Here is a 115,343-nt window from a genome sequence, read left to right as displayed (position 1 = left end):
GCGGAAGGCGCTACTGTCTGCCAGCCACCTTGGTCTGGGTGCAAAAAAGCCCGATTAGTCCAGGGGGCACCCGTTGAGGCTTTGCGACCGGCGTGACCGAGCTGAATACCCAGTGGAATGGCTGAGTGTTTGCGGATTCCCCGCACAACTGGCCCCAGTGCACGTTCGGTATCGTCGTCCCACAGGCCGAGATCCTGCGGTGATATGCGTCCTTCTGGCAAGACGGCGGTGGCTTCCAGAATCAATAGTCCGGCACCGGAATGCGACAACGTACCCAGATGCATCATATGCCATTCGGTCGCTTTACCATTTTCAGCTGAGTACTGACACATCGGCGCAATGATGATGCGGTTTGGTAACGTTAGGTTTCCCAACGCCAATGGGCTGAACAGTTTGCTCATGAAGATAACCTCCGTTTGAGATATACCGGGGAAAGATTGCCAGAGATGCTGCTACGCTTGAAATAACGATTTCACATTCCGATATGCACGCCATTCACTGACAGTACGCTATCCCTCGTGTATGATGCCGCGGCAATTTATTGTTTGTGCAACATCGCCTTCATAATATCTTAACGCTATTCACCTCAATAAAAACAGGATCGTACACCATGCCAGTGTTACATAACCGTGTTTCCAATGAGGAACTGAAAGCGCGTATGCTTGCTGAAACCGAGCCGCGTACCACAGTTTCCTTTTACAAATATTTTCAGTTGGATGACCCGCAGGCCTTCCGCGATGCGCTCTATATCGCCTTCAACCATATAAAGGTATTTGGCCGTGTTTACATCGCCAAAGAAGGGATTAACGCGCAGATCAGTGTTCCGGCTAGTCATTTTGAGGATTTTCGCCGTGCGCTGTTCGGCTCGCATCCGGCTCTGAATGAGGTTCGACTGAATATTGCATTGGAAGATGACGGTAAGTCATTTTGGGTATTGCGCATGAAGGTGCGGGATCGCATTGTCGCTGATGGTATTGAGGACGCCAGCTTTGATCCGACTCAGGTTGGACAGTATCTCAAAGCAGAAGAGGTCAATCGGATGGCGGACGACCCGGATACGCTGTTCGTGGATATGCGTAACCATTATGAGTATGAGGTTGGCCATTTTGAGAATGCGATAGAAGTGCCTTCCGATACGTTCCGTGAGCAGTTGCCGATGGCGGTTGATATGCTGGCGGACGCACGTGATAAGAATATTGTGATGTATTGCACGGGGGGGATTCGCTGTGAAAAAGCTAGCGCCTACATGCTCCATCATGGTTTCAGAAATGTCTATCACGTAGAAGGTGGCATCATTGAATACGTGCGGCAGGCCAAAGCCAATGGGTTGCCCCTTAGATTTATCGGTAAAAACTTTGTATTTGATGAACGGATGGGGGAACGCGTCTCCGGTGACGTGATTGCCCATTGCCATCAATGTGGTGAGCCGTGTGATGCCCATGTCAATTGCAAGAATCAGGGCTGTCATTTACTGTTTATTCAATGCCCGACATGCGCGGAAAAGTATGAGGGATGCTGTAGCGCCGTGTGCCAGGACGAGATCCGGTTACCCCTTGACGAGCAACGTCAGCGCCGAAAAAATCGTGAAGTCAGCATGAAGATCTTCAATAAGTCTAAAGGATTACTGAATACCACCCTGGGTATTCCGGTGCCGGAAGAAAAAAAACAACGCTGATGGTGAAAAGCGCAGAGTCGATGAAAGACTCTGCGCAAATGATTATTTCTGACGAATACCTTCAACTGAAATGATCAGATCCACTTCCTGAGAAGCCGGGCCAAGATCGGTTGTGATATTAAAATCTTTCAGTTTCAGTTTTCCTTCAGCTTCGAAACCAGCACGATAATTCCCCCATGGGTCGTTACCCTGACCGATCGCTTTTGCTTCCAGCGTTAGCGGTTTAGTTACGCCATTCAATGTCAGGTTGCCGGTAATTTTCAATTCATCACCGTCTTTTTTCACTTCGGTGGACGCAAATGTTGCCTGAGGGTGTTTGGCGACATTCAGAAATTCGGCGCTGCGAATATGTTTATCACGTTCGGCATGATTGGTGTCAACACTGTTAGTATTGATGGTTACACTGACTTTGTCTGCGGAGGGATTATTTTCATCAAAGGTAAAGGCACCGTCGAAATCCTTGAATGTACCGTATAACCAACTGTATCCCAGATGCTTAATACGAAATTGAACAAACGCATGTTGCCCTTCCTTGTCAATTTTATAATCGGCAGCAGTAGCGGCTCCCGCAAAACTAAACAAGGAGGCCATAGTTACGCCCAGAATGACTTTCTTAAACATGGTATTTCTCCTTAAAACCAAAATGCGTTAATCCGCCTGTCGACCCAACATGCGTTTTAACGTAGCGTCACGATCAATAAAGTGGTGTTTAAATGCTGCCAGCGCATGTAAAACAGACAAGATGACAACTGCCCATGCAAGGTATAAATGAATGATACCGGCGATATCTGCCTGATCAGGAGCACCGCTCAGCGTTGCGGGCACCGAGAACCAGCCAAAGACGGAGATTGGCTGACCTTCGGCGGTAGAAATCAGATAACCGCTAATAAGAATGCTGAATAACAGTAGATACAGGAAAACATGTGCCAGTGTGGCACCGATACGTGTCAGTGTGGAATAGCTGGACAGCGGACGAGGAGGAGGAGAAATCCAACGCCATATCACCCGGAGCAGTAGAGCCAGAAACAGCAAGATGCCTATGCCTTTATGTATTTCCGGCGCGTTGTGATACCAGGGGTCGTAATATCCCAGGGCAACCATCCATAGCCCTAACGCAAACATACCATACACAGTGGCGGCGGTAATCCAGTGCAGCAGTACGCTAATGTGCCCATAACGGGTTGACGTATTACGCCAAAGCATTATTGAAGTCCTTATCGTGGGTTAACTTTAGTTTCAAAAAAATAAACATCCTGAAACATAAAATCAATATAAAAATGGGCTATCCAATATGATATTTTTATATTTCAATAAAATTGAATATGCTATTGAAAATTATTCATGGTGATTGTGTAAGGTTTTTAAAATATTTCTTTTTTTATTTAAAGTCAGAGTAATGAATTCTGACTTATTAAGTTTAATTATTTGTTTTTTGAATTTTATTTTCGGTGGGATTTCTTTTTATAAACTAATCAGGTGCTGAATTAATTGTGATGCAGGCAGGTATGCAGGGTAAGACACCGCTCTGGAGAGCGGTGTCAGGGAGAATGACATTGGTGAATGGTGATAAATATAAAAAAATATTAATGCTTAAGATAGTCGACAGGTTGAAATTCATTCGACTCAATTTTGGCAATGCCAGCCTCAAGGATCGAGATAAGCTGTTTTGCCACGTCTGTGGTTAACCATAATGTCCGGTCAACCTGCGCCTCATCTGGCGCCTGATCCGCCGCGGAAAGGTAATGCAGGCGGATCATCATTGCGTCATAACTGTCAACGGTACTGATATCCCAGCCCACCAGCGGGTGCGTTTGAATAATCTCATTTTTTCTGTCCATAAATACCCCTTATTGACTAGTTACTACCGTGAGTGACTAAACGAGGTTTAAGACGGCTCTTGTAGCTGAGCAATATCAGTATATCTCTGTCAGATTCATTTATGGAAATTAAATGTAAAAAAAACACAAGTGGATGTTTCAGTTAATTATCTGTTGAGATGGAGGATGCGTTCAGAACAAAAATAGTACAGTTTGTTAATATGAACGTACGATTTAAGGCGATATACCCGTCATACTGCAAGTTACAGGTGTGTTGGCTGCGCTCACCCGAATCCCTTACCTGAGTAAGTTTATCGGGATTCGCTCACTTGTCGCGTTACAAGGCTCTAATGCGTTTTGCCCTAAAGGGTCAACGCGTTGCGTTGTTTAACATGTCAGCCGGTTGTCCGCAACTCGAATTAATTGGGTATATATGAGGGAAAAATGAAGAGGTCAGACACAAAAGGACTGACCATTGGGTAACCTGTGCGGATGGAGCAAGGACTATTCGTTTTGAATAAACCAGTCGTCAGCGCTTTCCCATGTCTCCTGCAGGATTTCCGATATTCTCTCTTTATCGTCCTTGTTGCCGCCAAAGACGCTCAGGTTATTGGCAGCAGCGTAGCGGATGTGGACGGAGGTATCTGGGTAAATGTCATGAACCCGGTGACTTAGCTCATTGGTTAGCGCCTCGAGTGCACCGGCGGGCAGCAGGGTCGTTTTTGCTATGGTAAGTTCAATGCGCATGGTTACCTTCTTATTGGTACTGTTTTTTTATACAGTATAGCAGGAAAGGTAACAACATGAATAAAAAATGCGTAAGAAATGACTCCCCGGCTGGCAGGGAGTACGGTGGTATCAGGCGACAGACCAGTTCAGGCTTTGACCGGCAAGAAACGGGATGAGGGTTTCTTCGCCTGCCGCAATTTCTTCCGGAAACTGTACCGGCTGACGGTGTAGTTCAATAATCTCTTCGTTAACCGGCAACCCATAAAAGTGTGGGCCATTTAACGAGCAGAATGCTTCCAGTTTATCCAGAGCGTTTAATTCCTCAAATACCGTAGCATAGGCACTTAATGAGGCCTGTGCGTTGAAAACGCCAGCACAACCACATGATGACTCTTTACGGTGTTGGGCATGTGGGGCGGAGTCGGTGCCGAGGAAGAACTTATCGCTACCACTGGCAACCGCTTCGCGCAAAGCCTGCTGGTGTGTGTTGCGTTTGAGGATAGGCAGGCAGTACAGATGTGGGCGGATGCCACCGACTAACATGTGATTGCGATTAAACATGAGATGCTGCGGAGTGATGGTGGCCGCGACAAAACGATCGGCAGACTGCACATACTGGGCCGCTTCACGAGTGGTAATGTGTTCGAATACCACTTTTAACTCTGGGAATTGTTGGCGCAGCGGTTCCATGATGCGCTCGATGAAACGGGCTTCGCGATCGAAGATATCGACGTCAGGATCGGTCACTTCGCCATGAACCAACAATGGCATACCCAGTTTTTGCATTGCTTCCAACACGGGATAGATCGTTGTGATATCTGATACGCCGTGGCTGGAATTAGTGGTGGCATGTGCAGGATAAAGCTTGGCTGCGGTGAATACACCGTGCTGATAGCCAGAAATGATTTCGTTTTTGTCCAGTGACTCTGTCAGGTAACAGGTCATTAATGGCTGGAATGACTCACCAACTGGAACCGCGGACAAAATTCGCTGCCGATATGCTTCAGCCTGGGCCACGGTGGTGATGGGGGGCGTCAGGTTCGGCATCACGATTGCTCTGGCGAAAAGTCGACTGGTGTAGGGCAGTACAGCCTTGAGCATCTGATCGTCACGCAGGTGAAGGTGCCAGTCATCAGGACGACGAATCTTCAGAACATTCGGCAAGGGGGTCATGGAAAAACTCCGGCGGTCGGTAAATAACGTCCCTAAAACAGGGAGTGATATGGCGGGGGATAAGCATAAGCGGAAAGTGTAGCGAATGCATCCGTTTGTTGTGAAAAGGTTGAATTTAGCCTTCAGTTGGCGTTTTATGGTTGGATATTCAATCGGTTGTTATATTCATGGAGCATTATGATGGAAATTCGTATCGTTGCCAGCATTCAGGCTAAACCGGAATTTATTAACGATGTCGCGGCAGCTGTCCGGCAGGTCGTCTCGCCAAGCCGTCAGGAAGCAGGCAATCTGCAGTATGAGTTGCATGAAGAGTTGAACAAAACCGGTTCGTTCGTATTCTTTGAGCGCTGGAAAAGCCAGGAGGCAATTAACGAGCACGAGCAGACTGCGCATTTTCGTGCGCTTGTTGCTCAGTTGGAGGGTAAGATCGATGGCATGGACATTAAGTTGCTGCAGACGATTGCCTGAAAAAAAGAATGCCCGTCTATGACGGGCATTCGATGGAAATAAGCACCTCACCCAAACGAGGTGCTTTTTTTATATTATTCCACCGGGCGTGTCGCTGGTGCGCTAGCCTGATGCTCAGCCGCATGACCACCGGCAGAACCTTTACCGCTGAACGCGAATGACGGACGCTGCCAGTCGCTGGTACGCGGCGCTTCTGGAACATAGGCTGGGGCTGGTGCACGCGTCATCGGTGCGGCGGCGTGGTGTTGACGGGTTGGTTCCACAACCGTGGTCTTAGCTGGCTCCTGAGCGGCTACTGACGCATTCTCAACCTGCACTGGTTCGTGAATAACCTGCGGCTGTTCAGTTACCTGTGGTTCGGTTGGTTCACTGCTGGTTGGTGCATCGCTATCAGTAACAACAGCCTCGTCAGCAACAACTGCGGTAGGAGTCTCTTCGCGCGTTTCTTCAACCTTTTCTTCAGCAAGAGTTGCTGTTTCTACAGGCTGTGGTGTCGCCACCTGTGTTTCCTGAGGTTGAGGAGCTTCTTCCTGCACGTTAGTGTCGAGATCCTTCACGTCGTTCAGCGTGGTGTCTTGCTGTGCCGGAGCCGATGCAATGGCTGATGTTTCCGTTGTCGGTGCATGGGTCTGAGCCGTATCCAGAGCGTCTACCGCTTCCGGGAGCGTAGCTACTGATGCGGCTACTGCCAATTCCGGTGCGATGGAGTGCGGGGCATCCATGGACTCGGATACCAGCTCTTCCACTCGCTCTGGTTGTTGTGGCTGGGCAACCGGATAACGAATCCAGACTTTGCCTGAGGCCATTTCCGGAGAGGCTGAAGCTTGCGCCATCGGCATCGGAGATTGTGCCGGGTAGCGTTCATCGCGGTAACGACGACGACGCTGACCGCTGACTCGCAGATGGCGAGGCGAACGGCGAGAGCGACGTGGCAGACCATTTTCACGGTTGCTTTCAGTTGCATCATTTTCCGTATCCGTTCCCTCTGTAGCCGATGCGACAGGTTCAGCAACGTCAACCACGGACGGCTCCTGAACGTATGGAACAGCCGGAAGTTGCGCTTCGGTATTCTCTTCAGCAGTATCGCTGTCCTGAATCCTCACTTTCTGGGTCAGTTGACGACGCTGACGACGCTGCATGACCTGTGCCGGTTTTTCCTGCTCGGCACTGGTGTCTTCAGCATCTACAGCCGCTGTGTTCAGCTCTTTAACTTCGCTCTGCGCCTGGCGTTTTTCTTCCTGACGACGGCGTTGGCGTTCGGCACGCTGCTCACGACGTTGTTCATCGCGTACCGCTTTGTCCTGTGCTGAGGCTTCGGCTACCGGCGCAGCTTCGATGTCAGCATTCTGCGACGGTGCGCGCTTGTTACGGCGCTGTTCGTCACGTTCGCGCGGCTCGCGATTGTCGCGGGTACGATCGCGACGGCCAGACTGACGGCGGTTGTTTCGGCGTTCTTGCCTTTGCTCCTGTTCATCGGATGCTGCTTCGACAGTTTCGGCCGGTTTGTCTTTGGTGTCGGCTGGTGCAGCAAAGATGCCTTTCAGTGCGCCAACAAGACGACCGAACAAACCACGTTCAGAAGAGGCCGGCTGTTTTTCCGCTTTCGTTACGGTAACCGCTGGGGTTGGGTTGGCTTCAGCAGGCGGGATATCCGACATGGTGAAGGACGCCAGCGCCGGTTGTTCCGGTATACGACGTTCGGATACCTGCTCTTCTGTTGAAGGCTGTGATTCAACATCCAACAGCTGAGGCAACATATAGCTCAGGGTCTGTTTTTCCTCGCCTTTACGGATTCGCAGGACAGAGTAGTGCGGGGTTTCCATACCATCATGCGGTACGATAATGGCGCGAACGCCGCCCTGACGTTTCTCAATCGCGTTGACCGCTTCACGCTTCTCGTTAAGCAGGTAAGATGCGATGGGGACAGGCACAATAGCGTGGACTTCTTTGGTGTTCTCTTTCAGCGCCTCTTCTTCAATCAGGCGCAGGATAGACAACGACAGTGATTCATTGTCGCGGATGGTGCCCGTGCCGCTACAGCGTGGGCAAACATGATGGCTAGACTCGCCCAGCGACGGGCTCAGACGCTGGCGAGACATTTCCAGCAGGCCAAAACGTGAAATACGGCCGATCTGAATGCGGGCACGGTCCTGACGTACGGCATCACGCAGGCGGTTTTCCACCTCGCGTTGATGGCGGACCGGGGTCATGTCGATGAAATCGATGACGATCAAACCACCCAGGTCGCGCAAGCGTAACTGACGGGCGATTTCATCTGCCGCTTCCAGGTTGGTGTTAAACGCAGTTTCTTCAATGTCGCCGCCGCGGGTGGCGCGAGCGGAGTTGATATCAATGGCAGTCAGCGCTTCGGTGGTGTCGATAACAATCGAGCCGCCGGAAGGCAGACGCACTTCGCGCTGGAAAGCAGATTCGATCTGCGATTCGATCTGATAGTGACTGAACAGTGGGATCTCGCCGGTATACAGCTTGATTTTACTGCTGAAGTCCGGGCGGCCCAGCGCCGAAATATGCTCTTTGGCCAGTTCCAGTATTTTGGGGTTATCGATCAGGATTTCGCCGATGTCCGGACGCAGATAGTCACGGAACGCACGGACGATAACATTACTTTCCTGGTGGATCAGGAAAGGAGCAGCACGGCCTTCCGCCGCTTTTTTGATCGCTTCCCAGTGTTTCAGGCGAAACGCCAGATCCCACTGCAGCGCATCGGCAGATTTTCCCACACCGGCGGTACGGACGATCAAACCCATACCGTCTGGCAATTCCAGCGAGCCCAGTGCTTCTTTTAATTCGGTACGGTCATCCCCTTCGATACGGCGGGAAATACCACCAGCACGCGGGTTGTTCGGCATCAGCACCAGATAGCTGCCAGCCAGACTGATGAACGTGGTCAGTGCGGCACCTTTGTTACCGCGCTCTTCCTTGTCCACCTGAACGATGACTTCCTGGCCTTCACGAAGTACATCTTTAATGTTCGGACGGCCATGCGCATTGTAGTTGCTGGGGAAGTATTCGCGGGCGATTTCTTTGAGAGGGAGGAAGCCATGTCGCTCTGCGCCATAATCAACAAAAGCGGCTTCAAGGCTGGGTTCAATGCGGGTGATCTTGCCTTTGTAAATATTTGCCTTTTTCTGTTCATGACCGGGGCTTTCAATGTCCAGATCGTAAAGCCGCTGACCATCAACCAAGGCAACACGCAACTCTTCCTGCTGAGTTGCGTTAATCAACATTCTTTTCATCGTACTTAACTCATTATTTTTACTTGCATTATTGATAGAGCTGCGGATGAACGGAGGCATGACCGGAGGGGACCGATGGCCTCGTGTCTTATCGCAGGGGCGTCAACCTCACGGTTGTCGCCTGCATAGAGGCGCATGTTTCGGTAGCCTGTATTTCCTGATGGAATACAGCGCATTTGGTGCGGGAACAGCTTCTGAAAATAGGTTGCCAGATCTGATTCCATGTGCCGGCCAAGCTGCAAACCACAGCTCGCTAACTGCCTGATTATTCAATACGTCTTACGCCATTGCTGCGTTTATGAGTAATCCGGCAAAGATAATAATTCCGCAATTTCCCTTGTTTTACCGGAAATCAGCACGGAAAGCCAAAGCATTATTCCATTGCTGACACGTCGATAGCAAGGTGACTTTGCCTGTCAATATAAAGTTTGTTGTGCTGTTTTGAACCAAACTAAAGCCAGTTGATGCTGAAATCAGTCGGGAGATGGACAGTAACAATATCTTCATAAGCCAGACCGACAGTTAAGCATAGAAAAAGATGTGGCGCTATCGGTGTGTGATATTTAGAATCCGCCTCCATGAAAACAGAGAATCCAACCGTACAGTTTCTGACGGTTTCCGCTGAGGAAGCCGGTCAGCGAATCGACAACTTTTTGCGTACCCGACTTAAAGGCGTACCGAAAAGCATGATTTATCGCATCCTGCGCAAAGGCGAGGTGCGGGTGAATAAAAAACGTATCAAGCCGGAGTACAAGTTGCTGGATGGCGACGAAGTACGCATTCCGCCGGTGCGTCAGTCGGAGCGTGAAGAACCGGCGGTTTCCGCTAGTCTGGATAAAGTCTCGGCGCTGGCTGATTGCATCCTTTATGAAGATGATTATCTGTTGCTCCTGAATAAACCGTCGGGCACAGCGGTGCACGGTGGCAGTGGGCTCAGCTTCGGCGTGATTGAAGCGCTGCGTGCGTTGCGCCCTGAAGCGCGCTTCCTGGAGCTGGTTCACCGTCTGGATCGTGACACGTCTGGTGTATTGCTGGTGGCCAAAAAGCGCTCGGCGCTGCGTTCATTACATGAGCAACTGCGCGAAAAGGGGATGCAAAAAGATTATCTGGCGCTGGTTCGCGGTCAATGGCAGTCGCATTGTAAGTCAGTGCAGGCACCGTTGTTGAAAAATGTGCTGCAAAGTGGCGAGCGTATCGTCCGGGTTAATAGTGAAGGAAAGCCCTCTGAAACACTGTTCAAGGTAGAAGAGCGGTTCGACTGTGCTACGCTGGTGCGTGCCAGTCCGATTACTGGGCGCACCCACCAGATTCGTGTTCACACCCAATATGCCGGGCACCCGATAGCGTTCGATGATCGTTACGGTGATCGTGAGTTCGACGCTCAACTGGCGAATACCGGGCTCAAACGCCTGTTCCTACATGCACAAGCGCTGCGATTTGCTCATCCTCATACTGGCGAAACGTTGCGTATTGAGGCACCGCTTGATGGGGCCTTGCGTCATTGCCTGCAAGCGTTGCGGCAGCGCCAGAAATAAGTTTGTGCCACGTCCCTGACTACCTGCAGGGACGTGGCTCGCACATTGCTACCATCACGGTAATAACGGATTTACACCTTCCTCTCGCAACAATTCCAGCAATGTAATCAGCGGTAAGCCGATCAACGTATTGGGATCCCGGCCGGATAACCGGTCAAACAGCGTGATGCCAAGCCCTTCGCTTTTAAAGCTACCAGCGCAGTCAAAGGGATGTTCGCAATCAACATAGTGCTCGATTTCGCGAGTGCTGAGCGTACGGAAATACACCTCGAACGGCTCTACCACACATTGCAGACGCGCGGTTGCGCTGTTGAACAAGGCCAGTCCGGTATAAAAAGTGATGCACCGTCCGCTGGCCTGTTGCAATTGGCGTATGGCGTTCTCTCGGGTGTGAGGTTTGCCGGTGATAACGCCTTCCAGCACACAAACCTGATCGCTGCCGATGATAAGTGTATCGGGATATCGTCCAGCCAGTGCTCGGGCTTTATCGCTAGCCAGTCGGTTGACCAGTGCGCTGGCACTTTCGCCATCGGCCGGTGTTTCATCGATATCGGGAGCCGCGCAGACAAACGGCAGCCCCAGTTTTTCCAACAGGGCTTTGCGGTAGAGAGAGGTGGAAGCAAGGACAATTTGGGACATAAATGTAAACCAGGTCATAGCGTAATCAGAGAATGCATTTTAAACTGTCTGCCGCTTTGGAAGCGAATTTGGGTGCGCGAAGGCAAATTTAGGTGAAAGCACTGGCATCGCCACCTTTTTCTTTGACTCTCCGTCGTTACGACGTTAATATGCGCGCCCTATGCAAAAGGTAAAATTACCCTTAACCCTTGATGCGGTTCGCACTGCTCAAAAGCGTTTAGATTACGTTGGTGTCTATACGGCTGAACAGCTGATGCGTGTTGCCGAATCAGTGGTTAGTGTGGACAGTGATGTGAATGCGACGCTGTCGTTCAGCATTGACAGCCAACGGCTGGCGGTGATTGATGGACAGGCTGATGTAACGGTGACGTTGCTGTGTCAGCGCTGCGGCAAGCCTTTCGAACATCAGGTCCACACCACGTTCTGTTTTAGCCCGGTCATCAGTGATGAGCAGGCTGAAGCCTTGCCGGAAGCGTATGAACCTATCGAAGTCAATGAATTCGGTGAGGTTGATCTGCTGGCGATGGTTGAAGATGAGCTAATCCTCTCTTTGCCCATTGCGCCGGTGCATGATTCTGAACACTGTGAAGTGTCCGAAACGGATATGGTGTTTGGTCAGTTACCCGCTGAGGCGGAGAAACCGAATCCATTTGCCGTATTAGCCAGTTTAAAGCGTAAGTAATTAAGGAGTAAGGTCCATGGCCGTACAACAGAATAAACCTAGCCGTTCCAAACGTGGTATGCGTCGTGCTCACGATGCGCTGACCACTTCCGCTGTATCCGTAGATAAAGTTTCCGGCGAAACGCATCTGCGTCACCACGTCACTGCGGATGGTTACTACCGCGGTCGCAAGGTTGTTGCCAAGTAATTCCTGCGATTTAGCAAGGAAACACTTTGACGCGCCTAACCTTGGCGTTAGATGCAATGGGCGGGGATTTCGGTCCCTGCATTACAGTGCCTGCTGCGTTGCAGGCACTGGCTTCTAATCCAGACCTCCATCTGCTGCTGGTTGGCGACCCTTCTGCGCTTACTCCATTACTTACTAAAATCGATTCCTCTTTATTTTCCCGTTTGGAAATTGTGCCGGCTGAATCGGTAATCGCTGGCGATGCGCGTCCATCCCAGGCTATTCGGGCCAGTCGGGGGACCTCTATGCGTATCGCTCTGGAATTGATCAGGGAAGGGCGAGCGCAGGCCTGCGTTAGCGCAGGCAATACCGGCGCATTGATGGGGCTGGCGACATTGTTGATCAAACCCATTGAGGGGATTGATCGCCCGGCATTGGTGACAATGCTGCCTCACCAACAGCACGGGAAAAGCGTGGTGTTGGATTTAGGCGCGAATGTTGATTGCGACAGCGCAATGTTAGTGCAGTTCGCCGTGATGGGATCGGTCATGGCGGAAGAAGTGCTCGGATTGCAGAGTCCGCGCGTAGCGTTGCTGAATATCGGTGAAGAAGAGAGCAAAGGGCTCGCGAGTATCCGAGGCGCAGCGGCGCAACTGAAAGTCATGCCTTCAATTAACTACATCGGTTATCTGGAAGGCAACGAATTATTGACCGGCAAAACGGATGTGATGGTCTGTGACGGCTTTGTAGGAAACGTCACGTTGAAAACCATGGAAGGTGTAGTGCGAATGTTTCTGTCTCTCCTGAAGGGCTCATCCAACAGGGGAGAAAGTCGGCAAGCACAGCCATGGTGGTTGAAATTTTTAGGGCGCTGGTTGCAACGGCGTCTGGCCAGGCGGTTTGGACACCTGAACCCTGACCACTATAACGGCGCATGTCTGTTAGGATTACGTGGAACTGTCATAAAAAGCCACGGTGCAGCAAACCAGAATGCGTTTGCTGTTGCAATTGAACAGGCGATGCAGACGGTGCAGCGGCAACTTCCGGAGAGGATTGCGTCGCGACTACAGGCTGTATTACCCAAGAGTGACTGAGCGTACATGTATACAAAGATTCTCGGAACGGGAAGCTATTTGCCCGAACAAATCAGGACGAACGCTGATTTAGAAAAAATGGTGGATACGTCGGACGAATGGATCGTCACACGTACCGGTATTCGCGAACGCCGCATTGCTGCTCCGGATGAAAGTGTTGCCTCCATGGGATGCCGCGCCGCGCAGAACGCGCTCGACATGGCAGGAGTTGACAGTAATCAGGTTGGCTTGCTTATCGTAGCTACGACGTCGTCCAGCCATGCTTTCCCCAGTTCGGCCTGTCAGATCCAGCAGATGCTGGGGATTAAAGACACGATCGCTTTTGATCTCGCTGCGGCTTGTGCAGGATTCACCTATGCATTGAGCGTGGCCGATCAGTATGTAAAAAGCGGTGCGGTGGATTACGCACTGGTTATCGGTTCCGATACCTTATCCCGAACGCTCGATCCGGCTGATCGCGGGACGTTGATTCTGTTCGGTGACGCAGCAGGCGCTGTTTTGCTGGGCCGCTCGGAAGCGCCGGGAATCCTTTCCACACATCTGCACGCAGATGGTCGCTATGGTGACCTTCTGACATTACCTTATGCAGACAGACAAGAACCGCAGCCCGCTTATTTGACGATGGCAGGCAACGAAGTCTTTAAAGTTGCCGTAACGGAACTGGCCCATATTGTCGAAGAAACGCTGGATGCGTCCAGCCTGAATAAAAGCGAACTCGACTGGTTGGTCCCTCATCAGGCAAACCTGCGTATTATCAATGCCACTGCTAAAAAATTAGGCATGGATATGGATAAAGTGGTAGTCACACTGGATCGTCATGGCAATACGTCTGCTGCTTCCGTTCCTTCCGCATTGGATGAGGCCGTCCGCGATGGCCGTATTCAACGTGGTCAGTTGATTTTACTGGAAGCGTTTGGCGGTGGCTTTACCTGGGGCTCTGCTCTGGTTCGTTTTTGATTCATCAGGACGCATAACTATGACGAAATTTGCAATGGTATTTCCCGGCCAGGGTTCCCAGTCAGTGGGTATGCTGGCTGAACTGGCTGAAAAATTCCCGCTCATCAAAGAAACGTTTGACGAAGCCTCGTCGGTTCTGGGATATGATCTATGGCAGCTTTCCCAGCAAGGGCCAGCGGAAGAACTGAACAAGACCTGGCAGACGCAACCGGCGCTGTTAACGGCGTCTGTCGCGCTGTGGCGTGTTTGGCGGCAGCAGGGCGGTGCGTTGCCGACGCTGATGTCAGGCCATAGCCTGGGTGAATATTCTGCATTGGTGTGTGCCGGTGTTCTGGATTTTAAGCAGGCGGTCAGCCTGGTTGAATTGCGCGGCAAACTGATGCAGGAAGCCGTACCTGAAGGAACTGGTGCAATGTATGCCATTATCGGTTTGGATAATGACGCAATTGCTACAGCGTGCGCTGAAGCGGCACAGGGTCAGGTTGTTTCGCCGGTCAACTTCAACTCACCTGGACAGGTGGTGATTGCCGGTAACAAAGAAGCAGTTGAGCGCGCGGGCGCGGCCTGTAAAGCTGCGGGAGCGAAGCGTGCGTTGCCGTTGCCGGTCAGTGTACCTTCTCACTGCGCACTGATGGAACCGGCAGCTCGTAAGCTGGCGGACGCACTGGAAGCGATCACCTTTAATACACCTGATGTACCGGTGATCAATAATGTGGACGTTCGTGCTGAATCCGCGCCGGAAGCGATTCGCAGCGCGTTGGTGCGCCAGTTGCATAACCCGGTCCGTTGGACTGAATGTGTCGAATATATGGCCGCTCAGGGTGTGGTTACCCTGGTGGAAGTCGGTCCTGGCAAGGTGTTGACCGGACTGACCAAACGAATCGTTGATAGTCTCACGGCGACGGCGATTAATGATCCTGCTTCCTTATCGGCAGCGCTTGAACAGTAAAAACGGTGAAGATAATGAATTTTGAAGGAAAAATTGTCCTGGTGACAGGTGCAAGTCGTGGCATTGGTCGGGCGATTGCCGAGACGCTGGCTGCTCGTGGTGCCACTGTAATCGGTACGGCCACCAGCGACAAAGGGGCAGCGGATATCAGCGAGTGGCTGGGGCCGAAAGGCAAAGGCTACGCGTTGAACGTTACGGATAGCGCCTCGATTGAAAGCGTTTTAGCCAGCATCAAAGACGCATTTGGCGATATTGATATTCTGGTGAATAACGCCGGTATTACGCGTGATGATCTGATGATGCGTATGAAAGACGAGGCCTGGCAGGAAGTGTTGGACACCAACCTGAGCTCCGTTTTCCGACTGTCCAAAGCCGTGTTGCGTGCCATGATGAAAAAACGGTTTGGTCGCATCATCACTGTAGGGTCTGTTATCGGTTCTCGCGGTAACGCAGGTCAGGCTAACTATGCCGCTGCCAAAGCTGGATTAGTCGGCTTTAGCAAATCGCTGGCACAGGAAGTCGCGTCTCGTGGCATCACCGTCAACGTGGTGGCACCGGGCTTTATCGAAACCGATATGACACGGGCATTGACAGAAGAACAGCGTGTGGGCATTTTGGCGAATGTTCCTGCCAACCGTCTGGGTGATGCGAAAGAAATCGCCAGTGCTGTAGCGTTTTTAGCTTCGGATGAGGCGGGTTACATTACTGGTGAAACATTGCATGTCAATGGTGGCATGTATATGATCTGATAAGCAACACTGTAATTTGCGTTAATTTGCAGCGAAAACTGCAAAAAGCACAAAATCTTGGTTCGACCAGTCTTGATTTTGTTGCATCTTTTTCAACATTTTATACACTACGAAAACCATCGCGAAAGCGAGTTTTGATAGGAAATTTAAGAGTATGAGCACTATCGAAGAACGCGTTAAGAAAATCATCGTTGAACAGCTGGGCGTTAAGCCGGAAGAAGTCGTGAACAATGCCTCTTTCGTTGATGACCTGGGCGCTGATTCTCTTGACACTGTTGAGCTGGTAATGGCATTGGAAGAAGAATTCGATACCGAAATTCCAGACGAAGAAGCTGAAAAAATCACGACTGTTCAGGCAGCCATCGATTTCATTCAAGCTAATCAGCAGTAATCGAACATATCTAGGCGGTCGCTCGACCGCCTAAGTTTTCTTCTACCTCAGTATCATTTTTTCCCTCCCTGGAGGATCAGCGTGTCTAAGCGTCGAGTAGTTGTGACTGGTCTGGGCATGTTATCTCCTGTCGGCAACACAGTAGCGTCAACCTGGAATGCTCTGCTTGCCGGTCAGAGTGGCATCAGCCTGATTGATCATTTCGATACTAGTGCCTATGCAACACGTTTTGCTGGCTTAGTAAAAGACTTTAATAGTGAAGATTTCATCCCGCGTAAAGAAGCGCGCAAGATGGATGCCTTTATTCAATACGGGGTTGCCGCCGGCATTCAGGCCATGAAGGATTCAGGCCTTGAGGTGACGCAAGCCAATGCGAGTCGTATCGGGGCCGCTATCGGGTCGGGTATTGGTGGTCTGGGGCTGATTGAGGAAAACCATAGCGCGCTGGTGCATGGTGGCCCGCGTAAAATCAGTCCATTCTTTGTGCCGTCCACCATTGTCAACATGGTCGCTGGGCACCTGAGCATCATGTTCGGCCTACGTGGCCCTACCATTTCTATTGCCACCGCATGTACTTCTGGTGTGCATAACATCGGCCACGCTGCGCGCATTATTGCGTATAACGATGCCGATGTTATGTTGGCCGGCGGGGCGGAAAAAGCCAGTACGCCGCTGGGTGTCGGTGGATTCGGTGCCGCGCGCGCCCTGTCGACTCGCAACGATAATCCGCAGGTGGCAAGCCGTCCGTGGGACAAAGATCGTGATGGCTTCGTGCTGGGCGACGGTGCCGGTATTCTGGTGCTGGAAGAGTACGAACATGCTAAAAAGCGTGGAGCGAAAATCTACGCTGAGATCGTCGGTTTTGGCATGAGTAGCGACGCCTACCATATGACGTCGCCGCCGGAGAGTGGCGCTGGTGCAGCGTTGGCGATGGAGAATGCCTTACGTGATGCTGGTATTACCACGGAGCAGGTGGGTTATATCAATGCGCACGGTACATCCACGCCAGCGGGTGATAAAGCTGAAGCACAAGCAGTGAAATCGGTTTTCGGTGCGGATACCCGCGTGCTGGTTAGCTCAACTAAGTCCATGATCGGGCACCTGTTGGGTGCGGCCGGTGCGGTAGAGTCAATCTTCTGTATTCTGGCGTTGCGTGATAAGGCTGTTCCGCCAACCATCAATCTGGATAACCCGGATGAGGGTTGCGATCTGGATTTCGTGGCGCACGAAGCTCGTCAGGTCATCAATATGGAGTACACGTTATGTAACTCCTTTGGTTTCGGTGGCACCAACGGTTCTGTGGTGTTCCGTAAAGTCTGATGCAATGCTTTACATGAAGAGCCCGGTTCTGCCGGGCTTTTTTTTGTCTGAGTGAAAATCGGATATTGCCGCTTGCCGGGTGCCCAGACGACTGACAGGCTTGCATCCTGACTGAGGAGACGAATATGTGGTGGATTGACGGTAAAGCGGAGCAATGCCTGCCGGTATCGGATCGCAGTGTGCAATTTGGCGACGGCTGTTTTACCACGGCCAGGGTTGTGAATGGTCGCATTGTATGGCTGGAACGACATATTCGGCGGTTGCAGCAGGCGGCGGAAAAATTGTTGTTGCCTGATCTTGATTGGCAGCAACTGAGCAACGAGATGCAGCAAGCCGCTGAAGGTCGCGTCGACGGTGTGGTGAAAGCCATCGTCAGTCGGGGTAATGGTGGTCGTGGTTACAGCCCGGCTGGATGTGGCAAACCGGTACGTATTGTTATGCAGGCAGCGTACCCACAACATTATGTCCAATGGCGTCAGGACGGGATTCGGCTGGCGTTGAGCCCAGTTCCGCTGGCACAAAGTACCTGGCTGGCGGGGATAAAGCATCTGAATCGGCTGGAGCAGGTGTTCATCCGTATGCATCTTGAACAGTCCGGTGCTGATGAGGCACTGGTGCTTGACACCTCTGGGGCGCTGGTGGAATGCTGTGCGGCTAATTTATTTTGGCGCAAGGGGACACGGGTTTTCACGCCGGATGTATCACTTGCTGGCGTTGACGGCGTTGCGCGTCAGCATATTATGGCGCTGTTGTCGTCATCGCTATTTGACCTGCATGTGGTGACAGAGCCGCTGGAAACGCTGGCGGATGCAGACGAAGTGCTGGTATGCAATGCGTTGATGCCGGTGATACCCGTAAACCAGGCGCATATCTGGTGTTATCGCTCACGGGAGTTGTTCGACTTTCTGAGCCCTAACTGTGAGTCATGATGTGTTATGAAGAGAATGAAATGGGGTCTTGGGATTATTGTTCTGCTGGCGATAGGTGTTTGGTGGGGCTGGAAACAGATACAGCATTTTGCCGATTCACCGTTGGCTATCAAACAGGAAACCATTTTTACTCTCCCTGCCGGTACTAACCGTGAAGGTCTAAACGCGTTGCTGGTAGAACAACAAATTATTGGTGCTAATGGCTGGTTCCCCTGGCTGTTGCATCTGGAGCCGGAGCTGGCCTCATTTAAGGCTGGGACTTACCGGCTGATGCCTGCAATGACGGTGCGCGACATGCTGGCATTACTGGCTAGCGGTAAAGAAGCGCAGTTTTCGCTGCGGTTTGTGGAGGGTTCTCGCCTAAAAGACTGGCTGGAAACGTTGAAGTCGGCACCTTATCTCAAACATACGCTGGATGATAAAACCCCACAGGAAATCGCTGAAGCGATGGAGTTGAAAGACACACCCAACCCAGAAGGCTGGTTTTATCCCGATACGTATCTGCACACTGCGGGTATGAGCGATAAGTCGATTCTGCAACGTGCACATCAGCGGATGACGAAAATGCTCAATGATGTCTGGCAGGGGCGGGACGAAGGATTACCCTATAAAACCCCGGACGAGCTGTTGGTGATGGCGTCACTGATTGAAAAAGAAACCGCAGTTAATGAAGAGCGGCCGATGGTGGCCTCGGTGTTTATCAACCGATTACGTATCGGAATGCGATTACAGACTGACCCGACGGTGATCTACGGCATGGGCGAAAGCTATAACGGTAGCATTACCCGCAGTGCCCTGGAGGCATCCACGCCGTACAATACTTATGTCATTAGCGGGTTACCGCCCACGCCAATTGCCATGCCAGGCAAAGCCTCTCTTGACGCGGCTGCACATCCCGCCAAAACCAGCTATCTCTATTTTGTGGCCGACGGCAAGGGTGGGCACAAATTTTCCACCAATCTGAACGACCATAACCGCGCCGTGCAGGCGTATCGTTCCGCGTTGGCTGCCGCCGGAAAGGAAAAAAATGAACAGTAAATTTATCGTAATTGAAGGTCTGGAAGGCGCAGGCAAGACCAGTGCTCATGCGGTGGTGGTAGACACGCTGCGAACATTCGGCATCGATGACATCGTGTTTACCCGTGAGCCTGGCGGCACGCCGCTGGCGGAGAAATTGCGCGAGTTAATCAAGCAGGGCGTTGCGGATGAAACACTGACAGATAAAGCCGAATTGCTGATGCTGTATGCGGCGCGCGTACAACTGGTGGAGAATGTGATTCGTCCGGCGCTGGCCCGTGGTGCCTGGGTGGTGGGTGATCGGCACGATCTCTCTTCTCAGGCTTATCAGGGAGGTGGGCGGGGCATTGATGCACGATTGATGACCTCGCTGCGGGACACCGTGTTGGGCGATTTCCGCCCTGACTTGACGCTGTATCTGGATATCTCACCTGAACAGGGGCTTAAACGTGCTCGCCAGCGCGGTGCGCTGGACCGCATTGAGCAGGAGTCACTGGCGTTCTTCGAGCGTACCCGTGCCCGTTATCAGCAGTTGGCGGCGGCTGATGCCTCTATTGTGACGATTGATGCGTCCCGTGACCTGGAGAAGGTCAACGCCGACATCCGCCAGGCCTTGTCTGACTGGTTGCAGCAACTGAATGGGCGAGGGGAGTAAGCCGCTGATGGAGTGGTATCCCTGGCTGAATGCGCCTTACCGCCAGTTGCTGGCGTCACATCAGGCGGAGCGCGGTCATCATGCGTTGTTGCTACATGCTCTCGACGGCATGGGTGATGCTTCGCTGGCGTATGCCTTTAGCCGCTGGCTGTTGTGTCAGCAGCCGGATGGCGCAAAAAGCTGCGGGCGTTGCCATTCTTGTGAATTGATGAGTGCCAGCACCCATCCGGATTGGCACACCCTTAGCCCGGAAAAAGGCAAGCACAGTCTGGGGGTTGACGTGGTACGTGACGCGTTAGAGCACGTGTACCAGCGCTCACGGCAGGGCGGTGCAAAGGTGGTTTGGCTACCACAGGCGGAGAGCCTGACCGAAGCCGCAGCGAATGCGCTGCTGAAAACGCTGGAAGAGCCACCGGCGCAAACCTATTTTCTGCTGGGATGCCGTGAACCGGGGCGATTGCTGGCGACAATGCGTAGTCGCTGCCTGCATTTGTACCTGGATGTGCCAACGGAGCCGCAAGGAATGCAGTGGCTGCGCGGGCGAGGGCATCATGATGAACTGGCGCTACAGACGGCATTGCGACTGGCGGCGGGGGCACCGCTGGCCGCTGAAGCATTGTTGCAGCCGGAGAGCTGGAAAGCGCGTCAGGCCGTTTGCCAGCAACTGGCGCAGAGCCTGCCGTCTGGTGATGCGCTGGCGCTGTTGCCGGTACTTAATCACGATGACGCCGATCGCCGTATCCACTGGGTGAGTACGTTGCTACTGGATGCGTTGAAATGGCACCATCAGGGCGCTGAGCAGCGAACTAACCTGGATCAGGCACCGCTGGTGGCGCAACTGGCATCACAATATGGTGATGCTCGTCTGCATCATGGTTTGCGTCGTTGGCTGCATTGTCGTCACCAGCTACTGTCGGTGACAGGCGTTAACCGCGAATTGTTATTGACGGAGCTGTTGCTGGCGTGGGAGAACCTGTTGTCCTCTCCGACGTTGCCGGTGTCGTCATCTTTTTCCTGAATACCGGATATCCTTGATTATGTTGTTAGTTGATTCCCACTGCCATCTTGATGGTTTAGATTATCAGTCGCTGCACAAAGACGTGTCTGACGTGCTGAACAAGGCTCGTGAGCGTGAGGTGGGCTTTTTTCTGGCAGTAGCAACCACCCTCCCAGGGTTTCGCGCCATGGCCGAATTGATCGGTGAACGCGACAATGTGGCGTTTTCCTGCGGTGTACATCCTCTCAGCCAGGAAGTGCCGTACGACTTCGCTGAACTGCGCACACTGGCGGCCTTACCGTCGGTAGTCGCCCTGGGGGAAACCGGGCTGGATTACTATTATCAGCAAGATACTATCCCGCAGCAGCAGGCATCGTTTCGCGAGCATATTCGCGTTGGCCGTGCGCTGAATAAACCGGTGATTGTGCATACGCGTTCCGCCCGTGAAGATACGCTGGCTATTCTGCGGGAAGAAAAAGCGGATGAATGCGGCGGTGTGCTGCACTGTTTTACCGAAGATCGGGAAACCGCAGAGAAACTGCTGGATTTGGGGTTCTACATTTCCTTTTCCGGGATTGTCACTTTCCGTAATGCGGATGCATTGCGCGATGTTGCACGCTACGTACCGCTGGATCGGCTGTTGATTGAAACCGATTCCCCGTGGCTGGCACCGGTTCCCTATCGGGGTAAGGAAAATCAGCCCGCCTACGTGCGTGATGTGGCTGAATATCTGGCTGTACTCAAAAATGTCAGTATTGAACAGCTGGCATCTGCCACTACCGAAAATTTTGCTCGGCTATTCCACATTGATGCAGCGCGGTTGACCGTGGACTGATACTGGTTGAGAATACGCGAGTTTTTTTTGGCTTCGTAATTAATCGCTGATAATCCCTACCATTTGCAGCTTATGTTGCACGATGGTGGGGTTAATTTTTAGTGTTAGATCACAAACCATAAGACTTCTGATAGTAACGTGGGTTTCCCATGAGTTGAAACGTGACTGCTATCAAACATTTGATGCAACATTTATTTTACTCTGCGTAAAAATTAATGAGGATGCATATCACATCCCGACCGCATGAAGGATGACCTCCCCATCTTCAGGCGAACTGTCAGAAGTAGAAGCACTATTACTCAGGAGCACTCTCTCTATGTTCAAGAATGCATTTGCAAACCTACAAAAAGTAGGTAAATCGCTGATGCTGCCAGTATCCGTGCTGCCTATCGCCGGTATTCTACTGGGCGTCGGGTCGGCCAACTTTAGCTGGTTGCCGACTGTGGTTTCCAGCGTGATGGCGCAGGCGGGCGATTCCGTTTTTGCTAATATGCCGTTGATTTTTGCCATCGGTGTGGCACTGGGCTTTACCAATAATGACGGTGTGTCTGCACTGGCTGCGGTGGTGGCTTACGGCATTATGGTGAAAACCATGGCGGTGGTTGCGCCGTTGGTGTTGCATATGTCACCGGCGGATATCGCCGCTAACCATATGGCCGATACGGGCGTATTGGGGGGGATTATCGCTGGTGCGATTGCCGCCTACATGTTCAACCGCTTCTACCGTATCCGCTTGCCGGAATACCTGGGCTTCTTCGCTGGTAAGCGTTTTGTGCCGATCATCTCCGGCCTGACCGCCATCGTTATTGGTGTGGCGCTGTCGTTCATTTGGCCGCCGGTGGGTAGCGCGATCCAGACTTTCTCTAAATGGGCTGCTTACCAGAATCCGGTACTGGCGTTCGGTATCTACGGCATCGTTGAACGTAGTCTGGTGCCGTTCGGTCTGCACCATATCTGGAACGTGCCGTTCCAGATGCAGGTAGGTGAATTCACTAACGCCGCGGGCCAGGTGTTCCACGGTGATATTCCGCGTTACATGGCAGGTGACCCGACTGCGGGTAAACTGTCTGGCGGCTTCCTGTTCAAAATGTATGGTCTGCCAGCTGCTGCGCTTGCTATTTGGCATTCGGCTAAACCGGAAAATCGCGCCAAAGTGGGCGGCATCATGATCTCCGCTGCGCTGACCGCGTTCCTGACCGGTATTACCGAGCCGATCGAGTTTTCCTTCATCTTCGTCGCGCCGATTCTGTATGTCATCCATGCTGTGCTGGCTGGTCTGGCGTTCCCGATCTGTATTCTGCTTGGTATGCGTGACGGCACCAGCTTCTCGCACGGTCTGATCGACTTTATCGTGCTGAGTGGTAACGGTAGCAAACTGTGGCTGTTCCCGATCGTTGGCCTGTGCTACGCAGCGGTGTACTACACCGTGTTCCGTGTGCTGATTGCCAAGCTGGATCTGAAAACTCCAGGGCGTGAAGAGTCTACGTCCGAGCAGTCCGCTCAGGGTAACTCTGAAATGGCGGCATCGCTGGTTTCCGCATTCGGCGGTAAAGAAAACATCACCAACCTGGATGCCTGTATCACTCGTTTGCGCGTCAGTGTGGGTGATGTCGCTAAAGTTGACCAGGCCGAGCTGAAGAAACTGGGTGCGGCGGGCGTCGTGGTAGCCGGTTCTGGCGTGCAGGCCATCTTCGGCACCAAGTCCGATAACCTGAAAACCGACATGGATGATTACATCCGTAATCACTGAAATATCCGTAACCACTGACGGATGACCGGGAGTTGACGAAAAGGGGCTTTGGCCCCTTTTTTACATCCCGCTTTTTTATATCCTGCTTTTTATATCCTGAGACAGCCTCCCGGCAGGACAGAATCGTTTCCCCTCACAGGAAGTTCAGCAGTAGGATAACTGGCGCTGCCGTGCGTAAGTGCACATCGTCAGTCACGACAGTCGATAACCCATGCCGCTTTGCCCATAACAACATCGCTTATCAGCGGCGTACCACGACATTATTCTTTCAGAGGGAACCGTATGCGGATTTCAGTTGAGCGTTTAACGCAAATAGCCTACGAACTGTTGCGTAATACCGGGTGTGAGCATGAAGAAGCCGAGTGTGTGGCGCTTCATCTGGTTGGTGCGAATCTCAAGGGGCACGACAGTCACGGTGTGGGGATGTTACCGGAATACGTCAACTTCATCGCACAGGGCATAATGCATCCCAACACGCCAGCCCGTTTGCTACAGGACAGCGGTGCAGTGCTACAGTTCTCCGGCGATCGCGGGTTTGGGCAGCGCACCGGGCATGAAGCGATGCAGGCGGCGATCGAACGGGTGAAAACCACCGGTATCTGCTTGATGACGCTGGCATCGACCTGCCATCTGGGGCGAATCGGCACCTACGGTGAAATGGCGGCGCAGGCTGGTTTGATTTCGATTCACTTCGTTAATGTCAGTGATATTGCACCGTTGGTGGCACCGTTTGGCGGCAGTGAGGCGCGTTTTGGCACCAATCCTATCTGCATTGCCTTTCCGGGTAGTGACGCGAATCCCGATTTTATTCTGGACTTCGCCACCAGCATGGTCGCATTGGGTAAAACGCGTGTGGCCTGGCTGGCGGGGAAAACCTTTGATGAACCGGTGATGCTGGACCGTGATGGGCACCTGAGCGCCGACCCACGGGTGATGTGGGAAGGCGAAGCGACCGGTGCGTTGCTGCCTATCGCACGTCACAAAGGGGGCGGGCTGATTCTGGCGGCGGAGTTGCTGGCGGGGATATTGTCCGGCGGCGGTACTATCCAGCCGGGCAATGCGCGCGAAGGCGCTATCGTTAACAACATGACCACAATGGTTATTGACCCCTCTAAACTGGTGGGGATGGCGTGGCTGAAACAGGAGTACGATGCCATGCTGGCGTATGTTCGTGCGTCGCGGTCGCCTGATCCGTCCGTACCGATTCTGATTGCCGGTGAGCCGGAGCGTCTGGCTCGTCAGCAGCGTCAGGCTGAAGGCATCACGATTTCCGACGGCGAGTGGCAGAAAATTACCGATGCCGGGTGCTCTCTGGGAATGCCAGCGGCATTTTTCGCGGCATAATGCCGGTGCAATGCATGACAAGCATCGACAAAGAGAGTTGAAAAGTATTGGATTTATCACTCATACTGCAAGCCGCATCGCTGAACAGCGCTCGTTTTTAAAGGAACTGTGTTATGGCTGAAGAAACCATTTTCAGTAAAATCATTCGTCGGGAAATCCCCGCCGATATCGTGTATCAGGATGAACTGGTGACTGCCTTTCGCGACATCGCGCCACGTACCCCCACCCACATTCTGATTGTGCCGAATGTACTGATTCCCACCGTGAATGACACCGCACCGGAGCATGAAGCGGCACTCGGTCGTATGATCACCGTCGCGGGGAGCATTGCCCGTCAGGAAGGGATTGCCGATGACGGTTACCGTCTGGTCATCAACTGTAATCGTCATGGCGGTCAGGAGGTGTACCACATTCACATGCATCTGCTGGGCGGTCGCCCGCTGGGGCCGTTGCTGGCCGGTTGATGCGTTCATGCGCGCATTTTCATCAAGGGTATTGGCCGTTCTGCTACTGAGCATGTCGCTTGTCGGATGCAGCAAGACGGCCAGTCTGAGCATTAATTCCAAACAGACGCTGGTGCTGGACGCCTCGGTAATGGCGGCCGGGATTAGCGCTTCTCGTCCGTCGTTGTCGCATGGCTACACAGGCCAGCAGGCGTCGGTCCGTATCCGTAATACATCGGGACAGCCGGTGACGCTGCACTACCGTTTTTACTGGTATGATCAACAAGGGTTGGATGTGCCGCCGCTGGATGTTAGTCAAACGGTTGAGATCCCTGCCCATACGGATATCTCCCTTGTTGCCACGCACGTTGACCCGGCAGCCAGCCAGGTACGACTTTATCTTTTTCTCTGAGGCGTGATTGAGAGGACAGACATGAAAAAATATCTTGGCATCGTGCTGATGGCGTTAGTGATTGCAGGCTGTACCAGCCGCGTGCCGCAAACGGAACAACCGGCCACTATCGAACCCGCCGTTCCCACACCGTCAAAACCGCAGTTGCCGCCGTCAGAAAGTCAGCCATTGCCGACACCGCCGAAGATTCAGGTGCCGGTGTTGGACTGGTCGGCTGCGGCTACACCGCTAGTCGGGCAGATGGTGAAAACCGACGGCATCACCCGAGGCAGCATTTTGCTGCTGAACAAGCTTAAAAATAATACCAATGGTTCGTTGCAGACCGCTCAGGCAACTACCGCGTTGTATAATGCGTTGGCGTCTTCCGGGCAGTTTACGATGGTATCTCGTGAGCAACTTGGGGTAGCCCGGCAGTCATTGGGATTATCGGAAGAAGATAGTTTGGAATCGCGCAGCAAAGCGGTGGGGTTAGCCCGCTATGTCGGCGCGCAATACGTGTTGTATGCCGACGCCAGCGGGGATGCCAAATCACCGGAGCTGTCGATGCAACTGATGCTGGTGCAGACCGGTGAAATCGTCTGGTCCGGTAATGGTACGGTTCGCCAGCAGTGAGGCGCTAAATGCGCTGTTGCAGCAGGCTTTACCGGCGGTAGTGACCGCCGGTTTTTATTTACAGCCGATCAATGGGCTTAGCCATCAGAGCTGGCGCGTTCATTCTCCGGCTGGGTTGTGGTTGGCGCGTGGAGATACGTTGCAGGGACGCCAGCTTGGCACTTCCCGGCAGCGTGAGTTTCATGTGTTGCGGCAACTGGCAGGGCAGTCGCTGGCACCGCATCCGGTATGCTGGCGCGATGGCTGGTTGCTGGTGGAGTGGCTGGCAGGTGAGCCGGCCGATGAGCGCCAGTTTGTACAGGCTCTGGCGCAAGGGCAGTTGGCGGCGATGCTGGCGCGTTTGCATCACCAGCCGCGTTACGGCTATCCGTTGCCGTTGAAACGCCTGATGATGCATCACTGGCAGCATATGGACCCGGCTCGGCGCTCACCGCGTCTGAGGCGCGCCTATCAGCAGATGGTGGATAAGCCGTTGCCGACGCCGTTACTGAGCGCGCCGCTGCATCTGGATGTGCATCCCGGCAACCTGCTGCGTACCGAGGCCGGTTGGCGATTGATTGACTGGGAATACGCGGCAGACGGCGATATCGGGCTGGAGCTGGCGTTACTGTTCCGGTCCTGCGAGCTGGATGACGCGCGTCAGCAGGATTTTTTGCAGGCGTATTGTCGGCACTGGTTTCACCTGAGCCCGGCGTCATTGCAGCGGCAGGTCGCTCGCTGGCAATATTGGGTGGATTATCTGGTGCTGATGTGGTTTGAAGTTCGCTGGCAGCAAAGCGCTGAGGCGTATTACCGCCAGTCAGCCGACACTATGCGGCAGGCCACGAGATGGCATTATTAAGCCGTTTTCTCTGGGGTGCGACTATCCGGCCGACTTTTCCATCATGCCGATTGGCAATCATACAGAAGGGGTGTTTGTGGGGCCGTTAATGTTAGATGTGGCTGGCTATGAGCTGGACGCAGAAGATCGCGAGGTGCTGGCGCATCCGCTGGTGGGTGGTGTGATTCTGTTTAGCCGTAATTTTCATGACGCCGACCAACTGGCGGAACTGGTACGCCAGATGCGTCGTGCTTCTCGTGAACGGCTGGTGGTGTCGGTCGATCAGGAAGGCGGACGCGTACAGCGGTTTCGCGATGGTTTCACCGCGCTACCGGCCGCGCAGTCGTTTGCCGCACTAAACCCATTGCCGCAGGCGCAACAACTGGCGGAAGAGGCAGGCTGGGTGATGGCGGCGGAGATGATCGCCATGGATATCGATATCAGCTTTGCACCGGTACTGGATGTCGGTCACCAGAGCGCGGCGATTGGTGACCGCGCTTTCCATAGCGACCCGGATACGTTGTTGGCGGTGGTGGAGCGTTTTATCGCCGGTATGCGTGCTGCTGGTATGAAGGCGACAGGTAAGCATTTCCCCGGCCATGGCGCGGTAACGGCGGACTCCCACAAGGAAACGCCGCGGGACGAGCGGTCATTGGCGCAAATTCGGCAACGGGATATGCGGGTGTTTCAGGAACTGATCACCCGTCAGCAGTTGGATGCGGTGATGCCGGCACATGTGATTTATACCGATGCGGATCCCCGTCCTGCAAGTGGGTCGCCCTACTGGCTTAAACAGGTGCTGCGTCAGGAACTCGGGTTTGGCGGCATCATCTTCTCGGATGACCTGTCAATGGAGGGGGCGGCGGTGATGGGCGGTTACGCCGAACGCGCGCAGGCAGCGCTGGACGCGGGGTGTGACATGATTCTGGTATGTAACCAGCGTCAGGGCGCGATCAGCGTGTTGGATAACCTGTCTCCGGTCAAAGTACCGGGGCTGGAGACGCTCTATCATCGGGGGTTGATCACACGTCGGGAACTGCTGAATTCATCGCGCTGGAAGCAGTCAACATCGCAGTTAACGGCACTGAGTGAACGCTGGCAGGCACACAAGACCGCTGGTTAAATCACCCGCTAAATCAGGCTGGAGGGAAGGCACCGATGATCATTTATTTGCACGGTTTTGACTCAAGTAGTCCGGGTAATCATGAGAAAGTGCTGCAGTTGCAGTTCATCGACCCGGATGTTCGGTTGGTGAGTTACAGCACCCTGCATCCGCGCCATGACATGCAGCATCTGCTCAGGGAAGTGGACAAGATGCTGCAAGTGAATGCGGATAACCGTCCGCTGATTTGTGGCGTCGGGCTGGGCGGGTTTTGGGCGGAACGCATCGGTTTTCTGTGCGATATCCGTCAGGTGATGTTCAACCCCAATCTGTTCCCGCAAGAAAACATGGAAGGCAAAATCGATCGTCCGGAAGAGTACGCGGACATTGCCACCAAATGTGTGGAGAATTTCCGCGAGAAAAACCGCGATCGCTGCATGGTGGTGCTGTCTCGCCACGATGAAATGTTGGATAACCAGCGCAGCGCCTGCTTGCTGGGTGAATACTACGAAATCGTCTGGAATGAGAACGAAGGGCATAAGTTCCGCGATATCTCGCCACACCTGCAACGCATCAAGGCGTTTAAATCACTGGGGTGATTTTCCTTTCTACACGGCTTTTGTGGCTGTCAGCGCTGCATCGCATCAGCGCGGTGTGACAGCCACGTTCCCCTCTGCTGACCTGCTGCTCTAACTTACTGAATTTCAATGTCTCATTCTCAGCTCTGACGATCTGTAACTAAAATAAATTGATATAGGTCAAATTTGGTATGACCAAATGACCTTACATGCTATTCTCATCGCATATATCCCATTTCCTTTATCATAACCATATGTAATATAAGGATATTGTTTTTTACTCTTTATTAACTATTGGTTCACAAATTTTCAGGGGGTCATTTTGACATCATTGCCAATCAAGAAAATCGTGATTGTCGGCGGTGGCGCCGGAGGGCTGGAGCTGGCCACCAGTCTGGGGCATAAGCTGGGGCGTAAGAAAAAGGTGGAAATAACACTGGTGGATCGTAACCACAGCCACCTGTGGAAACCGTTACTGCACGAAGTGGCGACCGGCTCGCTGGATGACGACATGGATGCGCTGAGCTACCTGGCTCATGCCCGTAATCATTACTTCAATTTCCAACTGGGGATGATGACCGACATCGACCGTGAACAGCGTACCGTCCAACTGGCTGAAATTCGTGGCGAGCAGGGGGAACTGCTGGTGGCAGCCCGTTCACTGCCATACGACATTCTGGTGGTGGCGCTGGGCAGTACTTCCAATGATTTCGGTACGCCGGGCGTCAAAGATCACTGCATTTTCCTAGATAACCCGAAACAAGCCCGCCGTTTCCATAACGAAATGCTGAATCTGTTCCTCAAGTTTTCTGCTTCCCAGGGGCAGCAGGAAAAGGTCAATATCGCGATTGTCGGTGGGGGCGCTACCGGGGTGGAATTGTCCGCCGAACTGCACAACGCGGTGAAACAGCTGCACAGCTATGGTTTTGACAGCCTCAGCAATCAGGCGCTCAACGTCACGCTGGTGGAAGCCGGGGAGCGCATTCTACCAGCGCTACCGCCACGCATTTCTGCAGCCGCGCACCATGAGCTGACCAAGCTTGGTGTGCGAGTGTTGACGAAAACCATGGTGACCAGCGCCCAACAGAACGGCCTGAACACCAAAGATGGCGAGTTTATCGATGCTGACCTGATGGTATGGGCAGCGGGTATCAAGGCCGCCGATGCCATGAAGGACATCGCCGGTCTGGAGACGAACCGGATTAACCAACTGGTGGTGGAGCCGACGCTGCAAACCACGCGCGATCCGGCTATTTTCGCTATCGGTGACTGCGCATCCTGCCCGCAGCCGGGCGGTGGTTTTGTGCCGCCACGCGCGCAGGCCGCGCATCAAATGGCATCGCGTTGCTACAGCAATATCCTGGCACTGATGAGTAATCAGTCGCTGAAGCCTTACGTCTACAAAGACCACGGTTCGCTGGTGTCATTGTCTAAATTCAGCACCGTCGGCAGTCTGATGGGCAACCTGATGCGCGGTTCGGTGATGGTGGAAGGTCGTATTGCGCGTTTCGTTTACATTTCGTTGTATCGTATGCACCAGATTGCGCTGCATGGTTATATCAAGACTGGCCTGATGATGCTGGTCGGTAGTATCAACCGGGTGATCCGCCCGCGCCTCAAACTGCATTAAGGCCGGATTGCTCTCATCTGGTATCTCGGTTGCCCGCTATTCGGTGGGCAACCTGTTATTCCCCGCAAGATTACGCACATCACAGAATAAAATATTGCACTAACACCAACCCAAGGTAAGAAAACTCTCAAATGTGACAGTTTTGTTATCTGTGCAACCCTTTTGAGGTAGAAATCCGATTGAGAGTACCGGATGGATTAGGCAGACTTCATCACGTCAGGCGGTGTAGCGTACACGCCGCGCCCCGGAAGGTGGGGCTTTCGGGTTAAAAGCCATCAGCCATTATGCGCGGTGAGAATGTTCACTGCAGGGTTAGATGGGGGATGCGTGGTTATTTATTCAGGAGGTTTCCTGTGAACAAGTCAATGTTAGCGGGTGTGGGTATTGGTATGGCTGCAGCTCTGGGTGTGGCAGCCGTCGCCAGTTTGGATGTGTTTGCTTCCAGACCGCAGTTTGCACAGGTGCTGACAGCAACACCTATCAAAGAAACCGTGAAAACGCCGCGTCAGGAATGCCGCAATGTTACCGTGACGCACCGTCAGCCGGTGCAGGATGAAAACCGTATTGCCGGGTCGTTGCTGGGTGCTGTGGCGGGCGGCGTGTTGGGGCACCAGTTCGGCAATGGACGTGGCCGCGATGTGGCGACGGTAGCCGGTGCGCTGGCCGGTGGTTACGCGGGTAATCAGGTGCAGGGAAAAATGCAGGACGGTGATACCACTACCTCGACACAACAGCGTTGTCAGACGGTGTATGACAAGTCGCAGAAAGTGCTGGGTTATGACGTCACCTATAAAATCGGCGATCAGGAAGGAAAAGTCCGGATGGACCGTGATCCCGGCACCCGTATCCCGCTTGATCGCAACGGCCAGCTGGTCCTCAATCAGTCCAGTTGATACGCCATGATACGGTGGACAGGCAGGCCCGCGTTGTCATGACAATGACCTCGGGCCTGATGTCATTAATACGCCAGTTTGCTTTATGCATCGTATAAATCGGTATCCTGTACCGGCGAGTGGCGTTGGCTGGGCCGAATGCGCTTGACCGAATCTCTCACCGCCAGCGTACCGTTAAGCAGCATGTTGCCTGCACCGCGCCCCGGCTGCATCAATTGAAGCTGTAATAATCTCACTGCCTCGCGCCCCAACTCCTCTCGCGGGATCAACACCGATGTCAGCGGAATATCGTGCACTGCTGCCAGATTTGCACCATCCATACTCATGACCGAGATATCCTGCGGTACACGCAGCTTCGCTTTATGCAGCGCGTTGACGGCTCCCACCGCCATAAAATCGCCGCCCGCCAATATAGCCGTAGGGTACTGTTCCCGCGGGCAGACAGCCAGAAAATCAGTGACGGCCTGTTCGGTTTCCGCGCTGCCAAAACCGTGGGGTGTCAGTAAGTGAATGTCGTCAATAAAGGGCAGGTTGTGCTGTTGGTAAGCATCACGGATGCCTGCCAGACGCCACTCCATGGTATAGCGCCGCAAGCACAACAGGGTAAGTATCTGGCGGTGCCCTTGGTCGATCAGATAGTTGGCGGCAAATTCGCCGATAAGCTGGTGTGCAGGCGATACGCCGGACAACCTCATTTTATTGTCGAGACAATTGACCAGCACGCAGGGTTTGTTCAATTCAGCGGCCAGTGCGTGGATATAGGGGTCGTCAATGCCGATCAGAATGGCACCTTCAGTTTCTGATGATGACATTTTTTCCATAAACAGCGCCGCATCGCTGTCATTTTCTGCCAGTCCACAGTAGCGCAGACGTACATCGTGCGAGTCCAGCGAGTCGAGAATACCTTCCAGTACCTTATGGTAAAAAATGTCCGCCCGGCGATGAAAGGCGCGCTCCGGCGCGAACACCGTCAGGCTATTGAGCAGTAAGCGGCCAGTAGCCAGGTTGTCCATCACGCCGTATTGCCGGGCGGCGGTCAGGATCCGTGTCCGTGCGGCATCGCTGGTATTGGATTTGCCCGCCAGCACACGGGAAACGGTGCTGACGGAGAAGCCGGTTTGCATAGCGATTTCACGAATCTTGAGGTTTTTTTTCATTTTGTGATCCTGTTCAACTTGAGTCGTGAAAAAATTTTCATTACCAGAAAAAAGGCAGCAGCAGGGGCATGAATAGCCAGAAATAAGAGATTCTGACGCTATCATGAAAATAGTTGCAAAAAAGTGAGTATCTCCGGCTTTTTAATTTTTCTACGCTGAATCGGTCGTGATTCTGCGGGCGTCATTACGCCGCGGAATACGTCGTTACGACAAAAATACTTATAAAAATCTGAATATTAGAGCATCAGGATGGTGCGGCGCCGGGAGGCGTTTCACTGTTATCTGCCGCAAGGAGATCACCATGAGTCTCGACGTTAATTCCCCACCTGTTATCAATGAAAAACGAAAATTCAAGCAAGTGCGCTGGTGGATACTGGCGTTATTTCTGTTTGGCGTCACCGTTAATTACATTACCCGCAATTCACTGGGTATTCTGGCCCCCGAATTAAAAACCGTGCTGAATATTACCACCGAACAATACTCCTGGATTGTCGGTGCATTTCAACTGGCCTATACGATATTTCAGCCGTTATGCGGGTGGCTGATCGACGTCATTGGATTAAAGTTGGGCTTCATGATCTGCGCCGTCATTTGGGCGTTGATGTGCCTGTTACATGCCGGTGCCGGGAGTTGGGTACAACTTGCCATTCTGCGTTTCATGATGGGGGGCGCTGAGGCGGCGGCCACACCGGCTAACGCCAAAACCATCGGCGAGTGGTTTCCTCGTCAGGAACGACCCATCGCCGCCGGTTGGGCGGGGGTGGGGTTTTCCATCGGAGCCATGTTGGCACCGCCGATTATTGTGGTTGCGCATTCTGCTTTTGGCTGGCAAGGGGCATTCCTGTTTGCCGGGGTACTGGCGATGGTGTGGGTGGTCTTGTGGTGGCTGTTTTACCATAACCCAGGCGAACATCCGCGTCTGAGTAAGGAAGAGCTGGCGTTTATCCGTCAGGATAATGAGCCGGAGCCGGTGAAGCAGCCTTTCTTCACCGCCATGAAAACGGTGATGAAAAACCGCCGTTTCTACGGCATCGCCATTCCTGCCTTTATGGCGGAACCGGCCTGGGCCATGTTGAGTTTCTGGGTGCCGCTGTATCTGGCTAAAGAGCGAGGCATGGATTTGAAACAAATTGCCATGTTCGCCTGGCTGCCGTTTCTTGCCGCCGACTTTGGCAGTATCGCCAGTGGTTACCTGACCCGCCTCTACGCCCGGTGGTTCGGTTGTTCACGCATTAACTCAGTGGTGGGTAGCTCGGTGACCGGCGCGTTTTTGATGCTGTCGCTCGCGCTGGTTAGCACCACCCAGAATCCGTATTTGGCTATCATCCTGATTTCGATTGGCGGATTCGGTCATCAAATCATCTCCTGCATGTTAAGTGCCGTCGTGGTGGATTCGTTCGATAAAGGCCAGATGGCGACGGTCAACGGTATGCGTGGTGCGAGCGCATGGATTGCCAGCTTCCTGTTTTCTCTGCTCATTGGCGTGACTGCCGACAAAGTGGGATTCAACCCGCTATTTGTCGCGATGGGCTTTTTTGATTTATTCGGTGCGCTGTTCCTGATCGCGTTCATCGCGGAACGTCGTCAGCGCGCGCACTGACAGAATTTCCGAATAGACGAGTGATGCTATGAAGACATTAAAACATTGGGTATTGCACCATCAGGCCGAGGATCGGGTTGAGCTGCTGGTGGACGGCTCACACCGCTTTTTGCTGTACGTACTGGCACCGGGATTGATGCGGGTGTTGATTAAACAGCACGGTGAACTGCGGTTAAACCGCACCTGGAGTATTGCGCCGCAGCAGGACGTACCCTGGCAGGGCCGGGATCGAGAGTGCAGCGAAGGGTTTCCGCTGCCGGGCTATACGCTAAGCTGGCAAGGTGATGCTTTGCAGATCAGTACCGCTCAATTGAGAGTGACGGTACATCAGCCGTTGTGGCTGGCATGGGAATACCTTGATGCGCACGGGCAGTGGCAACCGCTGGCGTCCGACCGGCCGACCGGTGCCTATCTGCTCAATATGCACGGTGACGGTGTGGCGCACTATCAGCGGCGTATCCCGCAAGAGCGTTGCTACGGGCTGGGGGAAAAGGCGGGCGACTTGAACCGCTCTGGGCGTCGCTTTGAATTCCGCAATCTGGATGCGATGGGCTATAACGCGCAAAGTACCGATCCGCTCTACAAGCACCTGCCGTTCACCATCGTCAACCAACCGGGGGCCAGTTACGGTGTGTTTTACGACAACCTCAGCAGCACCTGGATGGATCTGGGCAATGAGATTGATAATTACCATCCGGCTTACCGGCGCTATCAGGCCGACGCCGGGGATCTGGACTACTATTTGCTGCTCGGCCCCGCCATTCTTGATGTGACCAAAGCCTTTGTCCGGCTCACCGGCAAAACCTGCTTCGGCCCCAAATGGAGCCTGGGGTACAGTGGGTCCACCATGCATTACACCGATGCGCCGGACGCTCAGCAGCAACTGTTGTCTTTTATCGACCTGTGTCGCCAACATGCGATTCCGTGCGACTCGTTCCAGCTTTCGTCCGGTTATACCTCGATTGGTAACAAACGGTATGTATTTAACTGGAACTACGACAAAGTGCCGCAGCCGGAGCTGATGACGCAGGCATTTCATGATGCCGGGATGCACCTGGCGGCCAATATCAAACCTTGCCTGTTACAGGATCATCCCCGTTATCAGGACGTGGCGGCGAAAGGGTTGTTTGTGCGTGATTCGCAGTCGGACAACCCGGAGCGCTCCAGCTTTTGGGACGATGAAGGCTCTCATCTGGATTTTACCAACCCAGAGACGGTTGCCTGGTGGCAGGAGAACGTGACCCGGCAATTGCTGGAAAAAGGTATCGATTCCACCTGGAACGATAACAACGAATTCGAGGTCTGGGACGGCGAAGCGCGTTGCCACGGTTTTGGTCAGCCGATTGCCATCAAGCATATCCGCCCGCTGATGCCGTTGCTAATGATGCGCGCCTCAATGGAAGCACAACAGCGGTTTGCACCTGCGTTGCGGCCTTATCTGATTTCGCGCTCCGGTAGCGCCGGAATGCAGCGCTACGTACAGACCTGGAGCGGGGATAACCGTACCAGTTGGCAAACGTTGCGCTACAACACCCGTATGGGGGTCGGCATGAGTCTGTCCGGCTTGTATAACGTGGGTCATGATGTGGGCGGGTTCTCGGGTAACAAACCTGACGCCGAGCTGTTTGCGCGCTGGGTGCAAAACGGGGTGATGCATCCACGGTTTACCATTCACTCGTGGAATGACGATGCGACGGTCAACGAGCCCTGGATGTATCCGGCGGTGACACCGATTATCCGTGATGCCATCCAACTGCGTTATCGGTTACTGCCGTATCTGTACACCTTGCTGTGGCAAGCGCACGCGGATGATGAACCCATGTTGCGCCCGACCTTTTTGGATCACGAGCATGACCCACGCACCTTCGAGGAAACCGACGATTTCATGCTGGGACGTGATCTGCTGGTAGCCAGCGTGGTGGAGCCGGGACAACGCCAGCGCGAAGTCTATCTGCCAGATAACGATGACGGCTGGTATGACTTTTATCGCGGTGATTGGTTCAGCGGCGGTCAGACGGTAACGCTGGATGCACCACTGGAAAGATTGCCGTTACTGGTACGGGCCGGGGCCATGATTCCGCTGTCAGCGCGCACGGATTTCACCTGCCCAGCGGAAGATGACCAGCGCACCTTGTTGCTCTTCCCGCTGACCGGCAATGGCGTGCAGCAAGGGCTACTGTTTGAGGATGATGGCGAGACACACCACTGGCGTGATGGACAGGCGTTGTGGCTACGCTGGGAGGTGAATTACAGCGCTCAACGTATTGATGTCACCTTCCGAACCGAAGGCTCATTCATTCCGGCGTGGCGACAGTTGACCATACAGTTACCACCGGACGAACGGCGCACGCTCTATATCAACGGCGAGTGCCGCACGCAATATCCGTTACCGGCTTAAGCTATTCTCGACGGGCGGCGCGAGGCGTATTCATGCGCCGCCCGTGACCAGCATCGCCTTATTACCGGTCCGATGCGGTGTCCCGTTTATCAATAGGCAACGAAGGGGTATTATCAATTCCACATTGGAAGTTTTATACCTGTCATCTTTCACGTTACAGCGGCGTTATTTGACACGCCAGCGTGTTGCCCTGCGACGCGAATGATTGAGGGTAGATATTGTCATACGTCAGGCACCGGGAAGGCATATGCTGAGTCATTCAGAAGTTCAACGTTATCTGCAACGCATTGGTGTCAGTTCATTGCCTGCGGAGCCGGATTTACTGCTGCACCAGCTCCATCTTGCTCATCTTACGCACATTCCGTTTGAAAACCTGGATGTGGTGTTCGGGAAAACCATTCGCCTTGACCCGCCTGCTATTTATCGCAAGATCGTTGATGAACGGCGTGGTGGGTTCTGCTACGAGCTTAACTACGGGTTTTATTTGTTACTGAAGGCGTTGCAGTTTGACGTGCAACTGCTGGCCGGTCAGGTCTGGAACGACGATGGTCATTACGGGCAGCCGTTCGACCACCTGTTTCTGCAAGTCGAACTGCCGCAGGGCGCGGTGATCGCCGATATCAGTTTTGGCGATTCATTCTGTGTTCCGGTGGCGTTGTCGGGGGCTGTCTCGCATGAACCCTTTGCCCGCTACCGGGTAACGGCTTGCGATGATGGCTATCTGCTACAGCAGCAATTGGGTGATGCTGCATGGCAGCCACAGTACAAATTTACGCGACAACCCCGGCAACTGGAAGAATACGCCGACATGGCGCATTACCACCAGACCTCGCCGTCGTCGCCTTTCACCGGTAAATCGTTATGTACCCGCGTCACGCCACAAGGGCGGGTGACATTATCGGACAACCGTCTGATCGTGACCCGACAAGGGCAAAAAAGCGAACGCAGGATCGACAGTCATCAAGATTATCTCGACTGCCTGCAACAGCACTTCGGGATTGTGCTGGCTGACGATTACGACAGCCAGCGCTGGTTTGAACGCCTCACAACAGCCGTGTCCTGAGACGTTTAACGAACGGAATACCGTGTTTTACCGGAATAACGTCTCGGCCCAGCGGGCCAGCCCGGCGGTAACGGAACCGAAGTCATCACCGCTTTCGATCGGCACATCCGGCAGACACTGGCTGATGGCTGCGCGCAGCAACGGCGAACGGGCGCTGCCGCCGGTCAGGTAAATCACATCCGGCTGGGTTTGACTGTTTTTCTGGGCCTGAATGAGCTGCTGTTTGATGTGCTCCAGCGGTTGGGCAATCGCTTCTTCGAGTTGATTCACGCTGACGTGGGTTTCCAGCTCGGCGGCGATAAACGGCAGGCTAGCCTGCGAGGTGTCGGCCTGTGACAAGGCGATTTTCTGCTCTTCTGCCAGCCTTACCAGTCGGTAGCTGAGGCGCTGACGCCACACCGTCAGCAGGCGTTCCACCCGGTCGGGTTCGCGTGCATCGCGGATTAAATCGCGCAGCAGCTTACCACAGGCACTGCTGTAGAATTCCGCCTGCGCCGGTACGTCGTTGATAGCGACGGCGTTCCACCAGGGCAATACTGGTAGTGCGGTGCCTTTTTCGGTGACGCCGTTCATCCCCAGCAACGGGCAGAACTGCCGAAACGCCAGCATGATGTCCAGATCGTTCCCGCCGACCCGGCAGCCGCTGTGACCTAACAGGCTTTCCTCGCGCTCGCGGCGGGCACGCCAGTCTGGCCCCATCAGCAGCATGGAACAGTCAGTTGTACCGCCGCCGATATCCACCACCAGCACCCGTTTTTCCTGTTGTAGCGTGGCTTCGAAGTCGAGGCCCGCCGCCACCGGTTCAAACTGGAACGCGACCTGCCGGAACCCGGCGCGTTGTGCCGCCCGCTCCAGAATGCCTTGTGCCTGACGGTTGGACGCTTCACCGCCGATTCCCTGAAAGTTGATGGGCCGACCAATGACCGCCTGTTCGATAGGTCGGTCGAGCTGTTGCTCTGCCTGCTGGCGGATGTGCAGCATCATGGTGCAGACCAGATCTTCAAACAGCGCGATTTGCTGGGCTTTCAGCCCGGTCGCGCCGAGAAACGATTTGGGTGATTTCACGAACCAGATGTCTTGTGGGTCATCCATGTAATGCGCCAGCGCCGCCAGCCCAAACCGGACGCTGTCCGGCTGAACCCGGATATCTTCCTCTCGGTTGTAGCTGATAGCGCGTTGCAGCAAGTGGGCGTTTTCACCTTCCGCCGTGACCTGATGATGCCGCCACAGCCATTCGCTGACCGCTTCGCGGCTGGGTGCGCACAACATCGACTGCAAATAGGGCGACTGTTGCTCCAGTCGCAGCAAGCGTGGTGTTCCGTTTTCCATGACGGCCAGCGAGCAGTTGGCCGTACCATAATCAAAGCCGACAAACATTGTTTTTTTATCCCCATGCCAGTAGAGAAGGGGCGGGAATTTACCGCTTGTCTCAGGTCTTGTAAAGACGAAGGGATGGATAAAACGCGTTTATCGTCGGGCGTCAGCGACACAATACGCTGGCTCAGCGTTTGCTGAGCCAGGTTTGAACCAGTTCGTCAAAGGGCAGCGGCCGGGAGAATAAATACCCCTGCATGAAATTGATCTGTTTGCGAGACAGGAATTCGGCCTGATATTCGGTTTCCACCCCTTCGGCAATAGTCATCAGGTTCATCTGCTGCGCCAGGTCGATAACACAGTTAACCAGCGTGCTGGATTGTGCGTCGTGTTCATCGATCATGCTGATAAAGGATTTGTCTATCTTGAGGAAATTTACCCGGAGTTTGCGCAGATAATCAAAATTGGAATAACCGGTGCCAAAGTCATCCAGCGCGATGGAGATACCGGCGGCATTCAGTTTTCTGAAAAAGCCGAGCACTTCTGGCGTCAGCTCGATTTTTTCCCGCTCGGTGATTTCTACGAGCAAATGCACTTTTTTGTTCCCGAACGCGGCGACGAAATTTTGGCAGTCGGTAATGAAATCGTCAGACTGGCAATGCAATGCGCTGATATTGATGCCAACGTGCAGATTATCGGGCAGGCTGTCCATATGCGAGGTCAGGTCACGTAGTACGCTGCTCATCAACGAACGGGTGAGCGGGATAATCAGACCGCTTTGTTCACACAGCGGAATAAAAATATCGGGGGAAATAAAACCGCTCTTCGGATGATGCCAGCGTGCCAGCACTTCCACACCGTATATTTCCTGTGTTTCGGTAGAGATCACCGGCTGGTAATAGGGGATGACTTCCTGCTTCTCAATGGCGCGTCGAATGCCGTCATAAGGGGAGTTAAAACGCGTCGAGTACTTATAGGCCAGAAACCCGGACCCGAGGGCAATCAGGAATACCACCAGCAAGGTCATTTTTTCCTGATTCCAAAAGTCGATAACAGAATATTTATCTTCACGAGGAAAAAGGATGGAAAAATGGTAATGACTGGAGGGGATAAAGACAAAGTTGTGCGAATCTTCGGGGTTAAATGTCGACACCTTATTATCACGTGATATCCAGGTATTGCCGACCAGCAGGTAGAGATCCCGCCGCTTGCTGAGCAGGTCTAGCACGTTGGTCAAGTGCTGGCCATGAATGGCTACGCCAACGCTGCCATCCGCGGTGGTGCCGAGATACATAATCAACGTTCTTTCCGGTGTGACTGAATTACCGGCCAGCAACGCCAGCTCACGCATATGAAAGCGTCCCAATGCAGCAGGGCGATTATCCACGCCATACAGCGACGAACAGTACACCACGTCATTTTTGACCAGGCTGACCGTGCGCAGATGGCTGGCGATCGCCGCTATCATATTCAACCGTCGGATGACATCAGGCGTGCAGAATTGGGCCAGCAGCGGTTTACTGTCATCTACCGCGTCTTTGGCCTCGTTGAGAATGTCTTCAATGTTTTTAACTGCCCTTTCCGCATTGATGTAAGCGTTCTGACGCTCAGTACTATAATCCTGGTAGTAAATAGCCCATAAGCTCACGGCAAACATCGCTAAAAAGGTCAAGACAGCGATCAGTTTATTCATTTGTGTGTGGCCCTTTAGCTGACCTTATAGTTTTTCTATATCGGCGGTTATTCCTTTGATTTTAGTCGGGCCATCACAAATTAGAGCAGAAAAATAATCACGCGGCACAGGTATGCTGTGCCATCTCCTCCAACAGGGTAGTGATAAACGTCAGCCGCTGCGGGTATCCGTTCAGATCCTTGATGAATTTCAGCCGACTGGGACCATCCAGACGATAAACTTTTGGCTCGCGTTGCAGCAAGCCAATCAGATGGGTGGGGTCGACGCGATTATGCTGACTAAATTCGATAAAACCGCCTTTATCGTTACCTTCGATGCGCTTGATCCCCAGCACCTGCGCCTGTTGACGCAAACCCGCCACCTGCAACAGATGACGCGCGGCGTCCGGCAGCTTGCCGAAACGGTCGATCAGTTCCACCTTCAGGTCATCCAGCTCGTTGTCGTTTTTGGCGCTGGCAATACGCTTGTAAAACGACAAGCGGGTATTGACGTCTGGAATGAAGTCATCCGGCAACAGGGCCGGTAGCCGCAGTTCCACGTCGGTCTGGCTGCTGATCAGGTCTTCCAGTGATGGCTCTCGCCCGGCTTTGAGTGACTCCACCGCGCTTTCCAGCAGGTCCATATACAGCGAGAAACCGACGCTCTCCATCTGGCCGCTCTGGTCTTCGCCGAGCAGTTCACCCGCGCCGCGAATTTCCAGATCGTGGGTGGCGAGCGCGAAACCTGCGCCCAGATCTTCCAGCGAAGCAATGGCTTCCAGCCGCTTGTGGGCGTCGCTGCTCATCGCCTTGGGATTCGGCGTAAGCAGGTAGGCGTAAGCCTGGTGGTGAGAGCGCCCAACACGACCACGTAACTGATGCAACTGCGCCAGGCCAAAGTGGTCGGCACGTTCGATGATGATGGTATTGGCGCTGGGAATGTCGATACCGGTTTCAATGATGGTGGTACAGACCAGCACATTGAAACGTTGATGGTGGAAATCGTTCATCACCCGTTCCAGATCGCGCTCGCGCATCTGACCGTGACCGATGGTGATACGGGCTTCTGGCACCAGTTCGTTCAGCCGTTGGGCGGCTTTTTCGATGTTTTCCACGTCGTTGTAGAGGTAGTACACCTGCCCGCCGCGCAGGATTTCACGCAGGATGGCTTCACGCACCACCAGACTGTCGTATTCGCGCACAAAGGTTTTGACCGCCAGGCGGCGTGCTGGTGGCGTAGCGATGATCGACAGATCGCGGATGCCGCTCATCGCCATGTTCAGGGTGCGCGGAATCGGCGTCGCGGTCAGCGTCAGGATATCGACGTTGGCGCGCATCGCCTTGATCCGTTCTTTGTGGCGCACACCGAAGCGGTGCTCTTCATCGACAATCAGCAGGCCCAAATCCCGCCAGCGCACATCGCTTTGCAGTAATTTGTGGGTGCCGATCAAAATATCGACCTTACCTTCCTGTGTCTGCTCCAGCACCTGGGTTTGTTCTTTCTGGCTGCGGAAACGGGACAGCATCTCAATGCGTACCGGCCAGTTGGCGAAGCGGTCGCGGAAATTGTCGAAGTGTTGCTGAGCCAACAGGGTGGTCGGCACCAGCACCGCCACCTGCTTGTGGTTTTCCACCGCCAGAAACGCGGCGCGCATCGCGACTTCGGTTTTACCAAAGCCGACGTCACCGCACACCAGCCGGTCCATCGCCAGCGGGCGGCACATATCGCTCAGCACGGCGTTGATGGCCTGCGCCTGATCCGGCGTGGTATCAAACGGGAACCCCTGACAGAACAGCTGATACTGTTCCCGGTCATGTTTAAAGGCGAAACCGGTGTGTGCGGCGCGCTGGGCGTAGACATCCAGCAGTTCGGCGGCCACGTCACGCACTTTTTCCGCCGCTTTCTGTCGTGCTCGCGTCCAGGCATCGCCACCCAGCTTGTGCAATGGCGCACTGTCCTCGGCACCCCCCGCGTAACGACTGATGAGGTGCAGCGATGACACCGGCACGTACAGTTTGTCTTCACCGGCGTAGTGCAGAATCAGGTATTCCGCCTTGATGCCGCCCGCTTCCAGCGTGGTCAGCCCGGCATAACGGCCGACGCCGTGTTCGAGGTGCACCACCGGTTGGCCTGGGCGCAATTCCGCCAGGTTGCGGATCAACGTATCGGTATTGATGGTGCGGCGGTTGTCCTGACGGCGACGGCTGACACGCTCGCCCAACAGATCGCTTTCGCAGATCAGGGTGCGCTGGCGCAGGGTATCAATAAAACCGTGCTCGCTGGCACCGATCATCAGGTAGCAACCCGGCGAGGTCGTTTGTTCCAGGTTTTTCACCGGCGCAGGGGAGAGCTTGATACGGGACAGCAACTCCTGCAAGGTTTCCCGGCGGCCCTCACTTTCCACGGAAAAGACAATCTGCCCACCGAACTGCTCCACAAACCGGCGCAGCGCATCCAGCGGCGATTTGTTCTGGTGCTGGATAGCCAGGTCCGGCAGCGGCTGGTAACCCAGGTTGATATTGGCGGCTTTGTCCGGCAGCGTGTCGCTGCGCAGTTGTACGCGTGGCCATTGTTTGAGTTCGGCAAACAGCGTATCAACCGGCAGCCACAGTGCCTCCGGCGGCAACAGCGGACGCATGGGGTCGACCCGGCGGTTGTCATGGCGTTGCTGGATATCCTGCCAGAAGCGTTCCGCACCTTGCTGAATGTCGCCGGTATTCACCAGCAGCGTATCAGCGGGCAGATAGCTGAACAGCGCCGGTAACGGCTGGCTAAAGAACAGCGGTTGCCAGTATTCGATCCCGGCGGGCAGCGTGCCTTTGCTGACCTGTTGGTAGACGTGTTCCGCGTCGCGTCTGACTTCAAACTGCTCACGCCACTGGCTGCGGAACAGCTCGGTGGCGGTTTTGTCGGTCGGGAACTCACGGGCAGGCAACAGATGAATGTGCTCGACTTCATTTAGCGTGCGTTGGCTATCGGCGTCAAACAGCCGCAGGCTGTCGATTTCATCGTCGAAGAAATCGATGCGGAACGGCTCTTCACTCCCCATCGGAAACAGATCAAGCAGTGCGCCGCGGGTGGCGAACTCACCATGTTCCATCACCTGATCGACACTGCGATAGCCCGCCTGCTCCAGTTGATTGCGTAGCTTGTCACGCGACAGGCGCTGGCTTTTTTTCAGCATCAACGCATGGCCGTGCAAAAAGGTGTGTGGGCACACTTTCTGCATCAGGGTATTGACCGGCAAAATCAGCACGCCACGCGTTAGCGTCGGTAATTGATACAGCGTGGATAAACGGGCAGAGATAATTTCCTGATGGGGCGAGAAACTGTCGTAAGGAAGGGTTTCCCAATCCGGCAGTGTCATGACCGGCTGAGCGGTAAACTGCCGAATTTCATCGCGCAACCGCAAGGCATTCTGCATGTCAGGGGTAATCAGCACCACCAGTCCGGCGTGACGTTCAACGATCTCAGCGCATTCGACGGCGCAAGCTGCGCCGGTAAGCTGGCCTAACAGGCGTTGTTCACCCGCTTTGCCAGGCAAGGTATAGCGATATTGTTCAGGCATCATCCGATTATCAAGTCTCGATATCCACTAAGAAAAAGTCGGGAAGAGAGAGGGTTAGGGTTCCATAAAGTGGTACTACCCTTTATTATCCTTGTTCACTTTGCTTTAGCAACCTCATCCAGACGGATTTCATGTATCAACCTGTCGCACTTTTCATCGGCCTGCGCTACATGCGAGGGCGGGCCGCGGACCGCTTCGGGCGGTTTGTTTCCTGGTTGTCCGCTATTGGCATCACCCTTGGCGTGATGGCGCTGGTCACCGTGCTGTCGGTGATGAACGGCTTTGAGCGGGAACTGGAAAACAGCATTCTGGGGCTGATGCCTCAGGCCATCATCACCACGTCGCAAGGTTCCCTTAACCCACAGACGCTGCCGTCTTCCTCGCTGTCCAGCCTGAAAGGCGTCAGCCGTATCGCACCGCTGACCACCGGTGACGTGGTGCTGCAAAGCGCCCGCAGCGTGGCGGTGGGGGTGATGCTCGGCGTTAACCCCGACGAGCAGGAGCCGCTGGCGAACTATCTGGTCAATACCCGTTTGCAGCAATTGCAGCCGGGGCAGTATCAGGTGATTCTCGGTGAGCGGCTGGCCAGTCAGCTTGGCGTAAAGCAAGGTGATCAGCTACGGCTGATGGTCACCAGCGCCAGCCAACTGACACCGATGGGCCGGGTGCCCAGCCAGCGTTTGTTTACCGTGGCAGGCACCTTTTCTGCCCGCAGCGAAGTGGATGGCTATCAGTTGCTGGTCAACCAGCAAGACGCCTCACGCCTGATGCGCTACCCGCTCGGTACTATTACCGGCTGGCGACTGTGGCTCAATCAGCCGCTGGCGGTGGACCAGCTCAGCCAGCAGACATTGCCGCCGGGGACGGTGTGGAAAGACTGGCGTGAACGCAAAGGCGAACTGTTTCAGGCCGTGAGGATGGAGAAAAACATGATGGGGCTGCTGTTAAGCCTGATTGTGGCTGTCGCTGCGTTCAATATCATTACCTCGTTGGGCCTGCTGGTGATGGAAAAACAGGGTGAGGTCGCTATTTTGCAAACGCAGGGGCTGACCCGACGCCAGATTATGGCGGTATTTATGGTACAGGGCGGTGGCGCCGGTGTGATGGGGGCGCTGGTCGGGGCGATACTGGGTATGGTGCTGGCCAGTCAGCTCAATACGCTGATGCCGATGCTCGGGCTGCTGATTGACGGCGGCGCGCTGCCGGTGCAGATCCTGCCAACGCAGGTGATCGCCATTGCGCTGGTAGCGATGCTGCTGGCGCTGCTTTCCACGCTTTATCCTTCCTGGCGCGCGGCCGCCACCCATCCCGCAGAGGCTTTACGTTATGAGTAATTCACCTTTATTGCAGTGTCGTCAGCTGTGCAAACGCTATCAGGAAGGCAACCTGTCCACCGATGTGCTGCGTGATGTGTCCTTCGACATGCAGGCTGGCGAAATGATGGCGATCGTCGGCAGTTCCGGCTCAGGCAAGAGTACATTGTTGCACCTGCTGGGTGGGCTGGATTCACCGACGTCTGGCGATGTGATCTTTCAGGGGAAAACATTGAACCAGTTGTCGGCCGCGGCCAAGGCGGCGATACGCAATCGCGAGCTGGGTTTTATCTATCAGTTCCATCACCTGCTGCCAGACTTCACCGCGCTGGAAAACGTGGCGATGCCGTTGTTGATAGGCAATGTGGCCCCGAAGGAAGCAAAAGAGAAAGCGCAGGCGATGTTGGCCGCAGTCGGTCTGGCGCAACGCAGCCAGCACCGTTCTTCAGAGCTGTCTGGTGGTGAACGTCAGCGGGTGGCGATTGCGCGCGCGCTGGTCAATAGCCCGTCGCTGGTGCTGGCGGACGAACCCACCGGCAACCTCGATCAGCGTACTACCGACGCCATTTTCGAACTGCTGGGTGAGCTGAATGTGCGTCAGGGCACCGCGTTTCTGGTGGTGACCCACGACCTGCGGTTAGCCAGCCGACTGGGGCGTCAGTTAGAAATGCGTGACGGCCAGTTACAGCAGGAGTTGACCCTGATGGGGGCGTCACAATGACCTTTCCTCCGCTTTCGCTGCTGGTTGGGTTGCGTTTCAGCCGTGGACGCCGCCGCAGCGGCATGGTATCGCTGATTTCGGTGATTTCTACCCTTGGCATCGCGCTCGGTGTGGCGGTGTTGATCGTGGGACTAAGTGCGATGAACGGTTTTGAGCGCGAGTTGAATAACCGTATTCTGGCCGTGGTGCCGCATGGCGAAATCGAAGCGGTCAACCAGCCGTTCCGTGACTGGCAGCCGCTGTTGCCGAAGATTGAGCGTGTGCCCGGCGTGGCGGCGGCGGCACCTTATGTCAGCTTCACCGGTTTGCTGGAAAACGGTGCCAGCCTGAAGGCTATCCAGTTCAAAGGCGTGGACCCCGAGCAGGAACTCAAACTTAGCGCCTTGCCGCAGTTCGTGCAGGATAACGCCTGGTCGCGTTTTCATGCCGGTGCGCAGCAGGTCATTATCGGCAAGGGCGTGGCGGATTCGCTGGGCGTGAAAAACGGCGATTGGGTAACGGTGATGATTCCCAATAGCGACCCGCAGATGAAATTGTTACAACCGAAACGCATTCGGTTGCAGGTGGCTGGCATTTTGCAGTTGAGCGGCCAACTGGATCACAGCCTGGCGCTGGTGCCGTTGGCCGATGCCCAGCAGTATCTGGAACTGGGCGACGGCATCACCGGTATCGCTATCAAAGCGAAGGATGTGTTTGCCGCTCAGAAGCTGGTGCGTGACGCTGGTGAGGCCATCAATGTCTATGTGTATATTCGCAGTTGGATCGGCACTTACGGCTATATGTACCGCGATATTCAGATGGTCCGAACCATCATGTACCTGGCGATGGTGCTGGTCATCGGCGTGGCCTGCTTCAACATCGTTTCCACGCTGGTGATGGCGGTGAAAGACAAAAGCGGTGATATCGCCGTATTACGCACGTTGGGAGCGGGCGACGGCCTGATCCGCGCCATTTTTGTCTGGTACGGTCTGTTGGCCGGGCTGCTCGGCAGCGTGGTGGGTACGGTCTTGGGGATTGTCGTCACGCTGCAACTGACCCCGATCGTTCGCGGCCTTGAGGCGCTTACCGGCCACCGTTTCCTGTCTGGCGATATTTATTTCATCGATTTTCTGCCGTCGGAACTGCATATGCTGGACGTGATGATTGTGCTGGCGACATCGCTGGTACTGAGCCTGATTGCCAGTTGGTATCCGGCCCGCCGTGCCAGCCGCATTGACCCGGCACGGATATTGAGCGGCCAGTAAATGCTGTGCCACTGCATGGGTGCAGTGGCAACGTTATTCTGTTTAACGCTGGGGAAGCGTCCATGTACTACGGTTTTGACATCGGAGGCACCAAGATCGAGCTGGCGGTGTTTGATGCCGACCTGCAGCGTATCTGGCAAAAACGGATTCCCACTCCCCGTGACGATTATGATGGCCTGCTGCGCTCCCTGCTCGCCCTGACCGACGAGGCCGATACGCTTGTCGGTGGGCGTGGCTTGGTCGGCGTGGGGGTGCCCGGTATGGAAAATGCTGATGATGGAACCCTGTTCGCCGCGAATCTGCCTGCCGCCATGGGGCGGCCATTGCGCGCTGATCTCAGCCGGTTGTTGCAACGCGAGGTCCGGCTCAGCAACGATGCCAACTGTTTTGTGCTTTCGGAAGCCTGGGACGAGGCGTTTCGCTCCTATCCGGTGGTACTGGGGATTATTCTCGGCACCGGCATGGGCGGCGGTCTGGTGGTCAATGGGCAGGTCGTGGACGGAAAGAATGGCATCGCGGGTGAGTTTGGTCATTTTCGCTTGCCGGTGGACGCACTGGATATTCTCGGTGAGACGATCCCACGCGTAAAATGCGGCTGCGGTCGCGTTGGTTGTGTGGAAAACTACCTTTCCGGGCGTGGGTTTGAATGGTTATATACGCATTTCAGCCGACGCACGCGGTCAGCACCGGAAATTATTGCGGCGTTCTATGCCGGTGAGGCAGAGGCGCAGGCGCATGTTGAACGCTATCTGGCGTTGCTGGCGGTATGTCTTGGCAATCTGCTCACGCTGGTCGACCCGCATCTGGTGGTGCTAGGCGGTGGTTTGTCGAATTTTGATGAGATTTATCGCCAATTGCCGCAGCGATTGCCGGGCAGCCTGTTGCCGGTCGCCCGCGTACCGCGCATTGAAAAAGCCCGTTATGGTGATGCGGGCGGCGTGCGCGGCGCAGCATTGCTACACTTGATGGGGCAGCCGACGCCTCGCCAGTCCTAATGGTGGTCTCGGCTGCCAATCCCGCTCTCTGAGCGGACGCAGAACGTACCGTCGGTGCGTTCTAAAGACAATCTAAGGAGCAGACATGCACTCGCGTCAGCGATTACACCGTTTTCGGCAGCGAAAGCGTCTCCGTCATCAGCGTCTGTGTGCCCGCATTTTTCATCTTGATTATCTGGTGGTCAAAAACGTGAATAAACCACGTGTTGTTGTCCTTACCGGAGCAGGGATTTCTGCCGAATCCGGTATTCGCACATTTCGTGCCTCGGATGGATTGTGGGAAGAGCATCGAGTGGAGGATGTCGCCACCCCGGAAGGGTTTCATCGCGATCCGCAAACCGTTCAGAATTTTTACAACCAGCGTCGCCGTCAGTTGCAACAGCCGGACATAACGCCTAATGCCGCGCATCTGGCGTTGGCGGAATGGGAAGCGGCGCTTGGCGATCATTTTCTGCTGGTCACCCAGAACATTGACAATCTGCACGAGCGGGCCGGTAGTAAGCGTATTATCCACATGCATGGCGAGCTGTTGAAAGTGCGTTGCAGCCAGAGCGGGCAGGTCTTTGAATGGACGGGCGACGTTTCGGTGGATGAGCGCTGCCACTGTTGCCAGTTTCCGGCACCGTTGCGCCCACATGTGGTGTGGTTTGGTGAAATGCCGCTGGAGATGGAACGCATTTATCACGCGTTGTCACAAGCAGACCTGTTTGTTGCCATCGGTACGTCGGGCAATGTCTACCCAGCCGCTGGTTTTGTGCACGAAGCGCAGGCACACGGAGCCCATACCGTGGAACTGAACCTGGAGCCCAGCCAGGTACAAAGTCAGTTCGACGAACACATTTATGGCCCAGCCAGCAAAGTGGTGGTGGAGTTTGTTCACACCTGGCTGGCTCGACACCCGTCAACCTGAACCTGATGACTTGCTTGCCCAGCGCGGGCGTATGGCGCTGGGCCTGACGTTAGTCAGTGGTGGCTGTTCCTGTATCAGCGCATCACGGCGGGCACGCAGGCACTCTTCAATTTGGTCGAATGGCAGATTGGCTTCGTGGTTGTAGAAGCTGTATTCGCATTCGATACAGTTGTCGGATGGCTCAGCCTGGCGATTTTCGCTGTTTCGCTGGCTGCGAGATAGCGTGCGCCAAAGGGATGTCAGCATAATTTACCCCACAGAATGACTGGTTGCTGATGTTCTCTACCCGGATAGTTCACGTTGCCAGAAAACCAGCGTACCGACAGCGCGAAGTATGACGGGCATAACAGGCGTGTTGATAATGTCCTATAGGTATAAAGGTAGTCGAAATTTTTGTGATTAAAAAACAATCAATCTGGATAAGATAATCACATATCATGCAATGTGGCGGAGGAATAGAACATGATTCCTTACGGCATACTTTGCGAGCCACTTTCCATTCCCTGGCGAAAATTCACAGCATCAGCTTGATATCACTGCGGATATGCGCATCATGATTGCCATTGTCCGATTGTCATTGCAGGCGACCCCATGCAGTCAACCCCAGTGCGTTATACCCAACTGAAACAGCAGCAACGCAGGCGAGATCGCCAGCGGCTGTTGGGGTTATGGCTGTTGCTGGCGGTTGGAATGGCGATAAGCCTGTGTGCCGGGGAGCGTTGGATTGGGCCAACACACTGGCTGGATTCGGACTCATCGCTGTTTATCTGGCAGCTCCGATTGCCGCGCACGCTGGCGGTGATGCTGGTTGGGGCGGGGCTGGCGATGGGGGGCGCGGTAATGCAGTCGGTGTTCGATAATCCGTTGGCCGAACCGGGGTTACTCGGTGTCTCCAGTGGTGCGGGTGTGGCGCTGGTGCTGGCGGTGCTGATAGGGAAAGGGATGCTGCCGGTCTGGAGCCTCAGCCTGTGTGCCATCGCGGGTGCGCTGCTGGTCACATTGATGTTGCTGCACTTTTCTCGCGTCGGGGTGTCCAACGCGCGCCTGCTGTTGATCGGCGTCGCGCTGAGCATCATCTGCAACGCGCTGATGACCTGGGTCGTCTATTTCAGTACCAGCCTCGATTTGCGCCAGTTGATGTACTGGATGATGGGGGGCTTTAGCGGGGTAGACTGGCGTTACGGCGGATTGATGTTGCTGATGCTGCCGCTACTGGTCGGTCTGGCGCGTTGCGGTGAGGTACTCAATCAACTGGCACTAGGCGAGCTGGCTGCCCGGCAATTAGGGGTCGCGGTATTGTATTGGCGTAATCTGCTGGTGTTGGCGATGGGAGCACTGGTGGGGATCAGTGTGGCGCTGGCTGGGGTGATCGGCTTTGTCGGGTTGGTCATCCCGCATATTTTGCGCTTGTGCGGGCTGACCGATCAGCGCTATCTATTAACCGGGTGTGGGCTGGCTGGTGCTGTTGTACTGATGCTGGCGGATACGCTGGCGCGCACGTTGCTGGCGACGGCGGAGTTACCGGTTGGCGTCGTCACCGCCACGCTGGGAGCGCCCTGGTTTATCTGGCTGCTACTGCGCCATCAGGCATGATCCCACCCTCGTTATTTACAATCGTTATCTCACCATGATGAACAGGTCGGCGGGCAAGCCGGTTTGACAAAAAAGGAACAGGCAATGAGCAATACGTTATACGCAATTCCCCTGCAAACTATCGATGGTCGTCAGACATCGCTGGAAAACTGGCGCAACAACGTGCTGCTGGTGGTCAACGTCGCTTCGCAGTGCGGGCTGACCAGGCAATATGAAGCGCTGGAGAATCTGTATGAAACCTATCGTGATCGCGGGTTTGCGGTACTGGGGTTTCCCTCCAACGAATTTGCCGGGCAGGAGCCGGGTAGCAATGAAGAGATCAACGCGTTTTGTCGCGGGACGTTCGGCGTACAGTTCCCAATGTTTGGCAAAATTGATGTTAACGGAAGCGGGCGTCATCCGCTGTATCAGGCGCTGATTCAGGCACAGCCTGATGCACTGCGGCCACAGGGCAGCGAATTTTACGAACGCCGCGTCAGCAAAGGTCAGGCACCGGCTCATCCGGGCGATATCCTGTGGAACTTCGAAAAATTTCTGGTCAATCGTCGTGGTGAGGTGATAGCGCGTTTCTCGCCGGACATGACACCGGATGACGGTGCGATTATCAAGGCTATTGAGCAGGCGCTGGCACAGTAACCGTGTCTGCCCAAGCGTTGCTGTCCCTGCATAGCGTTAGCGTCGCTGGACGCTTGTCATCGGTTGATGTTCGTTGTCATCCGGGCGAACTGGTGCATATTATTGGTCCTAATGGCGCGGGTAAGAGCACGTTGCTGGCGTTAATGGCCGGATTACAGCCGGGGGGTGGCGAAACGTTGTTGTTGGATCAAGCGATCGTCGACTGGTCAGCGCGTGACCTGGCGCGGGTTCGTGCCTACCTGCCGCAACACCACAGCGCGCTGGCATTGATACCGGTGTTCCAGTACCTGCAGTTGCACCAGCCGCCGCGTTGCGATGCTGCAAGCGTGGACAACGTAGTACAACAGTTGGCTGAGCGATTGTCGCTGACGGATAAATTGCGCCGTCCGCTGACCCGGCTTTCCGGCGGCGAATGGCAACGGGTCAGATTGGCGGCAGTGCTACTGCAAGTCTGGCCGACGCTCAATCCTTCGGCCCGGTTGTTGTTGCTGGACGAACCTGCTGCCAGTCTGGATATCGCCCAGCGAGTGGCGCTGGATGCATTGCTGGCAGCGTTGTGCCGGGCCGGGATGACGGTCATCGCGTCAGGTCACGACCTGAATCATACTTTACATCATGCCAACCGGGTGTGGCTGATGTCGTGTGGTGAGTTGGTGGCACAAGGGGCGGTTGCGGATGTGATGCAGCCAGAAATACTGTCGCCGGTATTTGGGGTGGCGTTTACGCACTATGCATTGGATGGCCGCCACTGGATGCTGGCGCAGCAGGAATGACGGTAACAGAGGCAACACCGATGCATGGCTAATGAGGTTTTGGCTGATTCGTGTGTGACGGCAAGGCAAAATGTGCGATGTAACGCGTTGTCATCATAGAAAAATTCTCTGTTTTCGGCCGATTAATGCCCACACGCGAATGATAATATGACGTAATTCGATTTTTGTGGGGTGCTCTTCACCAACAATTGTTCTTCGTCAACAATCGTCCCCCCCTGTCAACAGCGAGCATGATGCATGAAGTTCTGGAGATTCTGGCTAATACTGATGGCGCTGTTTCTGGCTGGATGCAGCAGTCATGTTCCGCAGAGTACTCGTCTGGGCGATACCGACGAGGTGCGGTCGCAGTTGCACGCCCAACTGGCAACATGGCGTGGTACGCCGTATCGCTATGGCGGTCTGGATCAGAACGGTATCGATTGTTCCGGCTTTGTTTACCTGACGTTTCGTGATCGATTCGGGTTGACACTGCCGCGTTCCACAGAAGCGCAGATGGAAGTGGGCACACCCGTCGACCGTGACGCCTTGCTGCCTGGCGACCTGGTCTTTTTCCGTACCGGTAGCGGTGAGAATGGGCTGCATGTCGGCATCTACGACAATAATGATCAGTTTATTCATGCCTCCACCAGCCGTGGCGTTATGCGGTCGTCGCTGAACAACGTTTACTGGAAACGGGCCTACTGGCAGGCTCGCCGTATCTGAGTTTCCAGCCGCCTGATGGCGGTCTGCTGCTATTCGGGGTTTCACCGTGCCTGCATTACGTTTGCTGATTTCCGGTTCCGCCTATCGGGAAAGTGCCGATCGTGGCTTTCATCATGGAACGTTTTGGTGGCGGATTTTCCTCAACAGCATCACGAAATAAACGCATTGATTGTCTGGTTATCGGAAAGCATTCGTTAATAATTTGACATGGCTATTAGGGCTTTGTCTGAAAAATGAAAAACGGATTGTTTTTCGATACCACCGAATTATAGATTAGTGTCGGTTCCGGTAGTAACCAAATGGGTGTTCGCGTGAAGAAAAGGATTGGGGTTATTTATCATATATTCTTACGGATATTTAAGTGCAGGTTGTTGAGTCAACAATAATAGTTGTTGAATTGGCTTGATGTTATATTCCTCGCTTGAATATTATTGATAATAATCTTTAATGTTTCTGGAGTGGTAGCAGCGAATAGGATCAGGTCAGGCATGAATTGTCTGGCTGCCCGTTACAGCGGGTTTAACCTTTTTAATCTGGCTATAACACTATGCGTATCCAGCTTGAAGTTGACTATATCAGTCAGTATCTTTTCTCTCCGATTTATCATCTGGATTCACGGTTGCTGGCAGTAGAGATGATCGGGCGCTTTCAAAGCACGGTAGGGAACCTGTCCATGCCGCAGGAAATCTTACTGGGCATACTCAACCACCGGCAGAAGCGAACCTTGCTCAGAGAGCAACTGGCAATCCTGAAAGAGAAGTCAGCCTGGTTTATCAATCACCGGGTGACGGTACTACTAAAGATCGATCATACATTAATAAATTTTCTGATTAGCGATGAAGCGCTGGGACAGGAATTTCGTGCATTACCTTTTTTGCAACTTGAAATTAATGAGGGTTTTCCTGATATATGTCGTGGGCGGGATAATTCTCAGCTGACTAAATTAAGTCAGTCTTTCCATTTGTGGCTGGATAATTTCGGTTCCGGAAAAATGACTATGAAGCCATTCTATGATGGTCTGGTTGCCAGTGTAAAAATGGATGCTATGTTCATCAATAAATTATTAACCCGACCTGCATCTGTATCTATTATTAATCCCATGTTGCAGGTGATGAGAAAACATTGCCCCTCACTGAAAGTGGTGGCGAAAGGGATTGATAATATAGCCAGTTTTGAAAAAATAGGTGGGCTTGATATCAATGCTGTCCAGGGGCAATTATGGCCGAGCTTGCCGCCGGAAGCACTGGATCATGCGCTGATGCCGGTCGCCTGTTACGGTTGAGTCATGCGGGGCGTCCAGCTGTGGCTGGCACCCGCCGTTCTGTTTGTAAGCCAACGCACCTGCAACTTGTAGAATGACGGGGATGCCCCCTAAATAATTCGAGTTGCAGTATTGCTGTTTCCATACGGCTAATACCCTTGTATTTACTCCGTGTTAATTCTCCCGTCGCAGTTCTACACTGATGAAAAAGGGGGAATTATGTCGCATCACCTTCTGTTTAATAACCATTATCACCAGCAACTGCCGGGATTTTACACCGAGCTGACACCCACGCCATTGCAGGGCGCACGTTTGCTGTACCATAACACCACGCTTGCTCAGGAACTGGGGTTATCGAACGAGTGGTTTGACGGCGACAACCGCCGAATCTGGAGCGGAGAGTGCCTGTTGCCGGGTATGGCTCCGCTGGCTCAGGTATACAGTGGTCATCAGTTCGGGGCCTGGGCCGGGCAGTTGGGGGATGGTCGCGGCATCCTGCTTGGGCAACAGCAACTGGCGGATGGCCGGACACAAGACTGGCACCTTAAAGGTGCGGGGCTGACGCCCTATTCACGTATGGGCGACGGCCGGGCGGTATTACGTTCGGTGGTGCGCGAATTTTTGGCGTCGGAAGCGCTACACCATCTCGGTATTCCCACCACGCGGGCGTTGACGATTGTCAGCAGCGACCATCCGGTACAGCGTGAGCAGGAAGAACGAGCAGCGATGCTACTGCGAGTAGCGGACAGCCACGTCCGTTTTGGTCACTTCGAACATTTCTATTACCGTCGCGAGCCGGAGAAGGTGCGTCAACTGGCAGAGTATGTCATTGCACGGCACTGGCCGCAGTGGCAGCAGGAAACCGAACGTTATTACCTGTGGTTCTGCGATGTTGTTGAGCGTACTGCACACTTGATGGCGCACTGGCAGGCCGTTGGTTTTGCCCACGGGGTGATGAATACTGACAATATGTCCATTCTTGGCCTCACCATCGACTATGGTCCGTATGGTTTTATGGACGATTATCAACCCGGTTACATCTGCAATCATTCGGACTATCAGGGACGTTACGCCTTTGATAATCAACCGGCGGTAGCGTTGTGGAACCTGCACCGCCTGGCGCAGTCGCTATCGGGCCTGATGTCCAGCGATATCCTGCAACGGGCGTTAGATCGCTATGAGCCTGCGTTGATGCAGCGTTTCGGCGAGCTGATGCGCGCTAAACTCGGTTTTGATACGCCGCAGGCACAAGATAACGACGTGCTGGTGGGGCTATTGACGCTGATGCAGCGCGAGCAGGCGGACTATACCCACATTTTTCGACTGTTGTCGGAAACCGAACGGCACAGCAGCCACTCACCATTACAGGACGTGTTTATCGATCGTCCGGCCTTTGACGATTGGTTCAGCACGTACCGTCAGCGGCTGGCACTGGAAAGCACGGACGATGCTGAACGTCAGTGCCGGATGAAGCAGGCCAATCCGCGTTATGTATTACGCAATTATCTGGCTCAACAAGCGATAGAGCAGGCGGAGCGGGAAGATACCGGTCTGCTCGGGCGTTTGCATCAGGCGTTGCGTCAACCTTATGCGGATCAGCCGGATATGGCCGACTTGGCCGCGTTGCCTCCAACATGGGGTAAACATCTGGAGATTTCCTGTTCCAGCTAAAATGCGTGGGGGCCGATAGGGAAAATAACTGGCTGTATAATGGCAGGAATTAAGGGAGTAACTGGCTGATTATTTCCCATGTCACGCTGTAAAATCAGTATAAACTAGGGAATACCCGTCATTATTCGTAGCGCGAGTTTGCCTGTCAGGTGAGCTATTTCAATGAGTGATGGCGGTGTGTTGCAACGGATATATCGGTTGCGAGAAATAATGAGCAGACAGAAACGGGCCGGTTGCGAAAAGCGCAGTGTAATAAAAGCAGTGTCATTTTATGTACAGGGGATAAATGGATGTTGTTAGTCAAACGAAATACACCAAGACTGCTTCTGGGGGTAGCCAGCGCGATTTGGCTGGGTAGTCTGTCGACTTCGTTTTCCGCTCAGGCGGCTTCGCCGATTGCACCGGGCAGTGCAGTGTCGTCGGCCGCGTCAAAAAGTCATACCTCTGTCACCGCCGGTTTGCCTGCCGGTATTTCACCGCATTATCTTGGCGAATTGACGGCGCTGTATACACGCCAGCATATGCAACCAATGTGGAGCGACAGTCACGTCGTCAAGGCGTTTCAGCAGCAATTAGCGGAAGTTGCGCTTTCCGGTATTCAACCGCAATTCACCACCTGGGTTACCTGGTTAACCGACCCGAAATTAAACGGTTTTGCCCGTGATGTGGTGCTGTCGGACGCCATGCTCGGGTACATGCAGTTTGTTGCCGGGGTGGAGAAAAATGGCAATAGCTGGTTGTACAGCAGCGTTCCTTATAAGCTGGCCATGCCATCGGCGGAGATGATTGATCAGTGGCAGCGAGCGGTTGTATCGGGTAACGGGCTGGCGTTTATTGCGTCGCTGGCACCTCGTCATTCCCAGTATGCCAAAATGCACGACGCGTTGAAAAACATGCTGACGGACAACCGCCCCTGGCCACAGCTCATCCTGGCGGATTCATTGCGCCCCGGCGATGAGAGCAACGCGTTACCGGTATTAAAAGAGATTCTGCTGCGAACCGGCATGTTGAATCAGGACAGTCGGGCGATGCCGTTGTTTAATGAGGCGTCATCAGGTAATACCTCACCGCTGCGCTATGACGGGGAGATGGTGGACGCGGTGAAACGCTTTCAGCACTCGCAAGGGTTGCAGGATGACGGGGTGATCGGCAAACGGACTCGCGACTGGCTCAATGTCTCTTCGCAGAGACGTGCGACCTTGTTGGCGTTGAATATCCAGCGCCTGCGGCTGGTGCCGGATAAGGTCAGCAGCGGCATCGTGGTGAATATTCCCAACTACTCACTCAGTTACTATCAGAATGGCGCGGAGATTTTGTCGTCAAGGGTGATTGTCGGCCAGCCGAAGCGCAAGACACCGTTGATGAGCAGTTCGCTGAGCAATGTGGTGATGAATCCGCCGTGGAATGTGCCTACCACGCTTACCCGTCAGGACATTATTCCCAAGGTGATTCAGGACCCTGGATATCTGCAACGCCACGGTTATACCGTCTTGTCAGACTGGACCGAAAGCGCCCAGCCGATTGATCCTTCGATGATCGATTGGCCGATGGTGTCGGCCAGCAACTTTCCGTATCGCCTGCGTCAGGCTCCGGGGGACAGCAATTCGCTGGGACGTTACAAGTTCAACATGCCGAATACGGATGCTATCTACCTGCATGACACGCCTAACCACAATTTGTTTCAGAAAGATATCCGGGCGCTGAGTTCGGGGTGTGTGCGTGTTAATAAGGCATCGGAACTGGCGGCATTGTTATTGCAGGACGCTGGCTGGAACAATGCCCGTATTTCGTCAACTCTTGAACAGGGCAACACCACTTATGTCGCGGTGCGCCAAAGAGTGCCGGTGAATTTTTACTACCTGACCGCCTGGGTGGCTGACGATGGTAAGCCACAGTTCCGCACAGATATTTACAATTATGATGATACGGTGAAAACCGGCGCGCTGGCTTTGTCTAAGGTTGGATTATTACTACAGTAAGTATCCGTAATGCGGGCAATTCTCTGGGACGTCGACAGGTATTGTCGGGTGAAAGGCAGTGGGTGTTGGCTCCAGCGTTGGCGTAAAGCCGGTTGACGGGCCAACCGCGTGCAGTTAAGGTGCAAAGCGGTACATTTTTTACGTACCGCTTCACCTGTTGTTCTTCCTTCGCTGTTTTAGCCCAGGGTACTCAAGTTTTATGGAACACATTGATAATCATCGACGCAAATGGCTGGCGCTCGGCGGCGCAGCATTAGGGATAGCGCTGCTGCCGGGTCAATCGCTGGCTTCATTATCCACTGCTCGTCCGCGCATTCTTACGTTGAACAATATCAATACCGGTGAGCGCATCAAAGTCGAATTCTTCGATGGTCGTCGTTATAACAAAGAAGAACTCTCCCGGTTAAACCATTTCTTCCGCGATTATCGGGCGAATAAAGTCAAAACCATCGACCCGGCGCTGTTTGATCAGCTATACCGCTTGCAAGTCATGTTAGGTTCCGCCAAGCCGGTACAGCTGATCTCGGGTTATCGTTCTTACAGTACCAATGAAGATTTGCGGTCGCACAGTAAGGGCGTGGCAAAACAGAGCTATCACACCCAGGGAAAGGCCATGGATTTCCATATTGAAGGCGTCCAACTGGCGAATATCCGAAAAGCCGCGATGAAAATGCGTGCCGGTGGCGTTGGCTATTACCCGCAGAGCAATTTTGTGCACATTGATACTGGCGCGGTCCGCACCTGGTAACACGCATTACTGTGTGGCGACGTCAGCATTCCCTTGAACAAGGATTGAAGTAAAACGGAGCGGTATGAAGTACCAGATTATTCCTGTCACAGCGTTTAGCCAGAATTGTACGCTGTTATGGTGTGAAAAAACGTTGCAGGCCGCCATTGTTGATCCCGGCGGTGACGCAGAAAAAATCAAACACGTTGTGGCGCAGACCGGCGTGACGGTGACGCAAGTGTTGTTAACGCATGGTCATCTGGACCATGTTGGTGCCGCTGCTGCGTTGGCTGAATACTTTCAAGTGCCTATCGTTGGCCCTCAGCAGGCAGATGCCTTCTGGCTTGATGGGCTACCCGCCCAGAGCAGGATGTTCGGCCTGGATGATTGCCCACCTTTGGTGCCCACTCGCTGGCTGGAGGAGGGCGATATTGTCGCTATTGGTGAATCAGAGTTATCTGTTCTGCATTGCCCAGGTCATACACCGGGTCATGTGGTGTTCATTGATAAGCAGGCACGTTTCGCACAGGTTGGTGATGTGATTTTTCGTGGCGGAGTGGGGCGTAGTGATTTTCCACAAGGAAACCATCAGGCACTGGTGGACTCCATCCGTAATAAGTTATTCCCGCTGGGCGATGATATCGCTTTCATTCCGGGTCATGGCCCTATGTCCACATTTGGTGACGAGCGCCGTACTAACCCGTTTGTGCGCGATACTGACTGATTCCTCTTTTATTGGGCAACAAAAAGGCCAGCAAAGTCAGCTGGCCTTTTTGTTTGCATGTGCCCTTTTAAAGGGCGACAGCTGTGATTACAGCACGGCAACGATGGCTTCGCACAGCGGTGCCATATTTTCCGGCGTCATGCCTGCGACGTTGATTCGACCGGAGTTCACCGCGTAAATACCAAACTCGTTGCGCAGACGGAGCACCTGATCCTTACTCAGCCCGCTGAAAGAGAACATACCATTCTGGTTGATGATAAAGGAGAAATCCTGATTGGCACCTTTTTCCTGCAGCGTACTGACGAACAGGTGACGCATACGCTGAATGCGCTCGCGCATTGCGGTTAATTCCTGTTCCCAGATGTTACGCAGTGATTCGTTGGAGAGTACTGTTGCCACAACTGCCGCACCGTGTGACGGTGGGTTGGAGTAGTTGGCGCGAATCGCTGCCTTGACCTGGCTGAAGGCAGTGTCGACAGTTGCGGCATCTGCCGCCACGATAGTGCAGGCGCCGACACGCTCGTTGTACAAGCCAAAATTCTTGGAGTAAGAGCTGGCGACGATTAATTCTTTGTGTTTGGCGGCAAAAATGCGCAGCCCTTCGGCGTCTTCATCCAGACCACGGGCAAAGCCCTGATAGGCGAAGTCAAACAGCGGCAGCCAGCCTTTTTCCAGCGCCAGGTCAGCCAACTGCGCCCATTGCGCTTGTGTTGGGTCGATACCGGTAGGGTTATGACAACAGCCATGGAACAGCACAACATCGCCAGCCTGAGCTGCATTAAGGCTGGTCAGCATACTGTCAAAATCCAGCGCGTGATTCGCCGCGTCGTAGTAGGTGTAATCACAGACTTCGAGGCCGACGGCAGAAAACACATTTTTATGGTTCGGCCAGCTCGGGTTGCTCACCCAGATGCGCTTAGCGCTGGTTTGGTTGGCAATGAAGTCCGCAGCAACACGCAGGCCACCGGTGCCTCCCGGCGTTTGTGCGGTGCGTGCACGTTTGTTCGCAATGATCTCGCTCTGCTTACCGAACAACAGCTCCTGAGTGCAGCGGGCAAATTCGGGGATGCCATCAATACTCAGGTAATTTTTGGTGGTTTCTGTTTCCAGCAACAGCTGTTCCGCTTTTTTAACACTGGTGAGTACCGGTGTTTTGCCGGTTTCATCTTTATACACACCAATCCCCAGGTTGATTTTGTGGGGGCGTTCGTCAGCACGAAACAGGTCGGCCAGCCCCAGAATTGGGTCGGCAGGTGCGGCAGCGATCTTTTCAAACATTGCGAAGTAATCCATGACAGAGAGTAAACAGAAATATCAGGTTAACGCCAGCGTCTGGCTTTGCCAACCGTTTGCATCAAAAGAAACGGAAATAATGGTAGAAGATAAAGTGATGGTACAAATACCTTATGAGAAAGGTTGGGGCAGAGCGGTGTGATAAAAGCGGTACATATGTGGTAAGTATTCCTGAATGTAAAAAGCCGGGAGAGAGGGCTCCCGGCTTGACACAGGTACTCAATAAAGCAGCAATTAGAACTGGTAAGTCAGGCCGGTGAAGACGCTGTTACCGGTTCTTCTGTTGTATGGATTATTGTCTGAGTCAATCAGGTTGACCAGATATTCCACGTTAGCTGCCAGGTTTTTATTGAAGTTATAGGTGCTGCCGATGCTGACATATTTAGTGATGTAGCCACTGGTGCCAGCTGTATCATCGTCTGCTTTAGCAGAAACATATGCCAGAGAAGGGGTCAAACCAAAGTCAAAATGATATTGAGCAACTGCTTCGAATACTTTGGTTTTGTCCAGAGCGGAGGTAGAGGTGCGTCCCAGGTAGCTCAGGTTATGATATTCACCATAAGTCGTAGCCAAATAGATGCTGTTGGCATCGTATTTCAGGCCTGTAGCCCATGCTTCAGCTTTTTTGCCTCGGTTATCGGGAGTTTGGAAGCGAGTGCGGTCTGCTGCTTCATAAGATGCGATAACACCAACACCAATTGGAGACGTGTAGGAGGAGGAAATACCCCAGCCGTCGCCAGTCTGTTTTCTCAACTGAGTTGAGTCTTCGTGTTTAGCCTGATACTGAACGCCAAAATCCCATCCATCCACCAGACCGAAGAAGTTTTTGTTACGGTAAGTGGCAACACCGGAAGAACGACCTGTGATGCTATCAGTGTAGCTCTGGTCACCGCCCCATTCTGGCAGAACGTCAGTATAAGAGATACCGTCATAGGCGATACCTTTATTACGACCATAATCAATTGAGCCGAAGTTGGCAAACTTCAGACCGGCATACGCATAACGAGTTTTGCTGCCATTACCGTTGGTGCCAATCGGCAGGCTGTTGGAGTCTTCTGGATTACTGGCATCAAAATGATATTCAAAACGGCCGTAGCCGATCAGATCCTTGGTGATCTGAGTTTCACCTTTGAAACCCATACGAACGTAGGTCTGATCGCCTCTTCCTTCAAAACTCTTGGTTGAGTCACCAAAATAATAACCGGCATGAACTTTACCGGTCAGATCAAGTTTGTTGCCATCTTTGTTATACACTTCAGCCGCATTGGCTGCACCAGCAGCCAACAAAGCAGGGATAGCCACTGCCAGAATATTGCGCTTCATCATTATAATTACCCTCATTGTGTTATATCGCCTGCTCAACATTTACAGATAAATCCTTAAGGAACTTCTGACGTGAGCCGGTGTCTTTCTGTGTCCGAAAGCAGTGTTCCATTCACAATGAGCTTTATCTACATCACAAATGATACCAATAGCTCAAAAGTGGTGCATTTTGTTCTTATTTGTAACTAATTTTTAATTTAAGGTTTGTTTTTACAGTTTTATTAAGGATTTGGGTCTTAAGTCTCTTTTTTTGTTGAATTTATCTAATGATTTGATGGGTTTTTTGATGTGTTTAATTCGGAATTCATATGATAAAAATATATTTATTTCATGTGCCTGTCATCATATTTGCCCCATTTTGTAATAAATGCAGGGTAATTGGGGGTGACGACAGTAAATAAAAGCTCTATTAAACTAAAGTGGTTTGACTTTTTATGTTCGGCATCGTGTGGAAATAAAAAACACCAGTCGGAAAAACCAACTGGTGTTTAGAACTCAGTCTGTAATCTGTCAACATCAATAGTTGACAGATTATAAGGCGAGATTAGAACTGGTAGATAGCGCCAACAGCTACAGTGTTGCCAGTAGAAACGCTGTGCGGGTTGTTGTCACCATCGATCAGGTTAATATCGTATTCAACCAGAGTAGAGAAGTTCTTGTTGAATGCATAGGTAGCACCTACGCTGACATATTTCTTCAGGTAACCGCTGGTTTTCGCTGTAGAGGTATCATCATCTGCTTTAGCAGTTACATAACCCAGAGACGGGGTCAGACCGAAATCAAAGGTATACTGTGCAACAGCTTCAAATACCTTGGTTTTATCATAAGCAAAAGTAGCATTCTTGTCTAAGTAAGACAGGTTATGATACTCACCGTATGTAGCTGCAATGTACACGTTGTTAGCATCATATTTCAGGCCAGTTGCCCATGCTTCAGCTTTTTCGCCACGGCCATCAAGAACCTGAGATTTGGTACGGTCAGCTGCGGTATAAGAGCCGATTACACCTACACCAAACGGAGAGGTATAAGAAGAAGAGATCGCCCAGCCATCACCGGTTTGTTTTCTCAGCTGAGTAGAGTCTTCATGTTTAGCCTGGTAACCCAGAGCGAAGTCCCAGCCGTCTACCAGACCGAAGAAGTTCTTGTTACGGTAGGTAGCAACACCGGCGTTACGACCAGTCAGGTTATCAGTATAAGATGAGTCACCACCTTGTTCTGGCAGAACGTCGGTATAAGACAGGCCATCGTAGCCAACTGCACGGTTACGACCGTAATCCAGCGAGCCGAAATCACCAAATTTCAAACCGGCATAAGCATAACGGGTTTTGCTGCCAGTGTTACTGCTCGGCAGACTATTGCTGTCTTCAGCGTTGCTAGCGTCAAACTGATATTCAAAACGGCCATAACCAGTCAGGTCGTTGTTGATTTTGGTTTCGCCTTTGAAACCCAGACGTGCATAAGTCTGATCACCGTCGCCAAATACACTGTTAGACTCATCACCGAAGTAGTGAGCAGCTTCGATTTTACCAGTCAGGTCCAGCTTGTTACCGTCTTTGTTATACACTTCTGCCGCGTTAGCTGCACCGGCAGCCAACAGAGCCGGGATTACCACTGCAAGAATATTGCGCTTCATCATTATTACCCTCATTGGTGTTATTAAGACCCCTGCATCACAATAAAAAAAAACTTAACGGAACTTTATTGCGAGCACAGTTGTCTTCCTGTGTCTGCACGCAGTTTTCCATTCACCCGCTCGTTAATCTACCCTTTAAATGATACTAATTTCGAAAACGAGTAACTATTGGAAAATATGTGTTTCATTTTGTAAAAATGATGGAACTTTGTGAGCAGCATCTAAAATAAATAAGAAGGGCACCCATAAGGTGCCCTTCTTATTGCAGATATCTGTTTTTCTTATGTTATTTTTTGCTTAGAAGGTGGCGTTACGTGGGGTACGCGGGAAGGGAATAACATCGCGCACATTTTGTACACCCGTTACATAAGCAATCAAACGTTCAAAACCAAGCCCGAAACCAGAATGGGGGATGGTGCCGTAACGACGCAGATCGCGATACCACCAGTAGTCTTCTTTACTGAGTCCCATTTCTTCCAAACGGGCATCCAGTTGTTCCAAACGCTCTTCACGCTGGGAACCACCGATAATTTCGCCGATGCCCGGTGCCAGCACGTCCATCGCTGCCACGGTTTTACCGTCGCTGTTCATGCGCATATAAAATGCTTTGATGTCTTTCGGGTAGTTTTTGACGACAACCGGTGCCTGGAAGTGTTTCTCTGCCAGATAGCGCTCGTGCTCGGAAGACAGGTCGATGCCCCAGGAAACCGGGTTTTCAAATGTCTGCCCGCAGTTTTCCAGAATGGTGATGGCATCGGTGTAATCCACCTGGGCGAAGTCGGAGCTGACAAAACGTTCCAGTCGGCTGACGGCGTCTTTATCTACACGTTCAGCAAAAAATTTCATGTCATCGGCACGTTCTTCCAGTACGGCCTTGAACACGAACTTCAGCAGGTTTTCCGCCAGCGCGGCGACGTCGTCCAGCGTGGCAAACGCCACTTCCGGCTCGATCATCCAGAACTCCGCCAGATGGCGGCTGGTGTTGGAGTTTTCAGCGCGGAAGGTTGGCCCGAAGGTGTAAATTTTAGACAGGGCGCAGGCATAGGTTTCGCCGTTAAGCTGGCCGGATACGGTCAGGAACGCTTCTTTACCGAAGAAATCTTCGCTGAAATCTACTTTGCCCTGATCGTTGCGCGGCAGGTTTTCCAGATCCAGTGTGGATACCCGGAACATTTCGCCAGCACCTTCGGTATCGGAGGCGGTAATGATTGGCGTGGACACCCAGTAGAAACCGCTCTGATGGAAGAAGCGGTGGATAGCCTGTGCCAGTGTGTGACGCACGCGCGCGACGGCGCCGACCAGGTTGGTGCGTGGGCGCAAATGCGCAACTTCACGCAGGTATTCGATGCTGTGGCGTTTGGCCGCCATCGGATAGGTATCAGGGTCTTCCACCCAGCCGACGACCTTGATGTCGGTCGCCTGCAGTTCAAAACTCTGGCCTTCGCCGGGGGATTCCACCACCTTGCCGGTGACTTCCACCGAACAACCGGTCGTCAAACGCAGAACATCGCTCTGGTAATTGGCAAGATTATTATTGACGACGGCCTGTAGCGAATCAAAGCAGGAACCGTCATAGACGGCAATAAAGGAAATACCGGCTTTAGAGTCTCTCCGGGTACGTACCCAGCCGCGCACGGTGACGTCACTGTCAACGGCGACACGGCCTTGCAGTACGTCGACTACAGGCACTACGCTCATAACATTCTCTCTATTGGTGAAATTTAATGGGGAACTGTCATTGCCCAGCATGGGCATTTCATTATGTTACTTGCCGTTAGGCAGGACACAAGCAGAAATCACCGGAACGCGCCAAGTTTTACGCGATTCCGGTGCTACTGGCTTAAAGAGTAGCCAGTAGTGTGAGGAGTGAATAATGCGAGAAGTATGGTGCTCAGGAGGCTTTTTTCACGCGTGGCAGATCAAACGCCTTGCGCAGCTCGCTGACAAACGCCTGATCCTGGCAAATGGTTTTTCCTGGACTGTCTGACAACTTCGCCACCGGTTTGCCGTTGCACTCCACCAGTTTGATGACGATATTCAACGGTTTGACGCCGGGGATATCGCAGGTCAGGCGGGTGCCGATACCGAAGACCACGTTGATGCGTTGCCCGAAGTGACGGTAAAGGTGCAGTGCTTTTTCCAGATTGAGGTTATCGGAAAACACCAGCGTTTTACTCATCGGGTCGATATCTAACGCGTGATAATGGGCGATGGCTTTTTCACCCCATTCGATCGGGTCGCCGGAATCATGCCGTAATCCCTGATAACGCTGGGCGAATGGCTGGTCGAAGTCGCGCAGGAACGCGTCCATGGTGATGCAGTCGGTCAGCGCGATACCGAGCTGTTCCGGGTATTCCTGCAACCAGGCATCCAGCGCGGCACGTTGACTGTTCGCTAGTGTCGGGCTGATCTGCTGATGGGCCTGGAACCATTCGTGCGCCTGAGTGCCGACCGGCGTCAGTTGCAGACGTCGCGCCAGATCGTAGTTACTGGTGCCAATCAGGTAAGGGAATTCCGTCTTGAGCGTCTGCACGATCTGGTGCTGAACCTCATGAGAGAAACGACGACGGGTGCCAAAATCCATCAATTTGAAACGGCTAAGGTCGGTATCGACACTGTGCTGGCGAAAGCGTGCCAGTGTGTCGTGCAACTGACTGAGCGCGGCGGCGATATGCTCACCGGGCGTGCGAGCGCGGTGCACCACTTCACTGATGACTGCCAGCAGCGGCACTTCCCACAGAATCACTTCGCGCCACGGCCCGGTGATACGAATATCCAGCTTGCCCTGATGATTACTAACGCGAATTTGCGCCGGATTAAAACGGAAGGTTTTCAGCCAGTCGAGATAATCGGTTTTGAAAAACGGCAGGGAGGCAAGGTAGGCATACTCATCGTCATGCAACGACAGTTGGCTCATGGCCTCTACCTGCGCCCGGATCTCATCGGCATAGCCCCCTAACAACTCATCGCCGCGGCAGCGAAATTCGGCGGCCACATGCACATCATAATAATGGTGGTAGACGGCTTGCTGCATATGCAGCTTATAGGCGTCGGTATCCAGCAATGAGGTCAGTATCGGGGCAGTGTGTAAAGTCATAATGCGCTACCGCATCCTCGTTTAATACAATTTACAAGCTAATGCACGTGACCGTCATGGTCATCGACAGCGAGAGTCAACTGTCTGTTCAATGGGGCTTATCACATCATATTGGGCGGATGAAGGCGAGATTCAATCGTGCGATTGTGACAAAAAAGTAGCTGTTTTTACCGCCTGGTTAATATGAGTGATTGAATTATAATGTTTTTTATACTAAACAATATTAGCTGGAAAATCGGCTTGCCGTCACGACAGCATATGAAAAGCAGGAAAGTTTGCATTCCGGCAGTCACTCCCCTTTAATAGACGTAACAGCCTGTTGAATAACGGAACTGCGTACAAAGTAGACGAGATCAGGTGCGTAAGCAGGCGATCATACGGTTTCCCGCGTACTGGCAAAGAAAGGTTGGTGCAGCGGTGCTGTTTACCCTGGTTTACTGTGTGAATACATAAAAGACGGCGATTATTGCCTGGTTATGCGGGTTCTTCGTAGCCGGTAGCACGCGGTGTGTTAATCGCGTGTTTTTGTGCGTCTCTTCTATATATAAGGAAGCGCGATGCGCCGCCAGTGCATCCTGCGCCGTCATTATTACTGCTGTCATTAAGGTAATCAGTCATGAGTCAACAACCACAAGTCAAATACCGGCACGATTACCGCGCGCCGGACTATACCATTACCGATATCGCGCTGGATTTTGACCTGCACCCGGAACAGACCAGGGTGGTAGCCGTCAGTCAGGTCGTGCTGCAAGGCGAGCAGGGCGCTGCGCTGAAACTGGATGGTGAAGGACTGAAATTATTGCGCGTGCAGGTCGATGGTCAGGATTGGCAGGCGCACCGTTTGCTGGAAGGCGGCCTGGAACTGACCGGATTGCCGGAGAAATTCACGCTGCGGATTGAAACGGAAATCAGCCCGGCGACCAATAGCGCGCTGGAAGGGTTATATCAGTCAGGCGATGCGTTATGCACCCAATGCGAAGCGGAAGGATTCCGTCACATTACCTATTATCTGGACCGCCCGGACGTATTGGCGCGTTTCACCACCCGTATTACTGCCGATAAGGCGCGCTATCCATACCTGCTTTCCAACGGTAACCGCGTGGCGCAGGGCGAACTGGACGAAGGCCGTCACTGGGTGGAATGGCAAGATCCGTTCCCGAAACCTTGCTACCTGTTTGCACTGGTAGCGGGCGATTTTGATGTGCTGCGCGACAGTTTCATCACCCGTTCTGGTCGTGACGTGGCGCTGGAGCTGTTCGTAGACCGCGGCAATCTCGATCGCGCTGATTGGGCGATGACCTCGCTGAAAAACGCCATGAAGTGGGATGAAACCCGTTTTGGGCTGGAATACGACCTCGACATTTATATGATCGTGGCGGTGGATTTCTTCAACATGGGGGCAATGGAGAACAAGGGGCTGAACATTTTCAACTCCAAGTTTGTGCTGGCCAAGGCTGAAACCGCCACCGACAAGGATTACCTCGGTATCGAAGCGGTGATCGCCCATGAATATTTCCACAACTGGACCGGTAACCGCGTCACCTGCCGCGATTGGTTCCAGCTGAGCCTGAAAGAAGGGCTGACGGTGTTCCGCGACCAGGAGTTCAGCTCCGACGTCGGCTCCCGCCCGGCTAATCGTATCGACAACGTGCGCGTCATGCGCGGCGCACAGTTCGCCGAAGACGCCAGCCCGATGTCCCACCCGATTCGCCCGGATCAGGTTATCGAAATGAATAACTTCTATACCCTGACGGTGTATGAAAAAGGGTCGGAAGTGATTCGTATGATGCACACCCTGCTGGGCGAAGAGAAATTCCAGGCGGGGATGCGGCTGTATTTTGACCGCCATGACGGCAGCGCTGCTACCTGTGATGACTTTGTACAGGCGATGGAGGACGCGTCCAGCGTCGATCTGTCCCAGTTCCGCCGTTGGTACAGCCAGTCCGGCACGCCGGTGGTGACGGTCCGCGACGATTACGACGCCGCCACCCGCCAGTACCGGTTGCATGTCAGCCAGATGACGCCGGTCGGTGCTGACAAACAGCCTAAACTGCCGCTGCATATTCCGTTGGATGTGGAATTGTACGATACCGCAGGGCAGGTGATCCCGCTGTGTCAGAAAGGGCAGAAGCTGGGTTCGGTGCTGAACGTAACCGAAGCGGAACAAACCTTTGTGTTTGATGACGTGCCGTGCCAGCCGGTGCCGTCGCTGCTGCGCGAGTTCTCCGCGCCGGTCAAACTGAACTACGCCTGGAGCGATGAGCAACTGACGTTCCTGATGCGTCACGCCAGCAATGCATTTTCTCGCTGGGACGCGGCTCAGAGCCTGCTGGCTAACTACATTCGCCTGAACGTAGCGCGTCATCAGCAGAAACAGCCGTTGTCGTTACCGATGCACGTGGTGGATGCCTTCCGCGGCGTGCTGCTGGATGACCAACTGGACCCGATGCTGGCATCGCAGATCCTGTCGCTGCCGAGCGAAAACGAAATGGCAGAGCTGTTTGACGTCATCGACCCGGAAGCCATCGCTGCGGTGCGTCAGTCGCTGGTGCAAACGCTGGCGCAGGAAATGGCGGATGAACTGCTGGCGGTATACCGTGCCAACAAACTGGCGTCCTACCGCGTTGATCAGCAGGACATGGGCAAACGCGCACTGCGCAATCTGTGCCTGAGCTATCTGGCGTTTGCCGATCGCTCACAGGCGGATGCGTTAGCGGCAGCGCAGTTTACCGATGCTGACAACATGACCGACTCGCTGGCGGCGATGGCGGCGGCTGTGGCGGCGCAACTGCCGTGCCGGGATACGCTGCTGGCGGCGTTTGACGAGCGTTGGCATCAGGATGGTCTGGTGATGGACAAATGGTTCACTTTGCAGGCCAGCAGCCCGGCCAGCGACGTGTTGAACCGGGTGCGTGAATTGCTCAACCACCGTTCCTTCAGCCTGAACAACCCCAATCGCCTGCGCTCGCTGGTTGGATCGTTCTGTGCGGGCAACCCGTCGGCGTTCCACGCGGTAGACGGCAGCGGCTATCAGTTCCTGACTGAGATGCTCAGCGATCTGAACACCCGTAACCCGCAGGTGGCTTCCCGCCTGATTGAACCGCTGATTCGCCTCAAACGTTACGACAGCAACCGTCAGGCACTGATGCGTCAGGCGCTGGAAACCCTCAAAGGGCTGGAAAACCTGTCAGGCGATCTGTTTGAGAAGATCACCAAGGCGCTGGGGGCGTAAGCGCAACCAAAATAATATCAGTGTCTTATTGATATTATGGCAATAATGAAAAACCACCGCGGTCAACCGTCGGTGGTTTTTTTATCCCTTGAACGGGGAGCCTACATTAGGCATGTACCTGCGATCGGTGCGGTGCATCGCGGGACACGGTTGGCATCAAAATCCGCTCTAGCACCTGCGCTTCCAGCTCCGCCAGCCGGGCGGAGCCACGGCGACGTGGGCGCGGCAGGTCAATCGTCACATCCAGCCCGACCTGGCCTTGTTCGATCAGGATCACCCGGTCGGCCAGCGCGACGGCTTCGCTGACGTCGTGGGTCACCAGCAGTACGGTAAATCCCTGTTGCAGCCAGAGGGATTCAATCAACCCCTGCATTTCGATTCTGGTCAGCGCATCCAGCGCGCCCAGTGGCTCATCCAGCAATAACAGACCGGGGCGATGGATCAGCGCGCGCGCCAGCGCCACCCGCTGTTTTTGCCCGCCGGACAGTGCCGCGGGCCAGTCGCTGGCGCGTGATGACAACCCGACGGCATCCAGCACCTGATGCGCGGCCGTGCGCCATTCACTGCGCAATCCCAGCCCAACGTTGTCGAGCACCCGTTTCCACGGCAACAACCGGGCCTCCTGAAACATCAGCCGGATATCGTCGCGCGCCTGATGTAACGGCGCGCGGCCGGCCAGCAACTCCCCGCCGCTGGTTTGCTCCAGACCCGCCAGCAGGCGCAACAGGGTGCTCTTACCGCAGCCGCTGCGGCCGACTACGGCGATGAACTGACCGGCCGGAATGTGCAGGTGTACGTCGTTCAGAATGGTGCGCTGACCATAACGTTTGGTGACGCCGTTAATCAGCAATGGCGTACCGGCGTTAAGGCGGGCCGGTGTTGCGGTATTGAGCGCCGCAGTATTGAGAACAGTTGTATTGAGAACAGTTGTATTGAGAACAGTCGTATTGATAGCGGTAGTCTTGAGCGTCATGCGTGTTCCTCCGTTACTTGCCAACTGGGGTGCCAACGCAGCCAGATACGTTCCAGCGTCAGGGCGATGACGTCAGCCAGCTTGCCCAGCAGGGCGTACAGAATAATGGCCACCACCACCACGTCGGTTTGCAGAAATTCGCGCGCGTTCATCGCCAGATAACCGATGCCGGAGCTGGCGGAGATGGTTTCCGCTACGATCAGTGTCAGCCACATCAAGCCGAGCGAGAAGCGCACACCGACCATGATCGAGGGCAGTGCGCCGGGCAGCAGCACCTCACGGAACAGCCGGAAACCAGACAGGCCATAACTGCGCGACATTTCCAGCAGGCCGCTGTCGATATGGCGAATACCGTGGTAGGTGTTGAGATAGATGGGGAATAACGTGCCGAGCGCCACCAGAAAGATCTTGGCGCTCTCATCAATGCCAAACCACAGGATCACCAGCGGGATCAATGCCAGATGCGGTACGTTACGCAGCATTTGGATCGAGGTATCCAGCAACCGTTCGCCAGTACGGGATAAGCCAGTGATAAACCCCAGCGCCAGCCCCACTGCACCGCCGATGGCAAACCCGGTCAGCGCGCGCCAGGTACTGATGCTGAGGTGTTGCCAGAGTTCGCCGCTGCGGGTCAATCGCCAGAAGGTGACGGCAATCGCTTGTGGCGAAGGCAGGATCCGGGTGGAGAGCCAGCCGACGCTGGACGCAAGCTGCCAAACCGCCACCAGCAGCAGCGGCAGCAGCCAGGGCGTCAGACGTGTGGTGAGGCGTGTCAGTGTCTTACGCATTCGGCGACCTTAGCTTTGGGCTGCTTTCAGCAGGGGGACAAACTCGTTGCCGACGATTTCGCCTTGCGAACGCAAGGGCTGTGGTTGTGGCACCTCCGGCACGGCGACGTCCAGATGTGGGAACAGCAGTTCACCGACTTTGTAGGCTTCTTCTAAATGCGGGTAGCCAGACAGCACAAACGTGTCGATGCCCAGATCAGCATACTCCTGAATGCGTTGCGCCACGGTTTGTGGGTCGCCCACCAGTGCCGTACCTGCACCGCCGCGCACCAGACCGATACCGGCCCACAGGTTGGGGCTGATCTCCAGCTTGTCGCGGCGACCGCCGTGCAGCGCCACCATGCGCTGCTGTCCCACCGAGTCAAAGCGATTCAGCGACGCCTGCGCTTGTGCGATGGTGTCGTCATCCAGCCGCGAGATCAGGCGGTTGGCGGCCTGCCAGGCTTCTTCGTTGGTTTCGCGCACAATGACGTGCAGGCGGATGCCGAAACGCACGCTGCGCCCTTGTGCGGCGGCTTTGGCCCGCACGCGGTCCAGTTTCTCTTTCACCTGCGCGGGCGGCTCGCCCCAGGTGAGGTAGAGTTCTACTTGTTCGGCGGCCAGATCCAGCGCTGCGTCGGACGAGCCGCCGAAGTAGAGCGGTGGACGCGGCTGTTGTACCGGCGGGTAGTGCAGCCTGGCCCCTTTCACCTGGATATGCTTGCCGTCGTAATCGACGGTTTCGCCTTCCAGTACCCGCCGCCAGATACGGGTAAATTCAGCGGACGCTTCGTAACGTTGTTGATGATCGAGGAACAGCCCTTCGGCGGCCAGTTCGTCCGGGTCGCCGCCAGTGACCAGATTAAACAGCGCCCGGCCGTTGGATAGCCGGTCCAGCGTGGCGGCCTGACGGGCGGCCAGCGTTGGCGAGATAATGCCGGGGCGCAGTGCTACCAAAAAACGCAAACGTTGGGTGACCGGGATCAGCGATGACGCCACCAGCCAGGAATCTTCGCAGGAACGGCCGGTCGGAATCAGTACGCCACCAAACCCCAGCCGGTCCGCGGCCTGCGCGATTTGTTGCAGATAACCGTAATCAACCGGACGCGCGTTTTCACCTTTACCGAAATAGTGGCCGTCGCCGTGAGTGGGCAGGAACCAGAAAATATTCAGACTCATTATGATCGTCTCCGTGATGGTGGGCTGAGAATTATTGCGTTACCGGGCCATGCCAGATGCGGCTGGCAACATCCAGGCGAGCGGGAATCAGGTGGTTTTGGTAAAACAGGTCGGCGGTGTGCTGCTGTGCCTGCAAGGTGCGTTCATCCACCGGTTTAATCACGGTAATTGGACGATGGTCGAAATAGGTGCTGATAACCGCTTCCGGCAACCCCATCGCGTTGGCGAGTAACGTAACGCTTTGTGAACGCTGATTAATGGTCAGGGCGTCGGCCTGGGTCAGCGTATTGAGTAACTGTTGCAGGAAAGCACCGTGCTGCTCGGCATAACGGCGGGACGCCAGGTAAAACGAGCCAGTCAGATTCAGATCTGTGCCGTCGGCCAGTACCCGCACGCCGCCTTGCAGCAGTGCGGCGGAGTAGTAGGGATCCCAGATGGTCCAGGCATCGACGTTACCCTGTTGGAAGGCGGCACGGGCATCAGCCGGGGTCAGGTAGGCGGGCTGAATATCGGCGAATGTCAGCCCCGCCTTCTGCAAATTACGCAGCAGTAGGTTGTGGGAACTGGAGCCTTTCTGGAACGCCACTTTACGGCCTTTCAGGTCGGCGACGGTTTTGACTGGGCTATCGCTCTTGACCAGAATCACTTCGGCTTTAGGTTTGGGCGGTTCAACGCCAATGTAGACCAGATCGGCCCCGGCAGCCTGTGCAAACAACGGCGGGATATCGCCAGTACTGCCGACATCAATGCTGCCGATGTTCAATGCTTCCAACATTTGTGGTCCGGCAGGGAATTCAATCCAACTGATTTTGGTGTGCGGAAACTGTTTTTCCAGTAACTGGTGGGTTTTGGCCAGCACCAGACTGACCGAGCCTTTCTGATAACCGATGCGCAATTGCTCTGGGTCACTGGCGGCATGGGTGAAGGTAGACACGCCAAGCGCGCCAGAGAGCAGCAGTGTCAGAATGGTGTGTTTAATCCGGGATAACATAGTATCGCTTTCCTTATATAAAGCAGCCGGTCAGGCGATCTGGCGAAAGAGTTCGGGCTGACGACGAATCAGTGCCTGAAAGAAAACATTCAGAGCGTCTTGCAGACGGGCTTCCAGTGCATCGCTAAAGTGTGGGGTACGGTCGTAGTGGCTGATCTGGCTGTCATCCGCGAACACACCTTGCAGAATTTCCTGTGCTTTCAGGGCGTTCAGCACCGGCTTGAGGCTGTAATCCACCGCCAGCATGTGGGCGACAGAGCCTGCAGTGGACAATGGCAGCACCACTTTGTGTTCCAGCGCCCGCTCCGGCAGCACGTCCAGCAATGCTTTCAGACCGCCGGAAAACGACGCTTTGTAAATCGGGGTAGCGATCAGCAGGCCATCGGCGCTGGCGAGTTGTTCATTCAGGGCTTGCAGCGCCGGGCTGTCGAACCGGGCATTGAGCAGGTCTTCCGGCGGAAAATTGTGCAGGTGCCACGGCAACACCTCGGTGCCTTTGGCTTCCAGCCATTTCCCCGCGTGATGCAATAAAGCAGTAGAACGGGAAGGGTAACGTGGGCTGCCTGCCAGTGTTATAACGCGCATGGTGACTCCTTATAACTAAAAACCATCGGTTTTTACGTATTAATAACAATTCGATTAGTCTGGCAGAGACGGGGGAGGGTCGAAAAATGATTTATTGTGGAATGGAAAGCGAAAAAATGAATAAAAAACCCGCAATGCGCGGCGTATAAAGGAAAACGATTGCGTTGTTGAGACGTTTTTGGTCGAGGTCAATTCCCTTTCGCTTGATGATGGACGATAATACGCCCCCGGTTTGTAACCGGGAATCCAGGAGAAGTCATGTATCCCCTCATTCGTAAAGCGTTATTCCAGCTCGACCCTGAACAGGCGCACGAGTTTACCTTGCATCAGCTGCGCCGCATTACCCACACGCCGTTTGAATGGTTGGTCCGCCAGTCGGTTCCCACCAAGCCGGTGACCTGCATGGGGCTGTCGTTCCGCAATCCACTGGGGCTAGCCGCCGGGCTGGATAAGGACGGCGAGTGTATCGATGCGCTCGGTGCCATGGGGTTCGGCTTTATTGAGGTGGGCACCGTTACGCCGCGCCCGCAGCCGGGCAATGACAAGCCGCGTTTGTTCCGGGTGGTGGAAGCCGAAGGGCTGATCAACCGCATGGGCTTTAACAATCGCGGGGTGGATAATCTGGTAGAAAATGTTAAGCAGTCGCGTTTTGGCGGTGTGCTTGGCATCAATATCGGCAAGAATAAAGACACGCCGGTGGAACAGGGAAAAGACGATTACCTGATTTGTATGGATAAGGTCTATTCCCATGCCGGTTATATTGCCATCAATATTTCCTCTCCCAATACGCCGGGATTACGCACGCTGCAATATGGCGATGCGCTGGATGATTTGTTACAGGCTGTAAAAGATAAACAGGCTGAGCTGCACGCCCATTATCAGAAATATGTGCCAGTCGCGGTAAAAATTGCGCCGGATCTTTCCGAAGAAGAATTGATCCAAATTGCCGACAGTCTGGTGCGCCATAATATTGACGGTGTGATCGCCACCAATACGACATTGGACAGACAATTGATCCAGGGGCTGAATCATTGCGGGCAAACCGGTGGATTAAGCGGGCGTCCGTTGCAGTTGCGTAGCACCGAAGTGATTCGTCGTCTGTCGCAGGAATTGCAGGGGCGGTTGCCGATTATTGGCGTAGGCGGAATTGATTCGGTGGTCGCTGCCAGAGAAAAATTAGCCGCCGGGGCGACGTTGGTTCAGATTTATAGCGGATTTATTTACCGCGGACCGCGCCTGATTAAAGATATTGTTACCCATATCTGATTTTTTCATTCCTGTTATCTGGCGCGGGGGGTTTATTTCTCCTCCGCGCTGGTCTATATTTTCTTCGTTTGTGCAAAAATACAGCATCATCGTACCTGATGGGTTATTTTTAACGCGGTCGTACCCGACGAATGGCGTAATACCCAAAATAATTCGAGTTGCAGGTATGTGGATTACGCTAATACATTCCGGTTGCTTATTGATGTGGTGGCCGATTATTCATCCGGACCTATTGTCCGGTATTTTGGCATCAGCAAGGCATAAATGAAGGTAATACGATGAAATTAACCCCTGACGATAGCTGGCGCTGGTATTTTGATATTGAACAGGCGCGCCTGATGCTTGACCTGGCCAATGGCATGGTATTTCGTTCCCGTTTCTCTTCTTCAATGCTTACACCGGATGCGTTTACGCCAAGCGTATTCTGCGTTGACGATGCCGCCCTGTTTTTCACCTATCAGGAGAAATGTCAGGCGCTGGCACTGCCCGCCGAAGCCAGGGCTGAACTGGTGTTAAACGCGTTGGTGGCGAACCGTTTTCTGAAACCGATGATGCCGAAAAGCTGGCATTTTGTGGCTCAGGGCGCGGCCACATCATCACCGCAAACCGGCGATCAGGTTAGCGTGCAGTTGAATGAACGCCCGGAAGCGGCGAATTTCATGGTGGTGGAAGCGGGAGAGAAAGCCAGCTTGTGCGTGCTGGCGCAAGGGCAACTGGCGCTCAGCGGCAAGACCATGCAACTGGGTGACGCCATCAAAATCATGCATGACCGCCTGCGCCCTGTTGTGGATAAGCACGACGAAGCATCGCCGCATTACGCGTTCGCTGGCTAAGAGCCTATCTCAATCGGGCTTTTTACCGTCACGCATTCATCACCTCACTGGCGGCTCTCAGGCTAGCTGGATATCTCCTGCCGGAATGCAACTGCACGCCAGAATTGTTCCATCTTCGCCCAGCGCACTGGCTTTCAGCGGTGACACCTCGCCATCAGTCAACGTGAGTCGACAGCAACCACATACCCCGGCCCGGCAGGAATAGGGCACACGGATCCCCTGTTGTTCGAGCTGTTCCAGCAGAATTTGCTGATTGTTGCCGGTAAAACGCTGGCCCTGATAGGCGATTTGTACCGCGTTGACGGCGCTGGGCTGCGGCGTCAAACGTTCAGTGTCGGTGCCCGCACCATAAGGCCGCGGTGGTTTGGTGGCAAGAATCTCAATGCTATCGCCAGCACGAATGATGCCGCTGTTACGGGCTATCAGGTTCATGCCGAAATCAACATCGCCGTTTTCTGCGGTGCGGTACTGCTGCAATGTCGCCAGCGGTTCGCCGGATGGATGGCGACGCCCGCGTTCGACGCTCACCGTGGTCAGCACGCAGCGACTACAGGGTTTGGCGACATCAAACACCACCTCGCCGACGCGCACGGTCTGCCAGCTGTCTTCGGCGTAAGCGTCGGCACCACTGACGATCAGATTAGGGCGGAACTGCTCGATGCGGATGCCCGCGCTGCAACGGCGGCGCAGATCGTCAAATGACGCGTCGTTGATCAGCAGAAACGGGTAGCCATCAGCAAACCCCAGCGGGATATCCGGGCGGCGTTTGACACGACGCGACGGCTCTGGCCCCTGCCAGCGCAGTTGCACCGGGCGTTGCAGATAGTCGCTCAACCAGCGGTTAACTGCGTCCGGTGCGATGCGGGCCTGGAAATGGTTGCCCCAGACTTCGGTTGGCGCGCTGGCGGGGGCGAAGTCGTCAAAACGCACCAGGCATGTACGGCCGTCGGGCGCGGACAGGAAGACGCCATCGTGGGTCAGCGCGGGTGTGAATAGCACCAGTTGTGGAAACTGGCGAGCGGTAATGAAGGTGCCATCGGGCTCGGTGATCATAAAGATGCGATCAAACGCCAGACCACTGGCGCTGGCCATCGCCTGCGACAATTGGATACCACGCATGGATTTGACCGGGTGAACAAAAAGCCGACTTAACACGATCACGATGAGGATTTCCTTGCTGACGTAAAGCGGCAACTTTATGACAAGCCGCCGGGATTAGCTATAATGCGCCTCAATTTTCTTGATAGGCTCCGGTTTTCCTGACGGGGCGTTTTTTCCAGTGCGTTTTCTGTTTGGAAGCGCGCTTACTAAGGTAGTCCTTCATTAAGGTAATCTTTGCGATATGAACTCTCTGTTTGCCAGCACGGCGCGTGGTCTGGAAGAATTGTTAAAAAGTGAACTTGAAGCGCTGGGCGCGCAGCATTGCACCGTGGTGCAAGGCGGGGTGCACTTTCAGGGAGACGATCGACTGTTGTACCAAAGCCTGATGTGGAGCCGACTGGCGTCGCGCATCCTGCTGCCGCTCAACGAGTTTAACGTCTACAGCGATCTGGATTTGTATCTGGGCGTGCAGGCGGTGGACTGGAGCGCGGTATTCAGCGTCAACCACACCTTTGCGGTGCACTTTACCGGCACCAATGATGAGATTCGCAACAGCCAGTACGGCGCGCTCAAGGTCAAGGACGCCATCGTGGACAGCTTTAGCCGCAAAACCGGCCAGCGTCCGGACGTCGCCCGCCAGCAGCCCGATATCCGCATTAATGTGTTTCTGCAACGCGAGAAAGCCAGCGTGGCGCTGGATCTCAGCGGCGAGAGCCTGCACTTGCGTGGTTACCGCGACATGGCCGGGCAGGCACCGTTGAAGGAGAATCTGGCAGCGGCTATCGTGCTGCGCTCCGGCTGGGAAACCGGTACGCCGATGGTGGACCCGATGTGTGGCTCCGGCACGCTGCTGATTGAAGCGGCGATGATGGCGGCGGATCGTGCACCCGGTTTGCACCGTCAGCACTGGGGTTTTCTGGCCTGGCAGCAGCATAACCCGACGTTGTGGAAAAGCATCACCACCGAGGCGCAGGAACGCGCTCGTGCCGGTCTGCAAGCCACCACGTCTCGTTTCTTTGGTTCCGACATCGACAGGCGCATGGTGGATATCGCCAGCAGCAATGCCCGCCGTGCCGGGGTCGGTTCCCTGATTCGTTTTGAAGCCGTTGATGCCACGCAACTGAAAAACCCGCTGCCGCAGGGGCCGACAGGCACTGTGGTCAGCAACCCGCCTTACGGCGAGCGTCTGGAGAGCGAACCGGCGCTGATTGCGTTGCACAACCTGCTTGGCCGTAAAATGAAAACCGAATTCGGTGGCTGGAAGCTGTCGCTGTTTAGCGCCTCGCCGGAACTGCTCAGTTGTCTGCAACTGCGTGCCGATCGCCAGTTCAAGGCCAAGAACGGCCCGCTGGATTGCGTACAGAAAAATTATCAACTGGCGGAAAAGGAAAACGGCGCGGAGAGCACGGCGACGTTCGCCGAGGATTTTGCCAACCGTCTGCGTAAGAACCTGCGCAAGCTGGAGAAATGGGCCGCACAGCAGGGGATTGAATGTTACCGCCTGTATGACGCCGACCTGCCGGAATATAACGTGGCAGTGGACCGTTACGGCGAGCGGGTGGTGATTCAGGAGTATGCGCCGCCGAAAAGCGTCGATGCCCAGAAAGCGCGCCAACGGTTGTTTGATGTGATCAACGCCACGCTGAGCGTGCTGGGGCTGCCCGCCAGCCATCTGGTGCTGAAAACCCGTGAGCGGCAAAAGGGCAAGAACCAGTACGAAAAGCTGGCCGAGAAAGGCGAGTTTTTACAGGTGTCGGAATTCAACGCCAAACTGTGGGTCAACCTGACCGACTACCTGGACACCGGGTTGTTCCTCGATCATCGCATTGCCCGCCGTATGCTGGGTGAGATGAGTCACGGCAAGGATTTCCTCAACCTGTTTGCCTATACCGGCAGCGCCAGCGTGCACGCCGGACTAGGCGGCGCGCGTTCGACCACCACGGTGGACATGTCGCGCACTTATCTGGAATGGGCAGAGAAAAACCTGCGCCTCAACGGCCTGACCGGTCGCCAGCATCGGCTGATCCACGCGGATTGTCTGGCGTGGATGCGCGAAACCCGTGAACAGTTCGATGTGATTTTTATCGACCCGCCGACCTTCTCCAACTCCAAGCGGATGGACGAATCGTTCGATGTACAGCGTGACCACCTGATGCTGATGTCCCAGCTCAAGCGGATGCTGCGCCCTGGCGGCACTATTCTCTTTTCCAACAATAAACGCGGTTTCCAGATGGATAAGCCTGGACTGGCTGCACTGGGACTGGAGGCAAAAGAAATTACCGCACAAACCTTGTCGCAGGATTTCGCCCGTAACCGTCAGATTCATAACTGCTGGCTGCTGAAACACGTCAGCGAGGAAAAATAACCACCATGTCATTGATCAGTTTATCCGGTGCCTGGCTGTCATTCAGCGATGCACCGTTGTTGGACGACACCGAGCTGCATATTGAAGACAACGAACGCGTGTGTCTGGTTGGGCGCAATGGTGCGGGCAAATCCACCTTGCTGAAAATTCTGGCGAAGGAAATACCGCTGGATGACGGCCGACTGGTCTACGAGCAAGACCTGATTGTGGCGCGCTTGCAGCAGGACCCACCGCGTGATGTGGCTGGCACGGTGTTCGATTTCGTGGCCGAAGGGGTGGCGGCGCAGGCTGAATACCTGAAAGCCTACCATGTTGCGTTGCGGCTGGTCGGGGAAGACCCCAGCGAGAAAAACCTGAACCAACTGGCGAAGGTTCAGGAAGTGCTGGACCATCAGGGGCTGTGGAAGCTGGAAGACCGCATCAACGAGGTGCTGGAACAGCTGGGGCTATCGGCAGACACGCCGTTGTCAGCGCTGTCCGGCGGCTGGCTGCGTAAAGCGGCGCTGGGGCGTGCGCTGGTCAGTGCGCCGCGGGTGCTGTTGCTGGATGAACCCACCAACCATTTGGATATCGACACCATCGACTGGCTGGAAGGTTTCCTCAAGACGTTTTCCGGCAGCATCGTGTTCATTTCCCACGACCGTTCGTTTATCCGCAGTATGGCAACCCGTATTGTCGATCTGGATCGCGGCAAGATGGTGTCCTGGCCGGGTGATTACGACAAGTACCTGCTGGGTAAAGAAGAAGCGCTGCGGGTAGAAGAACTGCAGAATGCCGAATTCGACCGCAAGCTGGCGCAGGAAGAGGTGTGGATTCGTCAGGGCATCAAGGCCCGTCGTACCCGTAATGAAGGCCGGGTGCGGGCGCTCAAGGCGATGCGTCAGGAACGCGCCGAACGCCGAGAAGTGATGGGCAACGCCAGAATGCAGGTGGAAGAAGCGGCTCGCTCCGGCAAGATTGTCTTTGAGCTGGAAGACGTGCATTACCAGGTAGACGGTAAGACGCTGGCGTCCGGTTTTTCTGCTCAGGTGCAGCGTGGCGATAAAATCGCGTTGGTCGGGCCAAACGGTTGTGGCAAGACCACGCTGCTAAAACTGATGCTGGGGCAACTGGCCCCGACGTCGGGACGCATTCACTGCGGCACCAAGCTGGAAGTGGCGTATTTCGATCAACATCGTGCCGAGCTGGACCCGGAAAAAACGGTGATGGACAACCTCGCCGAAGGCAAGCAAGAGGTGATGGTCAACGGCCGTCCGCGCCATGTGCTGGGGTATCTGCAGGACTTCCTGTTTCACCCGAAACGCGCCATGACGCCGGTTAAAGCGCTGTCTGGCGGGGAGCGTAACCGTCTGCTGCTGGCACGGTTGTTCCTGAAACCCAGCAACCTGCTGATTCTCGACGAACCCACGAACGATCTGGACGTGGAAACGCTGGAACTGCTGGAAGAGTTGCTGGAAAGTTATCAGGGCACGGTGCTGCTGGTGAGCCATGACCGTCAGTTCGTCGATAACTCGGTAACCGAGTGCTGGATTTTTGAAGGGAATGGTCTGATTGGCCGCTATGTCGGCGGCTATTATGATGCCCAGCAACAGCGTGCTTCGGCGGCACCACTGCGAACCTCTGCATCGGTAAAAAGCGCGCCGCAGAAAGAAAATCGCCACAGTGAGGACGTACAGAATGCGTCGGCCGCACAGCCAGCTAAACGTGGCGGCGGCAAGCTCAGTTATAACCAGCAGCGTGAACTGGAACAGTTGCCGCAACGTATTGAAGTGCTTGAGACGGAAATCGAAAATCTGCAACAGCAGATGAACGACCCAACGTTCTTTTCCCGGCCGCATGATGAAACCCAGCCGGTGCTGACGGCGCTGGCGCAAGCGGAGCAGCAACTGGAAAGCTGCTTCGAGCGTTGGGAAACGCTCGAAGCCCAGAAGAATGGCTAAGGATGCTCATGGCGTGTTGAGGCGATAGCCTGTGGTGGCTGAGCCAAACACGCGTGTCATGAGTCATGCATTCGGGGCCAGGACGGGGCGCGCTTGCGTCTTTTCCTGGCCTGCGTGCGTAATGGTTGCAGGGATGCGGTAGTTGTGAAGAAATAAGCGGGTTTCTCTCGCCGGTTATCGTGCCTGTGCCGCCATCAATCCAGTACGACAACATTGCGATTTTTCGTATCAGCCAGGCCAACGGAGGCGGCGAATGGGTGTTCATCACCACCACTATGACCGGCATATGCTGTGTCCGCATTGTGACTTGCTGGTAGAGCTGCCGATATTGCATGACGGGCAGCGCGCGGTGTGTCCGCGTTGTAAAACCTCGTTATCCAGCCGTCAGCGAGAACCGCGCTGGCGGCCAGCCAGCTTTGCGTTTAGTGCGTTGATCATGCTGTTGCTGTCGGTGTTGTTTCCCTTCGTGTCGATGAGCGTTGCTGGTATTCGCAGCGAAATTACCCTGCTGGAGATTCCACGGGTGATGGTGGCGGAAAACTATACCAGTGTGGCGACACTGTTTCTGTTGTTTGCTCAGCTAGTGCCCGCCTGTTCAATGGCCGTCATCCTCTTGTTGTGCCTGCGTGCGCCGTTGCCTGATGGGGTGCGGCGTTGGTCCACCCGAATACTGTTCCAACTGAAGAGTTGGGGCATGGCGGAGATCTTTCTGGCGGGCGTGCTGGTCAGTTTTGTCAAACTGATGTCGTATGGCGACATCGGTATCGGCCCCAGTTTCGTCCCTTATATCGCGTTTTGCCTGTTACAGTTGCTGGCGTTCCAGAGTCTTGACCGGCGCTGGTTGTGGGATGATGTTGCCCCACCGCCACCCATGCCGCAGGGGCTGGAAACCGGCCGCAGCGGGCTGGATCAAGGCGTGCGGGCCTGCACCTGCTGTAGCGCTATTTTACCTGCCGATGAGGTCCGTTGCCCGCGCTGCCATACGCACGGCCATACCCGGCGGCGTCACAGCCTGCAATGGACGCTGGCGTTGTTGCTGACGTCGATACTGTTGTACGTGCCTGCCAACGTGATGCCGATTATGGTGACCGAGGCGCTGGGGCATCGTATTACCTCGACGATCATGTCTGGCGTGATCATCTTATGGGACGGCGGTTCGTGGCCGGTGGCGCTGGTGATTTTTATCGCCAGCATCATGGTGCCGACGCTAAAAATGCTGGCGATGGGCTGGCTGTGCTGGTGTGCTTATGGCTCGCGCCGTCACGATACTGAGCGGCTGCATTTGGTGTATGAGGTCGTGGAGTTTGTCGGTCGCTGGTCCATGATCGATGTGTTTGTCATCGCCGTGTTGTCGGCGATGGTGCGTATGGGCCGACTGATGAGCATTTATCCGGCCATCGGCGCGGTGTTGTTTGCCACCGTGGTCATTCTGACCATGATTGCTGCGATGACCTTTGATCCCCGCCTGTTGTGGGATCGGCATCACGTGCAGGGAGAGGAGCGTTCCGTTGACGAAAACTAATCAAGGCATGGCGCAGATCGAAAGCATCAAACGCTGGTCGCCGGTATGGATTGTACCGATTGTGACCGTGTTGATTGGTGCCTGGATTCTGTTTTATCACGTGAGTCATCAGGGGCCGGAAATCACGCTGACCACCAGTAACGCCGAAGGGATCGAGGCGGGAAAAACGGCGATCAAGAGCCGTAGCGTGAATGTTGGGGTGGTTGAAAGCGTAGTGCTGAGTGACGATCTGCATCAGGTGGAGATCAAAGCGCGCCTTAACGACGGTATGGACAAACTGCTGAGTAAGGATTCGGCGTTCTGGGTGGTGAAACCGCAGATCGGCCGCGAAGGCGTTTCAGGTTTGGGGACATTGCTGTCTGGTTCTTTCATCGAGCTTCAGCCAGGGTCCAGCAAGGAAGACAGCCGTGCTTTCAAACTGCTGGATTCGCCACCGCTGGCATCACCGGATGCCAGAGGGATTCGTATCATCCTTAATAGTGATCAATCCGGGCAGTTGACCGCGGGTGATCCGGTACTGTTCCGTGGTTACCGGGTTGGGTCGGTAGAAACCAGCCATTTTGATCCGACAGCCAGAAAGATGCAGTATCAGCTGTTTGTCGCTGCACCCTATGACCAACTGGTCACGGCGAATGTCCGGTTCTGGAAAGACAGTGGTGTAGCGTTGAATTTGTCTGCGCAGGGGATGCGGGTGGAAATGGGGTCGCTCAGCACCTTATTAAGCGGTGGTGTCAGCTTTGATGTGCCTACCGGTTGGGAGAAGGGCAATCAGTCCCATGAACGTGACGAGTTCGAGTTGTTTGACAATCAGAGCAGCATTCAGGACTCGCTCTATACCGATTACAAAGAATACCTGCTGTTTTTCGACGAGTCGGTACGCGGTCTGCAAGCCGGTGCACCGGTCGAATTCCGTGGTATCCGGCTGGGGACGGTGGCTGAAGTGCCGTTCTTCCCGCGTAATTTACCGCAAAGTTTCGACAACGATTACCGTATCCCTGTACTGATTCGTATCGAACCCGGTCGATTGAAGAAAGGGCTACGCGACCAGCTCAATCTGGAGCAGGAGCTGAGCAAGGGTGCTATCTCTGGCATGAGGGCATCAATGAAAACCGCCAATCTCCTGACCGGCTCGCTGTACGTAGACCTGGATTTTTATCCGCAGCAAAAAGGCCGGGTGACGTCACTGGCTTCGATGGATGGCTACCCGGTGTTGCCGACGGTCAACGGTGGCCTGACGCAGATCCAACAGAAGCTGATATCGGTGTTGGATAAAATCAATGGTCTGCCACTTAATCCGATGGTGGAACAGGCGACGAAGACGCTGGCAGAGAGCCAGTCCACCCTGCGTGAGCTACAGAAAACGCTGGTGTCACTCAACAAACTAACCAACAGCGACGCAATGCAGCAGTTGCCGGAAGACTTGCAACGTACACTGCGCGAACTGAATCGCAGCCTGCAGGGTGTGCAGCCCGGCTCGCCAGCGTATAACCATATGGTTGGCGATATGCAGCGCCTGGATCAGACACTGCGTGAATTACAACCGTTGCTGCGTACCCTGAATGACAAGAGTAATGCTCTGATCTTCGAGGCACCGGGTGCCCGTGATCCACAACCGAAAAAGGCGAAACCATGATGAAGTTATGGCCGTTGTGGCTGGTGTTGTTGCTGGGGGCCTGTAGCAGCCCGCAGAAGGTTTATTATCAACTGCCTGTCGCCACGCAGAGCACCCGTGTCTCGGTGGCGTCGACCGAAGGGCATCAGCTGTGGGTGGCACCGGTTACCCTGGTGGATTCGTTGGCAGGGAATGGCATCGTGTTCCAGACGTCGGCGGTACGCTACACCATCGCGGCCAATAATCTGTGGGCCAGCCCGCTGGACCAGCAGTTGCAGCAGGCGCTGGTGGCGTCGCTGCGCACCGGTCTGCCGGGCTGGCATGTCGCCGCGACCGGTACGGCCAGTGATAGTGCCTCCAGCTTGCAGGTCACTGTCACCGCGTTTCAGGGGCGGTTTGACGGTAAGGCGGTGATTCGCGGCGAATGGGTGCTACAGGGGAGCAAACGCGTCGTGACCCAGCCGTTCAACATCGAAGTCCCGCAGGCTGAAGACGGTTACGACGCGCTGATCGACGCGCTTGGCAAAGGCTGGCAGCAAGTGGCAGAGCAGGTGCGTCAACGCCTGCAGGCTGGCGCTTGATACCCACCCGACGTGGAAGCCGGGTCGCTTTTATACCGAGATGAATTGAGTTATAGCAAATACCTCTGGATTCCGTTTTTGTGATCACGATCGGGTTCCAGGGGTTTTGTTTTTGTCTCAGCCGGTTAGGCCAAAATGTGGTGTTGCCTCACAGAAAATTCTCCATTCTGGTTCACAAATATGACAATGGCGTGAATTTTGCGCCTTGATCTTCGTCTCTCAAATGGCTATTCATAGGGTGTGGTTGAGTGAAAACTAACCACTGTTTTCTTTCCACCAGAGTCGAAATGAGGGAAACAAGGCATGAAGAGACAGAAAAGAGATCGTCTGGCACGGGCGCATTCACGGGGCTATCAGGCTGGTATCGTTGGCCGGTCCAAGGAGCTCTGTCCTTATCAATCTATCGATGCCCGGTCTAACTGGTTGGGAGGCTGGCGAGAGGCCATGGAGGACAGGGCGGCGATTGCCTGATCGCACCTTGTCAATTGTAAAGGGAATGACCTCCGCCGCGGCGGAGGTTTTCGTTTTCAGGGCAACATGATATGCCGAATGGCGGTGGGCTAGTCTGCGAAACGGCTGTCCACGGCGTCTGCCAGCATAGCCAGCAACTGTTCGCTGTCCTGCCAGCCGAGGCAGGCGTCGGTAATCGACTGGCCGTAGGTGAGTTGATCCGGATGGTGCAGCGGTTGGGTGCCTTCCACCAGAAAACTTTCAGCCATGACCCCTGCGATAGCGCTGGCACCGTTGCGAATCTGGTCGCATACCGCCTGCGCGACGGTCAACTGGCGCTGAAATTGCTTCTGACTGTTGCCGTGGCTGAAATCGACCACCAGCCGTTCCGGCAGTGCAAATTCCCGCAATGCGGTACAGGCTTCGGCGATGTGCTGTGCTTCGTAATTGGGCGTCTTGCCACCACGCAGAATGATATGGCCGAACGGGTTACCGTGGGTTTGGTACACCGTCATGTGGCCGTGCTTATCCGGCGACAAAAACATGTGGCGTGCTCGGGCGGCGCGAATGGCGTCAACCGCAATGCGGACGTTGCCGTCGGTGCCGTTCTTGAATCCTACCGGACAAGACAGGGCGGAGGCCATTTCCCGGTGGATCTGACTTTCGGTGGTCCGCGCGCCGATAGCCCCCCAGCTAATGGTATCGGCGATATACTGCCCGGTGACGATATCCAAAAACTCGGTGGCGGTCGGCAGGCCGAGCGCGTTGATGTCCAGCAACAGCTGGCGCGCCTGGGTTAATCCTTCATTGATCAGGAAACTGCCGTTGAGCAGTGGGTCGGCAATCAACCCTTTCCAGCCCACCACGGTACGCGGTTTCTCGAAGTAGGTTCGCATCACGATTTCCAACCGGTGCTGGTAGGTTGTGCGCAATGCGGCCAGCCGCTGGGCGTATTCTCTGGCACTATCAATATGGTGAATGGAACACGGGCCGATGATCACCAGTAAACGGCGGTCTTGCCCGGAAAGAATGCGTTCTATGCGTGCGCGCGAGGCGATGACGGTGTCGGCGACATCCGGTGTGAGAGGAAGTGCGGTCAACAGTTCATGGGGCGTCATCAGACTGGCAAGTCGCTCACTGCGCAGCTCATCAGTTGGTTGCATGTGTAGTCTCTGAATATACGTGACGCCTATCCCGTTAGGTATAGGCCTTTTTATGAATAACCATCAGGTCTGGCAGAAGGCGCGGGGAGGTGGCCGTGGGGCCACCGATCGTTTTCCGGGTCCGCCTGGCCGCGATGGCGATAGTCTATCACAGCTAACCCCTTACTCCGATGAGCGAAAAACAGCTAATACATACGCCGATTTATGCCCATCAGGTCGATAATGCGGGCGGAAATTTCCTCTACCGAATAGTTAGTGGTGTTGATGTAACGGATTTGATGACGGCGGAACAGCGACTCCACCTCACTCAGTTCCATGCGGCATTGCCGCAGCGAAGCATACCGACTGTTGCCGCGCCGTTCTTCACGAATGGCCGTCAGGCGCTCAGCGTCGATGGTCAGGCCGAACAGTTTTTGCTGATAAGGCTTGAGCGCATCTGGCAGCAGCAGGTTGTCCATATCGTCGGCGGTGAAAGGATAGTTGGCGGCACGAATGCCGAACTGCATCGCCAGATAAAGGCTGGTTGGGGTTTTGCCGCAGCGGGACACCCCCAGCAGGATCACTTGGGCCTGGTCGAGGTTGCGCAGCGAAATGCCGTCGTCGTGGGCCAGCGTGTAATCGATCGCGGCGATACGCGCGTCGTATTTGATCAGGTTGTTGGCGGTTAACCCGTGGGTACGATTGGCTACCGGCATCGGTGAAACGTTCAGTTCCTGTTGCAGGGGAGCCACCAGCGCCTGCACGATGTCCTGGCAGAATCCTTCGCTGCCAACGATGATATCGCGGATAGCGGGTGTGACAATCGAATAGAATACCAGCGGGCGTACACCATGCTGGCGGTACAGGCCGTCAATCTGTTCGCGGACAGCGGTTGCCCGTGCTTCGTTATCGACGAACGGCAGGGTATAGCTGACGGTACTTACCGGAAACTGGGACATCACCGCGTGGCCCAGCACTTCCGCCGTGATAGCCGTGCCATCGGACACATAAAATACGCTTCTTTCCATACTCGCTCCTTAAATGCCTTCACGGGTCATAATAAGACTTTTGTGCCGAAAATCAGGTGTTTCATCGATTTTTTATTGAAACGCCATTTCATTATCTTTATGATTCAGATGGTATTATTCATAAATATTGAGATTTTTCCGACTTTTGGCAATCTGAAACCGTCAATTCCTCTTTTTTTCATTTGGTTGATCGATTCACCTTTCCGTCCTTTTTGCCACCCTGTGCTACGCTCATAAAGCCGAAGTGATTCACGGCGCAATATTCCACGCCTTAACTCTTTACACCCTAACTGTATGCAAAAAGGATTATTTTCGATGTCTAACAACGGCCCTGATATGCGTAATGTCCTGTGGTATAACCAGCTTGGTATGCACGACGTTGAGCGGGTGGGTGGCAAAAATGCCTCTCTGGGGGAAATGATCACCAATCTGTCGGAACTTGGCGTGTCGGTTCCGAATGGTTTTGCGACAACCGCCCAGGCGTTTAATGACTTTCTCAACCAAAGCGGCATCAACCAGCGGATCTATGAACTGCTGGATCGCACCGATGCCGACGATGTTAGCCAGTTGGCCAAAGCGGGTGCACAGATCCGTCAGTGGGTTATCGACACGCCGTTCCAGCCGGAGCTGGAGCAGGCGATCCGCGACGCGTACCAACAACTGGCGGACGGTGAGCCGGACGCATCGTTTGCAGTGCGTTCTTCTGCTACAGCGGAAGACATGCCGGATGCCTCTTTCGCCGGTCAGCAAGAAACTTTCCTTAACGTACAGGGCATTGATGCCGTGATGGTGGCGGTGAAGCATGTATTTGCTTCGCTGTTCAATGATCGCGCCATTTCCTATCGTGTGCATCAGGGCTATGACCACCGTGGCGTGGCGTTGTCCGCCGGGGTACAGCGCATGGTGCGCTCCGATCTGGCGTCTTCCGGTGTGATGTTTACGCTGGATACCGAGTCGGGCTTCGATCAGGTGGTGTTTATTACCGCCGCCTGGGGGCTGGGTGAGATGGTGGTGCAGGGCGCGGTCAACCCGGATGAGTTTTATGTGCATAAGCCAACGTTGCTCAAGGGTAAACCGTCGATTGTGCGCCGCAATATGGGATCGAAAAAAATCCGCATGGTGTACGCCGCCACACAGGAGCACGGCAAGCAGGTGCGGGTGGAAGATGTGGAAGAGGCGCAGCGTACCCGTTTCTGTCTGAGCGATGATGAAGTGCAGGCGCTGGCGCATCAGGCGTTGTTGATTGAAAAACACTACGGCCGCCCGATGGATATCGAGTGGGCCAAAGACGGTCACACTGGCAAGCTGTATATCGTGCAGGCACGTCCGGAAACCGTGCGTTCCAACGGGCAGGTGATGGAGCGTTATCATTTGCCAGCCGGTGGTAACGTGCTGGTTGAAGGGCGAGCTATCGGCCATCGCATCGGCGCGGGCGAAGTGAAGATCGTCCATGACATTAGCGAAATGCACCGGGTGAATGCGGGTGACGTGCTGGTAACCGACATGACCGACCCAGATTGGGAACCGATCATGAAAAAAGCGGCGGCGATCGTCACCAACCGTGGCGGGCGGACCTGCCATGCGGCGATCATCGCTCGTGAACTGGGTATCCCGGCGGTGGTGGGGTGTGGCGACGCCACCGAACGCCTGCAAAACGGCCAGAAAGTCACGGTATCCTGCGCCGAAGGCGATACTGGCTACGTGTATCAGGATTTGCTGGATTTCACCGTGAAAAGCTCGCAGGTGGATGCTATGCCGTCGCTGCCGCTGAAAATCATGATGAACGTCGGCAACCCGGACCGGGCGTTCGACTTCGCTTGCCTGCCCAACGAAGGGGTTGGCCTGGCGCGGCTGGAGTTCATTATTAACCGTATGATCGGGGTGCATCCGCGTGCCTTGCTGGAGTTTGATCAGCAGACGCCGGAATTGCAGCGTGAAATCCGTACCCTGATGCAGGGATACGATGACCCGGTTGAATTTTACATTGAACGGCTGAAGGAAGGCATCGCGACGCTGGCAGCGGCATTCTGGCCGAAGCGGGTGATCGTGCGTCTGTCCGACTTCAAATCCAACGAATACGCCAACCTGTTGGGCGGTGCGCGCTACGAGCCAGAAGAGGAAAACCCGATGCTGGGCTTCCGTGGTGCAGGCCGTTACGTGTCGCCGGACTTCCGCGCCTGCTTTGCGCTGGAGTGCGAGGCGGTGAAACGGGTGCGCAACGACATGGGACTGAGCAATGTGGAAGTGATGATCCCGTTTGTGCGTACCGTCGCGCAGGCACAAGCCGTGGTGGCCGAACTGGCCAGTCAGGGGCTGAAACGTGGCGAGAACGGCCTGAAAATCATCATGATGTGTGAAATTCCATCCAACGCGCTGTTGGCAGACGAATTCCTGCAACATTTCGATGGCTTCTCCATCGGTTCGAATGACATGACCCAACTGGCATTAGGACTGGACCGCGACTCCGGCGTGGTGTCTGAACTGTTTGATGAACGTAATGACGCGGTGAAAGCGCTGTTGGCGATGGCGATCCGCGCAGCGAAAAAACAGGGTAAGTACGTCGGGATCTGCGGTCAGGGGCCATCCGACCATGAGGATTTTGCCGCGTGGTTGATGGATGAAGGCATCGATAGCCTGTCGCTGAACCCGGATACCGTGGTGCAAACCTGGCTGAGTCTGGCTGAGAAACGCTAAGCCGCTCTCCGTCTATCTGCGTTATTGAGATACCCACCGCCCGCCGCACTGCGCCGGGCGGTTTTTTATGCCCGCAAGTTGTGATGTGAAATAAAGTGGCAAGCTGACGGAAGACAAAAATGAAGCAGGACAACAGGGGAAGCAAAAGGGAAAGTAACCGATAAAAAAAAGCCCACCTTAGGGGATGGGCAAAGACTACACACAGCAATTCGTTACTAGCTCTGACGAGGAGAAACCTCACTGACAAACATTACGTTAACAATAGCTCCGGGTATGAATAATAGGTTTTGGGGTGATCAGAGTCATTAGGAATCATCCTAATGGTTAATTATTTTTGAATAATAGATTTGTCATGCAAGAGTTTTTGTCAGGAAAACTGATCTAATGGCGGATTAACTGCCATAAATGATGAATATTGGCTGGGATATTTCCTAAAAATATAAAATTATCTTACATATTAGGAGTAATCCCGGTGCGTGATACACCGGGAAATGGATGTGAAAATCAGGGCTTCTTGTGGTGGTGAGACATCACGCGGATCGGCTGCGGTTCCGGAGACGCTTTCATCCAGGCCGACAGCAGACGATAAGATACCGCCAGCACGACCGGGCCAATAAACAGCCCAATCATCCCGAACGCCAGCAAGCCACCGATCACGCCGGACAGAATCAGCAACATCGGCAAGTCAGCGCCCATACGAATCAGCAACGGGCGAATGATGTTGTCCAGCGTGCCGACCACGCAGCTCCAGATCAGCAAGACGGTGCCCCAGGTGGTATCACCGCTCCAGTAAAGCCAGATAATGGCGGGAACCAGCACTGTCAGCGGGCCGATTTGTGCCACGCAGGACAGAAACATCAGCACCGTAAGCAGCGTGGTGTAGGGAATCCCGGCCAACGCCAGGCCAATACCACCCAGTATCGACTGTACAATCGCCGTCACAACAACGCCCAGTGCGACCGCACGGATGGCTTGCGCCGCCAGAATCACCGCCGAGTCACCGCCCTGGCTCCCGAGGCGAATAGCGAAACGGCGCACGCCCAGTGCGACCTGGTCACCCTTGCTATACAGCAGCACGCTGAACAGCACCATCAGGGCACAGTGCATCAGGAAACGGCCGATATGCGCCGCCTGTGATACCACCCAGGAGGCGGTCTGGCCGATATAGGGCTGGATTTTGGCCATCAGTGCCGGACCGCCGCTGTGTGCCAGCGAATGCCAATTACTGTGCAACTTGGCACCCACCAACGGGATGGACTGTAGCCAGTCCAGCTCTGGCGGGGTAATCCGCCCTTGCGCGCCTATCCAGCTAATCAGATTCGACGCGTTATCAATTACGCTACTGACCAGAATTGAGGTCGGAAACACGAACAGCAGCACCAGCAGTATCGTCATGACGATAACGGCCAGAGAACGAGATCCCCAGAGCATCTGTTGCAGACGGATTAATAGCGGCCAGGTGGCGATAACCACCATACTGGCCCAGGCAAAGCCGAGGATAAACGGTTGTACCACCCAGAAACAGGCAATAATCAGAATACCAATAAACAACAAACTGAACAGGATTCGCGCGAGATCGAATCGCTGTGACTGCGGTTGCTTCATCAAGAGAGGTTACCTCGTTAATTCAGGCGACAGGCCTAACGCAAAATGATGAAAACGGGGCTGACTGTCGTCCATGATGGCTGATAATGCGAAGGATTTAAGCCAGAATTTATCATGCGTGATTTCTGCTGGTTTGCACAGTGATTCCTGACTGGGCGAGCGAATCATCAATGGCCTGTTGCGGGGGCGTTTGTCGCCGCAACCCTAAGTTTTTATTGATCCATTAACGCACTGCCGGGGGAAATGTGATAAAACGAAGGGGCCGCGGATGGCCTACGCGTCGCCTGCCGGTATTGGGTTTATTGGCAAACACCTCTCGCACGGACAGGGTCAACACATAATGATCCCACAGATCACACAAGCACCGGGAATCGTTCAACCGGTGCTGAGCTTTTTGGAAGCCTTGAAGCAAAACGGTTTTACCGGCGATATCGCCACACAGTACGCCGACCGCCTGACGATGGCGACGGATAACAGTATCTATCAACTGCTGCCGGATGCGGTGGTTTTCCCCCGTTCTACCGCTGACGTGGCGTTATTGGCCCGTCTGGCTGATGAGGCGCGCTTTCGCGAGCTGGTCTTCACGCCGCGCGGCGGCGGCACCGGCACCAACGGGCAGGCGCTCAATCATGGCATTGTGGTGGATATGTCCCGCTACATGAACCGCATTCTGGAAATCAATCCAGAGCAGGGTTGGGTACGGGTGGAAGCCGGGGTTATCAAGGATCAACTGAACCAGTACCTCAAGCCGTTCGGCTACTTTTTCGCACCGGAATTGTCTACCAGCAACCGCGCCACGCTTGGCGGCATGATCAATACCGACGCCTCGGGGCAGGGGTCGTTGGTGTATGGCAAAACCTCGGATCATGTACTGGGGCTACGCGCGGTGCTGCCTGGTGGCGAACTGCTGGATACCCAGGCGATGCCGGTGGCGCTGGCGGAACAACTGGCGCAGGACGATTCGCCGATCGGTCGCATTTATCACACCGTATTGCATCGTTGTCGTGAACGCCGCGAGCTGATTATAGAAAAGTTCCCCAAACTGAACCGCTTCCTGACTGGTTACGATTTGCGGCATGTTTTCAGCGATGATATGCAAACGTTTGACCTGACTCGTATCCTGACGGGGGCCGAAGGGACACTGGCGTTTATTACCGAAGCGAAACTGGATATCACGCCGTTGCCCAAAGTGCGGCGGCTGGTCAATGTCAAATATGATTCGTTTGACTCTGCGCTGCGTAACGCCCCCTTTATGGTGGAGGCGCGGGCGTTGTCGGTAGAAACCGTGGACTCGAAGGTGCTGAATCTGGCACGCGAAGACATTGTGTGGCACTCGGTGAGTGAACTGATTACCGATGTGCCCGGCGAGGAGATGCTGGGGCTGAACATTGTCGAGTTTGCCGGTGATGACGAGCCGCTTATCGACAGTCAAGTGGCGTCGTTGTGCGAACGTCTGGATGGGTTGCTGGCTGCCCGCGAGGCGGGGGTGATCGGTTACCAGATTTGCCGCGATCTGGCGGGTATCGAGCGCATTTACGGTATGCGCAAGAAAGCCGTTGGCTTGCTGGGCAACAGCAAAGGGTTGGCGAAACCGATTCCGTTTGCTGAAGATACCTGCGTGCCGCCTCAGCACCTGGCGGATTACATCGCCGAGTTTCGTGCGCTGTTAGACAGTCACCATTTGAGTTACGGCATGTTTGGTCATGTGGATGCCGGTGTGCTGCATGTGCGTCCGGCACTGGACATGTGCGACCCGCAGCAGGAAGTGCTGATGAAGCAACTGTCCGATCAGGTCGTGGCGCTGACCGCTAAATATGGCGGTTTGCTATGGGGCGAACACGGCAAGGGTTTCCGCGCCGAATACAGCCCGGCATTCTTCGGGCCGGAACTGTATGACGAGTTGCGCCGGGTCAAAGCGGCGTTCGACCCGGATAACCGCCTCAACCCCGGAAAAATTTGTGCGCCGCTGGGCGTGGATGCGCCGATGATGCAGGTGGATGCGGTGAAACGCGGTACTTACGATCGGCAGATTCCGCTGACGGTGCGCACCGCGTACCGTGGCGCGATGGAGTGCAACGGCAACGGCCTGTGCTTCAACTTCGATACCCGCAGCCCGATGTGTCCGTCGATGAAAATCACCGGCAACCGTATCCATTCGCCCAAAGGCCGCGCCACGCTGGTGCGCGAGTGGTTGCGACTGCTGTCGGAACAGGGCGTGGATCCGCTGGTGCTGGAAAGCGCGCTACCGCAGCAGCGTGTCAGTTTGCGTGGGCTGATCGCCAAAACCCGCAACACGCTGGCTGCCCGTCAAGGCGTGTATGACTTCTCGCACGAAGTCAAAGAGGCGATGTCCGGCTGCCTGGCCTGTAAAGCCTGCTCCACCCAGTGCCCGATCAAGATTGACGTTCCCGGTTTTCGTGCGCGTTTCCTACAGCTGTACCACACCCGCTATCTGCGCCCGGCGCGAGATTATCTGGTGGCCGGTGTGGAAAGCTACGCACCGCTGATGGCGCACAGCCCGAAAACCTTCAACTTTTTCCTGCGCCAGCCGTGGGTGAATGCGGTCAGCCGCACGTTCATCGGTATGGTTGATTTGCCGTTGCTGTCTACACCGTCGCTGCGCCAGCAATTTGTCGGCCACCGGGTGATGACCACCACGCTGGAACAGCTGGAGCAGATGTCGCCGCAGGCGCGTGCCGATCATGTACTGATCGTGCAGGATCCGTTTACCAGTTATTACGATGCGCAGGTAGTGGCGGATTTTGTCCGGCTGGTGGAAAAGCTGGGGCTACGGCCGGTACTGCTGCCGTTTTCGCCGAATGGTAAGCCGCAGCATATCAAAGGCTTCCTGCAACGCTTTGCCAAAACTGCCGGTAAGACTGCGGAATTCCTCAACCGGGTGGCTCGCCTTGGGCTGCCGATGGTGGGTGTCGATCCGGCGCTGGTGCTGTGCTACCGGGATGAGTACCGGGAAGTGCTGGGCGAGCAGCGTGGCGATTTTCAGGTACAGCTGGTGCATGAATGGCTCATGCCGTTGCTGAACGGTCGTGATGACCGGGCTGCGGCGCTACGCGACGAGCCGTGGTATCTGTTCGGTCACTGTACAGAAACCACGGCACTGCCGACCAGTGGGCAGCAGTGGGCGGCTATTTTCGCGCATTTTGGTGCCCGGTTAGAAAATATCAGCGTCGGTTGCTGCGGTATGGCCGGTACTTATGGTCATGAAACCCGCAACCTGGTCAATTCTCAGGGGATCTATGCTCTCTCCTGGCAGCCGTCCCTGCAACGGTTGCCGCAGGCGCGCTGCCTGACGACCGGCTACTCCTGCCGCAGTCAGGTTAAGCGTATGGAAGGGCGTGGATTAAAACATCCGTTGCAGGCGTTGCTGGAGCTGGTGTGATGCTGTGGAAACGTACCGTAGATATTGAGCAGTTGAATCAGATGGCGATGGGCGGCATGGCCGGTCATATCGGCATCCGCATGACGCGCCTGACCGACGATACGCTGGAAGGCGTGATGCCGGTGGATAGTCGCACGCGCCAACCTTTCGGGCTACTGCATGGCGGTGCATCGGTGACGTTGGCGGAATCGCTGGGGTCGATCGCCGGTTATCTGTGTTCGGAAGGTGAGCAACGGGTGGTAGGGGTGGAAATCAACGCCAACCATCTGCGTGCGGTAACGGAAGGTGAGGTACGCGGTGTTTGCCGTGCGCTGCACACCGGCAAACGGATGCAGGTCTGGCAGATTGATATTTTTGACAGTCGGGATCGGCTGTGCTGCACCTCCCGTTTGACTACGGCGGTGATCACGCCGGACGCCTGACTACCCACCACTCGCTCTGTGGCTGTCGGGCACCCGGCCCGGCAGCCTCTCTCTCTTCAGAGTATATACCCAAAATAATTCGAGTTGCAGGAAGGCGGCAAGTGAGTGAATCCCGATGAGCTTACTCAGGTAAGTGATTCGGGTGAACGAACGCAGCCAACACACCTGCAACTTGAAGTATGACGGGTATAAGCCTTCAGGGGATAAACGCCACTCGCTGCATAAAATCGGTTTGAAACGCAGTGGCTTTGTCCCAGTTCCCCATCAGGCTGAACTGGGTACAGATGCGATGCAATGTTTGGCGTGCAAAGCAGTAACTCTGCACCCTGAACAGGTGGTCGCGCTCGGCATTATTGATTTCATGAATCAGTTGCTGGTGGATCTTGATCAGGCTGAACAGGTAACTGTTTTCGTCGCCTTGCTGCTGGCTCAGCTCCGCCATGTGAATACCGGTCAGGTAGTAGTGCCGTAATTCGCCGATCTCGCCGTCATCCTGCCCCAGCGACAACTCTGCCAGATAAAACTCCATCGTGGCATTCCGCAATTGTCGTCGATAGTCATCAATTCGCGTTTGCAGCCAGGCTTTGAACGGGAACATGTTCGACACCTCATTAATTAAATAAGAATCATTATCATATTTTTAAGTGCTTCATCATGCAACGCTTCCTGTACGTCTTCATGGGTAAGCGGCGACGGCGATCGCATTTTCTGCACGAAGCAGGTTGGATTTAGCCTTGTGCGCGCGCCGTGGAAAAATTGGGCATGGCAGAAGTGTTCAGAAAATAGACTGATTCAGGAGTGTTATACTGATGATAAGAAAATGTTGATAGCACCAACAGGTAAAACCATAGGTATAAATTATCAATTTTTGCTATATCAATAGGTGTTGACTGGATTTATGGCGGTAAGTGGTGAATAAATGGGCTGTATAGCAGGTATATCGCCCCTATCACCGGGACAAGCCCATGATTATCAGGAAAAGCCCCCACAATCACCCGGTTGATGTAGTAATAATTATCATTAACATTGTGTGAGTTCTGACAGTATCGATATCCGAATCGATCAAGCCGAAGGAAACGGATGTCATGCGGTCGGTATCACTGCCCACCGTGCGGGGGGCAACAACAGCAAGCGAGGTGATCCCGATGCAAACGCACGATGTAGAAACATTTTCACTGGATGAACAGTCATGGCAGGGATTGACGCTGACCGATAGCGCCGTGGCCCATATCAATAACCTGATGCGGCGGGATGCGTCGGTGCAGGGCATCCGGCTGGCGGTTAAGCAGTCGGGATGTGCGGGGTTCGGTTACGTACTGGAACTGGTGCATCAGCCTGACACTACCGATCTGCTCTATCAGCGCGACGGTGCGCGATTGTTCATTCCGCTCAAGGCGATGCCGTTTCTCGACGGCACGGAAGTCGACTTTGTGCAGGAAGGCATCAATCAGGTATTCAAGTTCAACAATCCCAAAGCCCGACATGCCTGTGGGTGTGGCGAAAGTTTTGGGCTTTAAGCGGCGACACGATTATGGCGCGTAGTAATGTAGACGTATCCGATGATGTTCAGACCTGGCTCGATGACGGCCGTTACAAAGAAGGCTTTTTCACCGAATTGGCGATGGACCAACTGGCCCACGGCATCAATGAAGACGTGGTGCGGGCGATTTCCGCCAGACGCAATGAGCCTGAGTGGATGCTGGCGTTCCGGCTCAGCGCCTACCGAGCCTGGTTGCAGATGGAGGAACCGCACTGGCTGAAGGCGCATTACGAGCGGCTGAACTATCAGGACTACAGCTATTATTCCGCGCCCTCCTGCGGGCAGTGTGACGACAGTTGTGGTTCCCAACCGGGGGCGCAGCAACAGCCTGCTGACGAGGTTGCCCACCATAATTACCTGACCCGTGAAGTCGAAGATGCCTTCGACAAACTGGGCGTGCCGGTACGTGAAGGCAAAGAGGTGGCGGTTGACGCCATTTTCGATTCGGTATCCGTTGCCACTACCTATCGGGATGAACTGGCGAAACAGGGCATTATTTTCTGTTCGTTCAGCGAAGCGATTCAGGAACATCCGGAGCTGGTGCGCCAGTATCTGGGCACGGTGGTGCCCGCCAACGACAATTTCTTCGCCGCACTGAACGCCGCGGTGGCCTCGGACGGCACCTTTGTTTACATCCCGAAAGGGGTGCGCTGCCCGATGGAGTTATCGACCTATTTCCGCATCAACGCTGCCAAGACCGGTCAGTTCGAGCGCACTATTTTGATTGCCGATGACGACAGCTATGTCAGCTATATCGAGGGGTGTTCGGCACCGGTGCGCGATAGCTATCAACTTCATGCTGCGGTGGTGGAGGTGATCGTCAACAAGAATGCCGAAGTGAAATATTCCACGGTACAGAACTGGTTCTCCGGTCAGGGCAGCGAAGGTGGCATTCTCAACTTCGTAACCAAACGTGCGCTGTGTGCTGGCGATCATTCACGTATGTCGTGGACGCAATCGGAAACCGGGTCGGCGATCACCTGGAAATACCCAAGCGTCATTTTGCGTGGTGACTACTCGGTGGGCGAATTCTTCTCGGTGGCCCTGACCAGCGGTTATCAGCAGGCGGATACCGGCACCAAGATGATTCATATCGGTAAGAACACTCGTTCGACCATCATCGCCAAAGGCATTTCCGCCGGGCGCAGCGAGAACACCTATCGCGGGCTGGTGAAAATCATGCCCAGTGCTACCAATGCCCGCAATTTCACCCAGTGTGACTCGATGTTGATCGGCAGTGACTGCGGTGCGCACACCTTTCCCTACGTAGAGGTGAGGAATAACAGCGCGCAACTGGAACACGAGGCCACCACCTCGCGCATCGGTGAGGATCAACTGTTCTATTGCCTGCAACGCGGTATCAGCGAAGACGATGCTATCTCAATGATAGTCAACGGCTTCTGTAAAGACGTGTTCTCGGAGCTGCCATTGGAGTTTGCGGTGGAAGCCCAGAAATTGCTGTCCATCAGCCTCGAACACAGTGTGGGCTGATGAATGCGCGAACACCAGGGTACGCCATGCACCGCGTTGCGGTGTCGATAATCATGAGCGTCAGCTAAGACGCCGGAAGGGTAAGAGTATGTTAACGATTGAAAACTTGAACGTCAGCGTCGAAGACAAACCGATCATCAACGGCTTGAACTTACAGGTTAACCCAGGCGAGGTTCACGCCATCATGGGGCCGAACGGCTCGGGCAAGAGTACCCTGTCCGCCACGCTGGCTGGGCGCGAGGACTATGAGGTGACCGGCGGGTCGCTGCGTTTCAAGGGCAAAGATCTGCTGGAACTGTCGCCGGAAGAGCGGGCCGGCGAAGGGATTTTCATGGCGTTTCAGTACCCGGTGGAAATCCCCGGCGTCAGCAACCGCTTTTTCCTGCAAACCGCGCTGAACGCCGTGCGCGCCTATCGCCAGCAACCGACGCTGGACCGGTTCGATTTCGAGGATTTCATCGACGATAAAATCCGGCTGCTGAACATGCCAGACGACCTGCTGACGCGTTCGGTCAACGTCGGTTTTTCCGGTGGTGAGAAAAAGCGCAACGATATTCTGCAAATGGCGGTACTGGAGCCTGAGCTGTGCATTCTGGATGAAACTGACTCCGGGCTGGACATTGATGCGCTGAAAATCGTCTCCGGCGGCGTCAACGCGCTGCGCGACGGCAAGCGCGCCTTTATCATCGTCACCCATTACCAGCGCATTCTGGACTATATCCGGCCGGATTACGTGCATGTGCTCTATCAGGGGCGAATCGTGAAGTCTGGGGATTTCTCGCTGGTGAAACAGTTGGAGGAGCAAGGCTATGGCTGGCTTACCGACCAACAGTAAAGCGCAACAGGCGTTGCAGCAGTGGCAACGCCTGTTTGACACCGCAGCACCGCGTGCCGATGAAGCACAGCAGCACTGGCAACAGGTGATGCAGTTGGGGGTTCCCCACCGCAAGCTGGAGCACTGGAAGTACACCCCGCTGGAGCGGTTGCTTGAACATCAATTCACCACGGTAGCGACCGAAAGCGAAGTCACGCCGACACAGCGCGACGCGCTGGCGCTGCCGGTCGACGGCTGGCGATTGGTGTTTGTCGACGGGCGTTTGTGCCGCGCGCTGAGCGACGCCGATACCGGGTCGTATCAGGTGGAAGTGATTCCGTCAGCCCGGCGACAAGCTGGCTTGCCACCCATTCAGCCGGAGGTGTTTTTGCACCTGACGGAGAGCCTGGCGACGGAACAGACGCTGATTCAGGTCAACAACGGCGTAACGGCGGAGAAGCCGCTCTATCTGCTGCATATCAGCAGTGGTCGGTCAGCGGCGCTCAACACGCTGCATTATCGTCATCACGTGCGTATCGGTGAGGGGGCCAGCGCCACGCTGATCGAGCATTACGCCAGTCTGGACGGTGCCACTCACTTTAGCGGTGCGCGTTTGACCCTCGATGCGGGTGAGAACAGCCACACCGAACACTACAAGCTGGGGTTCGAAGCCGCCGACAGTTATCACTTCGCTCACAATGACTTACGGCTGGCGCGCGCTGCGCAACTGCGCAGCCACAGCTTTTTGCTGGGGGCCGGGCTGACCCGCCATCACACCAGCGCGCAGATTAACGGCGAAGGCGTGATGTTATCGATGAATAGCCTGATGGTGCCGACCGGTAACGACGTCTGCGATACCCGCACTTATCTGGAACACAATCAGGGGTTTGGCGAAAGCCGCCAGTTGCACAAGGCCATTGTGCGCGATCGGGCGCGCGGCGTGTTTAACGGCTTGATCAAGGTGGCACCTGGCGCACTGAAAACCGACGGCAAGATGACCAACAACAACCTGTTGTTAGGGCGACTGGCGGAGGTAGACACCAAGCCTCAACTGGAAATCTATGCCGATGACGTGAAATGTAGCCACGGTGCGACGGTCGGGCGCATCGACGAAGAACAACTGTTTTATCTGCGTTCACGCGGTATCGATGAACAGGCGGCGCAACAGATGATTATCTTCGCGTTTGCTGCTGAATTGACGGAAGCGATCCGCGATGACGCACTGCGTGATGCGGTGCTGGAACGAGTAGCCCGGCGCTTGCAGGCACTGGGAGGGGAAACGGCGTGAATTGTCCTACTGATCATCACTCTATCGGTCATCATCCTGTCGACCATTACCCTATCGATCGCGTGCGGGCGGATTTTCCTATTTTGCAGCAATCGGTTAACGGGCAGCCGCTGGCCTATCTGGACAGCGCCGCCAGTGCGCAGAAACCGCTGGCGGTTATCGACCGTGAACGGGATTTTTACCTGCACGACTACGCGGCGGTGCACCGCGGCATTCATACCCTGAGTGCCCGCGCCACCAGCGCGATGGAAGAGGTGAGGGCGAAGGTCGCCACCTTTATCCATGCCGCTTCGGCGGAGAACGTCGTGTTTGTGCGCGGCACCACTGAAGCGATCAATCTGGTGGCCAACAGTTATGGGCGTATCGCGTTTCAGCCTGGTGATAACCTGGTGATCAGTGAAATGGAGCACCATGCCAATATCGTGCCCTGGCAGATGTTGGCGCAGGCGCGCGGGTTAACGCTGCGCATTTTGCCGATCACCGATGACGGCGAACTGGACATGGCGCAACTGCCGGCATTGCTGGATGAGCGTACCCGGCTGGTGGCGGTGACACAGGTTTCCAACGTGCTGGGCACGGTTAACCCGCTATCGGAGATCGTCCGTCAGGCACATGCCTGTGGCGCGAAAGTGCTGGTAGACGGTGCGCAGGCGGTGATGCACCAATCGGTTGATGTACAGGCACTGGATTGTGATTTCTACGCCTTTTCCGGCCACAAACTGTACGGTCCGTCAGGCATTGGCGTGCTGTACGGCAAAAGCGAGCTATTGCAGGCGATGCCACCGTGGGAAGGTGGCGGTGCCATGATCCGCGAGGTCAGCCTGACGCAGGGGACTACCTATGCTGACCCGCCGTGGCGCTTTGAGGCGGGATCGCCGCATATTGCCGGGATTATCGGCCTGGGGGCGGCGCTGGATTATGTCTCCGCGCTGGGGATGGCGGCGATTGGGGCACATGAGGAGCAACTGATGCGCTACGCGCTGGCGTCGCTGGCTGAGGTGCCGACGCTTCGTTTGTACGGTCCGGCGCATCGCCAGGGGGTGATCGCCTTTAATCTGGGGCGTCACCATGCGTTTGACGTTGGCAGCTTCCTCGACCAGTACGGCATCGCCATTCGCACCGGCCACCATTGCGCCATGCCGCTGATGAGCCATTATGGCGTACCCAGCATGTGCCGCGCCTCGCTGGCGCTCTATTCCTGTCAGGATGAGATTGACCGATTAGTGGCGGGCCTACACCGTATACATCGTCTCTTGGGGGAGTGAAGTGACGGCGAAAGTCATTGTTTTGGGTGCCAACTGTTAGGGTGAAAAGGGCTATGGCGCAACTACCGGATCCGCAGAAACTGCTGCGGAATTTTTCCCGTTGCAGCAACTGGGAAGAGAAGTACCTCTATATTATTGAATTGGGGACCGCTCTGGCACCGCTGAGCGACGCACAGCGTCAGGACGGCAATCGGGTGGCCGGTTGCCAAAGTCAGGTGTGGATCGACCTGACCTGTGACGAGCAGGGCAACGTAGTGCTGCACGGTGACAGTGATGCCGCTATCGTCAAGGGATTGATAGCCATCGTATTCAGTCTGTATCAGGGGTTGTCTGCCCAGGAGATTGTCGGGCAGGATGTGCGCCCCTTTTTCACGTCGCTGGCGCTGACCCAGCACCTGACACCATCACGCTCTCAAGGGCTGGAAGCCATGCTGCGCGCCGTGCGGGCGCGGGCGGCTGCGTTCGTGTAACGCCACAGGGCGCGACTCCTGCGCCCTGACAGGTCACATTTCAGAATCCATCCGGTGGATTTCCTGCTAACCTGCTTTTATCCTTGGATGTTTCCAATGATGAAAAGAGATTCAACCTATTGATAAGGAATAAGAAAGAAGGCATCTGCCAACGACTATTCATCCATGCCTTTCTAGCGTGTGGCCTTGTGTTGCGCTTTGTCGCTCACCCGATCTTCAGCAGTAAAACAGGAAACCGATAATGAAACGTGCGCTTACCCTGGTGGGATTATTGTTTACCTCCTGTCTGGCGGGCATACCGTCTGCCAGTGCGACGGAATATCCTCTGCCACCCCCTGACAGTCGTCTGATTGGGGAAAACATTACCTATACCGTGCCCAATGACGGGCATCCGCTGGAAACCATTGCTTCCAAATTCAAAATTGGCCTGCTCGGGATGCTGGAAGCCAACCCCGGCACCGACCCCTACCTGCCCAAACTGGGTTCCAGCCTGACGATTCCGTTGCAGATGTTGCTGCCGGATACGCCGCGGGAAGGGGTGGTGGTCAATCTGGCGGAACTGCGGTTGTACTATTTTCCGAAAGGGAAAAATACGGTGATCGTTTATCCGATCGGCATCGGTCAGCTTGGTCGTAATACACCGGTGATGGTGACGCGCGTTATCGAGCGGCGTCCGAACCCGACCTGGATCCCTACCGCCAACATTCGTCGTCACTACAAGGAGCAGGGGGTTACGTTACCAGCCGTCGTGCCCGGTGGGCCGGACAACCCGATGGGGCTGTTCGCGTTACGGCTGGAGAAAAGCGGCGGCGTGTACTCGATTCATGGTACGAATGCTGATTTCGGCATTGGTATGCGGGTGAGTTCTGGTTGTATCCGTCTGCGCCCGGAAGATATTGAAGCGCTGTTTAATGACGTGCCGGTAGGGACACGGGTACAGATCATCAATGAACCGGTCAAAGTTGCGGTGGAACCTGACGGGAAACGTTATGTGGAAGTGCATCAGCCGCTGTCGCGTACCGATAAGGATGACCCGCAGACGATGCCTATTGCGCTGAGCCAGAAGATGAAAGCGTTTGTCCGCAATGCGGATACCGATGCTGAAGCCGCTCAGGAGGCCATTGTGCGCCGTTCCGGTATGCCGGTGCTGGTCAATGCCGGGCAGAGCGTTCCCCATCAGCCGCTGCAACAGCAACAAAGCGCGCCGATCTCGGCGGTGGTGACATCGCCGTCGAATTAACGTCACCTAATCACTATCTGTGTCAGGACGTCATAAACAGGCGTTCTGACTCGTCAGGATGGTTTTTAGTAGTAAGGCGATAGTCAATGTGACGAGCGGTACGCTCAGAAAGACGAAGGGTGGGAGTGATAAGTACCAAAGGAAGGGCAAAAAAAATGGCGCACAGAGTGCGCCATTTTTCATTCAACCAGTTCTTACTTTTTGTAAGTACGAACCTGGTTGTCCAGGCGCTGGTTAGCACGAGCTGCGTCATCTTTAGCAGCCTGCACGTCGGTAGCCAGAGCGTCAACTTTGCTGGTCAGAGCAGATACTTTTTCGTTCAGAGAAGAAACGTCAGAAGACAGCTGATCCAGTTTAGCATTGCTGGAGCAACCAGCCAGCAGAGTGGAACCCAGGATTACCGCGCCCAGTACCAGTTTAGTACGATTCATTATTAATACCCTCTAAATTGAGTTAATCTCCATGTAGCGTTACAAGTATTACACAAACCGTTTTCTGATGAGAATAAATTTTTGATGGGAACATGCTTAATTTTGATCGTTCGCTCAAAGAATCATCGAGTTTTACAGACTGGTTAAAAAAGTAAGGAAAACAGCGCTATCTTATCAGATTCCTCCGACCTTCCTGGCGGTAGATATACCTTTTTTGTATAACCGATTGTGCGATTTATCAGCGCTGAATATGGCGTCAAAATAAAAAGCGCCCCGTAGGGCGCTTTGAATTATTCTCATTATCAAATTACAGACGGTGTACCGAAGAGGTATTGGTGGTGCCGCTCGGCACCAGCGCACCGGAAACCATCACCACGACGTCGCCTTCCTGAGCGAAACCGCTCTTCAGCGCGGCTTCCTTACCAATGCGATAGAAATCATCGGTAGACGCGATCTCTTTCACCAGCAGCGTTTCCACGCCTTTGCTCAGCAGCAGCTGGCGGGCGGTGATTTCGTTGGTGGTCAGCGCCAGAATGCGGGCGTTCGGGAAGTACTTACGGATGGATTTGGCGGATTTGCCGCCCTGGGTAGCGACGACAATCAGCGGCGCTTCCAGTTTCTCTGCTGTTTCCACCGCACCGCGGCACACTGCTTCGGTAATACGCAGTTTGCTGGTGTTCTGCAGTTTATCCAGACGCGATGTCATCACTTTGTCTGTGCGTTCGCAAATGGTTGCCATGATGGTAACCGCTTCCAGTGGATATTTGCCTTTGGCGCTCTCGCCGGACAGCATCACCGCGTCGGTGCCGTCGATGATGGCGTTGGCAACGTCACCGGCTTCAGCGCGAGTCGGACGCGGGTTCTTGATCATCGAGTCCAGCATCTGGGTCGCGGTGATGACCACTTTACGAGCCCGGTTGCATTTTTCGATCATCATCTTCTGAGCGAAGATCACCTCTTCTACCGGGATCTCAACGCCCAGGTCGCCACGGGCGACCATGATGCCGTCAGACGCTTCCAGAATGTCGTCGAAGTTGTTCAGACCTTCCTGGTTTTCAATTTTGGAGATGATCTGGATGTGCTCGCCGCCGTGTTGCTTCAGGTGGGCACGGATCTCTTCCACGTCGGAACGTTTACGGATAAAGGAGGCTGCTACGAAATCGACGCCTTGTTCGCAACCAAAAATCAGGTCGCGTTTGTCTTTTTCCGCCAACGCCGGTAACTGGATAGAAACGCCCGGCAGGTTAACGCCTTTGTTTTCACCCAGATCGCCGTTGTTCAGCACTTTACAGATAACGTTGCCGCCTTTGATCTCGATAACTTCCATACCGATCAGGCCGTCGTCGACCAGTACAGTGTTGCCGACGCTCAGGTCGTTGGCAAAACCAGCATAGGTTACCGCCACACATTCCTTATTACCGATAACGCTCTGGTCGGTAGTGAAGGTGAAGGTCTGACCGGCGGTCAGGGAAACGTCGGCACCATTTTCCAGCTTGATGGTCCGGATTTCCGGGCCTTTGGTATCCAGCAGGATAGCGGCTTTCAGGCCGGTTTTTTCCGTGATGGCGCGCAGGTTCTTGATACGTTGACCATGTTCGGCGTAGTCACCGTGAGAGAAATTCAGGCGCATAACATTCATGCCTGCGTTCAGCAGTTTGCCCAGTACTTCCTCTGATTCGGTTTTCGGGCCGATGGTACAAACGATTTTAGTCTTTTTCATAACGGTAGTTTCTACAAGTTGTGATGGATAAAAAAACAGGGTGACCGGCGGTTAACCGAAGTTGAACCTCCGGGGATAATACGTTTGCAACTGCGAGAGAATGATAAGTATAGATGGTGACAGACGAGGGAGAGTGAAGCAGCACGTGAGCGGATATTGCCCATAATCAAGAGTGGGCGAGGCGGCAATATCCCTGAGGATTGTGTTAGTAGTTGTATTTTTGTCAGTGGCACGTGGATTCGCTGAAACCATTCAATGAAACGACGTTCCGTATTATAGTTATCAGGCAAAGAGATACAAGCCATTGAACGGAAGGATAACGCGTATTTTCGTGCTCTTGCGCAAAAAAATGTGCGATTTATTGTTTTTACACAAACTTGTTGCGCAAATGCACGAAGAATATCTGCCTGTCGGTGTGAAATGAACCCGGCGGTTGGGGCGTTGTCGGCGGGTTTACACTCAGCTGTCCGACCTGTTTTTTATCGGGAACCTGACGGGGGGATTCATGCCTTGCCGGGTTTGTGTCGATCCCGCTCACGTTTCCGTTATTGAGAGGTTGAGCCCTTGCGCACCAGTGGTAAGTTAGCGTTTGCAGGTTGTGTCTGGTCAGTGACGTTATCGTGTCGTGACTGTAAGCAACCCAGGGTTGTTACTGCCGTCGGCAGGCAAAACCAGATGTTCGCGTTTACGGCGAGCGTCTGGTTTTTTTGTTTTCAGGGGTCAGACAATGAAGATCGCCAAAATATTGAATAATAATGTCGTCACGGTGATGGATGAACAGAATAACGAACAGGTCGTGATGGGGCGGGGACTGGGGTTCAAAAAACGACCAGGGGATACGGTAGACGCCGCGCTTATCGAAAAAATCTTCTCTCTGCGCAGTAGCGAGCTGACCGCTCGCCTGAGCGACGTGCTGGAGCGCATCCCGCTGGAGGTGGTGACCACGGCGGATAGGATCATCGCGCTGGCGAAAGAAAAGCTGAGTGGCAACCTGCAGAACAGTCTCTACATTTCATTGACTGACCATTGCCACTTTGCCATCGAGCGTCACCGACAAGGGGTGGATATCCGCAATGGATTGTTGTGGGAGGTCAAACGGCTGTATCAAAAAGAGTTCGCCATCGGGCTGGAGGCGCTGGACATTATCCAGCGGCGTCTGGGGGTCCGGTTGCCGGAAGATGAAGCGGGTTTTATTGCATTGCATCTGGTTAACGCCCAGTTGGACAGCCATATGCCTGAAGTGATGCGTATTACCCGCGTGATGCAGGAAATCCTGAATATCGTCAAATACCAGTTGAATCTCGACTATAACGAGCAAGCATTCAGTTATCACCGGTTTGTGACGCATCTGAAGTTTTTTGCACAGCGCTTATTAGGGCATTCGTCGGTATTTAGTGAAGATGAATCGCTGCATGATGTGGTGAAAGCAAAATATACGCTGGCGTATCACTGTGCCGAAAAAATTCAGGAACACATCGTGCTGCATTACGACTATAGCCTGACCAAGGAAGAGTTGATGTTTCTGACTATTCATATCGAACGGGTACGCACGGAATTACAGGAGCAGGCGGCAGAGTAATTTGGTGTGCGGAAAATCGAAGTTTGCGGGATGTCACAAAATAACAGATTACCCACGTGAAGCACTTGTCAGGATAGAACACACTGGTAATCTGTAAGGCGTTAAATATGGATTGCGACTGTATATCCCACGTGGAAAATACAGGCAAAACCTGAACCGTTTTTTGCGAGCCTGGTGCCGCAAGAAGAGGGTTCAGGTTTTTTTTTGTCTTGAAAATGAGGTGTGCTGAGACAGTCACTCAGTGGTTTTCTCCGGGCATGGGTCGAGCATTAAGGATGTAGCAATGAATTACGAAACATTAGCCAGTGAAATAAGAGATAGCGTAGGCGGTAAGAACAATATCATCAGCGTGATACATTGTGCGACGCGCCTGCGGTTTAAACTCAGGGATAATGCCCACGCCAATGCCGATGCGCTGAAAAACAATCCGGGTATTATCATGGTAGTGGAAAGCGGCGGCCAGTTTCAGGTGGTGGTCGGCAATCAGGTGGCTGAGGTTTATCAGGCATTGCTTTCGCTTGACGGTATGGCCCGCTTTAGCGACTCGGCTGCGCCGGAAGAGGAGAAGAAAAATAGCCTGTTTGCCAGTTTTATCGATGTCATCTCCAGCATATTTACCCCCTTTGTCAGTGTGATGGCAGCAACGGGGATCCTGAAAGGTTTTCTGGCGCTGGGTGTTGTCACCCAATTTATATCGGAAAGTAGCGGCACGTATAAAGTGTTGTTCGCCGCCAGCGACGCGCTATTTTATTTCTTCCCCATTGTACTGGGTTATACGGCTGGCAAGAAATTTGGGGGTAATCCGTTCACCACGTTGGTGATTGGTGCCACGCTGGTACACCCGAGCATGATTGCCGCATTCAACGCCATGCAGGCACCGGATCACTCAACGCTCTATTTTCTGGGGGTCCCGATTACCTTTATTAATTACAGCTCCTCGGTTATTCCGATTTTATTTGCCAGTTGGGTATCCAGCAAGCTGGAGAAGCCGCTGAACCGCTGGCTGCACACCAATATCCGCAATTTTTTTACCCCGTTGCTGTGTATTGTCATTAGCGTTCCGCTGACCTTTTTGCTGATTGGACCGACGGCTACCTGGCTGAGCCAGATGCTGGCGGGCGGATACCAGTGGCTGTACGGGCTGAATTCCCTGCTGGCCGGTGCCGTGGTGGGGGCGTTGTGGGAGGTTTGCGTGATTTTCGGGTTGCACTGGGGTTTTGTGCCGCTGATGCTGAACAACTTTAGTGTGATCGGGCAGGATACGTTGTTGCCGCTGCTGATACCGGCGGTGTTGGGACAGGCGGGGGCGACGCTGGGCGTGCTGCTGCGTACCCGTGACCTGAAACGCAAAGGTATTGCCGGGTCGGCGTTTTCCGCCGCGATTTTCGGGATTACTGAACCGGCCGTGTACGGTGTGACGTTGCCGTTGCGTCGGCCCTTCATTTTCGGTTGTGTCGGTGGGGCGTTAGGGGCGGCAGTCATGGGATATGCGCACACCACCATGTATTCGTTCGGTTTTCCCAGCATACTCTCCTTTACTCAGGTTATCCCACCGACCGGTATGGACCAGAGCATCTGGGCGGCAATCATCGGTACGTTGGTGGCCTTTGTATTTGCTGCCTTGGGTAGTTGGGTGTTTGGCGTGCCAAAAGATGAAACGCAACCGGCAGTCGCGGCGAACAGCGCCTCAGACACCGCCGTTACACCAGACAGTGCCAGTGCTGGTGTCGTTCGTGATGAGACGCTTTTCAGCCCGTTGTCCGGTGAGGTATTGCCGCTGGAACAGGTGGCGGACCGTACCTTTGCCAGCGGTGTGATGGGCAAAGGGATCGCCATTCGTCCGACACAAGGACGGCTGTACGCGCCGGTAGATGGCACCGTGGCGTCGCTGTTTAAAACCCACCATGCCATTGGCCTGGCCTCGCGAGGGGGAGCCGAAGTGCTGATGCATGTCGGCATCGATACCGTCCGGCTGGATGGCCGTTATTTTACCCCGCATGTGCGTGTTGGCGATGTGGTGCGTCAGGGCGACCTGCTATTGGAGTTCGATGGCCCGGCCATTGAGGCGGCAGGTTATGACCTCACCACACCTATTGTGATTACCAACAGCGAAGACTATCGCGGCGTTGAACCCGTCGCCAGCGGCAAGGTGGACGCCAATGAACCGCTGACGCACCTGGTGTACTGAATGATTATTGAACAGAAAAAAGGAGATGAGTGATGAGCAACCCTTTCCCGACGCATTTTTTATGGGGCGGCGCGATTGCCGCCAATCAAGTGGAAGGTGCCTATCTGACGGATGGTAAAGGACTTTCTACATCGGATTTACAGCCACATGGCATTTTCGGCGAGATTGTGACGCGCCAGCCGGGCGATAGTGGTATCAAAGATGTGGCGATTGATTTTTATCATCGCTATCCACAAGACATCGCGCTGTTTGCCGAAATGGGGTTTACCTGTCTACGCATATCAATCGCCTGGACACGTATTTTCCCGCAGGGTGACGAGGCCGAACCGAATGAAGCGGGGTTGGCATTTTACGATCGACTGTTTGACGAGCTGGCGAAGCACGGTATTCAGCCATTAGTGACGTTGTCACATTATGAAATGCCGCATGGACTGGTGGCAAAACACGGTGGCTGGGGTAACCGGTTAACCATCGACTGCTTTGAGCGTTATGCCCGCACGGTGTTTACGCGTTATCGGCACAAGGTTAAACGTTGGCTGACATTCAACGAGATCAATATGTCGCTACATGCCCCCTTTACCGGTGTAGGGTTGCCGTCGGACAGTGATAAAGCAGCGATTTATCAGGCGATCCACCATCAATTGGTCGCCAGCGCCCGAGCGGTGAAGGCCTGTCACGAGATTATTCCGGATGCACAGATCGGCAATATGCTGCTGGGGGCGATGCTCTACCCGCTGACCAGCAAGCCGGAAGATGTGATGGAAAGCCTGCACCAGAACCGGGAATGGTTGTTTTTCGGCGATGTGCAGGTGCGCGGCGCGTATCCGGGGTATATGCATCGTTATTTCCGGGAACAGGGCATTACGCTGAATATCACCGCACAGGATACGCTGGATCTGCAATCTACCGTCGATTTTATTTCCTTCAGCTATTACATGACCGGGTGTGTCAGCACCGATGAAGCTCAGCTCGAAAAAACGCGCGGTAATATTTTGAATATGGTGCCGAACCCGTATCTGGAAAGCTCTGAATGGGGCTGGCAGATAGATCCACTGGGGCTGCGTTATTTGCTGAATTTCTTGTACGACCGTTATCAAAAGCCGTTATTTATTGTTGAGAACGGTCTGGGTGCGAAAGATAAACTCGAAGAGAATGGCGACATTAACGACGATTATCGGATTCGCTATCTGAATGATCATTTGGTGCAGGTCAGTGAAGCCATTGCCGACGGTGTTGACGTATTGGGATATACCAGTTGGGGGCCGATTGACCTGGTCAGTGCGTCGAAGGCCGAAATGTCCAAACGCTATGGCTTTATTTATGTTGACCGCGATGATAACGGCCAGGGCTCGCTGGAGCGTCGGCGTAAAAAGAGTTTTTACTGGTATCAGTCGGTTATTGCCAGTCACGGAAAAACGCTGACGCGTTAATACACCTCAAACCATTCGCATTGCAGGAAAATTAACGAACCTGCAACTTGAAATATGACGGTAGATATCTGAAGTCAACCTGCGGGTAGAAATACCCGCAGGGTGTTGACGCTCGCCGTTAATTGGCGGGCGTGAGTTGTTATTTTTTTCTGTATCCGATTATCCGACGGGAATGAGAATATGAAAATAAAAAATAGCTATTTGGTGATAGCCAGCTTGTTATATCCGATGTCATTTATTTCCACAGCAGCATCCTTAACCGTTGAACAACGGCTGGCGGCGCTGGAAAAAGATTTACAGGAAACGAAACAGGAGCTACAGCGTTATAAAGAACAGGAGCGGCAAAATAAAGCCATTACTCTTGTTAGGGATAATTCCGCTACCAGTACAAATAATAAAGGGAATACCGGCAGTACGGCGAAAACCGCTACGCCGATCGCAGATAACGCCTTGTCGCCTGTGGCAGTATCATCTGACAGTCGCGCGTCCATGACATTGCATGAACTCAGCCAGTATGTAAAAGAGGATATCGGCTTTACCTATTCCGGTTATTTCCGTTCCGGTTGGGCCACTGGGTCGCAAGGGGCACCCAAATCCTGGGCCATTGGGTCGCTGGGGCGATTTGGTAATGAACACACCAGTTGGTATGACTTAATCCTGAAACAGCGGGTATTTAACAAAGACGGCAAGTCCGCCTATGGGGTGATAAAACTGGACGGTAACGTTGGTCAATCCTATTCCGGCGGCTGGTTCGGTGAAGACAGCAGCAATGAGAACAAATTGCAGTTCTCGGATATTTATCTCACCACTACCGGGTTCCTGCCGTTTGCGCCGGAAGCGGATTTCTGGGTCGGTAAACATGCGTTACCGGTGTATGAAATTCAAATGCTGGACTGGAAGAGCAATAAAACCGACTCTGCCGCTGGTGTGGGGGTCGAAAATATTAAGGCGGGCGTTGGCGCTATTGATGTCGCGCTGACCCGTGAAGATATCGATGTCTATAACCGTGATTTGACCCGATATCAGCAGATGAATACCAACGCGGTAGAAGCACGCTATAAAGGCATTCCGTTATGGAACGGTGCCAGCCTGATGGTGCTGGGGAAATACGCGATGGCGAATAAAAACAACACCCAGAAAAATAATGAAGCCAACAACAACTATTTCCCGATGAAGGACTCCTGGCTGGGGGGCGTGGTGCTGCGTCAGGCTCTGCCGAACAACGGTTTCAATGAATTCACCGCCCAGATGGCCAATAACTCGATTGCCAGCAGCCTGGCGCGTTATGCCGGGTCCAGCCCGTTTGTGGCGGTGAACGGTAAATACTACGGCGACCATAGCGGCGGCACGGCACTGCGTCTGATTTCTCAAGGGGAAATGTACCTGCGCCCGGATGTGATCATGGCTAACGCGTTGGTGTATACCCGTGGGCAGGATGTCTATAGCTATGACACCGGTGCTCATACCGATTTTGACAGCGTGCGTGCGGTGGTCAGACCGGCTTACATCTGGAGCAATTACAATCAGAGCGGCGTCGAGCTGGGTTATTTCAGCCAGACCAACAAAAATCAGGCCGGGAAGTATTTCACCGAGTCAGGCTATAAAACCACGCTGTTCCACACCATCAAGGTCGACACCAGTATGCTGGCTTCCCGCCCGGAAATCCGCTTCTACGGTACTTATATCCGGGTGCTGGATAACGAACTGGATCAGTTCACCTTTGCTGATAGCAAAAAGAACCAATTTACCGCCGGTGTTCAGGCTGAGGTCTGGTGGTAAGTCACCATGACACAGCCCACCCGTTTTTACCCTGTCCCCATAAAAAAGAGGTCGACAATGAAAACCAGGAAAACCCGTCTGTGCCTGTTGCTCTGTGCCCTGAGTCTATCCGCGCCGCTGGCGGCGTTGGCTGCATCGGGCGCTATTCCAGCGCTGCCGCGTGCCGACGTGGCGACCCGGCACTACCTGTCGCAGGTCAACACGGATAACAGCATTACCTTCCGGCTGTTTGCGCCGGACGCCAAATCGGTCAGTGTGGTGACCGGTGCAACGCCGGAAACCTGGGGCGCACACCCGATGACGAAGAACGATCTGGGGGTGTGGTCGTGGCGCAGCGAGCCGCAGCGGCCCAACCTGTACGAATACTTTTTCAATGTGGATGGTTTTCGCAGCATAGATACCGGTTCGGCATTGCCCAAGCCGCAGCGTCAGGTCAATACCAGCCTGATTCTGGTGCCGGGCAGTGTGCTGGATACCCGAGCGGTGCCGCATGGCGAACTGCGTACCGTTACCTATCACTCGGCGTCGCTGAAATCTGAACGGCAGGTTTATGTCTGGACGCCGCCGGGTTACACCGGAACGGGCAAGCCGCTGCCGGTGCTGTATTTCTACCACGGGTTTGGTGATGCTGGAGATTCCGCCGTCACGCAGGGCCGCATTCCGCAGATTATGGATAACCTGCTGGCGGAGAAAAAGATTACGCCGATGCTGGTCGTGATCCCAGATACCGAAACCGATGCTGTTGACGTCATCCCAGAGGATTTCCCACCGAAAGAGCGGCGCAAGACGTTTTACCCGCGTAATGCGGCAGCAGCCGATCGTGAACTGATCCACGACATCATCCCGCTGGTCAGCGAACGGTTTAATGTCCGGCGCGATGCTGACGGCCGGGCGCTCGCCGGGCTGTCGCAAGGCGGTTATCAGGCACTGGTGTCCGGAATGAGTCACCTGGAGTATTTCGGTTGGCTGGCGACGTTCAGCGGCGTGACCACCGAAACGGTGCCGAATGCGAAGGTTACGGCACAGCTGGGCAACGCTGCTGGCATTAATCAGCAACTGCACAATTTCACCGTGGTGGTGGGTGAGAAGGATACGGTAACCGGCAAGGACATCGCCGGGTTGAAAGCGCAACTGGAACAGAACGGCGTGAAATTCGATTACCGGCAATATCCTGGTTTAGGGCATGAAATGGATGTCTGGCGACCGGCATACATCGAATTTGTGCAGAAGGTATTCAAATAACCACTGTTGTCAGGTCTGCGATGGAAACGGGCAGGGTATCCTGCCCGTTTTTCTATTTAAGGTTCAATTTTTTATAGCGCCAAAAGATAATACATGACCGTAGGGTGAAAAAACCGACGACCCCGCCTGAAGAGAGGGCTAACAGCAAAATCATGGGGATACTAAGAACATGAGGCTTTGTTGAATAAATCGA

Annotated in this window: 98 protein-coding genes and 1 other RNA gene (1 of these 99 running past the window's edge); 68 read left to right on the top strand and 31 right to left on the bottom strand. The window is 54.3% G+C overall.

What is annotated here, in order from left to right:
- Window positions 1–401, bottom strand: the start of a protein-coding gene (locus OB87_RS01415; RefSeq protein WP_033567663.1) for an NADH:flavin oxidoreductase/NADH oxidase. The gene continues 697 nt to the left of window position 1, outside the view; only the first 401 of its 1,098 coding nucleotides appear in the window; it begins with the start codon at window positions 399–401; the stop codon falls past the left edge of the window.
- Between the two features lie 209 nt (window positions 402–610).
- Between OB87_RS01415 and trhO the strand changes: the two genes are divergently transcribed.
- Window positions 611–1,675: an oxygen-dependent tRNA uridine(34) hydroxylase TrhO gene (gene trhO / locus OB87_RS01410; protein ID WP_033567662.1), complete on the top strand. Its 1,065-nt coding sequence runs from the start codon at window positions 611–613 to the stop codon at window positions 1,673–1,675.
- Window positions 1,676–1,717: 42 nt separating this feature from the next.
- On the opposite strand, the gene OB87_RS01405 is transcribed toward trhO, so the two are convergent.
- The 5 genes from OB87_RS01405 to pyrC form a co-directional block, all read right to left on the bottom strand.
- Window positions 1,718–2,296 (bottom strand): YceI family protein, encoded by a 579-nt coding sequence (locus OB87_RS01405; RefSeq protein WP_033567661.1) that lies wholly within the window; start codon window positions 2,294–2,296, stop codon window positions 1,718–1,720.
- A gap of 27 nt (window positions 2,297–2,323) precedes the next feature.
- Window positions 2,324–2,878, bottom strand: coding sequence for a cytochrome b (locus tag OB87_RS01400; RefSeq protein ID WP_033567660.1), 555 nt, complete (start codon window positions 2,876–2,878; stop codon window positions 2,324–2,326).
- Window positions 2,879–3,258: 380 nt separating this feature from the next.
- Window positions 3,259–3,513: a biofilm formation regulator BssS gene (bssS, locus tag OB87_RS01395; RefSeq protein WP_033567659.1), complete on the bottom strand. Its 255-nt coding sequence runs from the start codon at window positions 3,511–3,513 to the stop codon at window positions 3,259–3,261.
- A gap of 483 nt (window positions 3,514–3,996) precedes the next feature.
- Entirely contained in the window at window positions 3,997–4,239 is a 243-nt protein-coding gene (gene dinI / locus OB87_RS01390; RefSeq protein ID WP_033567658.1) for a DNA damage-inducible protein I, read from the bottom strand.
- 111 nt (window positions 4,240–4,350) lie between these two features.
- Window positions 4,351–5,394 carry a dihydroorotase gene (gene pyrC / locus OB87_RS01385; RefSeq protein ID WP_033567657.1) on the bottom strand — a complete coding sequence of 348 codons (1,044 nt, stop codon included), beginning with the start codon at window positions 5,392–5,394 and terminating at the stop codon, window positions 4,351–4,353.
- Between the two features lie 180 nt (window positions 5,395–5,574).
- On the opposite strand from pyrC, the gene OB87_RS01380 reads away from it, so the two are divergent.
- Window positions 5,575–5,862, top strand: a complete 288-nt coding sequence (locus OB87_RS01380; protein ID WP_033567656.1) for a putative quinol monooxygenase — start codon at window positions 5,575–5,577, stop codon at window positions 5,860–5,862.
- A 74-nt stretch (window positions 5,863–5,936) separates the two neighbouring features.
- Here the strand turns inward: OB87_RS01380 and rne are convergent, their stop codons facing one another.
- Entirely contained in the window at window positions 5,937–9,119 is a 3,183-nt protein-coding gene (rne, locus tag OB87_RS01375) for a ribonuclease E (RefSeq protein WP_033567655.1), read from the bottom strand.
- A 578-nt stretch (window positions 9,120–9,697) separates the two neighbouring features.
- Here rne and rluC point away from each other — a divergent pair.
- Complete coding sequence (gene rluC, locus OB87_RS01370) at window positions 9,698–10,654, top strand: 23S rRNA pseudouridine(955/2504/2580) synthase RluC (RefSeq protein WP_033567654.1); 957 nt, start codon at window positions 9,698–9,700, stop codon at window positions 10,652–10,654.
- Between the two features lie 54 nt (window positions 10,655–10,708).
- Here the strand turns inward: rluC and OB87_RS01365 are convergent, their stop codons facing one another.
- Entirely contained in the window at window positions 10,709–11,293 is a 585-nt protein-coding gene (locus OB87_RS01365) for a Maf family protein (protein WP_033567953.1), read from the bottom strand.
- A gap of 160 nt (window positions 11,294–11,453) precedes the next feature.
- Here OB87_RS01365 and yceD point away from each other — a divergent pair, with 160 nt between their 5' ends.
- From yceD to OB87_RS01250, 23 genes are all read left to right on the top strand, one after another.
- On the top strand, window positions 11,454–11,975 hold the full coding sequence (gene yceD, locus OB87_RS01360; protein ID WP_033567653.1) for a 23S rRNA accumulation protein YceD: 522 nt from the start codon (window positions 11,454–11,456) through the stop codon (window positions 11,973–11,975).
- A 16-nt stretch (window positions 11,976–11,991) separates the two neighbouring features.
- Complete coding sequence (rpmF, locus tag OB87_RS01355) at window positions 11,992–12,162, top strand: 50S ribosomal protein L32 (RefSeq protein ID WP_012769343.1); 171 nt, start codon at window positions 11,992–11,994, stop codon at window positions 12,160–12,162.
- Between the two features lie 26 nt (window positions 12,163–12,188).
- Window positions 12,189–13,235 carry a phosphate acyltransferase PlsX gene (plsX, locus tag OB87_RS01350; protein ID WP_033567652.1) on the top strand — a complete coding sequence of 349 codons (1,047 nt, stop codon included), beginning with the start codon at window positions 12,189–12,191 and terminating at the stop codon, window positions 13,233–13,235.
- 6 nt (window positions 13,236–13,241) lie between these two features.
- Window positions 13,242–14,192 carry a beta-ketoacyl-ACP synthase III gene (locus tag OB87_RS01345; protein WP_033567651.1) on the top strand — a complete coding sequence of 317 codons (951 nt, stop codon included), beginning with the start codon at window positions 13,242–13,244 and terminating at the stop codon, window positions 14,190–14,192.
- A 19-nt stretch (window positions 14,193–14,211) separates the two neighbouring features.
- Window positions 14,212–15,141, top strand: coding sequence for an ACP S-malonyltransferase (gene fabD / locus OB87_RS01340; RefSeq protein ID WP_033567650.1), 930 nt, complete (start codon window positions 14,212–14,214; stop codon window positions 15,139–15,141).
- A gap of 14 nt (window positions 15,142–15,155) precedes the next feature.
- Window positions 15,156–15,890: a 3-oxoacyl-ACP reductase FabG gene (gene fabG / locus OB87_RS01335; protein WP_033567649.1), complete on the top strand. Its 735-nt coding sequence runs from the start codon at window positions 15,156–15,158 to the stop codon at window positions 15,888–15,890.
- Between the two features lie 154 nt (window positions 15,891–16,044).
- Complete coding sequence (acpP, locus tag OB87_RS01330; RefSeq protein ID WP_012765204.1) at window positions 16,045–16,281, top strand: acyl carrier protein; 237 nt, start codon at window positions 16,045–16,047, stop codon at window positions 16,279–16,281.
- 81 nt (window positions 16,282–16,362) lie between these two features.
- Entirely contained in the window at window positions 16,363–17,601 is a 1,239-nt protein-coding gene (gene fabF / locus OB87_RS01325) for a beta-ketoacyl-ACP synthase II (RefSeq protein ID WP_033567648.1), read from the top strand.
- 125 nt (window positions 17,602–17,726) lie between these two features.
- Entirely contained in the window at window positions 17,727–18,530 is an 804-nt protein-coding gene (pabC, locus tag OB87_RS01320) for an aminodeoxychorismate lyase (protein WP_033567647.1), read from the top strand.
- A 6-nt stretch (window positions 18,531–18,536) separates the two neighbouring features.
- Window positions 18,537–19,568: an endolytic transglycosylase MltG gene (gene mltG, locus OB87_RS01315; RefSeq protein WP_033567646.1), complete on the top strand. Its 1,032-nt coding sequence runs from the start codon at window positions 18,537–18,539 to the stop codon at window positions 19,566–19,568.
- Window positions 19,558–20,202 carry a dTMP kinase gene (tmk, locus tag OB87_RS01310; RefSeq protein WP_033567645.1) on the top strand — a complete coding sequence of 215 codons (645 nt, stop codon included), beginning with the start codon at window positions 19,558–19,560 and terminating at the stop codon, window positions 20,200–20,202. Before mltG ends, tmk begins: the two co-directional genes overlap by 11 nt.
- 7 nt (window positions 20,203–20,209) lie before the next feature.
- The gene (gene holB, locus OB87_RS01305) at window positions 20,210–21,220 is read left to right on the top strand and encodes a DNA polymerase III subunit delta' (protein WP_033567952.1); all 1,011 of its coding nucleotides are present in this window, start codon (window positions 20,210–20,212) and stop codon (window positions 21,218–21,220) included.
- A gap of 19 nt (window positions 21,221–21,239) precedes the next feature.
- Window positions 21,240–22,034 carry a metal-dependent hydrolase gene (locus tag OB87_RS01300; RefSeq protein WP_033567644.1) on the top strand — a complete coding sequence of 265 codons (795 nt, stop codon included), beginning with the start codon at window positions 21,240–21,242 and terminating at the stop codon, window positions 22,032–22,034.
- Window positions 22,035–22,350: 316 nt separating this feature from the next.
- Entirely contained in the window at window positions 22,351–23,784 is a 1,434-nt protein-coding gene (gene ptsG / locus OB87_RS01295; protein ID WP_033567643.1) for a PTS glucose transporter subunit IIBC, read from the top strand.
- 282 nt (window positions 23,785–24,066) lie between these two features.
- Window positions 24,067–25,128 (top strand): malate/lactate/ureidoglycolate dehydrogenase, encoded by a 1,062-nt coding sequence (locus OB87_RS01290; RefSeq protein WP_033567642.1) that lies wholly within the window; start codon window positions 24,067–24,069, stop codon window positions 25,126–25,128.
- Between the two features lie 113 nt (window positions 25,129–25,241).
- Window positions 25,242–25,592, top strand: a complete 351-nt coding sequence (gene hinT / locus OB87_RS01285) for a purine nucleoside phosphoramidase (protein ID WP_033567641.1) — start codon at window positions 25,242–25,244, stop codon at window positions 25,590–25,592.
- A 7-nt stretch (window positions 25,593–25,599) separates the two neighbouring features.
- Complete coding sequence (locus OB87_RS01280; protein WP_033567640.1) at window positions 25,600–25,983, top strand: YcfL family protein; 384 nt, start codon at window positions 25,600–25,602, stop codon at window positions 25,981–25,983.
- A 21-nt stretch (window positions 25,984–26,004) separates the two neighbouring features.
- Window positions 26,005–26,595 carry a penicillin-binding protein activator LpoB gene (gene lpoB, locus OB87_RS01275; RefSeq protein ID WP_033567639.1) on the top strand — a complete coding sequence of 197 codons (591 nt, stop codon included), beginning with the start codon at window positions 26,005–26,007 and terminating at the stop codon, window positions 26,593–26,595.
- Window positions 26,552–27,436 (top strand): phosphotransferase, encoded by an 885-nt coding sequence (locus OB87_RS01270; RefSeq protein ID WP_395856280.1) that lies wholly within the window; start codon window positions 26,552–26,554, stop codon window positions 27,434–27,436. Before lpoB ends, OB87_RS01270 begins: the two co-directional genes overlap by 44 nt.
- Window positions 27,437–27,512: 76 nt before the next feature.
- Window positions 27,513–28,538, top strand: coding sequence for a beta-N-acetylhexosaminidase (nagZ, locus tag OB87_RS01265; protein ID WP_033567951.1), 1,026 nt, complete (start codon window positions 27,513–27,515; stop codon window positions 28,536–28,538).
- Window positions 28,539–28,573: 35 nt separating this feature from the next.
- Complete coding sequence (gene ycfP, locus OB87_RS01260; protein WP_033567637.1) at window positions 28,574–29,116, top strand: alpha/beta hydrolase YcfP; 543 nt, start codon at window positions 28,574–28,576, stop codon at window positions 29,114–29,116.
- 301 nt (window positions 29,117–29,417) lie between these two features.
- Window positions 29,418–30,725, top strand: coding sequence for an NAD(P)/FAD-dependent oxidoreductase (locus OB87_RS01255; RefSeq protein WP_033567636.1), 1,308 nt, complete (start codon window positions 29,418–29,420; stop codon window positions 30,723–30,725).
- Between the two features lie 353 nt (window positions 30,726–31,078).
- Window positions 31,079–31,618 carry a glycine zipper 2TM domain-containing protein gene (locus tag OB87_RS01250; RefSeq protein ID WP_033567635.1) on the top strand — a complete coding sequence of 180 codons (540 nt, stop codon included), beginning with the start codon at window positions 31,079–31,081 and terminating at the stop codon, window positions 31,616–31,618.
- Window positions 31,619–31,701: 83 nt separating this feature from the next.
- On the opposite strand, the gene OB87_RS01245 is transcribed toward OB87_RS01250, so the two are convergent.
- Complete coding sequence (locus OB87_RS01245; protein ID WP_033567634.1) at window positions 31,702–32,775, bottom strand: LacI family DNA-binding transcriptional regulator; 1,074 nt, start codon at window positions 32,773–32,775, stop codon at window positions 31,702–31,704.
- A gap of 301 nt (window positions 32,776–33,076) precedes the next feature.
- Here OB87_RS01245 and OB87_RS01240 point away from each other — a divergent pair, with 301 nt between their 5' ends.
- From OB87_RS01240 to OB87_RS01230, 3 genes are all read left to right on the top strand, one after another.
- Window positions 33,077–34,375 (top strand): MFS transporter, encoded by a 1,299-nt coding sequence (locus tag OB87_RS01240; protein ID WP_033567633.1) that lies wholly within the window; start codon window positions 33,077–33,079, stop codon window positions 34,373–34,375.
- 28 nt (window positions 34,376–34,403) lie between these two features.
- Window positions 34,404–36,773, top strand: a complete 2,370-nt coding sequence (locus OB87_RS01235) for a glycoside hydrolase family 31 protein (RefSeq protein WP_033567632.1) — start codon at window positions 34,404–34,406, stop codon at window positions 36,771–36,773.
- A 247-nt stretch (window positions 36,774–37,020) separates the two neighbouring features.
- A complete protein-coding gene (locus tag OB87_RS01230) occupies window positions 37,021–37,836 on the top strand; it encodes an arylamine N-acetyltransferase family protein (RefSeq protein ID WP_033567631.1) in 816 nt (271 codons plus the stop codon).
- 27 nt (window positions 37,837–37,863) lie between these two features.
- Here OB87_RS01230 and yegD read toward each other — a convergent pair whose 3' ends face one another.
- The 3 genes from yegD to mfd form a co-directional block, all read right to left on the bottom strand.
- Window positions 37,864–39,213, bottom strand: a complete 1,350-nt coding sequence (gene yegD / locus OB87_RS01225) for a molecular chaperone (RefSeq protein WP_033567630.1) — start codon at window positions 39,211–39,213, stop codon at window positions 37,864–37,866.
- 124 nt (window positions 39,214–39,337) lie between these two features.
- A complete protein-coding gene (locus OB87_RS01220) occupies window positions 39,338–40,843 on the bottom strand; it encodes an EAL domain-containing protein (protein ID WP_033567629.1) in 1,506 nt (501 codons plus the stop codon).
- Between the two features lie 97 nt (window positions 40,844–40,940).
- Window positions 40,941–44,393 (bottom strand): transcription-repair coupling factor, encoded by a 3,453-nt coding sequence (gene mfd, locus OB87_RS01215; protein ID WP_200884258.1) that lies wholly within the window; start codon window positions 44,391–44,393, stop codon window positions 40,941–40,943.
- Between the two features lie 128 nt (window positions 44,394–44,521).
- On the opposite strand from mfd, the gene lolC reads away from it, so the two are divergent.
- The 5 genes from lolC to cobB all read left to right on the top strand — a co-directional run bounded on the left by lolC (window position 44,522) and on the right by cobB (window position 49,573).
- Entirely contained in the window at window positions 44,522–45,724 is a 1,203-nt protein-coding gene (lolC, locus tag OB87_RS01210) for a lipoprotein-releasing ABC transporter permease subunit LolC (protein WP_033567628.1), read from the top strand.
- Complete coding sequence (gene lolD, locus OB87_RS01205; protein ID WP_033567627.1) at window positions 45,717–46,424, top strand: lipoprotein-releasing ABC transporter ATP-binding protein LolD; 708 nt, start codon at window positions 45,717–45,719, stop codon at window positions 46,422–46,424. The genes lolC and lolD overlap by 8 nt, the downstream gene beginning before the upstream one ends.
- Window positions 46,421–47,668 carry a lipoprotein-releasing ABC transporter permease subunit LolE gene (gene lolE, locus OB87_RS01200; RefSeq protein WP_033567626.1) on the top strand — a complete coding sequence of 416 codons (1,248 nt, stop codon included), beginning with the start codon at window positions 46,421–46,423 and terminating at the stop codon, window positions 47,666–47,668. Before lolD ends, lolE begins: the two co-directional genes overlap by 4 nt.
- Before the next feature lie 62 nt (window positions 47,669–47,730).
- Window positions 47,731–48,663, top strand: a complete 933-nt coding sequence (gene nagK / locus OB87_RS01195) for an N-acetylglucosamine kinase (RefSeq protein WP_033567625.1) — start codon at window positions 47,731–47,733, stop codon at window positions 48,661–48,663.
- 85 nt (window positions 48,664–48,748) lie between these two features.
- The gene (gene cobB / locus OB87_RS01190; RefSeq protein WP_033567624.1) at window positions 48,749–49,573 is read left to right on the top strand and encodes a Sir2 family NAD+-dependent deacetylase; all 825 of its coding nucleotides are present in this window, start codon (window positions 48,749–48,751) and stop codon (window positions 49,571–49,573) included.
- Here the strand turns inward: cobB and OB87_RS01185 are convergent.
- Window positions 49,565–49,819 carry a hypothetical protein gene (locus tag OB87_RS01185; protein ID WP_033567623.1) on the bottom strand — a complete coding sequence of 85 codons (255 nt, stop codon included), beginning with the start codon at window positions 49,817–49,819 and terminating at the stop codon, window positions 49,565–49,567. The genes cobB and OB87_RS01185 overlap by 9 nt on opposite strands.
- Window positions 49,820–50,164: 345 nt before the next feature.
- On the opposite strand from OB87_RS01185, the gene btuC reads away from it, so the two are divergent.
- The 9 genes from btuC (at window position 50,165) to OB87_RS01140 (ending at window position 59,639) form a co-directional block, all read left to right on the top strand.
- Entirely contained in the window at window positions 50,165–51,166 is a 1,002-nt protein-coding gene (gene btuC / locus OB87_RS01180; protein ID WP_033567622.1) for a vitamin B12 ABC transporter permease BtuC, read from the top strand.
- An 84-nt stretch (window positions 51,167–51,250) separates the two neighbouring features.
- Window positions 51,251–51,802 carry a glutathione peroxidase gene (locus OB87_RS01175; protein WP_033567621.1) on the top strand — a complete coding sequence of 184 codons (552 nt, stop codon included), beginning with the start codon at window positions 51,251–51,253 and terminating at the stop codon, window positions 51,800–51,802.
- 2 nt (window positions 51,803–51,804) lie between these two features.
- The gene (gene btuD / locus OB87_RS01170; RefSeq protein WP_072025401.1) at window positions 51,805–52,575 is read left to right on the top strand and encodes a vitamin B12 ABC transporter ATP-binding protein BtuD; all 771 of its coding nucleotides are present in this window, start codon (window positions 51,805–51,807) and stop codon (window positions 52,573–52,575) included.
- 237 nt (window positions 52,576–52,812) lie between these two features.
- The gene (locus OB87_RS01165; protein WP_033567620.1) at window positions 52,813–53,277 is read left to right on the top strand and encodes an NlpC/P60 family protein; all 465 of its coding nucleotides are present in this window, start codon (window positions 52,813–52,815) and stop codon (window positions 53,275–53,277) included.
- A gap of 547 nt (window positions 53,278–53,824) precedes the next feature.
- On the top strand, window positions 53,825–54,559 hold the full coding sequence (locus OB87_RS01160; protein ID WP_033567619.1) for an EAL domain-containing protein: 735 nt from the start codon (window positions 53,825–53,827) through the stop codon (window positions 54,557–54,559).
- Between the two features lie 198 nt (window positions 54,560–54,757).
- Complete coding sequence (locus OB87_RS01155; protein ID WP_033567618.1) at window positions 54,758–56,209, top strand: protein adenylyltransferase SelO; 1,452 nt, start codon at window positions 54,758–54,760, stop codon at window positions 56,207–56,209.
- 290 nt (window positions 56,210–56,499) lie between these two features.
- Window positions 56,500–58,188: a L,D-transpeptidase gene (gene ldtD / locus OB87_RS01150; RefSeq protein ID WP_033567617.1), complete on the top strand. Its 1,689-nt coding sequence runs from the start codon at window positions 56,500–56,502 to the stop codon at window positions 58,186–58,188.
- 199 nt (window positions 58,189–58,387) lie between these two features.
- Window positions 58,388–58,936 carry a YcbK family protein gene (locus OB87_RS01145; protein WP_033567616.1) on the top strand — a complete coding sequence of 183 codons (549 nt, stop codon included), beginning with the start codon at window positions 58,388–58,390 and terminating at the stop codon, window positions 58,934–58,936.
- A gap of 64 nt (window positions 58,937–59,000) precedes the next feature.
- The gene (locus OB87_RS01140; RefSeq protein ID WP_033567615.1) at window positions 59,001–59,639 is read left to right on the top strand and encodes an MBL fold metallo-hydrolase; all 639 of its coding nucleotides are present in this window, start codon (window positions 59,001–59,003) and stop codon (window positions 59,637–59,639) included.
- A gap of 87 nt (window positions 59,640–59,726) precedes the next feature.
- Here the strand turns inward: OB87_RS01140 and OB87_RS01135 are convergent, their stop codons facing one another.
- A complete protein-coding gene (locus tag OB87_RS01135; protein ID WP_033567614.1) occupies window positions 59,727–60,917 on the bottom strand; it encodes an amino acid aminotransferase in 1,191 nt (396 codons plus the stop codon).
- A gap of 13 nt (window positions 60,918–60,930) precedes the next feature.
- Between OB87_RS01135 and OB87_RS20810 the strand changes: the two genes are divergently transcribed.
- A complete protein-coding gene (locus OB87_RS20810; RefSeq protein ID WP_161783605.1) occupies window positions 60,931–61,074 on the top strand; it encodes a hypothetical protein in 144 nt (47 codons plus the stop codon).
- Window positions 61,075–61,166: 92 nt separating this feature from the next.
- On the opposite strand, the gene OB87_RS01130 is transcribed toward OB87_RS20810, so the two are convergent.
- The 4 genes from OB87_RS01130 to pncB all read right to left on the bottom strand — a co-directional run bounded on the left by OB87_RS01130 (window position 61,167) and on the right by pncB (window position 66,985).
- A complete protein-coding gene (locus OB87_RS01130; RefSeq protein ID WP_033567613.1) occupies window positions 61,167–62,258 on the bottom strand; it encodes a porin in 1,092 nt (363 codons plus the stop codon).
- Window positions 62,259–62,799: 541 nt separating this feature from the next.
- The gene (locus tag OB87_RS01125; protein WP_033567612.1) at window positions 62,800–63,891 is read right to left on the bottom strand and encodes a porin; all 1,092 of its coding nucleotides are present in this window, start codon (window positions 63,889–63,891) and stop codon (window positions 62,800–62,802) included.
- Window positions 63,892–64,185: 294 nt separating this feature from the next.
- Window positions 64,186–65,586, bottom strand: coding sequence for an asparagine--tRNA ligase (gene asnS / locus OB87_RS01120; protein WP_033567948.1), 1,401 nt, complete (start codon window positions 65,584–65,586; stop codon window positions 64,186–64,188).
- Window positions 65,587–65,779: 193 nt separating this feature from the next.
- A complete protein-coding gene (gene pncB, locus OB87_RS01115; protein ID WP_033567611.1) occupies window positions 65,780–66,985 on the bottom strand; it encodes a nicotinate phosphoribosyltransferase in 1,206 nt (401 codons plus the stop codon).
- A gap of 616 nt (window positions 66,986–67,601) precedes the next feature.
- On the opposite strand from pncB, the gene pepN reads away from it, so the two are divergent.
- Window positions 67,602–70,217, top strand: coding sequence for an aminopeptidase N (pepN, locus tag OB87_RS01110; RefSeq protein ID WP_033567610.1), 2,616 nt, complete (start codon window positions 67,602–67,604; stop codon window positions 70,215–70,217).
- Window positions 70,218–70,323: 106 nt separating this feature from the next.
- Here the strand turns inward: pepN and ssuB are convergent, their stop codons facing one another.
- From ssuB to ssuE, 5 genes are read right to left on the bottom strand one after another with little or no spacing between them, the layout of a single operon-like run.
- Window positions 70,324–71,190: an aliphatic sulfonates ABC transporter ATP-binding protein gene (gene ssuB, locus OB87_RS01105; protein ID WP_235425216.1), complete on the bottom strand. Its 867-nt coding sequence runs from the start codon at window positions 71,188–71,190 to the stop codon at window positions 70,324–70,326.
- A complete protein-coding gene (gene ssuC / locus OB87_RS01100) occupies window positions 71,187–71,978 on the bottom strand; it encodes an aliphatic sulfonate ABC transporter permease SsuC (protein WP_033567609.1) in 792 nt (263 codons plus the stop codon). The genes ssuB and ssuC overlap by 4 nt, the downstream gene beginning before the upstream one ends.
- Window positions 71,979–71,987: 9 nt before the next feature.
- A complete protein-coding gene (gene ssuD, locus OB87_RS01095) occupies window positions 71,988–73,136 on the bottom strand; it encodes an FMNH2-dependent alkanesulfonate monooxygenase (protein ID WP_033567608.1) in 1,149 nt (382 codons plus the stop codon).
- Between the two features lie 31 nt (window positions 73,137–73,167).
- Window positions 73,168–74,127 (bottom strand): sulfonate ABC transporter substrate-binding protein, encoded by a 960-nt coding sequence (locus OB87_RS01090; protein ID WP_033567607.1) that lies wholly within the window; start codon window positions 74,125–74,127, stop codon window positions 73,168–73,170.
- A gap of 30 nt (window positions 74,128–74,157) precedes the next feature.
- A complete protein-coding gene (gene ssuE, locus OB87_RS01085; protein ID WP_033567606.1) occupies window positions 74,158–74,712 on the bottom strand; it encodes an NADPH-dependent FMN reductase in 555 nt (184 codons plus the stop codon).
- Window positions 74,713–74,970: 258 nt separating this feature from the next.
- Between ssuE and pyrD the strand changes: the two genes are divergently transcribed.
- Complete coding sequence (pyrD, locus tag OB87_RS01080; RefSeq protein WP_033567605.1) at window positions 74,971–75,978, top strand: quinone-dependent dihydroorotate dehydrogenase; 1,008 nt, start codon at window positions 74,971–74,973, stop codon at window positions 75,976–75,978.
- Window positions 75,979–76,256: 278 nt separating this feature from the next.
- Complete coding sequence (locus OB87_RS01075; RefSeq protein WP_033567604.1) at window positions 76,257–76,811, top strand: cell division protein ZapC; 555 nt, start codon at window positions 76,257–76,259, stop codon at window positions 76,809–76,811.
- Between the two features lie 57 nt (window positions 76,812–76,868).
- Here OB87_RS01075 and OB87_RS01070 read toward each other — a convergent pair whose 3' ends face one another.
- A complete protein-coding gene (locus OB87_RS01070) occupies window positions 76,869–77,972 on the bottom strand; it encodes a YcbX family protein (protein WP_033567603.1) in 1,104 nt (367 codons plus the stop codon).
- A 181-nt stretch (window positions 77,973–78,153) separates the two neighbouring features.
- On the opposite strand from OB87_RS01070, the gene rlmKL reads away from it, so the two are divergent.
- From rlmKL to rmf, 6 genes are all read left to right on the top strand, one after another.
- Window positions 78,154–80,277, top strand: a complete 2,124-nt coding sequence (rlmKL, locus tag OB87_RS01065; protein ID WP_033567602.1) for a bifunctional 23S rRNA (guanine(2069)-N(7))-methyltransferase RlmK/23S rRNA (guanine(2445)-N(2))-methyltransferase RlmL — start codon at window positions 78,154–78,156, stop codon at window positions 80,275–80,277.
- A 5-nt stretch (window positions 80,278–80,282) separates the two neighbouring features.
- The gene (locus OB87_RS01060; RefSeq protein WP_033567601.1) at window positions 80,283–82,217 is read left to right on the top strand and encodes an ABC transporter ATP-binding protein; all 1,935 of its coding nucleotides are present in this window, start codon (window positions 80,283–80,285) and stop codon (window positions 82,215–82,217) included.
- 253 nt (window positions 82,218–82,470) lie between these two features.
- Window positions 82,471–83,739, top strand: coding sequence for a membrane integrity-associated transporter subunit PqiA (gene pqiA / locus OB87_RS01055; protein WP_072025400.1), 1,269 nt, complete (start codon window positions 82,471–82,473; stop codon window positions 83,737–83,739).
- Complete coding sequence (pqiB, locus tag OB87_RS01050) at window positions 83,726–85,372, top strand: intermembrane transport protein PqiB (protein ID WP_033567600.1); 1,647 nt, start codon at window positions 83,726–83,728, stop codon at window positions 85,370–85,372. Before pqiA ends, pqiB begins: the two co-directional genes overlap by 14 nt.
- Window positions 85,369–85,932, top strand: coding sequence for a membrane integrity-associated transporter subunit PqiC (pqiC, locus tag OB87_RS01045; RefSeq protein WP_033567599.1), 564 nt, complete (start codon window positions 85,369–85,371; stop codon window positions 85,930–85,932). Before pqiB ends, pqiC begins: the two co-directional genes overlap by 4 nt.
- Window positions 85,933–86,235: 303 nt before the next feature.
- Window positions 86,236–86,403 carry a ribosome modulation factor gene (gene rmf / locus OB87_RS19555; RefSeq protein ID WP_012769408.1) on the top strand — a complete coding sequence of 56 codons (168 nt, stop codon included), beginning with the start codon at window positions 86,236–86,238 and terminating at the stop codon, window positions 86,401–86,403.
- A gap of 89 nt (window positions 86,404–86,492) precedes the next feature.
- Here rmf and OB87_RS01040 read toward each other — a convergent pair whose 3' ends face one another.
- Both OB87_RS01040 and ppsR read right to left on the bottom strand, forming a co-directional pair.
- Complete coding sequence (locus OB87_RS01040) at window positions 86,493–87,545, bottom strand: 3-deoxy-7-phosphoheptulonate synthase (protein WP_033567598.1); 1,053 nt, start codon at window positions 87,543–87,545, stop codon at window positions 86,493–86,495.
- A gap of 185 nt (window positions 87,546–87,730) precedes the next feature.
- Window positions 87,731–88,552, bottom strand: coding sequence for a posphoenolpyruvate synthetase regulatory kinase/phosphorylase PpsR (ppsR, locus tag OB87_RS01035; protein WP_033567597.1), 822 nt, complete (start codon window positions 88,550–88,552; stop codon window positions 87,731–87,733).
- 315 nt (window positions 88,553–88,867) lie between these two features.
- Between ppsR and ppsA the strand changes: the two genes are divergently transcribed.
- Window positions 88,868–91,246, top strand: coding sequence for a phosphoenolpyruvate synthase (gene ppsA / locus OB87_RS01030; protein ID WP_033567596.1), 2,379 nt, complete (start codon window positions 88,868–88,870; stop codon window positions 91,244–91,246).
- 160 nt (window positions 91,247–91,406) lie between these two features.
- Here ppsA and rprA read toward each other — a convergent pair.
- Window positions 91,407–91,517: antisense sRNA RprA (rprA, locus tag OB87_RS19550), an RNA gene on the bottom strand.
- Between the two features lie 233 nt (window positions 91,518–91,750).
- Entirely contained in the window at window positions 91,751–92,851 is a 1,101-nt protein-coding gene (ydiK, locus tag OB87_RS01025; protein WP_033567595.1) for an AI-2E family transporter YdiK, read from the bottom strand.
- 340 nt (window positions 92,852–93,191) lie between these two features.
- Here ydiK and ydiJ point away from each other — a divergent pair, with 340 nt between their 5' ends.
- Window positions 93,192–96,251, top strand: coding sequence for a D-2-hydroxyglutarate dehydrogenase YdiJ (ydiJ, locus tag OB87_RS01020; protein ID WP_033567945.1), 3,060 nt, complete (start codon window positions 93,192–93,194; stop codon window positions 96,249–96,251).
- Entirely contained in the window at window positions 96,251–96,673 is a 423-nt protein-coding gene (locus tag OB87_RS01015) for a hotdog fold thioesterase (RefSeq protein ID WP_033567594.1), read from the top strand. The genes ydiJ and OB87_RS01015 overlap by 1 nt, the downstream gene beginning before the upstream one ends.
- A gap of 196 nt (window positions 96,674–96,869) precedes the next feature.
- On the opposite strand, the gene OB87_RS01010 is transcribed toward OB87_RS01015, so the two are convergent.
- Window positions 96,870–97,271, bottom strand: coding sequence for a hypothetical protein (locus tag OB87_RS01010; RefSeq protein ID WP_033567593.1), 402 nt, complete (start codon window positions 97,269–97,271; stop codon window positions 96,870–96,872).
- 547 nt (window positions 97,272–97,818) lie between these two features.
- Between OB87_RS01010 and sufA the strand changes: the two genes are divergently transcribed.
- The 7 genes from sufA (at window position 97,819) to OB87_RS00975 (ending at window position 104,781) form a co-directional block, all read left to right on the top strand.
- Window positions 97,819–98,190 (top strand): Fe-S cluster assembly scaffold SufA, encoded by a 372-nt coding sequence (gene sufA / locus OB87_RS01005; RefSeq protein ID WP_033567592.1) that lies wholly within the window; start codon window positions 97,819–97,821, stop codon window positions 98,188–98,190.
- A 14-nt stretch (window positions 98,191–98,204) separates the two neighbouring features.
- Window positions 98,205–99,704, top strand: coding sequence for a Fe-S cluster assembly protein SufB (gene sufB, locus OB87_RS01000; protein WP_033567591.1), 1,500 nt, complete (start codon window positions 98,205–98,207; stop codon window positions 99,702–99,704).
- An 88-nt stretch (window positions 99,705–99,792) separates the two neighbouring features.
- Window positions 99,793–100,539 carry a Fe-S cluster assembly ATPase SufC gene (sufC, locus tag OB87_RS00995; protein WP_022633952.1) on the top strand — a complete coding sequence of 249 codons (747 nt, stop codon included), beginning with the start codon at window positions 99,793–99,795 and terminating at the stop codon, window positions 100,537–100,539.
- Complete coding sequence (gene sufD / locus OB87_RS00990) at window positions 100,514–101,806, top strand: Fe-S cluster assembly protein SufD (RefSeq protein ID WP_033567590.1); 1,293 nt, start codon at window positions 100,514–100,516, stop codon at window positions 101,804–101,806. Before sufC ends, sufD begins: the two co-directional genes overlap by 26 nt.
- Window positions 101,803–103,071, top strand: a complete 1,269-nt coding sequence (gene sufS / locus OB87_RS00985; RefSeq protein WP_318026075.1) for a cysteine desulfurase SufS — start codon at window positions 101,803–101,805, stop codon at window positions 103,069–103,071. The genes sufD and sufS overlap by 4 nt, the downstream gene beginning before the upstream one ends.
- A gap of 53 nt (window positions 103,072–103,124) precedes the next feature.
- Window positions 103,125–103,541, top strand: a complete 417-nt coding sequence (gene sufE, locus OB87_RS00980; protein WP_033567589.1) for a cysteine desulfuration protein SufE — start codon at window positions 103,125–103,127, stop codon at window positions 103,539–103,541.
- A gap of 241 nt (window positions 103,542–103,782) precedes the next feature.
- Window positions 103,783–104,781, top strand: a complete 999-nt coding sequence (locus OB87_RS00975; RefSeq protein WP_033567588.1) for a L,D-transpeptidase family protein — start codon at window positions 103,783–103,785, stop codon at window positions 104,779–104,781.
- 194 nt (window positions 104,782–104,975) lie between these two features.
- On the opposite strand, the gene OB87_RS00970 is transcribed toward OB87_RS00975, so the two are convergent.
- Both OB87_RS00970 and pykF read right to left on the bottom strand, forming a co-directional pair.
- Window positions 104,976–105,212 (bottom strand): major outer membrane lipoprotein, encoded by a 237-nt coding sequence (locus OB87_RS00970; protein WP_012769424.1) that lies wholly within the window; start codon window positions 105,210–105,212, stop codon window positions 104,976–104,978.
- 307 nt (window positions 105,213–105,519) lie between these two features.
- Entirely contained in the window at window positions 105,520–106,932 is a 1,413-nt protein-coding gene (gene pykF / locus OB87_RS00965) for a pyruvate kinase PykF (protein WP_033567587.1), read from the bottom strand.
- Window positions 106,933–107,659: 727 nt separating this feature from the next.
- Between pykF and licT the strand changes: the two genes are divergently transcribed.
- The 5 genes from licT to OB87_RS00940 all read left to right on the top strand — a co-directional run bounded on the left by licT (window position 107,660) and on the right by OB87_RS00940 (window position 115,150).
- The gene (gene licT, locus OB87_RS00960) at window positions 107,660–108,511 is read left to right on the top strand and encodes a BglG family transcription antiterminator LicT (RefSeq protein WP_033567586.1); all 852 of its coding nucleotides are present in this window, start codon (window positions 107,660–107,662) and stop codon (window positions 108,509–108,511) included.
- A 283-nt stretch (window positions 108,512–108,794) separates the two neighbouring features.
- Complete coding sequence (bglF, locus tag OB87_RS00955; RefSeq protein WP_033567585.1) at window positions 108,795–110,699, top strand: PTS beta-glucoside transporter subunit IIABC; 1,905 nt, start codon at window positions 108,795–108,797, stop codon at window positions 110,697–110,699.
- A 32-nt stretch (window positions 110,700–110,731) separates the two neighbouring features.
- A complete protein-coding gene (locus tag OB87_RS00950) occupies window positions 110,732–112,129 on the top strand; it encodes a glycoside hydrolase family 1 protein (protein ID WP_033567584.1) in 1,398 nt (465 codons plus the stop codon).
- A 180-nt stretch (window positions 112,130–112,309) separates the two neighbouring features.
- Window positions 112,310–113,908 (top strand): carbohydrate porin, encoded by a 1,599-nt coding sequence (locus OB87_RS00945; protein ID WP_033567583.1) that lies wholly within the window; start codon window positions 112,310–112,312, stop codon window positions 113,906–113,908.
- A gap of 57 nt (window positions 113,909–113,965) precedes the next feature.
- The gene (locus OB87_RS00940) at window positions 113,966–115,150 is read left to right on the top strand and encodes an alpha/beta hydrolase-fold protein (RefSeq protein ID WP_050515599.1); all 1,185 of its coding nucleotides are present in this window, start codon (window positions 113,966–113,968) and stop codon (window positions 115,148–115,150) included.
- Window positions 115,151–115,343: the final 193 nt, after the last annotated feature.

Source organism: Dickeya undicola (assembly GCF_000784735.1).
GTDB lineage: Bacteria > Pseudomonadota > Gammaproteobacteria > Enterobacterales > Enterobacteriaceae > Dickeya > Dickeya undicola.
Note: the sequence above shows the minus strand (reverse complement) of the source record. Positions and strands in the feature narration are given on the sequence as shown.

Coding starts and splice junctions, on each gene's coding strand:
- OB87_RS01135 (WP_033567614.1), bottom strand. CDS start 60,917: ATGTTTGAAAAGATCGCTGCCGCACCTGCCGACCCAATTCTGGGGCTG.
- OB87_RS01365 (WP_033567953.1), bottom strand. CDS start 11,293: ATGTCCCAAATTGTCCTTGCTTCCACCTCTCTCTACCGCAAAGCCCTG.
- sufD (WP_033567590.1), top strand. CDS start 100,514: ATGGCTGGCTTACCGACCAACAGTAAAGCGCAACAGGCGTTGCAGCAG.
- fabD (WP_033567650.1), top strand. CDS start 14,212: ATGACGAAATTTGCAATGGTATTTCCCGGCCAGGGTTCCCAGTCAGTG.
- OB87_RS01380 (WP_033567656.1), top strand. CDS start 5,575: ATGGAAATTCGTATCGTTGCCAGCATTCAGGCTAAACCGGAATTTATT.
- mfd (WP_200884258.1), bottom strand. CDS start 44,393: ATGATGCCTGAACAATATCGCTATACCTTGCCTGGCAAAGCGGGTGAA.
- OB87_RS01235 (WP_033567632.1), top strand. CDS start 34,404: ATGAAGACATTAAAACATTGGGTATTGCACCATCAGGCCGAGGATCGG.
- tmk (WP_033567645.1), top strand. CDS start 19,558: ATGAACAGTAAATTTATCGTAATTGAAGGTCTGGAAGGCGCAGGCAAG.
- OB87_RS01040 (WP_033567598.1), bottom strand. CDS start 87,545: ATGCAACCAACTGATGAGCTGCGCAGTGAGCGACTTGCCAGTCTGATG.
- OB87_RS01165 (WP_033567620.1), top strand. CDS start 52,813: ATGAAGTTCTGGAGATTCTGGCTAATACTGATGGCGCTGTTTCTGGCT.
- lpoB (WP_033567639.1), top strand. CDS start 26,005: ATGAAAAAATATCTTGGCATCGTGCTGATGGCGTTAGTGATTGCAGGC.
- holB (WP_033567952.1), top strand. CDS start 20,210: ATGGAGTGGTATCCCTGGCTGAATGCGCCTTACCGCCAGTTGCTGGCG.
- OB87_RS01405 (WP_033567661.1), bottom strand. CDS start 2,296: ATGTTTAAGAAAGTCATTCTGGGCGTAACTATGGCCTCCTTGTTTAGT.
- sufA (WP_033567592.1), top strand. CDS start 97,819: ATGCAAACGCACGATGTAGAAACATTTTCACTGGATGAACAGTCATGG.
- OB87_RS01245 (WP_033567634.1), bottom strand. CDS start 32,775: ATGAAAAAAAACCTCAAGATTCGTGAAATCGCTATGCAAACCGGCTTC.
- OB87_RS01220 (WP_033567629.1), bottom strand. CDS start 40,843: ATGAATAAACTGATCGCTGTCTTGACCTTTTTAGCGATGTTTGCCGTG.
- OB87_RS00940 (WP_050515599.1), top strand. CDS start 113,966: ATGAAAACCAGGAAAACCCGTCTGTGCCTGTTGCTCTGTGCCCTGAGT.
- fabG (WP_033567649.1), top strand. CDS start 15,156: ATGAATTTTGAAGGAAAAATTGTCCTGGTGACAGGTGCAAGTCGTGGC.
- acpP (WP_012765204.1), top strand. CDS start 16,045: ATGAGCACTATCGAAGAACGCGTTAAGAAAATCATCGTTGAACAGCTG.
- OB87_RS00975 (WP_033567588.1), top strand. CDS start 103,783: ATGAAACGTGCGCTTACCCTGGTGGGATTATTGTTTACCTCCTGTCTG.
- pepN (WP_033567610.1), top strand. CDS start 67,602: ATGAGTCAACAACCACAAGTCAAATACCGGCACGATTACCGCGCGCCG.
- OB87_RS01125 (WP_033567612.1), bottom strand. CDS start 63,891: ATGATGAAGCGCAATATTCTTGCAGTGGTAATCCCGGCTCTGTTGGCT.
- OB87_RS01140 (WP_033567615.1), top strand. CDS start 59,001: ATGAAGTACCAGATTATTCCTGTCACAGCGTTTAGCCAGAATTGTACG.
- sufE (WP_033567589.1), top strand. CDS start 103,125: ATGGCGCAACTACCGGATCCGCAGAAACTGCTGCGGAATTTTTCCCGT.
- lolC (WP_033567628.1), top strand. CDS start 44,522: ATGTATCAACCTGTCGCACTTTTCATCGGCCTGCGCTACATGCGAGGG.
- OB87_RS01130 (WP_033567613.1), bottom strand. CDS start 62,258: ATGATGAAGCGCAATATTCTGGCAGTGGCTATCCCTGCTTTGTTGGCT.
- pyrC (WP_033567657.1), bottom strand. CDS start 5,394: ATGACCCCCTTGCCGAATGTTCTGAAGATTCGTCGTCCTGATGACTGG.
- bssS (WP_033567659.1), bottom strand. CDS start 3,513: ATGGACAGAAAAAATGAGATTATTCAAACGCACCCGCTGGTGGGCTGG.
- OB87_RS01010 (WP_033567593.1), bottom strand. CDS start 97,271: ATGTTCCCGTTCAAAGCCTGGCTGCAAACGCGAATTGATGACTATCGA.
- trhO (WP_033567662.1), top strand. CDS start 611: ATGCCAGTGTTACATAACCGTGTTTCCAATGAGGAACTGAAAGCGCGT.
- rne (WP_033567655.1), bottom strand. CDS start 9,119: ATGAAAAGAATGTTGATTAACGCAACTCAGCAGGAAGAGTTGCGTGTT.
- OB87_RS20810 (WP_161783605.1), top strand. CDS start 60,931: ATGACAGAGAGTAAACAGAAATATCAGGTTAACGCCAGCGTCTGGCTT.
- rmf (WP_012769408.1), top strand. CDS start 86,236: ATGAAGAGACAGAAAAGAGATCGTCTGGCACGGGCGCATTCACGGGGC.
- pncB (WP_033567611.1), bottom strand. CDS start 66,985: ATGACTTTACACACTGCCCCGATACTGACCTCATTGCTGGATACCGAC.
- ppsA (WP_033567596.1), top strand. CDS start 88,868: ATGTCTAACAACGGCCCTGATATGCGTAATGTCCTGTGGTATAACCAG.
- rlmKL (WP_033567602.1), top strand. CDS start 78,154: ATGAACTCTCTGTTTGCCAGCACGGCGCGTGGTCTGGAAGAATTGTTA.
- OB87_RS01240 (WP_033567633.1), top strand. CDS start 33,077: ATGAGTCTCGACGTTAATTCCCCACCTGTTATCAATGAAAAACGAAAA.
- cobB (WP_033567624.1), top strand. CDS start 48,749: ATGCACTCGCGTCAGCGATTACACCGTTTTCGGCAGCGAAAGCGTCTC.
- OB87_RS01345 (WP_033567651.1), top strand. CDS start 13,242: ATGTATACAAAGATTCTCGGAACGGGAAGCTATTTGCCCGAACAAATC.
- sufC (WP_022633952.1), top strand. CDS start 99,793: ATGTTAACGATTGAAAACTTGAACGTCAGCGTCGAAGACAAACCGATC.
- ssuD (WP_033567608.1), bottom strand. CDS start 73,136: ATGAGTCTGAATATTTTCTGGTTCCTGCCCACTCACGGCGACGGCCAC.
- lolD (WP_033567627.1), top strand. CDS start 45,717: ATGAGTAATTCACCTTTATTGCAGTGTCGTCAGCTGTGCAAACGCTAT.
- rpmF (WP_012769343.1), top strand. CDS start 11,992: ATGGCCGTACAACAGAATAAACCTAGCCGTTCCAAACGTGGTATGCGT.
- lolE (WP_033567626.1), top strand. CDS start 46,421: ATGACCTTTCCTCCGCTTTCGCTGCTGGTTGGGTTGCGTTTCAGCCGT.
- hinT (WP_033567641.1), top strand. CDS start 25,242: ATGGCTGAAGAAACCATTTTCAGTAAAATCATTCGTCGGGAAATCCCC.
- OB87_RS01060 (WP_033567601.1), top strand. CDS start 80,283: ATGTCATTGATCAGTTTATCCGGTGCCTGGCTGTCATTCAGCGATGCA.
- ydiJ (WP_033567945.1), top strand. CDS start 93,192: ATGATCCCACAGATCACACAAGCACCGGGAATCGTTCAACCGGTGCTG.
- ptsG (WP_033567643.1), top strand. CDS start 22,351: ATGTTCAAGAATGCATTTGCAAACCTACAAAAAGTAGGTAAATCGCTG.
- OB87_RS01155 (WP_033567618.1), top strand. CDS start 54,758: ATGTCGCATCACCTTCTGTTTAATAACCATTATCACCAGCAACTGCCG.
- OB87_RS00970 (WP_012769424.1), bottom strand. CDS start 105,212: ATGAATCGTACTAAACTGGTACTGGGCGCGGTAATCCTGGGTTCCACT.
- OB87_RS01175 (WP_033567621.1), top strand. CDS start 51,251: ATGAGCAATACGTTATACGCAATTCCCCTGCAAACTATCGATGGTCGT.
- rluC (WP_033567654.1), top strand. CDS start 9,698: ATGAAAACAGAGAATCCAACCGTACAGTTTCTGACGGTTTCCGCTGAG.
- OB87_RS01185 (WP_033567623.1), bottom strand. CDS start 49,819: ATGCTGACATCCCTTTGGCGCACGCTATCTCGCAGCCAGCGAAACAGC.
- OB87_RS01160 (WP_033567619.1), top strand. CDS start 53,825: ATGCGTATCCAGCTTGAAGTTGACTATATCAGTCAGTATCTTTTCTCT.
- OB87_RS00950 (WP_033567584.1), top strand. CDS start 110,732: ATGAGCAACCCTTTCCCGACGCATTTTTTATGGGGCGGCGCGATTGCC.
- ldtD (WP_033567617.1), top strand. CDS start 56,500: ATGTTGTTAGTCAAACGAAATACACCAAGACTGCTTCTGGGGGTAGCC.
- OB87_RS01300 (WP_033567644.1), top strand. CDS start 21,240: ATGTTGTTAGTTGATTCCCACTGCCATCTTGATGGTTTAGATTATCAG.
- ppsR (WP_033567597.1), bottom strand. CDS start 88,552: ATGGAAAGAAGCGTATTTTATGTGTCCGATGGCACGGCTATCACGGCG.
- pabC (WP_033567647.1), top strand. CDS start 17,727: ATGTGGTGGATTGACGGTAAAGCGGAGCAATGCCTGCCGGTATCGGAT.
- licT (WP_033567586.1), top strand. CDS start 107,660: ATGAAGATCGCCAAAATATTGAATAATAATGTCGTCACGGTGATGGAT.
- OB87_RS01230 (WP_033567631.1), top strand. CDS start 37,021: ATGCTGAGTCATTCAGAAGTTCAACGTTATCTGCAACGCATTGGTGTC.
- ydiK (WP_033567595.1), bottom strand. CDS start 92,851: ATGAAGCAACCGCAGTCACAGCGATTCGATCTCGCGCGAATCCTGTTC.
- bglF (WP_033567585.1), top strand. CDS start 108,795: ATGAATTACGAAACATTAGCCAGTGAAATAAGAGATAGCGTAGGCGGT.
- btuC (WP_033567622.1), top strand. CDS start 50,165: ATGCAGTCAACCCCAGTGCGTTATACCCAACTGAAACAGCAGCAACGC.
- dinI (WP_033567658.1), bottom strand. CDS start 4,239: ATGCGCATTGAACTTACCATAGCAAAAACGACCCTGCTGCCCGCCGGT.
- sufB (WP_033567591.1), top strand. CDS start 98,205: ATGGCGCGTAGTAATGTAGACGTATCCGATGATGTTCAGACCTGGCTC.
- ycfP (WP_033567637.1), top strand. CDS start 28,574: ATGATCATTTATTTGCACGGTTTTGACTCAAGTAGTCCGGGTAATCAT.
- pqiC (WP_033567599.1), top strand. CDS start 85,369: ATGATGAAGTTATGGCCGTTGTGGCTGGTGTTGTTGCTGGGGGCCTGT.
- OB87_RS01075 (WP_033567604.1), top strand. CDS start 76,257: ATGAAATTAACCCCTGACGATAGCTGGCGCTGGTATTTTGATATTGAA.
- pyrD (WP_033567605.1), top strand. CDS start 74,971: ATGTATCCCCTCATTCGTAAAGCGTTATTCCAGCTCGACCCTGAACAG.
- nagK (WP_033567625.1), top strand. CDS start 47,731: ATGTACTACGGTTTTGACATCGGAGGCACCAAGATCGAGCTGGCGGTG.
- OB87_RS00945 (WP_033567583.1), top strand. CDS start 112,310: ATGAAAATAAAAAATAGCTATTTGGTGATAGCCAGCTTGTTATATCCG.
- ssuE (WP_033567606.1), bottom strand. CDS start 74,712: ATGCGCGTTATAACACTGGCAGGCAGCCCACGTTACCCTTCCCGTTCT.
- pykF (WP_033567587.1), bottom strand. CDS start 106,932: ATGAAAAAGACTAAAATCGTTTGTACCATCGGCCCGAAAACCGAATCA.
- asnS (WP_033567948.1), bottom strand. CDS start 65,586: ATGAGCGTAGTGCCTGTAGTCGACGTACTGCAAGGCCGTGTCGCCGTT.
- yegD (WP_033567630.1), bottom strand. CDS start 39,213: ATGTTTGTCGGCTTTGATTATGGTACGGCCAACTGCTCGCTGGCCGTC.
- mltG (WP_033567646.1), top strand. CDS start 18,537: ATGAAGAGAATGAAATGGGGTCTTGGGATTATTGTTCTGCTGGCGATA.
- pqiA (WP_072025400.1), top strand. CDS start 82,471: ATGGGTGTTCATCACCACCACTATGACCGGCATATGCTGTGTCCGCAT.
- ssuB (WP_235425216.1), bottom strand. CDS start 71,190: ATGACGCTCAAGACTACCGCTATCAATACGACTGTTCTCAATACAACT.
- ssuC (WP_033567609.1), bottom strand. CDS start 71,978: ATGCGTAAGACACTGACACGCCTCACCACACGTCTGACGCCCTGGCTG.
- OB87_RS01280 (WP_033567640.1), top strand. CDS start 25,600: ATGCGCGCATTTTCATCAAGGGTATTGGCCGTTCTGCTACTGAGCATG.
- yceD (WP_033567653.1), top strand. CDS start 11,454: ATGCAAAAGGTAAAATTACCCTTAACCCTTGATGCGGTTCGCACTGCT.
- OB87_RS01400 (WP_033567660.1), bottom strand. CDS start 2,878: ATGCTTTGGCGTAATACGTCAACCCGTTATGGGCACATTAGCGTACTG.
- OB87_RS01015 (WP_033567594.1), top strand. CDS start 96,251: ATGCTGTGGAAACGTACCGTAGATATTGAGCAGTTGAATCAGATGGCG.
- OB87_RS01290 (WP_033567642.1), top strand. CDS start 24,067: ATGCGGATTTCAGTTGAGCGTTTAACGCAAATAGCCTACGAACTGTTG.
- OB87_RS01090 (WP_033567607.1), bottom strand. CDS start 74,127: ATGTTATCCCGGATTAAACACACCATTCTGACACTGCTGCTCTCTGGC.
- OB87_RS01145 (WP_033567616.1), top strand. CDS start 58,388: ATGGAACACATTGATAATCATCGACGCAAATGGCTGGCGCTCGGCGGC.